At 64.0% G+C, this 114,124-nt stretch carries 107 protein-coding genes (1 of these 107 cut by a window edge); 48 read left to right on the forward strand and 59 right to left on the reverse strand.

What is annotated here, in order from left to right:
- Positions 1–264: 264 nt before the first annotated feature.
- Positions 265–855, forward strand: coding sequence for an amino acid kinase family protein (locus F757_RS0113355; RefSeq protein WP_014972040.1), 591 nt, complete (start codon positions 265–267; stop codon positions 853–855).
- A 175-nt stretch (positions 856–1,030) separates the two neighbouring features.
- Here the strand turns inward: F757_RS0113355 and F757_RS0113360 are convergent, their stop codons facing one another.
- The 3 genes from F757_RS0113360 to pqqA all read right to left on the reverse strand — a co-directional run bounded on the left by F757_RS0113360 (position 1,031) and on the right by pqqA (position 2,609).
- Entirely contained in the window at positions 1,031–1,774 is a 744-nt protein-coding gene (locus tag F757_RS0113360) for a (5-formylfuran-3-yl)methyl phosphate synthase (RefSeq protein WP_027211822.1), read from the reverse strand.
- A 76-nt stretch (positions 1,775–1,850) separates the two neighbouring features.
- Positions 1,851–2,435: a DUF447 domain-containing protein gene (locus F757_RS0113365; RefSeq protein ID WP_027211823.1), complete on the reverse strand. Its 585-nt coding sequence runs from the start codon at positions 2,433–2,435 to the stop codon at positions 1,851–1,853.
- A 99-nt stretch (positions 2,436–2,534) separates the two neighbouring features.
- Positions 2,535–2,609, reverse strand: coding sequence for a pyrroloquinoline quinone precursor peptide PqqA (gene pqqA, locus F757_RS36835; protein WP_013342881.1), 75 nt, complete (start codon positions 2,607–2,609; stop codon positions 2,535–2,537).
- A 486-nt stretch (positions 2,610–3,095) separates the two neighbouring features.
- Between pqqA and F757_RS0113370 the strand changes: the two genes are divergently transcribed.
- From F757_RS0113370 to rpe, 8 genes are all read left to right on the forward strand, one after another.
- Positions 3,096–4,595: a ribulose-bisphosphate carboxylase large subunit gene (locus tag F757_RS0113370; RefSeq protein WP_027211824.1), complete on the forward strand. Its 1,500-nt coding sequence runs from the start codon at positions 3,096–3,098 to the stop codon at positions 4,593–4,595.
- A 157-nt stretch (positions 4,596–4,752) separates the two neighbouring features.
- Positions 4,753–5,181, forward strand: coding sequence for a ribulose bisphosphate carboxylase small subunit (locus F757_RS0113375; protein ID WP_027211825.1), 429 nt, complete (start codon positions 4,753–4,755; stop codon positions 5,179–5,181).
- Positions 5,182–5,184: 3 nt separating this feature from the next.
- A complete protein-coding gene (cbbX, locus tag F757_RS0113380; RefSeq protein ID WP_027211826.1) occupies positions 5,185–6,216 on the forward strand; it encodes a CbbX protein in 1,032 nt (343 codons plus the stop codon).
- Positions 6,217–6,241: 25 nt separating this feature from the next.
- Positions 6,242–7,357: a class 1 fructose-bisphosphatase gene (locus tag F757_RS0113385; RefSeq protein WP_027211827.1), complete on the forward strand. Its 1,116-nt coding sequence runs from the start codon at positions 6,242–6,244 to the stop codon at positions 7,355–7,357.
- Between the two features lie 73 nt (positions 7,358–7,430).
- Positions 7,431–8,303 (forward strand): phosphoribulokinase, encoded by an 873-nt coding sequence (locus F757_RS0113390; RefSeq protein ID WP_027211828.1) that lies wholly within the window; start codon positions 7,431–7,433, stop codon positions 8,301–8,303.
- A 52-nt stretch (positions 8,304–8,355) separates the two neighbouring features.
- Positions 8,356–10,419 carry a transketolase gene (gene tkt, locus F757_RS0113395; protein ID WP_027211829.1) on the forward strand — a complete coding sequence of 688 codons (2,064 nt, stop codon included), beginning with the start codon at positions 8,356–8,358 and terminating at the stop codon, positions 10,417–10,419.
- Positions 10,420–10,458: 39 nt separating this feature from the next.
- A complete protein-coding gene (fba, locus tag F757_RS0113400; RefSeq protein WP_027211830.1) occupies positions 10,459–11,496 on the forward strand; it encodes a class II fructose-bisphosphate aldolase in 1,038 nt (345 codons plus the stop codon).
- Positions 11,497–11,514: 18 nt separating this feature from the next.
- A complete protein-coding gene (rpe, locus tag F757_RS0113405; protein WP_027211831.1) occupies positions 11,515–12,219 on the forward strand; it encodes a ribulose-phosphate 3-epimerase in 705 nt (234 codons plus the stop codon).
- 37 nt (positions 12,220–12,256) lie between these two features.
- On the opposite strand, the gene F757_RS0113410 is transcribed toward rpe, so the two are convergent.
- The 3 genes from F757_RS0113410 to F757_RS0113420 are packed head-to-tail and all read right to left on the reverse strand — an operon-like array spanning position 12,257 to position 16,345.
- On the reverse strand, positions 12,257–13,639 hold the full coding sequence (locus F757_RS0113410) for a DUF6513 domain-containing protein (RefSeq protein ID WP_027211832.1): 1,383 nt from the start codon (positions 13,637–13,639) through the stop codon (positions 12,257–12,259).
- A 1-nt stretch (position 13,640) separates the two neighbouring features.
- Positions 13,641–14,219, reverse strand: a complete 579-nt coding sequence (locus F757_RS0113415; RefSeq protein WP_027211833.1) for a flavoprotein — start codon at positions 14,217–14,219, stop codon at positions 13,641–13,643.
- Positions 14,216–16,345, reverse strand: a complete 2,130-nt coding sequence (locus F757_RS0113420; RefSeq protein WP_027211834.1) for a sigma-54-dependent Fis family transcriptional regulator — start codon at positions 16,343–16,345, stop codon at positions 14,216–14,218. Before F757_RS0113420 ends, F757_RS0113415 begins: the two co-directional genes overlap by 4 nt.
- 432 nt (positions 16,346–16,777) lie before the next feature.
- Between F757_RS0113420 and F757_RS0113425 the strand changes: the two genes are divergently transcribed.
- Positions 16,778–17,344, forward strand: a complete 567-nt coding sequence (locus F757_RS0113425; RefSeq protein ID WP_027211835.1) for a dihydroneopterin aldolase — start codon at positions 16,778–16,780, stop codon at positions 17,342–17,344.
- A 262-nt stretch (positions 17,345–17,606) separates the two neighbouring features.
- Here F757_RS0113425 and F757_RS0113430 read toward each other — a convergent pair whose 3' ends face one another.
- From F757_RS0113430 to F757_RS0113475, 9 genes are all read right to left on the reverse strand, one after another.
- On the reverse strand, positions 17,607–18,014 hold the full coding sequence (locus tag F757_RS0113430; RefSeq protein ID WP_027211836.1) for a hypothetical protein: 408 nt from the start codon (positions 18,012–18,014) through the stop codon (positions 17,607–17,609).
- A 101-nt stretch (positions 18,015–18,115) separates the two neighbouring features.
- The gene (gene fae / locus F757_RS0113435) at positions 18,116–18,625 is read right to left on the reverse strand and encodes a formaldehyde-activating enzyme (RefSeq protein ID WP_013342895.1); all 510 of its coding nucleotides are present in this window, start codon (positions 18,623–18,625) and stop codon (positions 18,116–18,118) included.
- A 143-nt stretch (positions 18,626–18,768) separates the two neighbouring features.
- Complete coding sequence (locus F757_RS33485; RefSeq protein WP_035466784.1) at positions 18,769–19,638, reverse strand: triphosphoribosyl-dephospho-CoA synthase; 870 nt, start codon at positions 19,636–19,638, stop codon at positions 18,769–18,771.
- 313 nt (positions 19,639–19,951) lie between these two features.
- Entirely contained in the window at positions 19,952–21,007 is a 1,056-nt protein-coding gene (locus F757_RS0113445; protein WP_027211838.1) for an ATP-grasp domain-containing protein, read from the reverse strand.
- Positions 21,004–22,035 carry a methenyltetrahydromethanopterin cyclohydrolase gene (mch, locus tag F757_RS0113450; RefSeq protein ID WP_027211839.1) on the reverse strand — a complete coding sequence of 344 codons (1,032 nt, stop codon included), beginning with the start codon at positions 22,033–22,035 and terminating at the stop codon, positions 21,004–21,006. Before mch ends, F757_RS0113445 begins: the two co-directional genes overlap by 4 nt.
- The gene (locus F757_RS0113455; protein ID WP_027211840.1) at positions 22,010–23,260 is read right to left on the reverse strand and encodes an ATP-grasp domain-containing protein; all 1,251 of its coding nucleotides are present in this window, start codon (positions 23,258–23,260) and stop codon (positions 22,010–22,012) included. Before F757_RS0113455 ends, mch begins: the two co-directional genes overlap by 26 nt.
- An 81-nt stretch (positions 23,261–23,341) precedes the next feature.
- Positions 23,342–24,295 (reverse strand): NAD(P)-dependent methylenetetrahydromethanopterin dehydrogenase, encoded by a 954-nt coding sequence (locus tag F757_RS0113460; protein ID WP_027211841.1) that lies wholly within the window; start codon positions 24,293–24,295, stop codon positions 23,342–23,344.
- A gap of 111 nt (positions 24,296–24,406) precedes the next feature.
- Positions 24,407–25,447, reverse strand: coding sequence for a beta-ribofuranosylaminobenzene 5'-phosphate synthase family protein (locus F757_RS0113465; RefSeq protein WP_027211842.1), 1,041 nt, complete (start codon positions 25,445–25,447; stop codon positions 24,407–24,409).
- A 161-nt stretch (positions 25,448–25,608) separates the two neighbouring features.
- Positions 25,609–26,016 (reverse strand): 4a-hydroxytetrahydrobiopterin dehydratase, encoded by a 408-nt coding sequence (locus F757_RS0113475; RefSeq protein ID WP_027211843.1) that lies wholly within the window; start codon positions 26,014–26,016, stop codon positions 25,609–25,611.
- Between the two features lie 520 nt (positions 26,017–26,536).
- On the opposite strand from F757_RS0113475, the gene F757_RS0113485 reads away from it, so the two are divergent.
- From F757_RS0113485 to F757_RS33490, 11 genes are all read left to right on the forward strand, one after another.
- Positions 26,537–28,354: a methanol/ethanol family PQQ-dependent dehydrogenase gene (locus tag F757_RS0113485; RefSeq protein ID WP_027211844.1), complete on the forward strand. Its 1,818-nt coding sequence runs from the start codon at positions 26,537–26,539 to the stop codon at positions 28,352–28,354.
- Positions 28,355–28,460: 106 nt separating this feature from the next.
- Positions 28,461–28,880, forward strand: a complete 420-nt coding sequence (locus F757_RS0113490; RefSeq protein WP_027211845.1) for a c-type cytochrome — start codon at positions 28,461–28,463, stop codon at positions 28,878–28,880.
- A 30-nt stretch (positions 28,881–28,910) separates the two neighbouring features.
- Positions 28,911–29,822, forward strand: coding sequence for a substrate-binding domain-containing protein (locus F757_RS0113495; RefSeq protein ID WP_027211846.1), 912 nt, complete (start codon positions 28,911–28,913; stop codon positions 29,820–29,822).
- Between the two features lie 71 nt (positions 29,823–29,893).
- Positions 29,894–30,700 (forward strand): hypothetical protein, encoded by an 807-nt coding sequence (locus tag F757_RS0113500; RefSeq protein ID WP_442856642.1) that lies wholly within the window; start codon positions 29,894–29,896, stop codon positions 30,698–30,700.
- An 11-nt stretch (positions 30,701–30,711) separates the two neighbouring features.
- Positions 30,712–31,701, forward strand: a complete 990-nt coding sequence (locus F757_RS0113505; RefSeq protein ID WP_027211848.1) for a LysR family transcriptional regulator — start codon at positions 30,712–30,714, stop codon at positions 31,699–31,701.
- Positions 31,702–31,753: 52 nt separating this feature from the next.
- Positions 31,754–32,773 (forward strand): AAA family ATPase, encoded by a 1,020-nt coding sequence (locus F757_RS0113510; protein WP_027211849.1) that lies wholly within the window; start codon positions 31,754–31,756, stop codon positions 32,771–32,773.
- A gap of 3 nt (positions 32,774–32,776) precedes the next feature.
- Positions 32,777–33,664 (forward strand): DUF58 domain-containing protein, encoded by an 888-nt coding sequence (locus tag F757_RS0113515; protein WP_027211850.1) that lies wholly within the window; start codon positions 32,777–32,779, stop codon positions 33,662–33,664.
- On the forward strand, positions 33,661–34,629 hold the full coding sequence (locus tag F757_RS0113520) for a hypothetical protein (protein ID WP_051376759.1): 969 nt from the start codon (positions 33,661–33,663) through the stop codon (positions 34,627–34,629). Before F757_RS0113515 ends, F757_RS0113520 begins: the two co-directional genes overlap by 4 nt.
- A gap of 5 nt (positions 34,630–34,634) precedes the next feature.
- Positions 34,635–35,624 (forward strand): vWA domain-containing protein, encoded by a 990-nt coding sequence (locus F757_RS0113525; protein ID WP_027211852.1) that lies wholly within the window; start codon positions 34,635–34,637, stop codon positions 35,622–35,624.
- Entirely contained in the window at positions 35,621–36,190 is a 570-nt protein-coding gene (locus F757_RS0113530) for a tetratricopeptide repeat protein (RefSeq protein WP_027211853.1), read from the forward strand. The genes F757_RS0113525 and F757_RS0113530 overlap by 4 nt, the downstream gene beginning before the upstream one ends.
- 44 nt (positions 36,191–36,234) lie before the next feature.
- Positions 36,235–37,227 carry an MxaL protein gene (locus tag F757_RS33490; protein ID WP_051376763.1) on the forward strand — a complete coding sequence of 331 codons (993 nt, stop codon included), beginning with the start codon at positions 36,235–36,237 and terminating at the stop codon, positions 37,225–37,227.
- Between the two features lie 48 nt (positions 37,228–37,275).
- Here F757_RS33490 and F757_RS0113540 read toward each other — a convergent pair whose 3' ends face one another.
- Positions 37,276–37,920, reverse strand: coding sequence for a helix-turn-helix transcriptional regulator (locus F757_RS0113540; protein ID WP_027211854.1), 645 nt, complete (start codon positions 37,918–37,920; stop codon positions 37,276–37,278).
- Positions 37,921–38,100: 180 nt separating this feature from the next.
- A complete protein-coding gene (locus tag F757_RS0113545; protein WP_027211855.1) occupies positions 38,101–39,063 on the reverse strand; it encodes an ornithine cyclodeaminase family protein in 963 nt (320 codons plus the stop codon).
- Positions 39,064–39,302: 239 nt separating this feature from the next.
- On the opposite strand from F757_RS0113545, the gene F757_RS0113550 reads away from it, so the two are divergent.
- Positions 39,303–40,100 carry an ABC transporter substrate-binding protein gene (locus tag F757_RS0113550; protein ID WP_027211856.1) on the forward strand — a complete coding sequence of 266 codons (798 nt, stop codon included), beginning with the start codon at positions 39,303–39,305 and terminating at the stop codon, positions 40,098–40,100.
- Between the two features lie 110 nt (positions 40,101–40,210).
- Positions 40,211–41,452, forward strand: a complete 1,242-nt coding sequence (locus F757_RS0113555; protein ID WP_027211857.1) for an NAD(P)/FAD-dependent oxidoreductase — start codon at positions 40,211–40,213, stop codon at positions 41,450–41,452.
- Between the two features lie 22 nt (positions 41,453–41,474).
- Here the strand turns inward: F757_RS0113555 and F757_RS0113560 are convergent, their stop codons facing one another.
- Positions 41,475–42,395, reverse strand: coding sequence for an ATP adenylyltransferase family protein (locus tag F757_RS0113560; protein WP_027211858.1), 921 nt, complete (start codon positions 42,393–42,395; stop codon positions 41,475–41,477).
- A 144-nt stretch (positions 42,396–42,539) separates the two neighbouring features.
- Positions 42,540–43,361 carry a LysR substrate-binding domain-containing protein gene (locus F757_RS0113565; RefSeq protein WP_198021394.1) on the reverse strand — a complete coding sequence of 274 codons (822 nt, stop codon included), beginning with the start codon at positions 43,359–43,361 and terminating at the stop codon, positions 42,540–42,542.
- Positions 43,362–43,496: 135 nt separating this feature from the next.
- Between F757_RS0113565 and F757_RS0113570 the strand changes: the two genes are divergently transcribed.
- Positions 43,497–44,348: an alpha/beta fold hydrolase gene (locus tag F757_RS0113570; protein ID WP_027211860.1), complete on the forward strand. Its 852-nt coding sequence runs from the start codon at positions 43,497–43,499 to the stop codon at positions 44,346–44,348.
- Positions 44,349–44,435: 87 nt separating this feature from the next.
- Here F757_RS0113570 and F757_RS0113575 read toward each other — a convergent pair whose 3' ends face one another.
- The 5 genes from F757_RS0113575 to F757_RS0113595 form a co-directional block, all read right to left on the reverse strand.
- Positions 44,436–45,659, reverse strand: a complete 1,224-nt coding sequence (locus F757_RS0113575) for an acyltransferase family protein (protein ID WP_027211861.1) — start codon at positions 45,657–45,659, stop codon at positions 44,436–44,438.
- 85 nt (positions 45,660–45,744) lie between these two features.
- Entirely contained in the window at positions 45,745–46,746 is a 1,002-nt protein-coding gene (locus tag F757_RS0113580) for a glycosyltransferase family A protein (protein WP_027211862.1), read from the reverse strand.
- A 261-nt stretch (positions 46,747–47,007) separates the two neighbouring features.
- On the reverse strand, positions 47,008–48,024 hold the full coding sequence (locus tag F757_RS0113585; RefSeq protein ID WP_027211863.1) for an ATP-grasp fold amidoligase family protein: 1,017 nt from the start codon (positions 48,022–48,024) through the stop codon (positions 47,008–47,010).
- A gap of 322 nt (positions 48,025–48,346) precedes the next feature.
- Positions 48,347–50,596, reverse strand: a complete 2,250-nt coding sequence (locus tag F757_RS0113590) for an ATP-binding protein (RefSeq protein WP_027211864.1) — start codon at positions 50,594–50,596, stop codon at positions 48,347–48,349.
- Between the two features lie 193 nt (positions 50,597–50,789).
- Positions 50,790–52,022, reverse strand: coding sequence for an acyltransferase family protein (locus tag F757_RS0113595; protein ID WP_027211865.1), 1,233 nt, complete (start codon positions 52,020–52,022; stop codon positions 50,790–50,792).
- 369 nt (positions 52,023–52,391) lie between these two features.
- Between F757_RS0113595 and F757_RS36840 the strand changes: the two genes are divergently transcribed.
- Positions 52,392–53,123: a fucose-binding lectin II gene (locus tag F757_RS36840; protein ID WP_027211866.1), complete on the forward strand. Its 732-nt coding sequence runs from the start codon at positions 52,392–52,394 to the stop codon at positions 53,121–53,123.
- Positions 53,124–53,376: 253 nt separating this feature from the next.
- Positions 53,377–54,066 carry a hydrolase gene (locus F757_RS0113605; protein ID WP_027211867.1) on the forward strand — a complete coding sequence of 230 codons (690 nt, stop codon included), beginning with the start codon at positions 53,377–53,379 and terminating at the stop codon, positions 54,064–54,066.
- Between the two features lie 135 nt (positions 54,067–54,201).
- Here the strand turns inward: F757_RS0113605 and F757_RS0113610 are convergent, their stop codons facing one another.
- From F757_RS0113610 to F757_RS0113620, 3 genes are all read right to left on the reverse strand, one after another.
- Positions 54,202–56,091 (reverse strand): feruloyl-CoA synthase, encoded by a 1,890-nt coding sequence (locus F757_RS0113610; RefSeq protein WP_027211868.1) that lies wholly within the window; start codon positions 56,089–56,091, stop codon positions 54,202–54,204.
- Positions 56,092–56,168: 77 nt separating this feature from the next.
- Entirely contained in the window at positions 56,169–57,620 is a 1,452-nt protein-coding gene (locus F757_RS0113615) for an aldehyde dehydrogenase (RefSeq protein ID WP_027211869.1), read from the reverse strand.
- 75 nt (positions 57,621–57,695) lie between these two features.
- Entirely contained in the window at positions 57,696–58,532 is an 837-nt protein-coding gene (locus F757_RS0113620; protein ID WP_027211870.1) for a p-hydroxycinnamoyl CoA hydratase/lyase, read from the reverse strand.
- 468 nt (positions 58,533–59,000) lie between these two features.
- Between F757_RS0113620 and mhpT the strand changes: the two genes are divergently transcribed.
- Genes mhpT through F757_RS0113635 form a run of 3 tightly spaced genes read left to right on the forward strand, consistent with a single transcriptional unit; the run spans position 59,001 to position 63,149 of the window.
- Complete coding sequence (gene mhpT, locus F757_RS0113625; RefSeq protein WP_442856643.1) at positions 59,001–60,239, forward strand: 3-(3-hydroxy-phenyl)propionate transporter MhpT; 1,239 nt, start codon at positions 59,001–59,003, stop codon at positions 60,237–60,239.
- A 47-nt stretch (positions 60,240–60,286) separates the two neighbouring features.
- A complete protein-coding gene (locus F757_RS0113630; RefSeq protein WP_027211872.1) occupies positions 60,287–61,429 on the forward strand; it encodes a porin in 1,143 nt (380 codons plus the stop codon).
- A gap of 10 nt (positions 61,430–61,439) precedes the next feature.
- The gene (locus F757_RS0113635; protein ID WP_027211873.1) at positions 61,440–63,149 is read left to right on the forward strand and encodes a tannase/feruloyl esterase family alpha/beta hydrolase; all 1,710 of its coding nucleotides are present in this window, start codon (positions 61,440–61,442) and stop codon (positions 63,147–63,149) included.
- Positions 63,150–63,259: 110 nt separating this feature from the next.
- Here the strand turns inward: F757_RS0113635 and F757_RS33495 are convergent, their stop codons facing one another.
- Positions 63,260–64,462 carry a hypothetical protein gene (locus F757_RS33495; protein WP_027211874.1) on the reverse strand — a complete coding sequence of 401 codons (1,203 nt, stop codon included), beginning with the start codon at positions 64,460–64,462 and terminating at the stop codon, positions 63,260–63,262.
- A 331-nt stretch (positions 64,463–64,793) separates the two neighbouring features.
- Here F757_RS33495 and F757_RS0113645 point away from each other — a divergent pair, with 331 nt between their 5' ends.
- Positions 64,794–65,972, forward strand: coding sequence for a GGDEF domain-containing protein (locus tag F757_RS0113645; RefSeq protein WP_027211875.1), 1,179 nt, complete (start codon positions 64,794–64,796; stop codon positions 65,970–65,972).
- Between the two features lie 165 nt (positions 65,973–66,137).
- Here F757_RS0113645 and F757_RS0113655 read toward each other — a convergent pair whose 3' ends face one another.
- From F757_RS0113655 to F757_RS0113710, 12 genes are all read right to left on the reverse strand, one after another.
- Entirely contained in the window at positions 66,138–66,893 is a 756-nt protein-coding gene (locus F757_RS0113655) for an SDR family oxidoreductase (RefSeq protein WP_027211876.1), read from the reverse strand.
- 160 nt (positions 66,894–67,053) lie between these two features.
- Positions 67,054–68,064 (reverse strand): LysR family transcriptional regulator, encoded by a 1,011-nt coding sequence (locus F757_RS0113660; RefSeq protein WP_027211877.1) that lies wholly within the window; start codon positions 68,062–68,064, stop codon positions 67,054–67,056.
- A 92-nt stretch (positions 68,065–68,156) separates the two neighbouring features.
- Positions 68,157–69,038: an RNA polymerase sigma-70 factor gene (locus tag F757_RS0113665; RefSeq protein WP_027211878.1), complete on the reverse strand. Its 882-nt coding sequence runs from the start codon at positions 69,036–69,038 to the stop codon at positions 68,157–68,159.
- A gap of 201 nt (positions 69,039–69,239) precedes the next feature.
- Positions 69,240–69,593, reverse strand: a complete 354-nt coding sequence (locus tag F757_RS0113670) for a RidA family protein (protein WP_027211879.1) — start codon at positions 69,591–69,593, stop codon at positions 69,240–69,242.
- A gap of 105 nt (positions 69,594–69,698) precedes the next feature.
- The gene (locus F757_RS0113675; protein ID WP_027211880.1) at positions 69,699–70,871 is read right to left on the reverse strand and encodes an NAD(P)/FAD-dependent oxidoreductase; all 1,173 of its coding nucleotides are present in this window, start codon (positions 70,869–70,871) and stop codon (positions 69,699–69,701) included.
- The gene (locus F757_RS0113680) at positions 70,864–72,270 is read right to left on the reverse strand and encodes an FAD/NAD(P)-dependent oxidoreductase (protein WP_027211881.1); all 1,407 of its coding nucleotides are present in this window, start codon (positions 72,268–72,270) and stop codon (positions 70,864–70,866) included. The genes F757_RS0113675 and F757_RS0113680 overlap by 8 nt, the downstream gene beginning before the upstream one ends.
- Positions 72,260–72,664, reverse strand: a complete 405-nt coding sequence (locus F757_RS0113685; RefSeq protein ID WP_027211882.1) for a (2Fe-2S)-binding protein — start codon at positions 72,662–72,664, stop codon at positions 72,260–72,262. Before F757_RS0113685 ends, F757_RS0113680 begins: the two co-directional genes overlap by 11 nt.
- A gap of 7 nt (positions 72,665–72,671) precedes the next feature.
- Positions 72,672–73,820 (reverse strand): NAD(P)/FAD-dependent oxidoreductase, encoded by a 1,149-nt coding sequence (locus tag F757_RS0113690; protein WP_027211883.1) that lies wholly within the window; start codon positions 73,818–73,820, stop codon positions 72,672–72,674.
- Positions 73,817–74,614 carry an ABC transporter permease gene (locus F757_RS0113695; protein WP_027211884.1) on the reverse strand — a complete coding sequence of 266 codons (798 nt, stop codon included), beginning with the start codon at positions 74,612–74,614 and terminating at the stop codon, positions 73,817–73,819. The genes F757_RS0113690 and F757_RS0113695 overlap by 4 nt, the downstream gene beginning before the upstream one ends.
- A 14-nt stretch (positions 74,615–74,628) precedes the next feature.
- On the reverse strand, positions 74,629–75,501 hold the full coding sequence (locus F757_RS0113700) for an ABC transporter permease (protein WP_027211885.1): 873 nt from the start codon (positions 75,499–75,501) through the stop codon (positions 74,629–74,631).
- Entirely contained in the window at positions 75,488–76,567 is a 1,080-nt protein-coding gene (locus F757_RS0113705; protein ID WP_027211886.1) for an ABC transporter ATP-binding protein, read from the reverse strand. Before F757_RS0113705 ends, F757_RS0113700 begins: the two co-directional genes overlap by 14 nt.
- Before the next feature lie 57 nt (positions 76,568–76,624).
- On the reverse strand, positions 76,625–77,701 hold the full coding sequence (locus F757_RS0113710; protein WP_027211887.1) for an ABC transporter substrate-binding protein: 1,077 nt from the start codon (positions 77,699–77,701) through the stop codon (positions 76,625–76,627).
- A gap of 156 nt (positions 77,702–77,857) precedes the next feature.
- Here F757_RS0113710 and F757_RS0113715 point away from each other — a divergent pair, with 156 nt between their 5' ends.
- Positions 77,858–78,817: a LysR substrate-binding domain-containing protein gene (locus F757_RS0113715; protein ID WP_027211888.1), complete on the forward strand. Its 960-nt coding sequence runs from the start codon at positions 77,858–77,860 to the stop codon at positions 78,815–78,817.
- A 27-nt stretch (positions 78,818–78,844) separates the two neighbouring features.
- Here the strand turns inward: F757_RS0113715 and F757_RS0113720 are convergent, their stop codons facing one another.
- Entirely contained in the window at positions 78,845–79,450 is a 606-nt protein-coding gene (locus F757_RS0113720) for a UbiX family flavin prenyltransferase (protein WP_027211889.1), read from the reverse strand.
- A gap of 264 nt (positions 79,451–79,714) precedes the next feature.
- On the opposite strand from F757_RS0113720, the gene F757_RS0113725 reads away from it, so the two are divergent.
- Together F757_RS0113725 and F757_RS0113730 are read left to right on the forward strand one after the other, a co-directional pair.
- Positions 79,715–81,355 (forward strand): UbiD family decarboxylase, encoded by a 1,641-nt coding sequence (locus tag F757_RS0113725; protein WP_027211890.1) that lies wholly within the window; start codon positions 79,715–79,717, stop codon positions 81,353–81,355.
- Positions 81,356–81,507: 152 nt separating this feature from the next.
- Positions 81,508–82,599, forward strand: coding sequence for a porin (locus F757_RS0113730; RefSeq protein ID WP_027211891.1), 1,092 nt, complete (start codon positions 81,508–81,510; stop codon positions 82,597–82,599).
- Positions 82,600–82,685: 86 nt separating this feature from the next.
- Here the strand turns inward: F757_RS0113730 and F757_RS0113735 are convergent, their stop codons facing one another.
- The 3 genes from F757_RS0113735 to F757_RS0113745 form a co-directional block, all read right to left on the reverse strand.
- Positions 82,686–83,522 (reverse strand): ABC transporter ATP-binding protein, encoded by an 837-nt coding sequence (locus F757_RS0113735; protein ID WP_027211892.1) that lies wholly within the window; start codon positions 83,520–83,522, stop codon positions 82,686–82,688.
- A gap of 109 nt (positions 83,523–83,631) precedes the next feature.
- The gene (locus F757_RS0113740; protein ID WP_027211893.1) at positions 83,632–84,624 is read right to left on the reverse strand and encodes an ABC transporter substrate-binding protein; all 993 of its coding nucleotides are present in this window, start codon (positions 84,622–84,624) and stop codon (positions 83,632–83,634) included.
- Positions 84,625–84,734: 110 nt separating this feature from the next.
- Positions 84,735–85,526 carry an ABC transporter permease gene (locus tag F757_RS0113745; protein WP_027211894.1) on the reverse strand — a complete coding sequence of 264 codons (792 nt, stop codon included), beginning with the start codon at positions 85,524–85,526 and terminating at the stop codon, positions 84,735–84,737.
- A gap of 436 nt (positions 85,527–85,962) precedes the next feature.
- Here F757_RS0113745 and F757_RS0113760 point away from each other — a divergent pair, with 436 nt between their 5' ends.
- The 6 genes from F757_RS0113760 (at position 85,963) to F757_RS0113785 (ending at position 92,661) form a co-directional block, all read left to right on the forward strand.
- Positions 85,963–86,799, forward strand: a complete 837-nt coding sequence (locus F757_RS0113760; RefSeq protein ID WP_027211895.1) for an alpha/beta fold hydrolase — start codon at positions 85,963–85,965, stop codon at positions 86,797–86,799.
- A gap of 105 nt (positions 86,800–86,904) precedes the next feature.
- Positions 86,905–87,798, forward strand: a complete 894-nt coding sequence (locus F757_RS0113765; RefSeq protein ID WP_027211896.1) for an FAD binding domain-containing protein — start codon at positions 86,905–86,907, stop codon at positions 87,796–87,798.
- Positions 87,798–90,149: a xanthine dehydrogenase family protein molybdopterin-binding subunit gene (locus tag F757_RS0113770; protein WP_027211897.1), complete on the forward strand. Its 2,352-nt coding sequence runs from the start codon at positions 87,798–87,800 to the stop codon at positions 90,147–90,149. The genes F757_RS0113765 and F757_RS0113770 overlap by 1 nt, the downstream gene beginning before the upstream one ends.
- Before the next feature lie 2 nt (positions 90,150–90,151).
- Entirely contained in the window at positions 90,152–90,649 is a 498-nt protein-coding gene (locus F757_RS0113775) for a (2Fe-2S)-binding protein (RefSeq protein WP_027211898.1), read from the forward strand.
- A gap of 240 nt (positions 90,650–90,889) precedes the next feature.
- Positions 90,890–92,281 carry an MFS transporter gene (locus F757_RS0113780; RefSeq protein WP_027211899.1) on the forward strand — a complete coding sequence of 464 codons (1,392 nt, stop codon included), beginning with the start codon at positions 90,890–90,892 and terminating at the stop codon, positions 92,279–92,281.
- Positions 92,282–92,283: 2 nt separating this feature from the next.
- Complete coding sequence (locus F757_RS0113785; RefSeq protein WP_027211900.1) at positions 92,284–92,661, forward strand: RidA family protein; 378 nt, start codon at positions 92,284–92,286, stop codon at positions 92,659–92,661.
- Between the two features lie 263 nt (positions 92,662–92,924).
- On the opposite strand, the gene F757_RS0113795 is transcribed toward F757_RS0113785, so the two are convergent.
- On the reverse strand, positions 92,925–94,574 hold the full coding sequence (locus tag F757_RS0113795) for a class I adenylate-forming enzyme family protein (RefSeq protein ID WP_027211901.1): 1,650 nt from the start codon (positions 94,572–94,574) through the stop codon (positions 92,925–92,927).
- 4 nt (positions 94,575–94,578) lie between these two features.
- Positions 94,579–95,544, reverse strand: coding sequence for a LysR substrate-binding domain-containing protein (locus F757_RS0113800; protein WP_027211902.1), 966 nt, complete (start codon positions 95,542–95,544; stop codon positions 94,579–94,581).
- Positions 95,545–95,921: 377 nt separating this feature from the next.
- Here F757_RS0113800 and F757_RS0113810 point away from each other — a divergent pair, with 377 nt between their 5' ends.
- The 4 genes from F757_RS0113810 to F757_RS0113825 all read left to right on the forward strand — a co-directional run bounded on the left by F757_RS0113810 (position 95,922) and on the right by F757_RS0113825 (position 100,283).
- The gene (locus F757_RS0113810; protein WP_027211903.1) at positions 95,922–96,359 is read left to right on the forward strand and encodes a PaaI family thioesterase; all 438 of its coding nucleotides are present in this window, start codon (positions 95,922–95,924) and stop codon (positions 96,357–96,359) included.
- Between the two features lie 256 nt (positions 96,360–96,615).
- A complete protein-coding gene (locus F757_RS0113815; protein ID WP_027211904.1) occupies positions 96,616–98,073 on the forward strand; it encodes a UbiD family decarboxylase in 1,458 nt (485 codons plus the stop codon).
- 109 nt (positions 98,074–98,182) lie between these two features.
- Positions 98,183–98,788, forward strand: coding sequence for a CoxG family protein (locus tag F757_RS0113820; protein ID WP_027211905.1), 606 nt, complete (start codon positions 98,183–98,185; stop codon positions 98,786–98,788).
- A gap of 79 nt (positions 98,789–98,867) precedes the next feature.
- Positions 98,868–100,283 carry an MFS transporter gene (locus F757_RS0113825; RefSeq protein ID WP_027211906.1) on the forward strand — a complete coding sequence of 472 codons (1,416 nt, stop codon included), beginning with the start codon at positions 98,868–98,870 and terminating at the stop codon, positions 100,281–100,283.
- A 128-nt stretch (positions 100,284–100,411) separates the two neighbouring features.
- On the opposite strand, the gene F757_RS0113830 is transcribed toward F757_RS0113825, so the two are convergent.
- A complete protein-coding gene (locus F757_RS0113830; protein WP_027211907.1) occupies positions 100,412–101,353 on the reverse strand; it encodes a LysR family transcriptional regulator in 942 nt (313 codons plus the stop codon).
- Positions 101,354–101,519: 166 nt separating this feature from the next.
- On the opposite strand from F757_RS0113830, the gene F757_RS0113835 reads away from it, so the two are divergent.
- On the forward strand, positions 101,520–102,212 hold the full coding sequence (locus tag F757_RS0113835; protein ID WP_027211908.1) for an SDR family NAD(P)-dependent oxidoreductase: 693 nt from the start codon (positions 101,520–101,522) through the stop codon (positions 102,210–102,212).
- Between the two features lie 33 nt (positions 102,213–102,245).
- On the opposite strand, the gene F757_RS0113840 is transcribed toward F757_RS0113835, so the two are convergent.
- The 5 genes from F757_RS0113840 to F757_RS33500 form a co-directional block, all read right to left on the reverse strand.
- Positions 102,246–102,644 (reverse strand): VOC family protein, encoded by a 399-nt coding sequence (locus F757_RS0113840; RefSeq protein ID WP_027211909.1) that lies wholly within the window; start codon positions 102,642–102,644, stop codon positions 102,246–102,248.
- A gap of 235 nt (positions 102,645–102,879) precedes the next feature.
- Positions 102,880–103,521 (reverse strand): TetR/AcrR family transcriptional regulator, encoded by a 642-nt coding sequence (locus tag F757_RS0113845; RefSeq protein WP_027211910.1) that lies wholly within the window; start codon positions 103,519–103,521, stop codon positions 102,880–102,882.
- A 76-nt stretch (positions 103,522–103,597) separates the two neighbouring features.
- Complete coding sequence (locus F757_RS0113850) at positions 103,598–104,077, reverse strand: hypothetical protein (RefSeq protein ID WP_027211911.1); 480 nt, start codon at positions 104,075–104,077, stop codon at positions 103,598–103,600.
- A complete protein-coding gene (locus F757_RS35785; RefSeq protein WP_156923609.1) occupies positions 104,074–104,379 on the reverse strand; it encodes a hypothetical protein in 306 nt (101 codons plus the stop codon). The genes F757_RS0113850 and F757_RS35785 overlap by 4 nt, the downstream gene beginning before the upstream one ends.
- Entirely contained in the window at positions 104,348–105,370 is a 1,023-nt protein-coding gene (locus F757_RS33500; RefSeq protein WP_084530846.1) for a fatty acid desaturase, read from the reverse strand. The genes F757_RS35785 and F757_RS33500 overlap by 32 nt, the downstream gene beginning before the upstream one ends.
- A 298-nt stretch (positions 105,371–105,668) precedes the next feature.
- Here F757_RS33500 and F757_RS0113860 point away from each other — a divergent pair, with 298 nt between their 5' ends.
- Positions 105,669–106,106 carry a hypothetical protein gene (locus F757_RS0113860; RefSeq protein WP_027211912.1) on the forward strand — a complete coding sequence of 146 codons (438 nt, stop codon included), beginning with the start codon at positions 105,669–105,671 and terminating at the stop codon, positions 106,104–106,106.
- Positions 106,107–106,152: 46 nt separating this feature from the next.
- On the opposite strand, the gene F757_RS0113865 is transcribed toward F757_RS0113860, so the two are convergent.
- From F757_RS0113865 to F757_RS0113885, 5 genes are all read right to left on the reverse strand, one after another.
- Complete coding sequence (locus F757_RS0113865; RefSeq protein ID WP_027211913.1) at positions 106,153–107,004, reverse strand: CDP-diacylglycerol diphosphatase; 852 nt, start codon at positions 107,002–107,004, stop codon at positions 106,153–106,155.
- 12 nt (positions 107,005–107,016) lie between these two features.
- Complete coding sequence (iaaH, locus tag F757_RS0113870; protein WP_027211914.1) at positions 107,017–108,471, reverse strand: indoleacetamide hydrolase; 1,455 nt, start codon at positions 108,469–108,471, stop codon at positions 107,017–107,019.
- 11 nt (positions 108,472–108,482) lie between these two features.
- The gene (locus F757_RS0113875; RefSeq protein WP_027211915.1) at positions 108,483–109,403 is read right to left on the reverse strand and encodes a hypothetical protein; all 921 of its coding nucleotides are present in this window, start codon (positions 109,401–109,403) and stop codon (positions 108,483–108,485) included.
- Between the two features lie 109 nt (positions 109,404–109,512).
- Positions 109,513–109,728 carry a hypothetical protein gene (locus F757_RS0113880; RefSeq protein ID WP_027211916.1) on the reverse strand — a complete coding sequence of 72 codons (216 nt, stop codon included), beginning with the start codon at positions 109,726–109,728 and terminating at the stop codon, positions 109,513–109,515.
- A gap of 389 nt (positions 109,729–110,117) precedes the next feature.
- Complete coding sequence (locus tag F757_RS0113885) at positions 110,118–110,783, reverse strand: NADPH-dependent FMN reductase (RefSeq protein WP_027211917.1); 666 nt, start codon at positions 110,781–110,783, stop codon at positions 110,118–110,120.
- A 469-nt stretch (positions 110,784–111,252) separates the two neighbouring features.
- Between F757_RS0113885 and F757_RS0113890 the strand changes: the two genes are divergently transcribed.
- Positions 111,253–111,933, forward strand: coding sequence for a J domain-containing protein (locus F757_RS0113890; RefSeq protein ID WP_027211918.1), 681 nt, complete (start codon positions 111,253–111,255; stop codon positions 111,931–111,933).
- 148 nt (positions 111,934–112,081) lie between these two features.
- Positions 112,082–112,588, forward strand: a complete 507-nt coding sequence (locus F757_RS33505; protein ID WP_084530848.1) for an arsenate reductase/protein-tyrosine-phosphatase family protein — start codon at positions 112,082–112,084, stop codon at positions 112,586–112,588.
- 51 nt (positions 112,589–112,639) lie between these two features.
- Here the strand turns inward: F757_RS33505 and F757_RS0113900 are convergent, their stop codons facing one another.
- Complete coding sequence (locus F757_RS0113900) at positions 112,640–112,966, reverse strand: H-NS histone family protein (RefSeq protein ID WP_027211919.1); 327 nt, start codon at positions 112,964–112,966, stop codon at positions 112,640–112,642.
- 610 nt (positions 112,967–113,576) lie between these two features.
- Here F757_RS0113900 and F757_RS0113905 point away from each other — a divergent pair.
- Entirely contained in the window at positions 113,577–113,897 is a 321-nt protein-coding gene (locus F757_RS0113905; RefSeq protein ID WP_027211920.1) for a hypothetical protein, read from the forward strand.
- A gap of 54 nt (positions 113,898–113,951) precedes the next feature.
- On the opposite strand, the gene F757_RS0113910 is transcribed toward F757_RS0113905, so the two are convergent.
- Positions 113,952–114,124, reverse strand: the 3' portion of a protein-coding gene (locus F757_RS0113910; protein WP_027211921.1) for a hypothetical protein. 100 nt of this gene lie beyond the right edge of the window; the window shows 173 of its 273 coding nt (coding positions 101–273); the start codon falls outside the window, past its right edge — the gene reads right to left on this strand; the stop codon is at positions 113,952–113,954.

A 114,124-nucleotide genomic window follows, 5' to 3' on the forward strand; every position in this document is an offset into this window, starting at 1 on the left:
GAACAGGCGGAACAGGCGGAACAGGCGGAACAGGCGGAACAGGCGGAACAGGCGGAACAGGCGGAACAGGCGGAACAGGCGGAACAGGCGGAACAAGTGGAACAAGCGGAACAAGCGGAACAAGCGGAAATCCGGCCTAGCCCAGCCCGTGCAGGCACGGCAAGCCCGGCACGCCGCCCCCAGCCATAGGGAGACCAGCACCCGAGCAAGCCAGCAGCACAGCGGACAAGCAAACGAGGTTAATCGCAAACGAGGACAACGATCATGTGGGTGGTCAAGATCGGGGGCAGCCTGAGTCACGAGCCGGCGCTGCGCCAGTGGCTCATGGAGCTATGCGAGGTGGGAGGCGGGCGCATCGTCATTGTTCCCGGCGGTGGCGATTTCGCGGACAAGGTGCGCCAATACCAGAGCGAATGGTGTTTCGACGATCTCGCCGCGCACAACATGTGCCTGCTCGCGATGACCCAGTACGCGCTCCTCATGCAAGGCGTGCTGCCCGAGCTCGTGCTCGCCTCGAGCGAGGCGAAGATCCGCCGCGCGCTGCGCGACGGCCATGTCGCCGTGTGGGTGCCGACCGCATTGATGCGCGACACACCCGACGCAATGAGCAACTGGGACACGACCTCGGACAGCCTCGCCGCCTGGCTCTCGACCATGCTCAACGCCGAGCGGCTGATCGTCGTGAAGTCCTGTCCGATAGCGGGAAACGAGCGCCTCGACACGCTCGCGGCCGCGGGCGTAGTGGACCGCCGCTTCGTCGATTACGTGAACGAGGCCAACTACGTGGTCGAGCTGTTCAACAAGGACAACGTCGAATTGATGCGCGACCGGTTGTTGAACACGCCGGTGATCTGAAGGGAGGCGTGCGCCGGCTTGGGCGGCGGCGTGTGCATCGTCGCAGCGGCATGACGGCGCGGGCGCGGGCGTTGCTGCTGCTCTACGCGCCGGGCGCACGGTGCACCGGGCACGCCGTTCAGACCGTGCACCGTGCCCGCCGTTCAGACCGCGCACCGTGGACCGTGCACGCCATTCAGACCGGCACTGCTCCCGCTGCTGCGTAATCCGCAGTGATGCCCGCCGCGCGGGGTCCACCCGAGCTACGGTGCAGCGCATCGGCCCATTGAGCGACGCGTTGCGGATCGAGCCGCGAGCGTCGGCCATCCACGCACAACGCCGTGCGAAATCCCGCCACGTCCGGCGCGAGCGCATGAATCTGCGCCAACTGCGCCCAGCCCAGCGACCCGGCGAGCCCGCCCATCAAGCCTCGCTCGCGCATGAGCCGCAGCCATCGCGCGAGCGAGTCGCTGTCCACGTGATCGAACAGCGTGCTGCCGTCCTTGGCCGACGTGTCGAACATCACGCCCGCAAAACCGAGCGACGCCGCGTGCGCGACCAGTGCGCCGTCCATGCCGCCGTCGCATAGCAGGACCGGCACCACCGCCGCCGGCAGATTCGCCAGATGTTCGAGGCAGCGGCGTGCTGCTGGGCCGGGCGTCACGCCTACTTTCACGTAATCGGCCCCCGTTTCGCTGACTTCGATCACGCGTGCGGTGATGTCATCGAGCGCTTCCGGCGGCAGGTCGCCAATCGTCGCGCTGATCGGCTTGACCGGATAGCGGGCGCGAAGCTCGCGGACGATCCGCGCGATCTCGCCAGTCGACACGCCGCCGAGCGCGCCCATGTTCGGCTCCTTGAGGTCGATCAGGTCCGCGCCGGCGCGGGCGGCGTCCAATGCTTCGTCGTGCGAGCGGACGCTCGCAAGCAATGCCGTCATCGGTGTTCTCCGGAAAAAGCGGAAAAGCGCAAGAGGGAGCGGCTACCTTGGCGAGCCATGTAGCAAATCGGGCCGACTACGCGGCCTGGCCGCCGGGTGCCGCAAGCCGCTCGCGGTGCCGGGCGACAGCCGACGTGAGCCAGCCCCACGCGGTGCGCTCGGCGTCGCCGGCGGTTTTGTCGATGGCGATCTGCAGATAGGCCATCTCGCGATCGACTTTGTCGGCCGGCAGCATGAAAAGGCGGCTCACCAGAATCGCGCCTTCCACGACCGCTGCCTGCGCACGGTTAAAGCCCGTGAACGGCGCATGCGTTTCGCGGTGCACGCATTTCATCCGCAGCACAGGGCGCTCATTGTCGTCGCGCAACTCGTGCAGTTCGAACTCGGCATGCGCGAGCGATTCGGCGAGCCTCACGCTCGCGACGCGGCTCGCGGCGAGCGTCGGCCATTCGGTGGCGCAATGCGTGACGCAGCCTGCGAACACGCGGACGTCGGTGGTGAAATTGAGCACCGCCGCACGCGTGGCGACGATGTTCTCCAGTGTGACGGACGGACGAAAAGGCGACAGGATGACAAAGTCGTTCTCATAACGGGCTCCCATCGGCGCGACATGAGGACGGCCATCGCGCGCTGCGGTAGTGACGATCGTTTCGTGGATCATGGATGGGAACGCGTGTCGCGGCAGCGCTTCGGGCCGCCCGTGTTACTGACGATTAAGAGTCGATTCGCAGAGGGGCCGCATTACGCGGCCCATGCGGGCTTAACGCGTAGCGATATACATCGTGATTTCGAAACCAAAACGCATATCGGTGTAGCTCGGAGTCGTCCATTGCATAGATGCTTCCTCCATTGATTGAAACAGCGTCATGCCGTCGGTCCGGCAGGGTGCCGGACTTCATGGGCATGATCGGCTACGCAAGCTCCGTGCCGGACCGGCAGCGGCAACTTGTGCAGCCAATGCCCCGCCGCACTCCGGTTTTTGCCGGACGGCGCGGGCGTGCATGTCGTGCGCCGCACGCGGGCCCGACGGCTTTTCGTGCGGTGCACTGTTCCGATAATGCAGCAAAGTGTGCCACTGGGGATGAAAGACCCTGATGCGGGTGTCACTAACGGGCGTCTTTCGCGCGGCAAAGGCATAAACCAGGCGACACGCCCTTTGAGCGCATCTGCTAAAAACCCGCTCCACGATATGCGATCGATAACCTATCGATTAAGTCTGCCAAATAAAATCGTGAATTCCCGTTCATGACGGTCTTGCCTACAGTGCACACAAGCGCTTCGTTCTTCCGGCAGCGCGCCTGTCCACCATCGAGGAAACGTCATGAACGATTTCAGTCAACCGGCGATCGAGTCTCTCCACAAGCCGCGCAACGCGGGCGATCCGCGCGAGCGCTATGCCGCGGGTGTGATGAAGTACCGCGAGATGGGCTACTGGCAGCCGGATTACACGCCGAAAGACACGGACGTGATTGCGCTCTTTCGCATCACGCCGCAGCCGGGCGTCGAACCGGAGGAAGCGGCCGCGGCGGTGGCCGGCGAATCGTCGACGGCAACCTGGACCGTGGTGTGGACCGACCGTCTGACTGCATGCGACATGTACCGCGCAAAAGCTTATCGCGTCGATCCGGTGCCTGCGTCCAGCGCGAGCGAGCCGCAATACTTCGCCTACATCGCATATGAACTCGATCTGTTCGAGGAAGGCTCGGTCGCCAACCTGACCGCGTCGATCATCGGCAATGTGTTCGGCTTCAAACCGCTGAAAGCGTTGCGCCTCGAAGACATGCGCATACCGGTTGCTTACCTGAAGACCTTCCAGGGGCCGCCCACGGGAATCGTCGTCGAACGGGAGCGGCTCGACAAGTATGGCCGGCCTCTGCTTGGCGCAACCGTGAAGCCGAAGCTCGGGCTGTCGGGGAAAAACTATGGCCGGGTCGTCTATGAAGGTTTGCGCGGCGGCCTCGATTTCCTCAAGGACGACGAGAACATCAATTCACAGGCGTTCATGCACTGGCGCGACCGTTTTCTCTTTTCGATGGAAGCGGTGAACCGCGCGCAGGCCGAAACCGGCGAGGTGAAGGGCCACTACCTGAACGTGACCGCGGGCACCATGGAGGACATGTACGAGCGTGCCGAATTCGCCAAAGAACTGGGTTCATGCATCGTCATGATCGACCTGGTGATCGGTTGGACCGCGATCCAGTCGATGGGACGCTGGGCGCGCAAGAACGACATGATTCTCCACCTGCATCGCGCGGGGCATAGCACCTACACGCGTCAGCGCAACCACGGCATTTCGTTTCGCGTGATCGCAAAGTGGCTGCGCATGGCGGGCGTCGATCACGCGCATGCGGGCACGGCAGTCGGCAAACTGGAAGGCGATCCGCTGACAGTGCAAGGCTTTTACAACGTATGCCGCGAGGCGCGCAACGAAGTGGACCTGTCGCGCGGCATTTTCTTCGACCAGCCGTGGGCCGGCTTGCGCAAGGTAATGCCGGTCGCCTCCGGCGGCATTCACGCGGGGCAGATGCATCAGCTGCTCGACCTGTTCGGCGACGACGCGATTCTGCAGTTCGGCGGTGGCACGATCGGCCATCCGGGCGGCATCCAGGCGGGCGCCGTGGCCAATCGGGTCGCGCTCGAAGCAATGGTGAAAGCGCGCAACGAAGGGCGCGACATCCGCGAGGAAGGGCCGGACATACTCGAAGCCGCGGCGCGCTGGTGCGGACCGCTCAAGCAGGCGCTCGACACCTGGCGCGACGTGACCTTCAACTATGCGTCGACAGATTCGCCTGATTTCGCCGCCACGCCGACGGCGGCGTGAGTGGCTCGGGTGGCCCGCGTGGCTGAAGTAGAGAAAGTGCCTTAAACAAAGGCGTATCACACCATTCCCGCAGCAGTCCCGCAGCAGTGCCGCCACACTGCGCGGAAGACCATGTGCGCCGTTCGAACGTTGCAGACCATCAATCGCGAGGTACGTCATGCGTATTACACAGGGCACCTTTTCCTTCCTGCCGGAATTGACCGACGAGGAAATCAGTTTGCAGATCGACTATGCGTTGAGCCAGGGCTGGGCCTGTTCCGTCGAATTCACGGACGACCCGCATCCGCGCAACACGTATTGGGAAATGTGGGGGCTGCCGATGTTCGATCTGCACGACGCAGCCGGTGTGCTTCAGGAAGTCAAGGCATGCCGCGCGGCGCGTCCCGATCACTACATCAAGGTCAACGCATTCGATTCCGTGCGCGGCTTCGAGACGATGCGTCTGTCGTTCATCGTGAACCGGCCGCAGGAGGAACCGGGCTTCCGTCTCACGCGCCAGGACGGGCCAGCACGCGTGCAACGTTACGGGCTCGCGGGCTACGCGAGCGACCGGCCTTCCGGCGCACGCTACGTTACGGAGCGCTGAGCCATGAACATCGCGCTGCCGCCGAATATCGACCTCGCTGGGTTGTATCGCGACTCGGGCATCGGCGAGGTGCTCGCGGAACTCGACCGCGACCTCGTGGGCCTCGCGCCGGTCAAGACGCGAATTCGCGAGATCGCCGCGCATCTGCTTGTCGAGCGCGCGCGCGAATCGCTCGGCCTTGCAAGCGGCGCGCCGACGCTGCACATGTGTTTCTCCGGCAATCCGGGCACGGGCAAGACCACGGTCGCATTGCGCATGGCCGAGGTGCTGCACAGGCTCGGCTACATTCGCCGCAATCATCTGGTCTCCGTGACGCGCGACGACCTGGTCGGCCAGTACATCGGCCACACCGCGCCGAAAACGCGTGACGTGCTCAAGCGCGCGATGGGCGGCGTGCTCTTCATCGACGAAGCGTACTACCTGTACCGCCCGGAAAACGAGCGCGACTATGGTCAGGAAGCCATTGAAATTCTGCTGCAGACCATGGAAAACCAGCGCGACGATCTTGTGGTGATTCTCGCCGGTTACGCGTCGCGGATGGAAGTGTTCTTCGAAAGCAATCCGGGCTTTCGCTCGCGCATTGCGCACCACATTACGTTTCCCGATTACGGCGACGCGGAACTGCTCGACATCGCCGAGCGCATGCTCGCCACGATGCATTACCGCTTCGACAGCGACTCGCGGCGCGCTTTTGCGGATTACCTCGCATTGCGCACGCGTCAGCCGAACTTTGCCAATGCACGTTCGGTGCGCAATGCGCTCGACCGCTCGCGGCTGCGCCAGGCCAATCGTCTGTTCGCGCGAGCAATGGAGGGCGCCGCGCCCATCGACGCCGCCGCGTTGACACTGATCGCGGCCGAGGACATTCGCGCGAGCCGCGTGTTCGCTGCGCCGGTTGCGTCGAGCGACGAGTCAGCTCAATGCGCTGAATGCGCTGAGTACGGCGACTCGTCCGCGATTGCGTCGAATACTCACACGACCGGAACGCCCGCGACGCCCGACGGAGAGCGCCCCGCCACGGCACCGCCAGGCTGACCCAAAACAACCTCAGGAGATCGCCATGCAAGACGGACGTACGACCCTTTCGAAGTTTCTGATCGACACGCTCGACCGCCAGCCTTGCACGGCGGGTGGGGTGCAGAATGCGGGCCTTTCCGCGCTGCTCATCGATGTGGCTGCGGCCATCAAATCGATTTCGGCGATGCTCACCAAGGGCGCGCTCGGCGGTCACTACGGCTCGGCGCACAGCATCAACACGCATGGCGAGGAGCAGAAGAAGCTCGACGTGGCCACCAACGAAGTGTTCGTGCAGCACTGCGAGTGGGACGGACTGCTCGCGGCAATGGTCTCCGAGGAAATGGAGCACGTCTATACGATTCCCCAAGGCTATCCGCGCGGCGATTATCTGCTTGCATTCGATCCGCTCGACGGTTCATCGAACATCGACATCAATGGCGTGGTCGGCTCGATCTTCTCCGTACTGCGCAATGTGGAGGGAGCCGGCGCCGATGCAGAGGTGCCGGTGAGCGAGTCCGCTTTCCTGAGGCCTGGCCGTGAGCAGGTGGCGGCGGGCTACGCGATCTACGGTCCTTCGACCATGCTGGTGCTCTCGGTGGGTAGCGGCACGCATGGCTTCACGCTCGAACGCGACATCGGCAATTTCGTGCTCACGCATTCGAATATCCGCATTCCCGCGGATACGGCGGAGTTTGCGATCAACGCATCGAACGAACGCTTCTGGGAGCCGCCGGTGCGCCGCTACGTGCAGGAGTGCAAGGACGGCCGCACCGGCTGCCGTGCCGAGGACTTCAACATGCGCTGGATCGCGTCGATGGTCGCGGAGGTGCATCGCATCCTGATGCGCGGCGGCGTGTTCATGTATCCGCGCGACTCGAAAACGCCGGGTATGGAAGGGCGCCTGCGGCTTCTGTATGAAGCGAACCCGATGAGCTTTCTGGTCGAACAGGCAGGCGGCCTTTCGATTACGGGCCGCGAGCGCATTCTCGACGTGCTGCCGCATGCACTGCATGGCCGTGTGCCCGTGATTCTTGGCTCGCGCAACGAAGTGGAGCGCATTGGCCGCTATCACGGCGAATACGACCGCGGCGAGGACCAGCCGTTCACGTCACCGCTCTTTGGCCGCCGCTCGCTTTTCCTGCCGGGCTTTACTGCCTGATTGCGCGAACCCCGGCTCGCGTCGGCGGCTCAGAACGTGGCCGAACACAACACTACTATCCGGAGACAAGCGCATGTCAGTCAAACACCCGATTATCGCGGTGACCGGTTCGAGCGGCGCCGGCACCACCACCGTGATGAAAAGCTTCACGCATATCTTCAGGCGTGAAAAGATCAACGCGCAGATCGTGGAAGGCGACGCGTTTCATCGCTACGACCGTAACGGCATGCGCGAGGCCATGAAGCAGCACGAGCGCGACGGCGTGCCGAACTTCAGCCACTTCGGCCCGCAGGCGAACCTGCTGGAAGAACTGGAGGCGCTGTTCGCAAGCTATGGAGAAAACGGCAGCGGCAAGTTCCGCCATTACGTGCACGACGAAACCGAAACCCGCCTGTACAAGCAAGACGCCGGCACCTTCACGCCGTGGGAAGACGTGCAGCCCGGCACCGACCTGATGTTCTACGAGGGCCTGCACGGCGCGGCCGTGACCGAACGCATCGACATTGCGCGCCATGCGGACCTGCTGATAGGCGTGGTGCCGATCATCAACCTCGAATGGATTCAGAAGCTGCATCGCGATCAGACCATGCGCGGTTACTCGCACGAGGCGGTGGTCGACACGATTCTGCGGCGTATGCCTGACTACGTGAACTACATCTGTCCGCAATTTTCCCGCACGCATGTGAATTTCCAGCGCGTGCCGACCGTGGACACGTCGAACCCGTTCATCGCGCGGGAGATTCCGCAGCCGGACGAAAGCTTTGTCGTCATCCGCTTTGCGCGGCCCAAAGGCATCGACTTCCAGTATCTGCTGACCATGCTGCACGACTCCTTCATGTCGCGCCCGAACGTCATCGTCGTGCCAGGCGGCAAGATGGGCCTTGCCATGCAACTGATCTTCACGCCGATGATTCTGCAACTGATCGACCGGCGCTCGCGAGCGTGAGCCTCGCGGTTTCATCCGAGACAACTGCTTTCTGTTTCCCGAGGAGAATTCGATGAGCGCCGTTGCACAATCGCTTGAACTACCTGAGACCCGCCTGATGGCCGACGCGCTGCGCATGCTCGCGATCGACGCTGTCGAAGCGGCGAAGTCGGGCCACCCCGGCATGCCGCTCGGCATGGCCGAGATTGCCGTCGCGCTGTGGGACCGGCATCTCAAGCACAATCCGCGCAATCCGGCATGGCCGGACCGCGACCGCTTTGTCCTGTCGAACGGACACGGCTCGATGCTGCTGTACGCGTTGCTGCATCTCACCGGCTACGATCTGCCGATCGATGAGCTAAAACGCTTTCGTCAATTGCACAGCAAAACGCCGGGGCATCCAGAAGTCGGCGTCACGCCGGGCGTCGAGACGACCACCGGCCCATTGGGGCAGGGGCTTGCAAACGCGGTCGGCATGGCGCTGGCCGAGGCACTGCTCGCGCGCGAGTTCAATCGTCCGGGCCATACGATTGTGGATCACCGCACGTATGTGTTCGCGGGCGACGGTTGCCTGATGGAAGGCATTTCCCACGAGGCGGCCTCGCTCGCGGGCACGCTGAAGCTCGACAAGCTCACGGTGCTGTACGACGACAACGGCATTTCCATCGACGGCCATGTCGCACAGTGGTTCAACGACGACACGCCCGCGCGTTTTGCCGCATACGGCTGGCACGTGGTGCGCGACGTGGACGGCCACGATGCCGACGCGGTCGACCGTGCGCTGCTGGAGGCGCGCAGCGCCGGCCGGCCCACGCTGATCTGCTGCCGCACGGTGATCGGCAAAGGCTCGCCGGGCAAAGCCGGCACCCACGACGTGCACGGTGCGCCGCTGGGTGCGGACGAGATTACGAATACGCGGCGCGCGCTGGGGTGGCCGCACGCGCCGTTCGTCGTTCCCGAAGACGTGCGCAAGCAGTGGGATGCGAGCGCGCGCGGCCAGGCGGCCGAGGCGGAGTGGACGCGCCGCTTCGAAGCCTATCGCCGGCATTATCCGCACGAAGCCGCTGAATTCGAGCGCAGGACGCAAGGCACGCTGCCGGCCCATTGGCGCGACACAGTTCATGCGATGCTGCGCGACGCCGACAGCGCGGCACAATCCATCGCCACGCGCAAGGCCTCGCAGCAGACTATCGCAGTGCTCGCCCGCGCGCTGCCGGAACTGCTCGGCGGCTCTGCGGACCTGACGGGCTCGAACCTCACCGACTGGCAGGCCGCAATCGACGTGCATGCGGACGACACCGGCCTGCAAGGCGGCAACTATCTGCACTACGGCGTGCGCGAGTTCGGTATGAGCGCGATGATCAACGGCATCGCGCTGCATCGCGGACATATCGCCTTCGGTGGCACGTTCCTCACGTTTTCCGACTACTCGCGCAACGCGCTGCGCATGGCCGCGCTGATGAAAACACGCTCCATCTTCGTGTTCACGCACGATTCGATCGGGCTCGGCGAAGACGGGCCCACGCACCAGTCGGTCGAGCACGCGGCGAGTTTGAGGCTGATTCCTGGGCTCGACGTCTGGCGCCCGTGCGATTCGGTGGAAACCGCGCGCGCGTGGGCGAGTGCAATCGAGCGCGCTGGGCCGTCATGCCTGTTGCTGAGCCGCCAAACCCTGCCGTTCGTCCCACGCGACAGCGTGCAGCTCGAAGCGATAGAGCGGGGTGGCTACGTGCTGCGCGACTGGCCGCCAGAAGCCGCGCAAGGCACGAATCCCGACCGTCGCGCTCGGGTCGTTCTGATTGCTACGGGATCCGAAGTTTCACTCGCACTCGAAGCGCTCCCGCTACTCGCCGAAGCGGGCGTTGCTGCACGCGTCGTCTCCATGCCGTCGACGAGCGTATTCGACCGGCAACCGGACGCATGGCGCGCGGCGGTTCTGCCGCCGGGCGTGCCGCGCGTGGCGGTGGAGGCGGGCGTTAGAGCGTTCTGGCGACAGTACGTGGGGCTTGAAGGCGGCGTCGTAGGCATCGACACCTTCGGCGAGTCCGCGCCCGCGGCCGCGCTGTTCGAACATTTCGCGCTGACCGCCCAGGCCGTGGCGGACGAAGCGCGCCGTGTAGTGCGGCGCTTCGCATGAGCGGCACATGGAATCCGATTCGTCTTCGAGGAGTTTGCAATGGCTTTTATCGCACTACGTCAACTTCTGGATCACGCGGCCGAACACGGCTACGGCGTGCCGGCGTTCAACGTCAACAACATGGAGCAGATTCACGCGATCATGCAGGCCGCCGAGGAAACCGCGAGCCCGGTGATCCTCCAGGCGTCGGCGGGCGCACGCAAGTATGCCGGCGAGCCTTATCTGCGCCATCTCGTGCTGGCTGCGCTCGAGGCGCATCCGGACATTCCGCTCGTACTGCATCAGGACCACGGCGCGAGCCCGGCGGTGTGTCAGCAGGCGATCCGCTCGGGCTTCACGTCGGTCATGATGGACGGCTCCTTGCTGCCCGATCAGAAAACGCCCGCCACGTATGACTACAACGTCGACGTGAGCCGCCGGGTGGTCGAGGCGGCGCACGCGGTGGGGGTTTCGGTGGAAGGCGAGTTGGGTTGTCTGGGTTCGCTCGAAACGGGCACGGCCGGGGAAGAGGACGGCGTCGGCGCGCAAGGCCAACTGGCACGCGACGATCTGCTGACCGACCCGAAAGAAGCGCAGATTTTCGTCGAGGCCACTGGCGTGGATGCGCTCGCCATCGCGATCGGCACGTCGCATGGCGCGTATAAATTCAGCCGCCAGCCTACCGGCGATATTCTCGCGATCGACCGGATCGTCGAAATACATGAGCGGATTCCGAACACGCATCTTGTGATGCATGGCTCGTCTTCGGTGCCGCAGGAGTGGCTTGCGGTGATCCGCGAATACGGCGGCGACATACCCACGACTTATGGCGTGCCCGTGGAGGAAATCCGGCGCGGCATTGCTCACGGGGTGCGTAAGGTCAACATCGACACGGACATCCGGCTCGCTATGAGCGGCGCAATGCGCAAGTCGATGGCGAACGCCCGCGCTGAATTCGACCCGCGGGCCGCGTTGAAGGCGGCCACGGCTGCCGCGCGCAGTGTATGTGTCGAGCGCTTCGAGGCTTTCGGCTGCGCGGGACAGGCGCCGCGCATCAAGCCGTTGCCGCTCGAGGCGATGGCGCACCGCTACCACTGAGCGCAAGGAGACAGAGCCATGCGTGATTTTCTGATTGCTCCTTCACTGCTGTCGGCGGATTTCGCACGCCTCGCGGACGAGATTCGCGATGTCACAGCGGCCGGCGCGGACTGGATTCATCTGGACGTGATGGATAACCACTACGTGCCGAATCTGACTGTGGGGCCGCTCGTCTGCGCTGCGATCCGTCCGCATACGCAAGTGCCGATCGACGTCCATCTGATGACCATGCCGGTCGATCCGCTTGTTATCGGCTTTGCCGAGGCGGGCGCGAACACAATCAGCTTTCATCCGGAGGCATCGCTGCACGTGCATCGCACTATCGAACTGATCAGAAGCCACGGCGCGCGGGTCGGACTCGCGCTAAATCCCGCCACGCCGCTTGCGGTGCTCGATCATGTGATCGAGCGGCTCGACGTGGTGCTGCTCATGTCGGTGAATCCCGGCTTCGGCGGCCAGGCGTTCATACCGGAGATACTCGCCAAACTGCGCGCGCTGCGCGAACGCGTCGATGCCACGATGCAGCGCACCGGCCGCACGCTGCTAATCGAAGTGGACGGCGGCGTGAAGGCGTCGAACATCGCGGAGATCGCGGCGGCGGGCGCGGACGTGTTCGTGGCGGGTTCCGCTGTGTTCGGCGCACATGACTATGCGCAGGCTATCAGCGAAATGCGCGGCGAACTGGCGCAGGTCAGCGAAGTCGCTTTGGCCGAAGCGCGCTAAAGAGGGTGCAGGTCCCGACAGTTTCAAGAGAAACGCTTCAGCGCTTTTTCATCGTCTCGCCGGGGGCGCACCATGCGGACAGATCCTGCTCCGGCCGCTCGACGGCGCAGCCCCAGTCGAGTGGCTGGTCCTGATCGAAGCGCTTGCCGAGGCGCCATGCAATTTCTGCGCGCGCAAGCTGGACGCCCATATAGAACGCGTGGCCGCCGTCGGCTTCGAGATGAAGCTGCGGATAGAACTGGAACGGATCGCCTGCTTTCAGGTGACCGTCGCGGTTATACACGTGGATTCCATCAGCACTGATCTGAACGCGAAAGTTAGGATCACGAATATCGCGGGCGAACTCGTCGATTTCGGCGGCGCTATAGGGGAACGGACGTCTGACGTGAACGGTCGCGAGATCGCTGTTGATGCCCTTGGGCAGCACTTGCGCCTCGCGCGCGGCGTGCATGACGCGGCGCGCGACGTCGGCTTCGCGCACCGCACGCCGCGCATGCGGGCTCACGGAGGTGGTGAGCACGGCACTCACGCGAAGCTCCGCGGCCATGCCGAGCAGTACCGCGTTGATGCCGCTCGTGTCCGCCTCGGTGAGCTCGGTCACGTTGCCGATGCCCATCATGATGTCCACGTCCGGGTAGCGTTCGCGCAGCCGCACATAACGCGCGATCGAGGTCGCCAGACCGAACGGTATGGGATCGAGAATCGGGTCCGCGAGAAATGCGCGGCCTTGCGCGGCAAACCGTTCGATGGCGGCGTCGAGCGACGCGGGCTCGCGCGGATCGCGTGCAACCAGAATAGGTGTGGACGGCACTTCGTCGGCGATCCACAGCGTGTCGAGGTTCAGGCTCATCAGATAGTCCGCGCCCGCGCGGCCGCCGCGCAATAGCTCTTCGCTGCGCATCGAATCGACGCTGACCCGATAGCCCTCGCCCTTCAGGCGGCGCACGGCGTCCTCGAGATGCGGAAACGGCGTTTCGGGCAGGCAGCCGATGTCGATCACATCCGCGCCCTGCGCCGCATACTCGCGGGCACGCGCGGCAATGCCGTCGAGATCGAGACGAGGCGCATCGACGATCTCCGCGAAAATCTCCGTTTCGTAGCGCGACAGATCGACGGGCTTCGCCTCGCGGCCGAAGAATTGCGGCAGATCTTTCACTTCTTCCGGGCCGCGTTCGAATGGCACGCCGTAGTGTTCGGTGAGCGCGGCCAGGTCGCCCCGGCAGCGTCCCGGCACGATCACGCGCTGCGCCGCGAGTGGCGCGGACACGCGGCGGCGAATCATGTCGGCCGTCATGAGCGCGGCGACCTGCAGGCCGATCTCGCGAATCTCCCAACTGAACGGCGCGGGCGCCATGCTTTCGAGCACGCGCGCGAGGCTTTTTTCTGCGAGCCGCCCTGTCAGGAAGACGATGTGGTCCATGTCATGCAAGTTGGAGCGTCGCGAGCCGTTGATCGAGCGCCGCCTTCAGTTCATCCAGCGAGCGCACCACAGTCGTGTATTCGAAGCGCGACAGGCGCTCCACATTGTCGAGTTCGATGGCTCGCGGCCGCAGTTCCACCCATTCATTGGGGCTTTGCGTGACCACGGTCGGCTCCGTATCGCATGCAAAGACGATGCCCGGAATGCATTGCTTGCCCGCCTGGGCATACATGTTGGTGGGCAGCGAATCCGAGATGCCGAACGCGCATTTGGCCACCGTATTGCTGGTGGCCGGCGCGATGATGACAGTGTGATACATGCCGTGATACAGCATGCCGACCGGTACGCCGCTCGCGCTCTTGTCGCGGAACACGTTGAAGCGCTCGCGCAGTTTCGGCAGCTTCCAGCCATAGAGCGGCAGCACTTCCTCGGCGGCGGCGGAGAGAAAGAGGTCTGTGCGCGGCAATGCCAGCGCGAGCTCGATCGACTCCTCCAGCAGGTGGCCGGAGCCGGTCACGCACCATGCAAAGCGCGCGTCGGGCTTGAAGTCCGCAAGCTTGCGAGCGGGCGCCTCGGTCATGCGTGATGCGTGTGAGGCGAGGCGTCTGTGGGGAACGCTTCGGCGGTCGTTGCGTGCGGTGCGGGGTCGTCGGCTGCGTCGTCGGCTTCCGCGCCGTCATTGCTCGAGCCGTCGTGCGACAGACGGATATGCAGCCGCCGCATCTTCCGGTACAGCGTGTTGCGGCTGATGCCCAGCGCCTTCGCCACATTGCTGACGTTCCAGCGATTTTCCTCGAGCAGCGTTAGAACCGTCTCGCGCTCGTTCAACTGGATTGCATTCAGCGCGGACAGGTCGGCGTCGTCGTCGGCATGCGGGGCAGGCTGCGCCGCTGGTTGCGACAAGGCCGGCGACACAGCCGGCGACGGCAGGTCCGGCGCGCGCTGCGTGACCTCGGCCGGCAGATCGTCGCAGCGGATGGGCTGCCCGTCGCATAGCGCGATTGCCATCTGCAACACGTGCCGCAACTGACGGATATTGCCCGGCCACGCATAGCTCAGCAATGCCTGCTCGGCTTCCTTCGTCAGTTCGGGCGGATCGCCCTCGGTTTCGGCTTCGAGCAGATGATGAATCAGCGGAAGCTTGTCGACCCGCTCCGCGAGCGGCGGCAGATTCAGCTCGACGCCCTTGAGCCGGTAATACAGATCCTCGCGGAACTGGCCACTGTGCACGAGTTCCAGCAGATTGCGGTGACTCGCACTGATCAACTGGAAGTTGACCTTGACGGTTGTCTCCGCGCCGAGCGGCGTGACCTCGTGTTCCTCTATCACGCGTAGGAGGCGCGCCTGTAACGCCAGCGGCATGTCGCCGATTTCATCGAGAAACAGCGTGCCGCCGTTGGCCTGCACGATCTTGCCGCGCCTTCCCTCGCGCTGTGCGCCGGTGAATGCGCCGGCCCGATAGCCGAACAGTTCGCTCTCTATCAGGTTCTCCGGCAGCGACGCACAATTGACCGGCACGAACGGCCCTGACGAAAGCGGGCTGATGCTGTGCAGCGCCTGCGCGAACACTTCTTTGCCAGTGCCCGTTTGTCCTCTGAGAATGATCGGGATCTTACGTTGCACCACGCGCGCGCCCAGCTGGATTTGCGAGGCCATGCGCGGGTCGCCGAACTCCAGATGCGCGATTTCGTCGAGCCGGGCCGCGGGCGCGCGCTTTTCCGGCGCGCTCGTGCGCGGCACCGGCGCCGCAACGGCAACGCGTGCGCCGCGACCGGCGGCGTTTTGTGCGGTCTGCGCAATCAGGAAGAAACGGTTGGTCGCGTTGGCGCTGTACACGGTGACCGGATGGAACGAGCCGCGAATGCTGCGCGCGATCATGTCCTCGAGCGACGCGTTGAACGCCTCTTCGATACGCCGTCCGCGCAATTCGCCAAGCGAGCGGAAGCCGAGCTGGAACAGCGCACTGCGGTTCGCGGCGAGCACCGTGCTGTCGTCCGCGACCGCCAGCTTGCCGCCGTGCAGCGTGCCGACGAATTCAGGGCGGCTGTGGAAATGAATCATGTTCGCGTGCCGGTAGCGCGCGTCGATCAGCCGGTTTTCGATCATCTGCCGCGACATGCCCACAAGCACCAGCGAGTGCTGCTGCAGCAGCTTCGAGCGGCTTGTCACGTCGAGCACGCCGGCTATTTCGCCGCTGTCGTCGAAGATCGGCGCGGCCGAGCAGGTGAGGGACGTATAGCGCGGATAGAAATGTTCGTGCTGGCACACGGCAATGCAGTCGCGCTCGGCGAGACACGTGCCCATTCCGTTGGTGCCGGCTTCGCGCTCGCTCCACAGGGCGCCGACGCGAAAGCCGTCGGAGGCCACCGCCTCGGCAAACGGCACCGAAGAAACCTGGTGGACGATGACGCCGCCCGCGTCGACCAGCACCACCGCCAGTTCCGGATCGGCCAACTGTTGATAAAGCGTGGTCATTTCCAGCTTCGAACACGCGATGAGGTCGCCCATTGCCTCGCGGCGCGCGCTTAGTTCGTAGTCCGTCAGGATCGGCGGCGTGACGAAACGGGAAGGATCGAGCTGGAATTCATTGACGCAGCGCGCCCACGACTGAGCGACGGGCTCGCTCGTCGGCCGCGTCGCCAATTGATGGTTGACGACGTTGAAGATTTCACGGACGTGCATGGAGCTGTCAGCGAGCAACGACATGGGGTTCGTCTCCGTTGCGGCACATTCATGCGCGCCTTGCGTTGCCTTCGCGAGTGCTGCCTTCGCGGGGCTGTGCAGTGCGCGTCTACGCGTGCCGCTTTATCGATAATGTCATCCCCTCGCGCCGCGGCTTCTGGGTCCGTATGCGCAGTGAGTAATCAGCCTGCTATGTGCCTGCTATCTGTACCGCGTCTGTGCCTTTGTCAGGCGTTGGCTTAAAACTCTACGCCCGATGTCGTTTGTGTTCAATACGAAGTCGCATCAATAGTACAGGCTGTGCCCGTTTTTTGCTTTGATGGAGGGCCCGCCGTAGCGGGCCGCTAGCCGGGGTTTCGCGGCGCACACTGCTCTGCGCGCGGCTCATCCTGTACTACCTGCGTTTACCCGGGGTTGCGTCTTTTAACTTGTTGCCGCTATGCGGCGGAGTACACCATGGACCGTATCGACACCGTTCGCCTCGCCAGCTTTTCCGTTGCCGCCGATGCCGGCGCGGCCCGCTCGAGCGCGCCGTGGGGTGTAGCTTCCGAGGCGCCGTCGGCAGGCGTGTCCGAGGATAAGCCTGCGGGTCGCATGGACATTGTGTTCATCGAAAACTTTATCGGTCAGACGATTATAGGGATCGACAGCAGCGAGCTGCATGTGCCGCAACCGGTGCGGATGAACCTCGCCATCGGCGTGCCCGCGATTCGCGCGTGCGCGACCGATCGCATCGAGGACACCATCAACTATGCGGCGGTGCGCGCCGCGCTGCACGCGCTGCTCGAGTCGCACGGCGTGCGTCTGCTCGAAGCGCTTGCCGAAGCGGTGGCGCGTCTGCTGATCAATGATTTCGGCGCCCACTGGGTACGCGTGGCGCTGGCCAAGCCGGCCAAGTTCGACGACGTGGCGGCCGTGGGCGTGCAGATAGAGCGGCAGCGCAGCGACATGCCGAAGGCGGCGAATGCGCAAGGCGGTCTCGCGGATTATGCGTCGCTTGGCGAAGGGCTGATTCCGAACTGACAGGAAAGCGATCCGCGGCGGCCGGTTCGGCGCCGCGTGCGCAAACAGGGCGCCGCACACGTGACAAACGGCTGGTGCGCAACCAGGCGCCGCGCCGGTGACAAGCGGCTGCGTGTGCAACCAGGCGCCGCCCACGTGACAAACGGCTGCGTGTGCAACCAGGCGCCGCCCACGTGACAAACGGCTGTGTGCGCAACCAGGCGCTGCGCACGCGACGGCCGACGGCCGCCGCCCGCTGCGTCAGCGGCTATTGCCTTAGCCGCTATTTCGACGCCGCCGTCTTGTCGCCGCCGAGCCCGCAACTGCGGTAAGCATCGGTTTGCAACGTGCGGAATTTCTTTGTCTGCGCCTTCGCGTGATCGACTCGAAACTCGGCGCCCCCTTCGCCGCCGAGCGATGCGTAGCGGGAAAACGTGGACTGGTCGACGAATTCGTCATAGGGCAGCGCGGTGGCCATTTTGTCGATCACGCACGAGCATTTGTAGACGTTCGCGAAGTCGTGTCCGTTCTCGTCCATGCATGTGAGCACGTATTCGACCCGCCCCGTGGTCGGATAGTTATAACCGCCCGCCGGGGCCGCTGCGGCCGGCGCGTCGCCGTCCGCCCAGGCGAGCGGCGCGGCGAGCGCCATGCAGGCGCAGGCCGCCAGCGCGCGAAATCGTAGGGTCATCTCATGCCTCTTCAGAGCAATCGCACCAGGGCGCAAGCTGACGGCCCGCGCGGCAGCGCTGCGCGCGGGCCGCTCGCACGGCAAGGGCCGTGGCTCCTCCATCAGTTCGGTGCGAACGGGTGGGCGACGCTGCTCTTCTTCGACACGACCTCGGCAGCCGTCGGCTCGCCTCTCACCGCGCGTTGAATCGCCTCGCGCGTGGCCTTGTAGTTGTACTCCTGAATCTTCTTGTCGTCTTCCGCCTGCCAGTGAATGAAGACGCCGACGCACAGGAACAGGTCGTCGGCTTCGTCTGCGGGGATCGTGCCGTCCTCGACGCTGTCCGCGACCGCCAGCGCAACCGCATGTTGCGCGGGTCCGAACATCTGCACGGCCTGCTTCGCGCCCTTGATCGTTACCTTGTTGAAGAGGATCGTATTGGGTTTCGCTAGAAGATTCGGCGCGACCACCGCGAGCAGCGATGTGAAGCCATCCTTATTATTGGTTAGCGCATTGCAGAATGCGGTTTCCGCAGCGGAACCTCGCGGTCCCATCAGCAAGTCGATGTGTGCGACCTCGTTGCCGTCGCCGACGAGCGACTCTCCTATCAGGACGCGGTTGATCTTGGCCATGCTGTTCCTCCGATGAGTGATGGGGACTTGCCGACTGACTGACATGCCGCCTGTCACGCTCCTGGTCCGCGAGCGGCGGGCGGCGGTTGATGCACGATGGCATTCACTAACAGAATTCGTGCCAATGCGCGGCGCGTTCGTATTCAGGGCGCGTGGCGCGAGCCGCTCGCGTGGCGGGGCTCTGCAACGCACAGCGCGACGAACAGCGTGGCCACCGTCAGGTCCGCGCTCGTGCCGGGGTTGATGGCGGCGGTCTTCAGTTCGGCATCCCATGCCTTTAGCGGCACGCCGGCAGCCGCGCTGCCCGCTTCGTCGAGCGTGCGCAGCCACTGCGCGCGCCTCGCGCGTGCCGCAAGCGTGACACTCTGCGCCACGGCCGCGCCGTGCTTACGCACAATGTGCGAGTCGGGCCAGGCGCCAAGAAAGCGCAGAAACACGTTGAGCGTCGCCGCGTGCAACGAAGCGGCCGGAACTTCGCGCAAGGCGCCGAGCCCGGTTTCGAAGATGTCGCGAAAGCCCTCGGCATATTGACGTGCGATGCTGTCGCGCGTAGCGGCAAGCGCCATGGCGTCGCGCAGGCCGACCGTCGGCGCGTGATGCACGGATTGCTCGGGGGCGTCGCCCAGACCGCCTGGATTGGCGAGGGCGATTGCACGGTACGCGAGGCGCGCGTCGTCTATGTCGAGCCGCGCGAGCACGCGTTCGGTGGCGGCGTGCCAGGTTTGCGCGGTGAGCGGGCGCGCGGCTTGGTCGAGCGCGGCTGCGAGCGGCGCAATCAGCAGCAGAATGCCGAGGTTCGTATTGCAGCCGACGGCCGCGCGCGTGCGCGCGACTGCGTCCACAACGCGCTGGCCCACTGGCGCTCCGCGCGCGAGCAGCGCGTCGGCGGCGGCTTCGGCGCTCGCGATGAACTGCGCCGCACTCATGCCGTGGCCCTCGCTGTCCATGCTGACGTTGCCGGGCTTCGGTGTTTCGACGTCGAGTCGGCAGGCGTCGAGGAAGGCGGCGCGGATGCGCTCGTCGGCAAGGGCGGGCGGAGCGCCGTCGTCGCCGGAAGTGGACCAAGCGCCGTGCTTGCGGGGAGAGGACGAAGCGCCGTCCTTGCCGGAAGCGGATGAAGCGCTGTTCTTGCCGGAAGAGGACGAAGCGCTGTCTTTGCCGGAAGAGGATGAAGCGCCGTCCCTGCCGGAAGAGCACGAAGCGCCGTCCTTGCCGGAAGAGGATGAAGCTCCGTCCCTGCCGGAAGAGGACGAAGCGCCGCCCTCTCCGGCACGGCGATTCGCCCGACGCATCCCTGCGCCCGACTCGCGGGGTCCGCGCGCCGGCTCAGCCATGGCGTCCATGCAGCGCTACCACCGACGCGTCGCCGCTTGCAGCAGGCGCATGTGCGCCGCGCTGCGCCGGCAGCTTGCGAAACAGCAGATCGTCGACGAGCGCGGCCGCCACGTCCACCGGCGTCACCGATTGCAGCCCGCGCCACGCTGCCACGCCGTTCACCTCGAGCACGAGCGGTCTGGTGGCGTCGTGCGGATCGGGAATCAGGTCGACGCCCGCATAGTCGAGTCCGAGCGCCTCGGTCGCCCGTATGGCGGTTTGCGCGAGCGGCGCGGTCAGTTCCGCCGCTTCACAGCTCGCCCCTTGCGCGAAGTTGTGAATCCAGCCCTTGCCGCCGACCCGCCGCATCGCCGCCACCGCACGCCCGCCGATCACCAGTACGCGCCAGTCGAAGCCGGCGTCGCCGCCGTCGATATAACGCTGCAGGTACGCCACCTGGCTATACGGTTTGAGCGAAGGCAGCGGCGCGAGCTGGGCAGGCGCCGCGCGGCGCGCGCCGAGCCGCTTGAGGCCGTGGCCCTGCGAGCCGAACAGCGGTTTGAGCACGACCTGGCGGCCGGCCGCGGCCTCGCGCATCAGCACGCGTTGCGCGAATGCGGCCGATTCGCCCGCCCATGTCGCGGGCGTCGGCACGCCGTGGCGGTGCAGCAAGAAGCTCGTCATCGACTTGTCGACGCTGCGCTCGATCGCGCGCGCGTCGTTATAGACCGGCACGCCCGACTCGCGCAGCGCATGCAGAACGCCCAGGCGCAGCGTGACCTGCTCGAACGTGCCGCCGGCAATGCCGCGCACGAACACCGCGTCGGGCAACGTATGGCCAAAACCCGGCAGCATCAGCCCATGCGGCTGCCATGTCGTGTCGATCCGGCAGTCCGCGAGATCGACGCAACGCGCGTCGGCGCCGCGCGCGCGAAACGCTTTTTTCAGGCGCCCCGTGTGCCAGCCGGTCTCGTCGGTCATGATCGCAATGCGCAGCGGGGCCTGCGCGCCTGCCGCGTTGGCGTCGCTGTCTTCCTGCGCACGAGCGAGCGGCAACGGCGGGCTCATGGCTTGCCGCTCCACTGCGCGTGCAGCAGATCCGCGTTCACGGCGCCGCCGTGATATGTCGCGCCGCTTTCGAGGCTGCTTACCCACACTTCGGCGGGGGCGAACAGCGCCGGGTCGATCTGATAGAAGTCGTAGTTGAACGACGTGAAGATGTCCGCGAACGGGCGGCCATGGTCGCGCGAGTTCGAGGCGGGCAGTTCCGCGGCGAGCCGTCTTGCCACCGCGTCGTGCCTGACCGTGAGATGCACGCGGCCGCCGTACAGGATGGCGTCGTTGGTGCGTCCCATCGCCTGAATGCCGTCCGGCGCGGGCGGCGGCAACGGCGCGGAGCCGCCGGCCTCGACCACTTGGTCGAGCGCGACGCCCAGCACGTGCGTCTTGTGCAGCGCAACTTCCACGACCCGGGCCACCACCTGCACCGTTCCCGCCACAGAGTGTGTCGGCGTGGTGACAAGTGTCAGCTGCTGCGGCGCGAGCGCGCAGTCGTTGAGCACCTTGTCGACGATTACCTGGGGTGGCAGGCGGTCCACTTCGAGCACCAGTGTGCCCCGCTCATGACGGTCACGATAGCCGAGCTCCGCGAAAAGCGGCTCCTTGACAGCGAGCGCCCGCGCCGGCCCGGAGCCGAGCGAGAAGAACTTCTTGCCGCCGGTCTGCTCCTTGGTGGCCGCGAGACTCCACCCTGCGTACTGGCTGCCAAGGCATGCGAGCACGGGCCACGAGGTTCGCACTTCAATCGTGCTCGGCCAGAGCGGCCTTGCGTCGAGGCTCTCGCGCACGGTCACATGGCCGAGGCCGCCCATGCAGATGCGCGCGATCAGCACGCCCGCGGCGACGCTGCCCGGCGCATCCACGCCCGCGTCCACCAGCACCGTACCGTTCTCCGTGCGGCTGACGGCGGCGCCAAAGCGCGGCGCATCGTCGACGAGACGCGTCACGAGACGTTCGCTGAGTGCGTTGACGCTCAGCGCGGCGGCATCCGCGAGCGGCGGGCGGGCCGGGTCAGGAGTGGCAGTGGATGAAGTCACGGTCGGGCTCACGAAAGGGCGTGGGTAGCGAGGCTGGACAAGACGCTTGCGACGGCTCGCGGCAGTTTTCGATGCGTTGCAGAACCAGCGTGTGCTGCGCGTCGAGCGCTTGCCGGACCGCATCCACGGAAGGCGCGTGCGCGAGCAGCGTGCAGACCGGCTGGCCGGCTTCGATTCGCGTGCCGGGCATCGGCACGTCGCGGCAGCGCGCATCGCGCGCGCAGGCGTCGCTGAAGGCTTCCGATACCGCAAACGGCTGTGGCGCGAACAGCACCTGCTGGCCGGCACGGCAGACGGCGGGCGCGGGCTCGGGCGGCAGGCGGCCGTGGCGGCACGCGTCGATGTGCGCGGCAACGAGGCCGCGGGGCCATGCGTCAGGTGAGGCAGTCTCATACAGCGTCATCGTCGACGATGGACGCGTGTTTATTTCGAGCACTTCGAACGATTCGCCGTCGAGGAGAAAGTCGCAGCTATTGATGCCGGCGAGTCCGACTCGCGCGCAAAGCGCAGCGATCGCCGCGCGCACACGTATTTCCACCTTCGGCGGCAAGTCGACAGGGCCGATCGAGCCGGCATGCACGAAGGGCAGCGTGCCCATCTGGCAGGTGAGTTGTTGCGCGAAGCCAATCACCCGAGCGCTGCCGCGCGCGGCCAGAAACAGCGCCGACATTGGGCGGCCGCGGCTGTGCTGCTGGAAATACGCTTGCACCGGCCGCCCGCCGCCAGCAAGCGTGGCAAGCGGCTCGACATGAGTGCCGCCGCAGCCGTCGGCGCGCTTCATCAGCCAGCCCGAGGCCGCGGCGGGCAACGTAAAGGCAACCGGTGGATGCGGAATGTCCAGCTCGTCGAGCAGCGCGAAAAAGCGCCGCGGGTCGCGCACCTGAGCGCTTGCCTGCGCAGCATTGCCGATGAAGCGAGGCAGGCCCGGAGCTTCGCACAAGCGCGCGATAAACGGCTCGAGCCCGCTGCCGTCGATCCAGCCGATCAGGCCCGGCAGGCGCGCGCAGCGCCCAAGTGCCCCGGCGAGCTTCGCGGGGTCGATCGACAATGGGCCGCCGCCAATGTCGAACCAGAGTTCGGCTGCCTCGCGAGTATCGCGGTCGCCGAACACGTCGAGCGCGACGACGCGCAAACCGGCGCGGGCGGCAGACTGGGCGAGCATCCGCGCGGACAGCCCCGCCACGGCGACGAACGGCGCCCGCGCTGCAGAGGAACGCGACATCATGGTAGCTCCGGCAGTGCGGCGAGGCTGCTTCGACGGCCCGTCATGCGCGACATGCAGTGCACCTCTTGCATGGCGCGCCGCTCAACCGAGGCCGGCCGCGACGGCGCGGGCCTCGTCGAACGCCTGCGGAAAACTCAGGTACACGGGCTTGCCGCCGGTGCGCATCCGCGTGAAAAGCCGGTGTTCGACCTGATACTTGACATTACCGATGGCGAGCGCGCCGATGCCGATGGCACCGGCCGCCGTCGGCACGCCGTCGATCGGCTTGCCGTCGTTCATCACGTTGACGCCGGCAATGCCTTCGGGCGGCACGGCGTTGACATCGGCGGCGATCAGCAACTGGCGCGCGTGCGCGAGGTCCTCGCGGCTCACCACCTGCACGCCCGCGACGGCGGTCGCCAGCACGATCTCGGCTTCGCCGAGCACCGCGCGCAGTTCGGCGGAGTTCGTGGTGCCCACCCCTTTGGTCACGATCTGGAAGCGCTGATTGAGCTCGTCGCTCACGCGCGCGGCGCGCGCCGCGTTGGTGTGGCTCGCAATCGATACGTCCGCGCCGAGCGAAGCCGCCATGGCAGCCGCCACGCGCCCAACCGCGCCCGTGCCGCCGAGAATCAGCAGGCGCTTGCCGCCCAGTTCCATGCCGTACGCCTTCGCGAGATGCCGCTCGGCGAGCGCGACGAGCGCGGCCGCGGTCGTGTAGGCGCCGCTCGGGTCGGCGAACACTGAGACTTCGAACGGCGGCACCATCGCCTTGCGAGCCGTGTCGAGCATGTCGGCGGCGAGCATGACGTCGCGTCCGCCAATGAAAATGCCGGTGCGCGCCACGCCTTTCGGTCCGCGCGAAAAGATCGCGTCCTGGGTGAGGTTGCCCACCATGCCGGCGTCGACGTTGCAATACGGCACGATGATCTGGTAGCCGGCGTCGGCGGCCATGTTGACGTCGAATGGGCTCATCTGCGGCGTGGCCGTGAACATGTGCAGGATGTAGGGCCTTTCCGCGGGTTTTTCCGCTAGTTTTTCAGTGGTGTCGGACATGGCAGAGGGCTCGTTTCGGTGGCGATGTCATGGACTGCGCAAGTGACGGGAGACAAGTGACGCGAGACAGGGCACGGCCTGATATGCGCTGCGCCGCGGAATAAGGACACTTCATGCTGCGCCGATGCGTCGATGCTGCCGCGCCTCGTCCGAGCGCACGGTCGCGCCGCGATTGCGTCCGCTCACGACGGCGCATTCGATGTGCGGCAGGCCGCGCGTCGCTTCGCGTGCCGTGGCGAGCGCGCCTTCGGCGTCGCGTGCGCTGCCGAGAATCGCAAAGCCGGTCGGCCCCCACGAACTCTGGCCGATGCCCGCTGTTCGTTGCGCGGCCACGGCACGCAGCGCCCGTTCGACGCCGGGGCTCGTGAACACGCCGCCTTGCACGGGCGCGAAATATTCGCCGATGGTCTGCTGCATCTCCGTCAAGCCCTGCGCGAACGGCACGATGTTGCGCTCGGCGGCACCAGGCAGGATTTTCATCAGCACGAGGTGGCACAGATGCGCGGCGAGCCGCTGCGGAAACGGCGCGAGCGCCGCAAGGCCGCGCCGCTCCTGTGCACCGTGCAGGCCTTCGCGGGCCGTGTCGCTCACCAGCAGCACGCGCCAGTTCTCAGGAAACGGCTGGCGCGCGAGCAGCGGCGGCACGCCTTGACGCAGATCGCCTGCAGGCCCGCCGTCCACCAGCAGGCCGCCCGAATCGAAGCCGAGCACGCCGATTCCCGAGCGTGCGCCGCGGCCGAGCAGGCACGCGAGTTCGGCCGTGGTCGCGACATGACCGAGCAGCCGCACGAACGCCATGCCCACTGCGAGCGACAGTTGCGTGCCCGAGCCGAGCCCGCTGTGCGCGCGCGGCGTATGCGTGACTTCGATTGCGACGGGAGCAGGGTCGTAGGCAGCATGCAGGCGCTCGAGACAGAGCGCGATGCGCTCGCGTTCCGCCTCCGTTATTGCGCCGCTTATCGAGTCGCTTATGGAGTCGCGCTCCGCGAGCCGCGCTTCGATGCGAGTACCGCTGCCGTCGATCACGAGTCCGACGCTGCCGAACGCGCGCCCGAGCGACGCGTTCGGATCGAGAAAGCCCAGATGCAGCCGCGCGGGGGCGTCGACCGTTACGGTGGCGTCAGGCGGAAGGCGGCGAACGTGAAGCTGCATCGCGAGTGTCCTTGTTCGTGCGTGACTCGATGGGGCTCAACGGGCGTGAGCCGCAAGCGCCGCATCGCAACGGACATTGGCGACGACATGTCGGATCTCGCGGCGGGCGGCGCACGACGTCAAGCGAAAGCCGTACCAGCACCGCCGCGCGATGCACCGGGTTAACCTTGCTCTGCTGCCTGCGAAGGCTTCGCCGCGTCGTATTTGATGTAGCGAAAGCGCTGGTCGTCGCCCGGCGTGCCTTCCAGCGGACCGCCCTCGGTGGCCGGTTGCCACTGGATGAACGACTCAATCTTGCTCGCGAGCGCAAAGTCCTTGTCGGTGATGCCCTTTGCCGAATGCGTCTTGAGCTTGACGATCACGAATGCATAGGACACCGTCAGATCGGGGTGATGCCACGCGGCCTCCGCGAGGTGGCCCACTGCGTTCACCACCATCAAGGTTCCTTTCCAGCCTTCGGTGCGGTACTTGCGCCGCAGCCAGCCGTCTTCGAAATACCAGTGCTGTAGCGGGCCGACGAGGCGCTGCTGGATCTCGTCGTCGGAATAGACCTTTTCTGTGCTTGCCATGGACGCTCCTTAGCGGACGTTGGGTCGATCGGGGAACCTCATGTTGCGCTGCAATTCACGCGACATGCGGCATGCGACTGGCGCGCGAGCCTCGGTCGCGCGGCGCGGCGGCCGGTTCGCGGCGTGCCTCGGGACGGACACGCTTCGTACCGGACCATGACACAGTATGTTCCACATGCCGCGAGAGCGTGGTGTCACGGCGTGACACCGTTGTCTCGTCGTGCGCGTCATCACCGTGCGACGCGCGTGCCGCGCTTCGATGCCGGCGGTGCCCGGCGCGCGGCGCGCGGCGTGGTGCGCGGCGACCGCGTGCCGTTATGCGCAGCGCGTCGTGGCGGCGCTCGCGGGCAGCGACGCTGTCGCACCGGCATGGAATATGCGTTGGCCGTCATGCGCCGCAAAACCCGACAACGATTGGGAATGGCGCTGATCGTTACCCTGCTCCGTGGAGGCGCGCCCGGTGCGACGAGGTAGCGTGGGTCATTCGTGAGTTGAACAGCAAGACCATTCTGGAGGAGACATGAACTTACGCACCACGGTTCTTGGGCTCGCGATCCTCGCGTCGGCAACCTTGAGCTCTATCGTTGCACAGGCCGATTCGCAGCTCGACGGTGTCATGAAAAGTCCGTCGAACTGGGCGACGCAGGCGGGCGACTATGCGAATCACCGCTACAGTCCACTCAAGCAGATCAACGAAAGCAACGTCGGCAAACTTCAGGTCGCATGGACCATGTCGACCGGCGTGCTGCGCGGCCATGAAGGCTCGCCGCTCGTGATCGGCGACACCATGTATATCCACTCGCCGTTCCCTAACAAGGTGATAGCGATCAACCTCAAGGATCAGACTTTCATCTGGCAGTACCAGCCGAAACAGGACGATTCGGTTGTCTCCGTGATGTGCTGCGACACGGTCAATCGCGGGCTTGCCTATGGCGACGGCAAGATCTTCCTGCAGCAGGCCGACACCAAGCTCGTCGCGTTGGACGCAAAATCGGGCGACGTGGTCTGGACCGCGCAGAACGGCAATCCGAAGGCCGGCGAAACCAACACGAATGCGCCGCACGTATTCGGCGACAAGGTGCTCACGGGCATCTCGGGCGGCGAGTTCGGCGTGCGCGGACGGCTGATCGCCTACGACATCAAGACCGGCAAGCCGGCCTGGACGGCATACAGCACCGGTCCGGACAAGGACATGCTGATGGACCCAGACAAGACGACGACCTACGCCGACGGCAAGATGGTGCCGGTGGGCGCGGACTCGTCGCTGAAGTCGTGGAAGGGCGATCAGTGGAAGCTGGGCGGCGGCACCACGTGGGGCTGGTATGCGTGGGACCCGAAGCTCAACCTTGTCTACTACGGCACGGGCAATCCGGGCACGTGGAACCCGACGCAACGTCCGGGCGACAACAAGTGGTCGATGTCCATTTTTGCGCGCGATCTGAATACCGGCATGGCGAAGTGGGTCTATCAGATGACGCCGCATGACGAGTGGGACTACGACGGCGTCAATGAAATGATCCTGTCCGACCTGACGATCGACGGCAAGAAAGTACCCGCCATCGTTCACTTCGACCGCAACGGCTTCGGCTACACGTTGAACCGCGAGAGCGGCCAATTGCTGGTGGCGCAGAAGTACGATCCGGCCGTGAACTGGGCCGACAGCGTCGACCTGAAGAGCGGCAAGCCGATTCGCAACGCGGCATATTCGACCCAGGCAGCGGGCTCGGATCACAACGTGAAGGGCATCTGCCCAGCGGCGCTCGGCTCGAAGGATCAGCAGCCGGCGGCGTTCGACCCGAACTCGAGCCTCTTCCTCGTGCCGACCAACCACGTCTGCATGGATTACGAGCCGTTCGATGTCGACTACGTGTCGGGTCAGCCGTATGTGGGCGCCACGCTGTCGATGTATCCCGGTCCGAACGAGAACAAGGCGATGGGCAATTTCATCGCGTGGGATGCGGCCAAAGGCAAGATCGTCTGGTCCAAGCCGGAGAAGTTCTCGGTGTGGTCGGGCGCGCTCGCCACGGCAGGGGGCATCGCGTTCTACGGCACGCTCGAAGGCTACCTGAAGGCAGTCCGCATCAAGGACGGCAAGGAACTGTGGCGCTTCAAGACGCCGTCGGGGATCATCGGCAACGTGTTCACGTACCAGTATCAGGGTAAGCAGTACGTGGGCGTGTACTCGGGCATCGGCGGCTGGGCCGGCATCGGCATGGCGGCAGGACTCGAGAAGTCGACGGAAGGTCTGGGCGCGGTGGGCGGTTATCGCGAGCTCGCGAAGTACACGGCGCTCGGCGGCACGCTGTTCGTGTTCGCCATTCCGGGCGGCAACAGCTAACAGCCAGTAGCCAGCAGTAGTTTGTTGAAGTCATCGGGGCCGCGTCCTCGCCATGCGTCGACGAAACGCAGCGAGGCGCGGTTCTACCTTGAGGAGACATTTGCATATGAAAGGCCGAACAATCTTGTTGCGGGCGGCACTGCCCGTCCTTTTCGTCGTGCTGCCTGTCACGTACGCCCAGACCAATCCCGCGATTGCCCAGGTGGCGTACAAGGTGGTCGACGGCAGCAAGGTGGACAGCAACACGTTGCAAGGATGGAAGACCTGGCGCGCGCTGGCCTGTGAGCGCTGCCACGGCGCGCAGCAGCAGGGCATGGTGGGGCCGTCGCTCGTCGAGGCGTTGAAGACGCTCGACAAGAACGAGTTCCATCGCACGGTATTCGGTGGGCGCGTCGACAAGGGCATGCCCGACTTCAGTTCCAGCCAGATGATGCAGAAGAACTGGGAGAACCTTTACGCCTATCTGAAAGGGCGTTCGGACGGGCAGATCAAGCCCGGCGATCTGCAGGCCATCGACGCGAAATAACGGCGGCGGCTCTACTTCAGGAGGTGCTCGATGCGTCATCGCAAATCAATGCACGCGCATGCCGCGCTCGTCGCGGCCGCGCTGTGTTACGCGGCGCTCGCAAGCGGCGCGGTGCGCGCCCAGGGCGAGGCGCTGCCCAACAACGACGGCGCCGACGGCGTGCTGCGCGTTTGCGCCGACCCGAACAACATGCCGCTGTCGAACAACAAGGGCGAGGGTTACGAGAACCGCATCGCGAGCCAGATGGCAAGCGACTTCGGCTACAAGCTCGAATACACCTACTTTCCGCAGCGCATGGGCTTCGTGCGCCACACGTTGCGCGAGAAGGTGCCGGAGACCGGCGCTTATAAGTGCGATCTGATTATCGGCGTGCCGAAAGGCTACGACCTGACCTCGACCACGCAGCCGTACCTGCGCTCCACTTATGCCATGGTGTTCAAGAAGCGGCCCGAGTTCGCCGGCATCAACACGCCGGACGATCTGCTCAAGCTGCCGCCCGACCAGTTGCACAAGCTGCGCTTCGGGATTTTCACGCAGACACCTGCCGTGGACTGGCTGCTCGGTCATAACCTGATCGATCAGGCGGTGTCGTATCGGGTGCAAAGCGGCGATCCGCAGGAGTATCCTGGCCAGATGATCGAGCGCGATCTGCAGGCGGGCAATGTCGACGTGGTGTTCCTGTGGGGGCCGATTGCCGGCTACTTTGCGAAGCGCTCCGGCGATTCGGTGAAGCTTGTGCCGTTCCCCGCCACCCCTGGCATCCGTTTCGACTATACGATTTCGATGGGCGTGCGCTACGGCGAGAAAGCGTGGAAGGACAAGGTCGATCAATGGATCGGCGCGAATCACGACAAGATCGACAGCATTCTCACGAGCTATGAAGTGCCGCTGCTGAAGCCCGTCGACGCGCCGGCGGGCAAACCCGCGGACGCCTCGCCATGACGGCGTTGCGCGGCGCTTTGTGCCGCGGAGGACGGCGCACGCTCGCGGCGTGCGCAGCGAGCCTTGCATGCATGACAGGCGCTGCGGGCATAGGCGGTGCGATGGGTGCGATGGGCGCTGCCGCCGTAGCGGCCACCGTGGGCGTGACAGGTGCTATCGGATTTGCAGCCAACGTGCAGGCGGCGGCGCCCGCGCCCGGCACCGGCGAGATTTCGCCCGCCGAGCGGCTGATCTTCACCACCGACCATCTGCACGGCGTCGCCCAGCAAACCGAGCTCGACTATGCACTGCTGAGTTCCGACCCGCCCGCGCACGGCAGCGATACCGTCAAGGTGCTGGTGACGAGTCCAGACAACGCGAAGGGCGACGCCCAGGTGTCGGACCACACCGGCGCAGTGCCGTTGCCGAACGGCGGTTTGCAGTGCAATCCCGTCATCATCTATTTTCTCGAGCGCGACATTGCCGAGATGGAGCAGCTGACGGGCGGCAAGCGCCGCTATTTCCAGCAGCGCGTGCGGCTCGCGCTCGCGGCCGGGCCGAAGATCGAAACGGTGACGAGCCAGATAGACGGCAAGCCGGTAAAGGCGCAGCAGATCGTCGTGCAGCCGTTTCTCGACGACCCCAATGCCGCGCGTTTTGCGCAGTACACAGGCAAGCGTTATACGTTCGTGATTTCGAGTACGGTACCGGGCCAGGTGGCGCTGATTCGCACGGACGTGCCGGGCGCGAACAACGATTTCGCGCATCCGCTGCAAAGCCGCACGCTCAGCTTTCAAGCCGTGTTGCGCAAGCTGCCGCCCGCGGGGAATGCGCCCGGCGCGCCGCATTCGCCCAACGAGTCCGTCAAGCCATCGAACGCGCCGCGCGCGAGCCGGTAGCGGGCGCGGCCGTGAATTTCGTCCGCTCGCTCACGCTGCGTCAGTTGCAGATTTTCGTCGTGGCGAGCCGCTATACGAGCTTCGCGCGCGCCGCCGAGGAGTTGCATCTGACGCAGCCGGCTGTGTCGATGCAGATTCATCAACTCGAAGAGGCCGTCGGCCTGCGTCTTTTCGAGCGCATCTCGCGCAAGCTGGCATTGACCGAGGCCGGCGAGCGGTTCAGCCATCACGCGAGTCGCATTCTCGGCGAAATCAAGGACGCCGAAGACGCGATGACGTCGCTCAAGCAGGCCGACAGCGGCTCGCTCGCGGTGGGCATCGTTAGTTCAGCGACGTATTTCGCGCCCAAGCTGCTCGCCATGTATTCACATATCTACCCAAAGGTAGACGTGCACTTCTCGGTCGGCAACCGGGACGCACTGCTGCGCCTCCTGCAGGACAACGCAATCGACCTGGCAATCATGGGACGCCCGCCGCCCGAGCTCGACACGACGAGCGAGCCGCTTGCATGGCATCCGCAAGTGGTGATCGCGCCGGTGGATCATCCGCTTGCCGGGGCGCGGCGTTTCGACTTGCAGGAATTGCGCGGCGACACGTTTTTGCTGCGCGAACCAGGCTCCGGCACGCGCATGGCCGCCGAGGATATGTTCAGGCAGCATCTTTTCACGCCTGCGAAAGTCGTCACGCTAGGCAGCAACGAAACGATCAAGCAGGCGGTGATAGCGGGTATGGGCGTGAGCCTCATTTCGCTGCATACGTTGCTGCTGGAATTGCGTACGAAGGAACTCGCCCTGCTCGATGTGAACGGCACGCCCATCGAGCGCACGTGGCAGATCGTGCATTTGCGCGCCAAGCAGCTTTCGCCGACCTGCATGATCTTCCGGCAATTTCTGCTCGAAGAGGCCGCTGCTTATCTGGAGCGCGAGTATGCGCCGTTCGTGCCGTTGCCCGGCAAGTCTGCGAAGGTCCTGCTGAAGGCGGTCGACGATGCATCCGCGTAAAGCGTTTTTTTGCCGACGGCGCAGTGTGTGCCCGCCATAGGAGATTGCACCGATGGGTTCCAGCGAACAGCTTCAGGACTGGCGTCTGCACGCGCTGCAAATCGAGGAACAGGTTGCGAGCGCGGTAATCGGACAGCAGCAGGTGATCCGGCTCATTACCGTGGCACTGTTTGCACGCGGCCATGTGCTGCTCGAGGGCGGTGTGGGCGTCGGCAAGACGACCGTGTTGCGCGCTTTTGCGCGTGTCGTGGGCGGCGAGTTCGAGCGGGTGGAAGGCACCATCGACCTGATGCCCGGCGACCTCGTCTATCACACGTATGTCGATGCAGAAGGCCGGCCGCGCATCGATCCGGGGCCGCTTTTGCGCCACGGCGAGCGGCTCACCACGTTCTTCTTCAACGAGATCAACCGTGCGCGTCCGCAGGTTCAGTCGCTGCTGCTGCGCGCGATGGCCGAGCGCTCGGTATGGGCGTTCGACCGCGAATACCGCTTTCCACATATGACGGTGTTTGCCGATCGCAACAAGGTGGAGAAGGAAGAGACCTTCGAGCTCGCGTCGGCGGCGCGCGATCGCTTTCTGTTCGAACTGGGCATGCCGACACCCGACGACACCGATGTGCGCCGCGCGCTCGTGTTCGATGCCGACTATCACGACGTGGACCGGTTGCTCTCGCGTCTGTCTCCTGGCATCGTGCCGTGGGAGCAGTTGAACCAGATCGGCGCTGCGATCCAGCACAGCGTACAGGCGAGCGAAACGATAGAACGCTATGTGCTCGACATCTGGCAAGCCACCGAAACGCCGCAGCGTTTCGGCATCGCACTCGAGGGCGTGGAGATGGAGCGGCTCATTCTCGCTGGCGCGAGTCCGCGCGGCATGAGCGCGCTCTTGCGTGCGGCGCGCGTGGTCGCCTGGCTCGCGGGCCGCACCCATCTGATTCCGGAAGACATTCACGCGGTACTGTTGCCCGCGCTCGGTCACCGCGTGTTCTTCACGCCGATCTACGAATTGCGCCGCCAGGAACTAGCTGAGGCGCTGATCGCGCAAATCGTCGGCAAACTGGCCGTGCCTTGAGCCATGAACGCCGTCGCGGAGTTTCATTACCGTTTGCCGATGCGTTCGGGGGGCGTCAGGCCAGGCTCGCATCGCGGCGCGAGTTTCGGTTCGGGCCAGGAGTTCGCGATGCACGGCCGTCTGTTCGACTATCCCGATCCGCGTCGCCTCGATCTGCGGGCGAGTGTGCGCGCGGCGCGTTCGGAATGGCTCGTGCGGGTGCATTTGCAGCGCGCCGCGGTGCCGGTGCAGGCGCTTGTCGACGTGTCCGCGTCGATGCGCTTCGGAACGCGTCAAACCAAACTGGAGGTGGCCGCGGATTTTGTCGAAGCACTGGGACACAGCGCGTTTCGCGTCGGCGACCCGCTCGGCATGCTCGCATTCGACCAGGGCGCACGCGACGATCTTTTCATGCCGCCGCGCTCCGGCCGGGGCATCGGCAATCTTCTGGCGACGATGCTGCGCGAGACTGCGCGCTCCAGCGTGGGTGCAGTGTCGAGTGGCGGAGTCGGCGTCGGCTCCGGCGAAGCGCTGCGGCGCGTCGCGTCCAATATGGCGGGCCGGCAGGCGCTGGTGTTTCTGGTCTCCGATTTTCATTGGCCGCTGACTGCACTGCCCGCTGTGCTCGATCTGCTGGTGCATGCGTACGTGGTGCCCATTGTCGTGTGGGACGCCGCCGAGATTGCACCGCCTGCGGGCGGGCCGCTGCTCGCGGTCAGCGACGCAGAGTCCGGCAAAGTGCGCTCGCTGTGGTTAAGCCCCAGTGTGCGCGAGCGTTGGCGCGAGGGCGTTGCAAAACGCCGCGCCGAACTCCTGGCGACCTTCGGCAAGCGCGCAATACAGCCGTTCTTTATAGAAAGCGCTTTCGATCCGGAGGCCATGTCGCGTTACTTTCTGGAGGCGGTAGCATGAGTGCGCAAGAGCGAGGCTTGCGGTGCGGTTCGTTGCGCGGTTCGTTGCGTGACTTGCGGGCCGCGATGATGGTCGCTGTCGTGCTGCTGCCCGCGCTGTTGCCGTCGACCAACCTCGCGGCAACCGGCGACACAGCCAGCGGCGCAACTTTTCAACCGACGGTTCAGCAACCGCGCGCCTTCGGCTATCTGCTCGGCGATGTCCTCACACAACGCATATTGCTGCGAGACGAGAGCCATGATGTCGGTTCCGTGGCGCCGCCTTCTCTCGGGCGCACCGATGTGTGGCTCGAGCGCCGACGTGTTCGCACGGAAACCGACAGCGACGGCCGCCGCTGGATGGCGATCGATTATCAGGTCGTCAACGTGCCGGCTGCGCTCGCGCAAATCGCGTTGCCGGCGTTGGCGCTTGCCTCGTCATCGGGTGCTGCGCTGCGAATCGCCGAGTGGCCGCTTAGCATCGGTCCCGCCACTCCCGCCAATCCGTTCAATGCCGGCGACCTGCAAGCGCTGCGGCCGGACCGGCTCGCTGCGCCCGTGCCGACTGCGCCGTTGCGTCGGCAGGCGAGCATTGCCGGCGGGTTGTCGTTGCTCACGCTATTGTGCTGGGCCGGCTGGTGGTGGTGGCGCAATGCGCGCGAGTCGGCTCGCCTGCCATTTGCGCGTGCATGGCGCCAGATGCGGCGCCTGCAGCCTTCCACCGGGCCTGGCGCGCAGGCTTCCGCGGATGGCTGGCTCTGCCTGCATCGCGCGCTGAACGAAACGGCGGGACACGTGGTGCACGCCGGTTCGCTGCCGGGCCTCTTCGTTCAGGCGCCGTATCTGCAACCGTTGCGCGCGCAACTGGAGCAGTTCTATCGGCAATCGGCGGAGCGCTTTTTTGTGCCCGCTTCGGGCGCCGACGCCTATCCGCTGCGCAGCCTGTGCGAGGCGCTGTATCGCGCCGAACAGCGTCATCAGCGGTAAGCGCAATGAACACTATGGCGCTCGATTTCGCTCGCCCCTGGCTGCTCGCACTGTTGCCGCTCGCCTTGCTGCCGCTGCTGCCGCGCCGCGCGGACACGCTGGCGTTTTCGTGGATCGCATGGCTGCCGGACGATCGCGCCGGACGCTGGGTCGGCGCGCTCGCCAAGGGCAGTGCGGTGCTGGCGATGCTTGCGATCGTGAGCGGCCTGGCAGGCCCCGGGCGTTCTCCGCGCGAGGTGCTGCGCACGGGCAGCGGCGCCCAGATCATCCTTCTGATGGACCGCAGTGCGAGCATGGACGAGCCGATCGAGAGCAAGGGCGTGGAGGTGAGCGCGGGGGAATCGAAGAACAAGGTGGCGCGCGCTTCATTAACGGAGTTCGTCGCGCAGCGGCCGAACGACCGGCTCGCGTTCATGATGTTCGGCACGAGCCCGTTACTGGCTATGCCGTTTACCTATGACCATCGCGCGATCGACGCGGCCATTGCCGGTACGGCCGTGGGTCGCGGCATGCCCGACACGCAGCTCGATCTGGGGCTGCTGACGGCGATCGGCGAGTTCAACGGGCCGCACTCGTCGAGCCGACGCGCAATCGTGCTGGTGTCCGACGGCGGCGCGAAACTCAGCGCGCGCGTGCGGCAACTGATAGAAGAGGGCCTGCTGCGCAATCAGATCGCACTGTACTTCATCTATCTTCGCAGCAGCGTTTACAGCCCGGATCTGAATGCCGCTCTACCCGCGAACGACTCGTCGGCGGAAGCGGAATTGCACCGCTATTTTCTTTCGCTTAAGACACCTTATCGTCTGTTCCAGACAGGCAACGCAAAAGCAATGAGGGACGCGATGGCCGAGATCAACCGTCAGCAGAATGTGCAGACTACCTTCGTCGAGCATTTGCCGCGCGAGGATCTGAGCGCATATTGCTTCGCCGCCGCGCTTGCGGGTTGCGTGGCGCTCATCGGCTTGCGGCTCTTTCAGGTTCGAGTGTGGTCATGAAGCGCGCGTCGGTGCATATGATCTTCGGAACGGTCGCGCTATGCTGTGCGGCCGTAGCCGCATACGACTGGGTGCGCCTGCGGCAAGCGGAGCAGGTGAATCTGACGGTTGCCGCCCTTGCGGCCACCGGCAAAGCCGCGGCGAAAGAGCCACCGCACGTGACTGGCCGCATGGACGATGCGCCGCAGGTTAGACTCGCACGCGCCATCGCGTTGTCCAGACAGGGTGCTTACGATACGGCGGGCCCGTTGTTCGAGTCGCTGATTCGCGAGCAACCTGAAGGCGACACCGCGCGTGCGGCGCTGTTCGATATGGGCAATCTGTACCTGCGCCAGGGCATCGGGCACGGCACGGCGGGCGCAGTCGAATCGCTCGCGATGGTCGAGGAGGCGAAGGCACGCTACCGCAGCCTGCTGCGTATCGCACCGGACGATTGGGATGCGCGCTATAACCTCGAACGTGCGTTGTGGCTGGTGCCCGAGACGCGTTCGGCTTCCAATGCGCCCGACATCAAGGAGCAGCACGACGTGAAGGTTCGCGATCCGGAAAGCAAGGATTTGCCGTGAGCCTCCGTACACGTATGCGGGGCTTTTTCGCGGGGCGTCACTGGATGACGGTCGCGGCGCTCGTGCTGCTGATTCTCGCGCTCGTCTTGCCGCCCGTGCCTCTGCCGCGCAATATCACCAGCTACGTCGTCACGTTCGATATTACGCAGAGCATGAACGTGGAGGATGTAGTGCGCAACGGCGCGCCCGTGAGCCGGCTCTCGTTTGCTCGCGCGGCAATGCGTGAGGCGCTCGCGCGGTTGCCGTGCGGGTCGAAGATCGGCTGGAGCGCGTTTACCGGACAGCGCAGTTTCCTGCTGCTGCCGCCCGTCGAAGTCTGCGCGAACTACGACGCGCTGCTCGCGTCGCTCGACCGGATCGACGGGCATATGCGCTGGACCAACTACAGTCGTATCGCCGAGGGCGGTGTTTATTCGGCGGTTCGCGTGGCGCAGGCGCTAGGCGGCAGCACCGCCGTGGTGTTCGTGACCGACGGACAGGAGGCGCCGCCGCTTCTGCCTTCCGATGCACTCAAGCAGGACATCAACCTCGCTCGCGTGAAAGGCTGGCTGATCGGCGTGGGCGGCGACCAGCCCGCGCCGATTCCGCGCAGCGACGCGCACGGCAACCGCACCGGTTACTGGCAGCCGGACGAGGTCGTGCAGGTTCCGCAAATGCATGCGTCCGCAACGCATGCGGCTAGTCATGAGGAACTGTCCGCATTGCAGGGACATTATCTGGGGACTGTAGCGGCGCAGATCGGCTTGAACTATCGCCGCATGATCGACGCCGAGTCCCTGCGCGACGCGCTGTTGGATGAGCGGCTCAGCCGGCGCGAAACCGTGCCGACCGACCTGCGCTGGTGCCCGGCGGTGCTGGCGTTGCTGCTGCTCGTGTGGCGCTTCATGCCGCAGACGGTTTCTTCAGTGTGGATGCGCTTGCGCGCGAAGTCTGCGGCGCGCCTGGACGATGCGGGGCGAGTCGCGCGTGCCGGACAATCACCGCGTGCGGGGATAGCGCGGCGCGCTGTCGCGCCCCACGGCGAGCTCGCCGAATGAGGGTTGGCGGCCGCTCGGCATGACAATGAGCTGCTGCAAAAAAGCTATTCATGCAGCTGCGCCGCGCAGGTCGCGGATATGCTGGTAGACCGTGGCGCGGCCCATTCCGAGCACGTTCGCAACGTAATTCGCGGCACTCTTGCCCTTGAACGCGCCCTCGGCCCATAGCGCTTCCACCAGTTCCCGGCGATGGTCGCGCGTCAGCGAGTTCAGCGCGAGTTGGCGCTCCTGAAGCCACCCGTGAAGAAACGTGTTGATGCGTTCCTGCCAGTCGTCCTTAAACAGCTCCTCAGGCTGCTTCACCACACCGGCGCCTGAAATCACGCGGTCGATCACGTGCTTGATGTCCTCGAACACGGCGATGTTGTAGTTGACGCACATCACACCGACTGGGTCGCCTGCGTCGTCAAATAGAACGGTGCTCACACAGCGCATACGCCTGCCGTCCCAGTTGACCTTTTCATACGGACCGACCGTGCCGGACCCGACAGTGTGATCGATTTCCTCGAGCGCTGACTCGTCGCCGATCTCGCGCTTGGACAGATTGTTCGCGATGTACGCGACGGTCTGGCTCTTCAGGTCGTGAATGACGATCTCGACGTAGGGGAAAAAAAGCAGCGCGATACCGTCGGCGACACGACTATACCGGTCCAGAAGCAGGCGGCGCGCGGCCGTTGTCTTGGTCTTTCGCATAAGGACAGATGGGTTCCAGTTTCGCAAGGTTTGCCGCGCGGCCGGTCGCGGTGCGCCGGTTGCGTCGTGTTGGGTCGTGTTTCCTCGGGACCAGCGCACGCACTGTATCTGCAGCACCTCATACGGCATTTTGCCATGAGCAACGCGTGCATCGGCTATCGCCGCATTGCCGCCGGGCCGCTATTGCGTGGTCAGATGCCTGAACAGTTCGAACGCGATTGCGACGTCTTCCAGCCCCAGCCCGATAGAGCGGAAAAACGCATGCTTTTCATAAGCTGGCCGCGCCGCTGTGCGCGACAGCAGTTCGGGCAGATCGCCCGCCACGTTGCGCGGATGCCAGCCGTGCTGCTCTGCTGCGAGCTTCATCTCGCCCGAGCTGGCAGGTGTGGTTTGCCGGTAGTCGCAGTACACGTCCATATCGGGAATCCACGCGGGCGGGATCTCGCGGGCGTTGGTCGCGTTGGTGCTGATCGATGTGATGAGCGCGGGCTTGTTGAGCATGCCGTCTGCGAGCACAGGCGTGCCGGATGACGTGCATAGCGCGATTACGTCGGCATCCTGCACACAGTCTTCGATGCGCGCGCATGTGCGCACGCGCTCGTCGAGCGCTGTCAGTTGCCTGTGTTTTGCTTCATCAGCCTGCAAATTTCGCGAGAAGACGCGAATGGTAGTCCACTGCTTGAGCGCTGCAAGGTGGCGAATGTGAGCCTGCGCCACGGCGCCGCTGCCGATCACTGCCAATGTGCGCGAATTGGGTGGCGCCAATTGTTCAACGGCGAGCGCCGTCGTACCAGCAGTGCGCTCGATGGTGAGCAGTCCCGCATCACACCACATGAGCGGCTGGCCGGTTTGCATGGACATCAATGCGGTCCACGCCGTGATGATGGGCCTGGACCCGGTCACGATATAGGGCGAGAGCTTGGCGCCGAACACCTGCGCATGCGCCATGGCGCCGAGATAGGTAATGAAGTCGCCTGCGCCGCCTGGCAAGAGCGTGAGCGTTTGCGGCGGCTGCACCGCGGTGTCTTTCGCAAGCGAGCGAAACATCTGCGTCAACGCTGCGCGAACGTTCAGATGGGGAAGCGCGTTGCGAACCGTTTCCTCATTAACGATCAGAGGAATTGTCTTATCTGCGTTACTCATGTACCTGCTCTCCGCAATGTTCGCCTGATCCGGCGTCACGGTCATTCTAAAGTCAAAAAGTCCAGATTGGACTTTTATTTTTGAAATTCGTTTTCTTTTGTTGAAGTCCAGAATAGACTGTTGTTCCAGAGGGTAGCCGGATGCGCATTGCACAAAACCGTTCCGGTGTTCTCTCCAGGCAGACAGGCGACGCTCGTTCGTGCCGCTGATTCGCGATCCCAAACAGACAGGGAACCATCATGCTTCGTAAGCTCCAACTTTCGTTTTTCATCGCCGCTGCTGTGGTCGGTTGCGTCGGTCCGGCCGGCACCGTCAGCGCGCAAACTCAAAACACGTTGCGCTTCGGCATCGAAGCCGCCTACCCGCCTTTCGAGAGCAAAACTGCTACGGGCCAGCTGCAGGGCTTCGACGTGGACGTCGGCAATGCCGTGTGCGCGAAGATGAGCGTGAAATGCGAGTGGGTCGAAAACGCCTTCGACGGTCTGATTCCCGCGTTGCAGGCGCGCAAATTCGACGTGATCAATTCGGCGATGAACATCACCGCGAGGCGAAAGCAGACAATCGACTTCACGCGTCCCATCTACGTCGTGCCGATCGTGATGGTCGCGAAGCGCGGGTCGGGCCTCATGCCAGACGCGAAGAGCCTGCAGGGCAAGCGCGTGGGCGTCCTGCAGGGTTCGTCGCAGGAAGATTTTCTGAAGGCCCATTGGGCGAATGCCGGTGTTTCGGTGGTGTCTTACGCCGATCAGGATCAGGTGTACACCGACCTTGTGGCGGGACGGCTCGACGCCGCGGTCCAGGAAGCGCAAACAGTTGAAGACGGTTTCCTCAAGAAGCCGGCCGGCCGCGATTATGCGATTGCCGGCCAGCCGCTCAGCGATCCGGCCACGCTTGGCGAAGGAACCGGCTTCGGCTTGCGCAAGGGCGACAAGGCACTCGCGAAGAAAGTCGACGCCGCGCTCGAGGCTCTCAAGAAGGACGGCACGCTGAGCGCGCTGTCGCAGAAGTACTTCAATCGCGACATCATCGCGAAGTAATGCGGAGCGACGCATTGCGCGGCTGGCGCCGCAGATCCTGCGCCGGCTGCACACGCCCTGTGCCGTTCATTGGGTGAGTACGGTTTTTGCGGGACAAACAGAGCGAGCTTATGGATTTCGATGTGATCGTGCTGGGCGCTGGGATAGTGGGCGTGTCCGCTGCGCTGCATTTGCAGGAGCGGGGGCAGCGCGTCGCGCTCGTCGACCGGCGCGCGCCTGGGGAGGAAACCAGTTTCGGCAATGCAGGGTTGATCGAGTCCTCATCGGTCGTGCCTTACGCGTTTCCACGCAGTATCGGCACGCTGCTTCGCTATGCGCGCAACCAGTCGACAGATCTCTACTGGGACTATCGCGCGTTGCCGTCTTTCGCGGGGTGGCTCGCGCGCTTCTGGTGGGAGTCGTCGCCCGAGCGGCTCATGAGCGCGGCGCGCGACATGCTGCCGTTGATCCGTCAAAGCGTGGCCGAGCACGATCTGCTGATCGCCCGCGCGGGTCTTTCAGAGCTTGCCGTCAGTAAGGGCTGGACGGAAGCGTTTCGCACACCTGCGGAGTTCGCACGCAATGCGGCCGCTGCCGAAGCTGCCGCGCGCGCTCACGGATTGCGCGTGGTCCCGCTCGATGCGGGCGCGTTGGCTACGCACGAGCCCGGTCTGGCCGAGGGATTTTGCGGCGCGCTGCATTGGCAGGACCCGACAAGCATCGTGAATCCGGGCGCTTTGACGAAGGGGTACGCGCGTCTTTTCAAACAGGACGGCGGCACGCTGCTGACCGGCGACGCAACAACCCTGCAGGCACAGGCCGGCGCATGGACCGTGCACACATCTTGCGGCCGTATTAGTGCCAGGGACGTTGTGCTCGCGCTCGGACCGTGGTCCGACAACGTGTTCGAGCCGCTCGGCTATCGCATTCCGCTGCGCGCAAAACGCGGCTATCACATGCATTACCAGCCGACGAAGCCGATGCTCTCCATGCCCTACGTAGACTCCGAACAAGGCTACGTAGTGGCGCCCATGCAAGGGCGCTTGCGGCTTACCACAGGCGTGGAGATCGCGCGGCGTGATGCGAGGCCTACCGGCATCCAGCTCGAGCGCGCCGAGCGCCTCGCCAGGCCAGTGTTTGGTCTCGGCGAGCGGCTGGACGCGACACCCTGGCTCGGCTTGCGCCCCTGCACACCGGACATGCGGCCTGTCATCGGACCGGCGCCGCGACACAAAGGGCTGTGGTTCTCGTTCGGCCACAACCATCATGGATTGACGCTCGGCCCCGTGACAGGGCGGCTGCTTGCCGACATGATGACGGGCGCACAGCCTTTCGTCGATCCACACCCGTTTCGCGTCGAGCGGTTCAGGTAAGGCCAGGCTGGCGTGCGTACGGCTAGTGCGCCATGATTCCCGCGACTCTCTGCAGCAGATTCATTGGACCGAGCCTCCGGATGGTTTGCATCTGCATGTCGTTGCGAACGAAGAGCGAGCCCGCAAACCCCAGCGCGTTGACTGCAATTCCCTCGGCACCTTCGGCGCAGCGAGGCACGAGCATCATCCATCGCGTGGTGACGAGCAGATTGTAGGGGGCCGATTGCCGTGCTTCGCCGTTCACGTCGACGGCGTGCAGACCGGTTGCATCGAGCAGATGCAGGTACGTGTCCAATCCACTGCACGCCAGTTCCAGCGGCCGGTCGGCGAGCTTCGCATCGAGCCGTGCAAACGCATGCGCAAATCCAAGGCCGGGCACCGTGCAGACTGTTCCATCCACGGGCGCTGTAGCAAGCAGCGACTCGACCGGTACATCAGGCGCGCTTTCGTCGAGCGGCAGCGGCACGATCTGCAGGTGCTTGTGAGGCTGACTCGCGCCCGCGGCCGTGCCCGCGTTGTAAAAACCGAGGCCCTCAAACTGCGTTATGCAATCGAATAGCGCGCGAAAGTCTGCCACGTTCAGCAGGTTCTCCTGCGATTCGAAGCGGCGCGTCACCACCAGCAGATGGTGGTCGATCACGTTGAACTTGTTGAGCAGAACGAGATGCGTGTCGGAAATATCGGCGACGAACAGATTGCGGTCGCAGGGCAGGAAAGGGTTGGTCGTAAAACTGCTGGCCGCCTCTGTCTTGCGTTGCCGTGCGTCCCGTTCCTTGCGTTCCAGACTCGACACTTGCCGGATTAGAAAGCGGACACCGCCGTCTTCAATCGTTGTGCGGCTGGTTTGTATGGGATGCAGCGCGCCGCAAGCGAGCGCATGCTGGGTCTGGCGCAAGATGGCGGGCCACAGGTTGCCGGGCGGTGTGCGAGAGGGCGTGTTCATCGGAATCGGCAGCTTCAGTTCGGCGCGACGTGCAGCTTTCTTTATACACTTGCCTCGTGCCTCGTGCCTCGTGCCGCGCGTCTGCGCAACGCGCGTCGCCGTCATGGTCGCCGTCGCAGCCGCACGAGAAGCGGCTGCGGCAGCCTAGCGCCGCAATTCGGCGATGATCTTCTCGGCCAGAAAATCGCACGGCGGGCGTTTGGAGGCTGTGCTTCTCGCGAGCACCACTTCGAGCGCCGCGATTTCCGGCAAGCCTTGCGCCTGGCCAAGAAGCGCGAAATGCGCGGGCACGGCGCATTGGGCGAGCGGGACCACGGCAAGCCCCGCTTCGGCCATCGACACCAGCCCCATCAAACTCGGGCTTTCATACGACGTGCGATAGCTGATTCCGGCCTGTTCGAGGCTGCGGATCGCATTCTCGCGCGCGACGCTGCCCGGCAGGAACACGGCAATCGGCAAGGGCCTTTCGCGCCAGATGTCGTGCGCGCCCGGCGATGCGGCCCACACCATTGGCTCCAGGCGCAGGAATTCTCCGGACAGACCCTTCACGCGCGTCGCGCAGACCAGATCTACGGAACCGTCTTTCACCATGGGCGCAAGCGCCACGCTCGGCAAGCCGACCACCCGGATCTCCACCTTGGGATAGCTCGCTGAAAATTTCTTGAGAATGGGCGGCAGCAGCGACGACGCGTAGTCGTCCGGCACGCCGATGCTCACGCGCCCGGTGACGTCGGGGCGCACCACGGCCGCCCAGGCTTCGTCGCGCAAGGCCAGCATGCGGCGCGCGTAGGCGAGCAGCACTTCGCCGTCCTGGGTGGGCAGCACGCTCCTCGGCTTGCGCACGAAGAGCGGCTTGCCGAGCGCGGCTTCGAGCGTTTTGATCTGCATGCTGACGGCGGACTGCGACCGGTGCACGAGCTCCGCCGCACGGCTGATGTTGCCGGCGTCGGCCACGGCGACAATCATCGTCATCACGTCGAGATCGAGGGCTTTAAAGGGGGCGTTCAAGACTGGTATCAGAAAAATAGATGGATTCCATCAATATTACGCGATTTTCTTAAATATTGACCTACGGCATAGTGCTGCCAAAGGAGCCAGTGTATGAACGCCCGAACCGATTTTTCCCTGCTTGGCGCGCCCGAACTCTCGTTTGCGACCATTGCCTCCGGTATTTGCGTGCCTTACGTCGAGTGTGGGGAGGGCGAGCCGCTCGTGTTCGTGCACGGCTCACTGTGCGACTACCGCTACTGGAGCGCGCAGACGGCGGCACTTTCAGCGCATTTTCGCTGCATTTCGGTGAGCCTGAGCCATTACTGGCCGGCCGGCGAGGCTTGCATTCAGGGCGAGTTCGGCTGGCAGTCACATGTCGCGGAACTGGCCGAGTTCATCGAGGCGCTCGCTATCGCGCCGGTCCATCTGGTCGGGCATTCGCGTGGCGGATGCGTGGCATTTCACGTCGCGCGCGAGTACCCGCGCCTCGTGAAGACGCTCACGCTCGCGGACCCTGGCGGTCCGTTGCAGACCGACGGCATGGCCGAGGCTTCGCTGCCCGCTGCGACCAACGCGCTGCGCGCGCGCGTGGCTGAACTTATCGAGGGCGGCGAGATCGACGCGGGCCTCGAATTGTTCGTCGACTCCGTTAGCGCGCCTGGCTCCTGGCGCAAGAGTCCAGTTGCCTTTCGCACGATGGCCGCCGATAACGCGGCCACCCTGCCCAAGCAGTTCCGCGATCCGTTGCCCGCGTATTCGCGCGAGGCGGCGCGCAGTGTGAAATGCAGAACGCTGCTGATCGAGGGGCAACGCAGCCCACGGATGTTCCGCAATAATGTCGAGAAGCTCGCGGAGTGGATCGACTACGCGGAGCGGCAGACCATTGCGGGCGCGTCGCACGGCATGAACGTGTCCAACGCGGGCGCGTTTAACCGGCTGGTACATGCGTTTGCGAGCTTCTGAGCGGCGGCTCTGCAACGCCGAGTGCCTACCGCATCTTGGGGCCAGCGGGGCAAGTGAGGCCGGCGGCGCCAGCGGCGGCCCGATTTATCAGAGGCTTCTTGCGCCGGCCGCCGGTGCGCGTGGCGTCCTGGTGAGGAGTCGGCCGCGAATCCAGTCTCTCAACGGAGCAACCAGCCGCTCCTGGAAATAAACGGCCGCAACCACCGTTCCGATCAGATAGAGCGGATACGTCGCCATACTGGGTACGACTTCTTTCGACGCCGCGACGCACTCGGAAAAGTGCGCGGCGCACCACAGCGGCGACTTTCCAATGGAAAGCAGCTTCAGCACTTTGATCAGAACGAGAAAGACCGGGACATGAATCGCGAAGATGGAAAGCGCGGAGTTGCCGACGCGTGTGGCCAGCGCCGCGAATCGCGAGGGAACCGCAAGTCCCGCAAAGACAATGACGAGCAGCACCTCTGCTGGCATCAATGCGCCGTTGTGAACGATGTAGCGTGTGCTGAGCGACCCATGTGACTCGAGCCATGCCGCCACCGCGAACGAGCCTGCAAACACGAGCAAGGCGGCGCCGATCTTCGCCAGGCTCTCGTATATCGCATTGAGCTGGCCTTCGCGAAAGAGCCCGTACACGGCGATGCCGACAAGAAATTCAGGCAGGCGCAGCACCGGGTTGCGCATGACGATGCCGACTGCAACAGGGCCGTACCAGTGCATCAGCGTCGCGACGACAGGCGCGATGAGATAAAGCACCCACAGCACGAATACAAGCCGAAACTTGTTGCGTGCCTGGAGAATGCGCGGCGCGAAGAAGGGAAACGCCAGATAGAAAAAGAACAGCGTTGCGAGCGACCACGACGGCGGATTCACGGAGCCATACAGCGGATACCACACCTGAAGCAGGAACAGGTTCAGCACGAAATTGAAGGCCGTTTCGGTCGAACCTAGCGTGACGAAGTGCTCGCCATCGTCGAGCGTCATCAGTGCGAACTGGTGGAATCCTCGCGTGCCTGCCACGGAGACGAGCAACACCAGTACCAGAGCGATCAGATGCACCGGGTAAAGGTTTGACAGGCGCTTCACGAAGAACTCGCGTGTGCCGCCGCGCAGTTCCGTCGTGCGTCCAAAGTAGACGTGGGCCAGGATGAAGCCCGACAGAATGAAGAACGAACTGGTGGCAAACCCGCCGAGATTGGCCAGTTCGACGAGCGGCAGCGTCACGTACTGCGGGTACTGATGTATCGAGTGAAAGATCATCAGATAAACGGCCAGCGCGAAGCGAAGCACGTCCAGACCAACGAACTTGTTCATCATGATGTCCACGCAAGATGGGGTTACGCAGAAGGGATTGCGTTTCGCTGCAATTGAATGACGCGCGTCGAGTTATTTCGGATCACTAAAGGCGACGCCGGGCAAGAGGGTTGGCAATGTAACGAACGGCGAAATCGGAAAGTGCGGAGAAAGGCAAAAGGCAGAGACTGGACAAAGCGAGCGTGCCGATCTTCTTTTTGTAGCTCCAGAAGGGGTTGCCGACTATCGAGCGAAAATAGCTGTGCGACTGGCGGCTTACCCACTGCCAGCGCTTCGTGAACGGCGCCTGGTAGACGGCAGAACAGAAGTGCGACTTCTCGAGCGAAAAATCATAGAACGACAGCGGCAGTTCGATACCGAGGCGTGCGCGCGCCATCTGCCGCAGAATTGCCCAACGTTTGGTCAATGCCTTTGGCGCCTTGTCGCTGCTTTCCGAGTTCGCGAAATCGATTCCCGCGTGTTCGGTGCGATGCACGCGGTATGCGCCGAGCGATTCGCAAATGGTGGCAACGGCTCCGAGTAGCGCAACGCCGTAGATCGCATAGAAGTCCGCCCCGTAGCGATTGACGTTGGCTTCCGGCACGGGAAAAATCTTTCGCAGTGCGCTGGTCCGATATGCGTTGCCCGAGGCCGGCGGCGACGGATATAACCATCCCTGGCGCAGCAGGCTGCCGCAGTCTTTTGGCGCCGCCGAATGCGGCACGTAACTGCCTGAAGCTTTGCCCGCACGGTCGATAACGTCGAGCCGGAATTGAACCTTGACGAAGTTGCCGGTCTCGAACGCGTGCATGACCTTAGAAACTGCATGCGCATACAGCAGATCGTCGGAATCCAGCAGCATGACGAATTCCGTGTCGATCATGTTTACCGCGTCGTTATAAGCGGAGACCTGACCCCCGTTCTGCTTGTAGAGCGATTTGATGCGGTGGCCGTAGCTTTCAATAATCTCTCGCGAGCCGTCTGTCGACCCGTCGTCAATCACCAGTACCTGTGTTGCGGGATAGTCCTGGGCAAGCGCCGAGTCGATTGCCTGGGCGAGAAAGCGGCCATAGTTGTAATTGCAGATGACGATCGTCACGTTTTGCATATCTCTTCACCTGTCGTAAACCGAAACCGCAAGGCAGCGGCGATAATCGCCCGCCTCGGCCTATCCGGTTGCATGGATATCCGCCGAACTGGCACAAATCAATTTACCTTTCCGTTCGTTGCGCCGCCAACAAACGTAATGCGATATGTGCGGTCGATAACACAGCGTTCTGCGGTTCAGGGTGTGCTTCGGTAAAGCCGGGATTAGGCGCCAGTGCGGCGCGCCGGCTCGCGACAAACTTGCCGGAGAAATCGGCAAGCGCTACACCGCGCTTGCCGCAGGAGTCGGTAAAGGCGGCTGCGGGGACAGGAAGGCGTCGGGCACGAGTTTTCCCCACTCGTAGTCAACCCGGTCCGGTGTGAAGGGCAGCACGCCCGCGCCGGGAGTGAAGGTCAGCTCGCCGAAAAAGATCTGGCTATCCGGCGCGTACAGGTCCACGCGAACATAGTCGAAGTCTTCGGATAGCTTTCTTGCCGCAGCAAGAATGGCGTCCAGATTCTCGGGGCGCGGCGCGGGTGTTGGGCTCGGCTTGTAGGCGCCAATGGCCATGTCCAGATGATTCCAGGCGGTGTCGTAAATATCGCCGCGCGTATTCGCGCCGAAGCGGTCCGAAATCACGAGAATGTAAATGAGCGGCCGTCCGCTTCGTCCGCCGAAGCAGTGCAGTTTGTAGTCGGCGGGTATCTGGCCGCTATCGTCCAGCAACAGTTGCTCAAAGAAGATGCGTGGCTTGATTTGCCGATAGTGTTTTTCCCGCGCAATCTTGTAGAAGTCGAGCGTCAGCCAGTAATCAGCGAGTTCTCGTAGTTGTTCGAATGAGCGCGCCGATTTGTCTCTCACCACCTCTACATAGCTGCTGCCGTGGTTCGCTTTCATGACGAAAGAATTCGGCAACGCATCGAATACATCTCTCGTGAAGACGTCCGGCGCCGCCAGCAGCGGTATTACATGTTTTTCTCCCAGCTTTCTCGCGACATAGTCACGCACCGTGAGTTTGTCGGTCAGCTCCGCGAACCAGGGGTCGGGCCGCAGGCTTTTTTGCAGGATCTTTTCGTTGAAAGTGGTGGGGCGAAACAGGTTCGGATAGCGGCCTATTTCCTTGTGATGCAGCAGGGCCAGGAACAAGGGCGCAGGCAGCAGCGACTTGGCCGCTTCCTTTACCTTACGCAGAGCCGACTGCCGGCGCGCGGGCGCGATACGCTCTGCCGTTTGCACTTCCTGCTGCGGCACGGACGTGCTGGCTTCACCCGTAAACTGAACTGAGTTGGTCGTCGTCATTTTTCGAGTCCTGTCGGTTATTCGCGCTACATCCAGAGCCCGAAGAGGCTTGCCGATGTATCACAACGCGAGGTTAACGCAGCGTACCTGGCGTAATTGAGGACGTCGCTAAACGAAGGTGTTTTGGCCCAATCCCATGAAACTGGCCGTTTTTGCGGGAGGGTTATCGACGGGCTATGCGTCCCGGATCGGAATGATTCGAAAGCGGCGATGCGCTTGCAGAACGTTTGGGAGTCGAAAGGAAGTGGCCGAAGCGGACAGCGTGAAGCGGCTAATCAGCGAATGATTTTTACTTCGCGAGATGTGCGCGCGTTATTTGCGTTTATCGAACTTCGCCGGAGGCGTCAAAGGAAAGGCGGTCGATTACTTCGAGCAGATCTGCGGGCCGCAGTGGTTTGACGAAATGATGATCGAAGCCGGCCGCACGGCTGCGTTCGCGGTCCGCATTCTGGCCGTAACCGGTCAACGCAACGAGCACGCATTGCCAGTCGACCGCGCGTGAGCGCAATTGCCGGGCGAGTTCATAGCCGTCCATGACAGGCAGGCCGATATCGAGCACGGAGATAGCGGGGCGGAATCTCGCCGCTTCCTCGAGCGCCGCAGTGGGGTCGTAGGCGGTCTTGACCGAGTGGCCATAGCTTCTGAGCAGTTCTGCCAGTGCGTCCGCGGCGTCGACGTTATCGTCGACGAGCAGAATGCGCCGTTCACGCGTGCCTGAGTCTTTCCCTGGGCGCGGCACGACAAACGATGCGGGCGGCGCAATGCGTATTTCCTCTTTGCCGCTACTTGCGAGGACCTGCGCCGGTGCGCGCGGCAATACGATCGTGAACTCGCTGCCACGGCCAGGCCCGTCGCTCGCTGCCTCGACGTGGCCGCCGTGCAGTTTCACGAAGTTCTTGACAAGGGCGAGACCAATGCCAAGGCCGCCTTCCGCACGATCGATTGTCTGCTTGCCTTGATAAAAGGTATCGAAAACGCGCGGCAATACGTCGGGCGCAATGCCGATGCCGTTATCCCGCACGCTGATGCGGATGCTGTTCGCGTCGTTGCCCGCCGCGCTGACGGTGATTTCTCCGCCCGCTTCGGTGTATTTGCCGGCGTTGATGAGCAGATTGGAGATCACCTGCGCGAGCCGCGTCGGGTCGGCGATACATTTCAGTGTTCGATCGACGTCGAGTTTCAATCGATGAGCGCGTTGTTGCATGAGTACGCTCGTCATTTCGAGAGCCTTCTCGACTACTTCACGCACGTCGACCAGTTGCCTGTTCAACTCGACATTGCCGCGAATAATGCGCGAAACGTCGAGCAGATCGTCCACGAGGCGCAACAGATGATCCACATGGCGCTGAATGACCGCGCGCTCGCGCGAACTCGAGTCCGAGCCGTGTCGACCCATCAGTTCGAGCGCGCTGACAATCGGCGCCAGCGGATTGCGCAGTTCATGTCCGAGCATCGCAAGAAACTCGTCTTTTGCGCCATTGGCCTGGCGCAATTCTGAAAGCAGGGCTTCCCGGTCGGCGCGGGATCGTTCTAGCGTCTCGCGGGCACGTACGTATCCCGTCACTTCCACCGCACTAAGAATGACACCCTCGACTCTGCCCGACGACGCGCGCAACGGCTCGAAATGCAGCGTATAGGCGCGCGTCGAAAGCGGATCGCGCGTACCGTGGGTCCGATATTCTTCGTGCACGATGGGCACGCCATACGCAGATACCTGCGTCAGAGCGGCGGCAATGGGCCCGCCACGTTCGTGGGGGAATGCGTCGAGATACGCGCGGCCGATCAGGTCGTCGCGATTCACCATGTCCATATACCGCGGGTTCGCGAGCTGGAATATGTGCGTGTCGCCAAGAAGAAGTGCCGAAGCCACCGGGGAATTCATCAGCACCGCGTCGCGTTGATGTTCGGCGGTTCTTCGGCGCTTCATTTCATCTTCCAGCGATCTTGCGCGCTGCTCAGCCAATGCGAGCCGCAGATGCAGTTCCTTGTGGCCGGCGTCGCGCAACGGGCTGCCCGGCAGCACGTGATGATGCGCGTGGCAGATATGGCGAAAGAGCTGCGTGTGCTCCGCGCCAGGAAACAGACTGCCAGGATAGCCGCAAAACAGCGAGAACCGGTAATGCTCGCCAAGACGGTTCCAGAATTCCTCCAGTTGCAGCGCGGCTTCTCCGAGTCCCTGCTCGCAGAGAATGGCCACCATCTCGCCGAATGCGTGCAGCGGCTGTCCGCGCTGCGCCGCATTCGCGACAAGCGCGCCAACCGTCGAGACAAATAAGGTTTCGTCCGGCCTGCCGTCCACCATGAAGCGCTCGAGCGTTGCGTGCGCGTCGAGCAGGATCAGCCGGTCGTATGTATCGCACTGCGTGGAACTGGTCTGTCTCGCATGCAGCCACGAGCTGAGCGACGCGACGTGGTCGGCAGTGGCGATCGCAATTGCGGTGCCGCCCGCGTTCAATGCGCGCAGCAGAAAGGCGCCCACCTCTTCTGTCAAACCCGCGTCGGATTCGTAGAACTGGACGAAATGGCCTGAGTCGTGCGCATCCTCGTGAGACGGCTGTGTGCTAGTGAGCATCTTTAACTGCCATGGCAAGAGAAGCCTTCTTTCGAAGAACTTACTCGCCGGTTGTAATGCCGGAACATGTTGCAGATAGCAACGGCGCAGCGCGAACCGCACAGTTGAGGCTTGTAGCGCAACGGGGGCGGGCCGCACACGCAGCCGCCGCCAATCAACCGGCATGAGTAGCAAGCCGCGTGCCTAGGTCTTTTCACCGGCTTCGCGCGTGGTTGTCAAAGCGCCGATCCACGTGGGCGAGGAGACTGCGCGAGACGCGGGTTGCGCGGTCCTGAATCACTCGTTCGAAGAAGCGGGAGAATCCATACGACATTCCCAGTACCGCGAACAACGTCGCAATGAAGAGTACGAGCGACGTCTCGCGATCGCTTTGCCCGAACCTGGCCTGAAAGAAGTGCAACGTGGCATAAACGCAGATGAAGTGCCACAGATAGATTCCGTAGCTTTCACGGCCGAGCGCGCCGGTGCAGCGGCGCACGAGCGTGCCTGCAAACTGGCTGCTGCGCTTTGCAAGAGATTCTCCAGCGCCTTCGCCTCTGGCTTCTCCGGTGCCTGCACCACTGCGCGAACACACGAACAGCAGGAACGCAACTGCGCTGCACGCGGCGAAAAACGGCGCGAGTTCGTGCGCCCTGGCAAGCCAGACACCGAGGGTGGCCGTCGCGAGCGAGAAGCCCGCAGCAAGCGCGAACATCGCGCACGAGGCACGCCGGGTGACGCTTGAGGCTCCGGTGAGATACGAACGGAACGCGTACCACGCCCACATGCCAACAATGAAGCACGGCCCCTGCACCGGCGGCCAGAAATAACTGAACGAGTTGTTGCTCACATGGCAAACGAGGCCGCCGCGACATGCATTGGTGGACAACGCAACAATCGACAACGCAAGCAGCAGCACCGTCGCGATCAACAGGCGCATGCGGTTCATCGCCACAAAAAACAATAGCGGTGCAATCAGATAGAACAGCATCTCCACGCCGATGGACCATCCTCCCGGCACGACATTATTGATCGCAGTGGGCGAGAGCGCATGCAGAAACAGCACGTTGAGCAGAATGTCTGTCGCGCCGTGTGCGCCAAGCACCCACGCGCGCTCGTAGCCGGACTGCGCCGCGCCGTAACTGATCACGCCATAGACGGCGATTGCCGCGTAGTACATCGGCGCTATGCGAAAGAAGCGCTTGATATAGAAGCGCAACGTCACGTGCGGCGCGCCGGTGCAACGCCCGAACTCCGCTTCGAGTGTCATGAAGATGGTGATCGCGCTGATCACGAAGAACAACTGCACGCCGTACTGCCCCATACGCGCGACTATCGCAACGCCATGCGGCAGATGAGGAAACTGAAATGACAGGTGCACTGCAACGACACCGACGATCGCGAGCGCTCGACCGAGATCGAGCGCGGCAACACGTCCTTCTTTCATTGGACACATCCTCCTCGATATTCGAGGCCGCCCGACTGGCGGCCCGACGACCGTGGACCTGATGCGTTTTGCGGAAGTTCCCTGCGTTTTATGCCGGAAGCAGGCGATTTGCGCCGAGTGCGGCAATCGTCTGATGATAACGGCGCGCGCGGCGTTTGAGTAGCTGTCTGGAGAAGGAGTTAGCTAATGCGTCGGCGAACCGTAATCTGCGTCGCGGGACGGTGAGGAAGCAAATGGGCGGCACGTGCGGTGCGAAGCGTGCGCCAGATGCGAAGTGCATCGTTCCACCACAACCCTACGCGGCTGGATCGAGTGGCCACTTTGCAGGGCCGCTTTTCAGCGCAGCGCACTCCATAGACGAGGAACGACATGCAACAGCCATTCACTCATAACGACCTGTATGCTCTCCTGCAGCAGGCCGCGACCGATGCATCCGCAGTGCAGGCCAACGGTGCGCAGGCGGTGGTGGACCGAATGCGCCAATTCATGACCACACAACTGACTGAAAAACTCTCCGCGTACGACGTGTTCGTTCACATTTCCGTCTCGCCGTACAGCTTCGACGTGGGCAGCTGGATGAACAAGGTGAAAACGGACGCGAGCGGGCAAATCGATGCGTGCACGGTGACGTGGGCGGGCGCCCCCGGCGTGCTGCCGGCGGGCGCGTCGAATCTGGGCATCGGCTGCGTCGTCACCTACTTTGCGAAGGCCACGGCCCAGCCGCAACCGGAGCCTCAACCGGCGGGCGGTGGCGAGCGCGACGGTGTCTTCAATCTGCCGGCCAATATCGCGTTTGGTGTGACCGCGCTCGTGAATTCCTCAGCCGAGCAGACCATTACTGTCTACGTCGACGACAGCAAGACGCCTGCAGCGACTTTCCAGGGCAACGGCACGCAAGATAAGAACCTGCAGACGCAAGTCCTGAATTCGGGCAAGGGCAAGGTGAAGGTCGTGGTGTCGGCGAACGGCAAACCTTCGAAACTGGGCTCGCGCCAGGTCGACATCTTCAAGAAGACGTATTTTGGCCTTGTCGGCTCGGAAGACGGCACGGACAACGACTACAACGATAGCCTTGTCGTGCTGAACTGGCCGCTCGGCTGATCGTTCGCCAGGCGGGTAATCGCCCGGCCGTGCGCGTGCGCGGCCGGGCTTTTTCAGTGGCTGCACAGTTGCCAGCCTTACGCTTTGTTATTTTTAAGAACGATTAAGGACTTGCACAAGGACTCGACGCAAGGGCGCCGATAGACTGCGTTGCAGTTTTCCTCGCATCGGAAGCGAGCGCGGCATGCGTTCCGACGCTCAGCAACGCCGGTGTTCAGCAACCCTTTACCGAACCCTTAGGACGTACAAAGCCATGGCTAATCCGAAACTGCAAGTCCTGACGCCTGCCAACTCGCAGATCATCTTCATCGACCACCAGCCGCAAATGGCGTTCGGCGTTCAGTCGATCGACCGTCAGGTGCTGAAGAACAACGTGGTGGGCCTCGCGAAGGCTGCACGCGTGTTCAACATTCCGACCACCATCACGACGGTCGAATCGGAAAGCTTCTCGGGCTATACGTATCCCGAGCTGCTGGACGTGTTTCCGGGTCACAAGGTGCTTGAGCGCACGTCGATGAATTCGTGGGACGATCAGAAAGTGCGTGACTCGCTTGCCGCGAACGGCCGCAAGAAAGTCGTGGTGGCGGGCCTGTGGACCGAAGTCTGCAACAACTCGTTCTCGCTGTGCGCGATGGACGAAGGCGACTACGAAATCTACATGGTTGCCGACGCATCGGGTGGCACCTCGAAGGAAGCGCACGAATATTCGATGCAGCGCATGATTCAGGCTGGCGTCGTGCCGGTGACCTGGCAACAGGTGCTGCTGGAATGGCAACGCGACTGGGCGCACAAGGAGACGTACGACGCCGTCATGGGCATCGTCAAGGAGCATTCAGGCGCATACGGTATGGGCGTCGACTACGCGTACACGATGGTTCACAAGGCAGCGCAGCGCGCTGTCGGTACGCACGAGGTGCTCGCGCCGGTGCCCGCACGCAAGTAAGTGTGTAGGCGATCGGCGGCGCTTCGCCTCGCCAATCGCTAATGCCTGACGGCAATAGGCCCTTGGCCTTTGGTCAAGGGCCAACCGTCAATCGCGGAGCGTGGCGCGCAGCTTTGCGCGCCACGCCGTCCGGCTTCACGTCCAGAGATGCGCAGCGTAAATCGCGTGCGGGTCGCGCCGCACCGCATCGTGCAGCGCCTCCACTAGTTCCGCGCGATGCGTGAGCACGGCACGCTGATTGATCGAGCCTTTATCGGTGATCTCGCCGAGATCCAGCGAAGGCGCGACCTCGAGCAAACGCAAGCGCGCAATCAGCGTCGCGCCTCCCGTCGATTCGCGATTGAGCTGCTCGAGCAGACCGGCAAAAAACGCGCGTACGGCGGGTGCATTCACGACTTCGGACGCGCTCGCGGATGCGGGCAGTTGCGCGAGCCGCCGGCAGTCGTCCAGCCGCGGGAACACCAGCACGCCGACATCGTCGCGATTGAGCCCGGTGACCACCACGTCCTGGACGTACGGCGCACCGGCGGAAATGATTCGGGCGCGCATCGGCCCCACGCTCACGAAGGTGCCTGAGCTCAGCTTGAAGTCTTCGGCAATGCGGCCGTCGAACATCAAACCCAGTTCGGGCTGCTGCGGGTCCACGAATTTCAGCGCGTCGCCGCTACAGTAATAGCCTTCTTCGTCGAACGATTGTGCGGACGTTGCATCGTCCATGCGCCAGTAGCCGCGCATGACGTGCGGGCCGCGATAGCGCGCCTCGAGCTTGCCTTCCACCGGCACGAGCTTCACCTCGCAACCCGGCGCCGGCACGCCCACGTAGCCCGCGCATAGCGCCGGCAACGTCGTGAACAGACACGATGGGGCAGTCTCCGTCATGCCGAGGCCCGCCATGATGCGAATGCGCTCGCCGCAGTGCCGTTCCGTGACCTGCTGCAGACGGTCCCACGCTGCCTGCGAGAGCCCTGCGCCCGCGAAGAAAAACACCTTCACGCGTGAGAAAAACGTCTCGCGCAACTGCGCGTCGGTTTCGAGTGCGCTCGTCAGTTCTTCCCAGCCTTTCGGCACGTTGAAGTAGATGGTCGGTGCGATCTCGCGCAGATTGCGCAGCGTTTCCTCGAATTTGCCGCCTACGGGCTTGCCGTCGTCGATGTAAAGCGTGCCGCCGTTGTAGAGCGCAATTCCCGCGTTATGACTGCCGCCAAACGTGTGATTCCACGGCAACCAGTCGACCAGAACAGGCGGCTCGTCGGCGAACTGCGGAAAAGTTTCGAGCAGCATCTGCTGATTGCTGCACAACATGCGATGTGTCGTAGGCACGGCCTTCGGCAAGGTCGTGGAGCCGGAGGTGAAGAGAAACTTGGCGATACTGTCCGCGGCGATAGCCTCGTGTGCAGCGTCCACAGTTGCAGGCGCGGTGTCGAGCAGCGCCGCGAGATCCGTCACGGGGCGCCCGCATGCGCCGGTGGCGGCCACGACTTCGACGCCGGCGGCAACGCTCGCGTCTATGGCGGTCGCGAACGCGGCTGCATCCGTCGCGAACACGAGCCCCGGCGTGAGTAGTTCGAGCGCGTGGCGCAGCTTGCCGTAGTCGCTGGACACGAGCGAATACGCTGGCGAAATGGGCGCATACGGCACGCCGGCCCACATGGCACCGAGCGCGATCATCATGTGTTCGAGATCGTTGCCGGAGAGGATCGCGACCGGCCGCTCAGCCGACAGCTTGCGATCGAGCAGCGCCTGGCCGATGGCCCGCGCATGCTGCAGCATCTGGGCGTAGCTGATGCCGCGCCATGCGCCGTCGGCGCCGCGGCGCGCGACGAGCCAACGCTCAGGGTGCGCACGCGCGCCGCTCGCGAGCCGGTCGGTCAGGCGCTCGGGGTACGCGCCTGGTTCCGCCGCGGACTCCATGTACCACACGTCGCCATGACGACGCACGCGTGCAGGCGCCGCTCCGATCCGCACTTCGCGATAACGCACGAATGCCTCCTTGTCGACACGGGTTTGCGTCGGCTGCGAATTCACTGATTGTCTCCTTGCTGCCACTCTCCGTCTGCCGCGAAGAATGCTGATTCGAATAATGCCGATGCACGGCGTGTATTTCAGACCGGATAGTGGCGCGGGCCTGTCTGAATCGTAATCCAGCGCAGGTCGGTGAACTCGGCAATCGACGCCTTGCTGCCGAAACGACCGTAGCCGCTGCCCTTCACGCCGCCAAACGGCATCTGTGCTTCGTCGTGCACGGTCGGCCCGTTGATGTGGCAGATGCCTGACTCGACGCGTTTCGCCACGCTCATCGCGCGTGCAATATCTCGGCTGAACACGGCCGCCGACAAACCGAACTCGCTGTCGTTGGCCACCTGCACCGCTTCGTCGTCGCTATCCACGCGCAGCACGGTCACGACCGGTGCAAAAGACTCTTCGGCATAGAGCTTCATGGCCGGACTGACCTGATCGACGATAGTGGGCTGCATGATCGCGCCATCGGGCACGCCGCCGCCGAGTATCGTCGCGCCATGTTGCCGCGCGTCGTCCACCAGCGCGGCGGCACGCCGCGCGGCATCCACGCTGACCATCGCGCCGAGCACGGCACGCCCGGAGGTGGGTGCGTCGGCAACCAGTTGGCGGGCCTTGTCGGCCAGCTTGGCGACGAGCGCATCGGCCACGCTGCGATGCGCGATCACGCGCTCGGTCGACATGCAGATTTGCCCTTGATTGAAGAACGCGCCGAACGCAATCGCGTCCGTAGCCGCATCGAGGTCGGCGTCGTCGAGCACGAGCACTGGCGCCTTGCCGCCGAGTTCGAGTAACGCGGGCTTCAGGTGCTTCGCCGCGTGCATTGCAATGATGCGGCCCACGTGGGTCGAGCCCGTAAAGTTCACGCGCCGCACGGCGGGATGCGCGATCAGGCGTTCCACAATGGCGGGGGCATCTTCGGGCGCGTTGGTCACGACGTTGACGACGCCGTCGCCGAGTCCCGCTTCGTGCAGCACGCTGCCGATCATTCTGTGCACGCCCGGACAGGCTTCCGACGCCTTCAGCACGACCGTGTTGCCGCACGCGAGCGGCATGGCGAGCGCGCGCGTGCCTAGGATCACCGGCGCATTCCACGGCGCGATGCCTAGCACCACGCCGCACGGCTGCCGTACTGCGAGCGCGAGATTGTCGGGCGTGTCCGTGGGAATCACGCTGCCGTCTATCTGGGTGGTCATGGCCGCTGCTTCGCGCAGCATATTGGCCGCGAGATGCACGTTAAAGCCGTACCAGTTGGCCATGGCACCCGTTTCCGCCATGCCGCATTCGATGAACGCGCCAGCTCGCGCGTCCATGATGTCGGCAGCTTTCAGCAGGCGCGCGCGGCGCTCGCTCGGGCGCAACGCGGACCACGCGGGAAAAGCCGCAGCGGCGGCCTGAACTGCTGCGTCCGCGTCGGCGAGCGTGGCGGCCGGCGCGCGCGAAGCCACCGCGCCGGTGACGGGGTTGATGCGCTCGAAGGTCGCGCCGTTCGATGCCGGGCAGTCCTTGCCTGCGATCAACATACTTACTTCGTTCACGATGGCTGTCTCCTTTGCTCGTTCGTTATGCTGCGCGCTGCAATTGCAAAGCACGCAGGCATCTTCATTCGTGCGTCATTCGCTGCGCTTGTACGCCTGCAGCCCCGGCTTGATCGATTTCTGATCGAGAAACTGCCGCAGTCCTTCTTCGCGGCCTTTTTCCGGATCGCGCAGTTGCGCCTGATCGAGCTTCGCGTAGAGATAATCTTCGTTCTGCTCCCAGGTCAGCTCGCGCGAGCGTTTGAAGCCATGCTTTGCGGCGCGCAGAACGACAGGGTTCTTTTCGAGCAGCTTCGCGGCCAATGCGATGGTTTCCGCGCGCAGTTGCTCGCGCGGCACGCTCCTGTTGACGAGGCCCATTGCCGCGGCCTGCGCACCGTCGAAAGTATCGCCGGTCATGATGTAGTAGAGCGCCTGCCGATGCCCGACGGTGTCCGCCATCGCCTTGCTTACCAGATTGCCCGGCGGAATGCCCCAGTTGATCTCGGACAGGCCGAACACCGCTTCGTCAGCCGCAATCGCGAGGTCGCAGGCAACGAGCGGCGAGAACCCGCCGCCGAAACACCAGCCATTGACCATCGCGATGGTCGGCTTCGAGTACATGCGCAGCAGTTTCCATTGCCACTGGCAGGCGTCGCGGCGAATCTTTTCCTGCAGGATTTCCGGGCCGGCGTCGACTTCGCGGAAGTACTCCTTCAGGTCCATGCCAGCCGTCCAGGCGTCGCCCGCGCCGGTCAGCACGAGTACTTTTGCATCGGCGTCCAGTTCCAGCGTTTCCAGTACCTGCACCATTTCGCTGTTCAGCGTGGGGCTCATGGCATTGCGCTTCTCGGGACGATTGAACGTCACCCATGCGATGCCTTCCTGAACCTTCACGTCGACGGTTTTCCAGCGACCCTCGTAACTTGCCATGTTTGTAGCTCCAGCGCCTTTCGCGCGTATCAATGTCAGTGGTGATGTGCGAGCACCTGATTGCGTTTGCTCAACGTCTGCTTCGCGTCTGCCGGCGCTTGCCGGCGCTTGCGTCGCGCCCGAAGCGTCGCTGCGTATCAGGTAGCCTGATACAAAGTCTAGTATCAAGCGGCCTGACACACAATCGCTATGTGATCGGGGAAAACCCTCGCGCCGCAGCATCGCGTCGCATCACCTGGGGTATCCACCGAATACGCTCTGCTTGTTTTGTCAGGTGGCCTGATATTTAATATGCCCGATCGCAGCGAGCTTTGCGCGTTCGCATGAACGCGCATTTATTCGTCTGCAATCTCAGGAAGCCTGATACATGAAATCGCGGCAGCGGCAGCCGTCGACACAACAAGCAATCCACTTTGCATGCGACCCGAGTCACGCACGCGCGTCGCGTCGGGCCGAAAGGAGACAGACATGAAATCCAGAACAGCCTCGCCCGGAGACGGCATGACGCAATCCGCCGCGCGCACCGGCGCTGTCATGACGTTGAGCCTTTGTTTCGCGGTTGCCCTTCTCGAGGGGCTCGATCTTCAGTCGGTGGGCGTTGCGGCGCCCCGCATGGCGCGTGAATTCGGGCTGAGCGTCGCGCAAATGGGACTCGCGTTCAGTGCCGGCACCTTTGGACTGTTGCCGGGCGCGATGCTGGGCGGACGGCTCGCGGATCGTATCGGCCGCAAACGCATTCTGGTTCTGTGCGCGTGCCTGTTCGGCCTGCTTTCCATTGGGACCGCACTGGTCAGCAGCTTCGGGATGCTGGTGTTCGTGCGCGTATTGACCGGCATCGGCCTGGGCGGCGCATTGCCAAACCTGATTGCCTTGTCCTCCGAAGCCGTGCCCCAGAAGTCGCGCAACACGGCCGTCAGCGTGATGTACTGCGGCATTCCGTTTGGTGGCGTGATCGCTTCGATGGTCGGCATAGCCAGTGCCGGCGATACCGAATGGCGTCATATCTTCTACGTAGGCGGCGCCGGGCCGCTGCTTCTGGTGCCGCTGCTGCTGGCATTTCTGCCTGAATCCACAGCGTTCAGACGCGCATCGCACGGCATGAACGCGAAGCCCGCGCCGGTCGGCGAGGTGCTGTTCGGCGCGAACCGCGGGCTTTCGACGCTGCAAATATGGGTCAGCTACTTCTGCACGCTGATCGTCCTTTACTTTCTGCTCAACTGGTTGCCCTCGCTGATGGCAGCGCGTGGACTCGCGCGCGCCGAAGTGGGCTACGTGCAGATCTTTTTCAACATCGGCGGCGGGCTCGGCGCGCTGTTCATCGGCATGTTGATGGATCGCCTGCGCGGCGGCGTGGTTGTGTCGGGCATGTACCTCGGGATTATCGCGTCGCTCGCGGCGTTGTCGGTTGCGCCTGGTTTCGCGGCGCTCACGGTGTCTGCGTTCTGCGCCGGAATGTTCGTGATCGGCGGCCAGTCGGTGCTGTATGCGCTTTCCGCCGCGTTCTATCCGACGGCGATGCGCGGCACCGGCGTCGGTGCGGCGGTGGCGGTGGGCCGCGTCGGTTCGGTGGTGGGGCCGCTCGCCGCGGGCCAATTGCTCGCGATGGGGCGCAGTTCGTCGACGGTAATCGGCGCAAGCATTCCCGTCACGCTGATCGCCGCCGCGGCGGCGCTGCTGCTGATTCGCCGCCCACGTGCGGCAGATTGATGAGCCATCCTGAGTAAAAACACATACAACGTTTGGAGACGATCGCGATGCAAACAGTCAAAACCCGGCTTCTGGTATCTGGCACCCTGTGTGCGCTCAGCACGAGTGCGCTTGCGCAGTCGAGCGTCACGCTTTACGGCATTATCGACACGGGGCTCGAGTACGTGTCGCATGCGAATGCAACAGGCGGCCACGTGTTCCGGATGCCCGCCGTGACGGGCGAATTGCCCTCGCGCTGGGGCCTGCGCGGCGTGGAAGATCTCGGCGGCGGCTATAGCGCCGTTTTCACACTGGAAAGCGGCTTCAATGTTCGTGACGGCAGTTCGGGGCAGGGTGGACGCCTGTTCGGGCGCCAGGCATTCGTCGGCGTGAAGGGGCCGTACGGCACGCTGGCATTCGGCCGCCAGTACACGATGACCTATCTGTCGCTGCAAGGCGCGGACATCATCGGCCCGGACATTTACGGCATGGGTTCGCTCGACGCCTATGTGCCCAACGCGCGCGCCGACAACTCGATCACCTACATGGGTACGTACAAGGGCTTCACGCTCGGCGCGGGCTATTCGTTCGGCCGCGATTCGGCGGGCACCGGCAATTCGCCCGGGCAGGGCACCTGCGCGGGGTCGGTGGCCGGGCATCCCACGGAATGCCGCGACTGGTCGGTCATGCTCAAGTACGACGCGCCGAACTTCGGCATCGCGGCGTCGTATGAGGAACAACGCGGCGGCGCGAGCGGGCAGGCAAACTTCTTCGACGGCGTCGCGCCCACGCCGCTTGGCAACGGCGCGGACAAGGACGCGCGCACGCATGTCAGCGCGTATGCGCAATACGCGGGAGTGAAGCTTGGCGCGGGCTGGCTGGGCCGCCGCGTGGTGACGGATTCCCCGGCGGTGCCCAACGTGCGCTCGGATCTGTTCTTCGTCGGCGCATCGTACTTCGTCACGCCCGCGTTTCTGGTCGACGGAGAAGTGTTCCGCATCATCAACAGTGCACACGACTCGCGCGCGACGATGGGCACCTTGCGCACCACGTATCTGCTGAGCAAACGCTCGTCCGTGTATGCGCAGGCAGCCTACCTCGCGAACAGCGCGAAAGCACGGTATTCGGTGAGCGGCGGCGGTGGCGGCACGACGCCAGCCGGGGGCATGGGGCAGACGGGCGTGATGGTCGGCATCAAGCACGCGTTCTAGGAGAAATCGAATGAGAAAGTCTGTGATTGCGATGTGCGTGTCGGCCACGTTGAGCGCATGCGGGGGCTCTTCGGACAATTTGCAGGGCTTGCCGCGTCTGGGCGCCGCAACCCCTGCAACGCTGGTCGGCAACTGCGCGACGTTGGCGGGCAAACTGTCGTTCGCGAACACCACGTTCGACTCGGTGCAGGACGTGCCCGCGGGAACGCTGACCGTGGCGGGCAAACCGATTGCGGAACATTGTCTCGTGCGAGGGCAGATGAACCGGCGCGTGAGTGCCGTCGACGGAAAAACCTACGCGATAGGCTTCGAAATGCGTTTGCCCGTCGCGTGGAACGGGCGTTTCTTCTATCAGGCCAATGGCGGGCTGGACGGCAACGTGGTGACGGCGACCGGCGAGATCGGCGGCGGCGGCCCGCTCAACAACGCGCTGAACATGGGCTTCGCGGTGATCAGCTCCGACGCGGGGCACGCGTCGTCGCAAAACCCGCTCTTCGGTCTCGATCCGCAGGCGCGCATCGACTACGGCTACAACGCGGTTGCCACCTTGACGCCAATGGCCAAGCAGGCGATTCGCACCGCGTATGGCAAGGCGCCGGATCGCAGCTATTTCGAGGGCTGCTCGAACGGCGGGCGTCATGCGATGGTGGCGGCGGCGAGGTCGCCCGCGGAATACGACGGCATCATTGCGGGCGACCCTGGCTTCCATTTGCCGAAGGCTGCCATTGGCGAGATGTGGGGCGCCCAGCAATTGGCAAAGGTTGCGAGCGCAACCACTGCGAATGGACTGCCCGACATCAAGACCGGCTTTACCGCAACAGAGCGGCAACTGGTGGCCTCGCGCATTCTCGCGAAGTGCGACGCGCTGGACGGCGTAGCCGACGGCATGGTGCAGGACATCAAGGCCTGCCAGGCGAATTTCAGCCTTGCCGCCGATGTGCCCACCTGCGCGGGCAACGTGCGCGACGGCACGTGTCTGACCACGGCGCAGAAAGACGCCATCGGCAACCTGTTCTCCGGGGCGCGCAACAGCGCGGGCACGGCGCTATACGCGAGCTTCCCGTACGATGCGGGCGTGAGCGGTGCGGGCTGGGCGCAATGGAAGCAAAGCAACTCGATCACGCTTGACCCGGCGGCGGCTGCGTTCACCTTCACTACGCCGCCGCAGGACGCCTCGCTGCTGAGCCAGCTGTCTTCGTACGCGCTGAACTTCAGCATGGATACCGACGCGCCGAAGATTTCCGCGACCAGTGGCGCGTACGCGCAATCGTCGTGGTCCTTCATGACGCCGCCGGACGAAACGAACCTGAGCGCACTCAAGCAACGCGGCGCGAAGCTCATGGTGTACCACGGCACAAGCGACCCGGTGTTTTCGTCGAACGACACGACCGACTGGTACCAGCGCCTCATCGCAGCCAATGGCGGCGACGCGAGCAATTTCGCGCGGCTCTATACGGTTGCTGGCATGAACCACTGTTCGGGCGGTCCCGCTGCCGACCAGTTCGACATGCTCACGCCGATGGTCGCATGGGTGGAGCAGGGCAAGGCGCCCGAGAGTATCGTCGCCACCGCACGCGACGCGAGCAACGCGATACCGAACAGCGAAGTGCCCGCTGACTGGGGTGCGGGCCGCACCCGGCCGCTGTGTCCTTATCCGAAAGTCGCGCGCTACAAGGGTGGCGATGTGAACTCCGCGGCGAGCTTTTCGTGCAGTAGCTGATTGTCGAGCGCCGCGCCTGGTGTCGACTTTGCAAGGAGTCGGCACGAGGCGCAGTGGCGCGTCGATTTTCAGTCAGCGTGAGCGTTTGCGGCAGCACCGCGATTGGCGCATCACTGCGGCTCGTACCACGAATAAGTCGCGAGCGTGCTCACCGCCGGCGTGCCGATCTGCAACGTGACGTCGCGCAGCGAAGTCAGCTCGATATTGCGCAGGTCGCCCATGTAGCGGCGTGAGTCGCCGTTGTCGTTGATATACGCCACTACGTTTCCGGTGATACCCGCTACGTTTGTGCTGGAGAGCGGCTGTCCCCAGATGTCGAAGAACTGGCCGAGCGTGAAGGTCTTGAAGGTCGGCGTTTCGATATGGATGATGCCGGTCTGGTCGTGTGTGTGCATCTCGTAGTTGCACTGCGAAAGAATGCCCACGTTGGCCGGCAGCGCGAGCCACTGGCCGTCCTTGATGATCGCCAGATGCGCATGCACGTGATACAGCTCCGCCATGCCGGAGGCGCAGATCAGGCCGTCGACCGCCCCGCCCGTGCCGCCTGTCGCCGTGTTGCCGTTCGGCCAGTACGATGTGCCCACCACGCCGCCATAGTTCAGTGCAACGGGATTCGGGTCGAAGGGCGGCGGATCGGTCCACGTGTAAGTGGGGATCTGCGTCAACGGCGTGCCGACCATTATGGTGATTTCGCCGTGCGGCGGCAGCACCAGGGTCGCCGGATCGCCCGTGTACTTCGACAGCGTGCCGCCGTCGTTCACATAAATGGTGACTTCCGAGCCGCTCAGACCGGCCACGTTCGAGGTGCCGAGCGGCTGGCCCCAGATCGCGAAGAACTGGCCGAGCGTGTACGACGCGCCGGTGGTCGTGTCCATATGGATCTTGCCGCTCGCATCGACAGTGTGAAGCGGATACACGCAACCGGTCTGCGCGGCCATAGTCGGGCCGACGCTGCCGACGTTCGCGGGTAGCGCCAGTTGGCGGCCATTCTGGTAGATCGACAAATGCGTGTACGTGTACCCCTTGCTGGGCAGCGCGCAGTTCAGCCCGCTGACGGGCTGGCCCGTTCCGCCCGACGACGTGGGGCCTGTGGGCCAGTTCGATTCGCCAAGCGTGGTGCCGTCGATTACCGGCGTCGCGGCGGCCAGCGTCGGCGCGGTCGTACTCGTGCCGGACGCGGCGGGTGCCGGTGCGGCAGCGCCCGCGCCGTTGGCTCCGGTGTTCGACGCGCCGCCCCCACCTCCGCCGCCGCAGCCTGCAAGAATCAGTAAGGCGCCAATCAGGGTGACCCGCAAATCCAGCCGTTCCAACATCGCGTGCTCCATGCCGTGGTTAATCATGAATACGTGGAAGCAGACGCCGCGCTGACTGCGCGACATGCCCTCGCTGCGCAGACCGGCTGCAACGGAATGGCGAAGCCGGCGCAGGTGCGCTGCTTCGCACGAAACTGGCAGGTTCAGGGTAGCAGATGCGTTTCTGAAATAAACCGATTGAATAACAACGTTTTGCGACTTTTTATGTCGCATTCTGGCGTGTCGTTGCAAACCGCAGCTTGCTTCAGCCCGCCTGCGTCGGGGGAGCGCAGCGGCACTGTAAAATGCCGCTGCCGCCGCGATTTGCCGGCGTCGAACCCTCCCGTCAGCGATGCATGTCGATCTCCTTACCCTCTATCTCCTGATAATCGGAACGCTTCTGGCCAGTTCCGGCATGACGCTTTGGGAGCACCGAAGTCATCCCGGCCGCAGCGCGGAGTTAAGAGTGCTGGCGGCCGGCTACGCGACGCTCGCCATCGGCTGCGCGGCGGCCGTGTTCCGCCGCGACGTGCCCGGCCCGTGGGGTTCCGCGCTCAGCAATCTGGTCATTCTCAGCGGCTATCTGCTGGTGCTGCATGGCGTCGCGTTGCTGAGCGGCCGGCAGTATCGCGCCGCGTCGCTCGGCCTGCTCGTGGTCATGGCACTGACGTGGATGGTGGGCGGCACGCGCTTCGAGAGCCCGGTCTGGGCATACGTGAGCGCGATTCCGATTGCGCTCGCGAGCGGCATGACGTCCCGCGAACTGCTGCGAGGCGACGGCTTCAAAGCGCTGCCGTCGCGGTATATCGCGGTGGCGGTGACAGGCATTCACGCGCTCACGTATGCGGCTCGCGCGCTCGCTCTGCCGTGGCTTGCGGCGCGGCATGGCAACGGTCTGCTGCTGGCTGCCAGCGCAATCACCATGTATGAGGGCGTGCTCTATTCGGTCGTGCTGCCGATGACCCTGCTCAAGCTGATTCGCGACGAAACCCACGGCCGGCTATTGCAGGAATCGCAAACTGATTACCTGACCGGTCTCGGCAATCGCAGATGGTTCTTCGAACAAGGTGAGCGTGTGATCGGCGAGGGCGGCGAGAACCGGCCTCTCGCGCTGCTGGCGCTCGACCTCGATCAGTTCAAGAAGCTCAACGACCGCTACGGCCACGAGACCGGCGACGAAGTGCTCAAATCGTTCGCGCAGATTGCCCGCAGCGTGGTGGGCGACGACGCGGTGCTCGCGCGCATCGGCGGAGAAGAGTTCGCCGCGCTGCTGCCGCGCCACGACGAGGCGCGCGCGAAAGCGGTGGGCGAGGCGATTGTCGAGCGCTTCGCGCAAACCGTCTTGCACCGCGTGGAAGGCACGGAGATTCTGGCCACAGTCAGCATCGGCCTTGCGCATTGCGCAGATGCGGGGCAGTCGCTTGGCGAACTGCTGGCCGTTGCCGACGAGGCGCTTTACCGCGCCAAGTCGCTCGGTGGAAACAGGCTCGAAGGCGTGCGCAAGGCCGCGAGCCTGCGGGTGGTGAGATAACGCGCGGTGTGTTGCTTGCGGCGGCATCGCGTAAGCGGATGCCGCCGGCCTCGCGCGCCGCCGGCCGGTGGATCGCGCCGCACGGTGTTTGCCTTAGTGCGGCGCAACAGTGCGAATTTCAGAAGCCGCTGCGGTTCGGCTGACGCCGATACCAGGGCTTGGCCCTCAGACGGCCGCCGTCTGGCTGCGCAGCCATTCGTCCAGACCGATACGGCCGAGGCGCGCCTCGCCGAGCGGCACGAGCGAGTGCTCGTCGACCCGTCCACCAAAGTAGCGCGCCTCGGGATCACGCACGACGTCGCGCGGATCGCCGATCCCCTTCAGATAGCGGGCGACAATTTCGTCGAACGGCGCGCGCTGCGGCCCCGCGATTTCGACGATGCCGTTGCGCGGCGCAGCGAGCGCCACATCCGCGACGATGGCCGCGACGTCGTCCGCCGCGATCGGCTGGAACAGGCCGGGCGCCAGCCGCACCGTGTTGCCCTGCGCACTCGACGCTGCAATGCCGCCGAGAAATTCCATGAACTGCGTCGAGCGGATGATGGTGTACGGAACGCCCGAGGCCTCGATGAGTTTCTCCTGCGCGACCTTGGCGCGGAAATAGCCGTTCTCCGGCGTGCGGTCGGTGCCCACGATCGAAAGGGCGACGTGATGCCGCACGCCGGCCGCGGCCTCCGCTGCATGCAGGTTGCGCCCGGAGGTTTCGAAGAAGTCGAGCACCGCCTTGTCTTCGAAAGAGGGCGAATTGGCGAGGTCGATTACCACTTGCGCGCCGTTCAGCGCCTCTTTGAGCCCTTCGCCGGTGAGTGTGTTGATGCCGTTGCGCGGCGACGCGGCGAGCGCCTCGTGACCGGCATTGCGCAGAATGGTCAAGGTCTTCGAGCCGATCAGGCCCGTGCCGCCGATAATAACGATCTTCATGATCCAGTCCCTCTGTCGTTGGCGGCAGGCGCCGCGTGAAGTCAATGCTATGCGCACGCGCTTCGCGGCGGTAGCCACTTGCGCGGGCTCACCGTGTTGCGCGCACGGCACCAATCGGGCGCGACCGGTGCCGCGCCCGCACACCTGAGCGACGCGCCTTTCATCCGGCCACCGCCAGCTCCGGCGCCGCCGTGATCGTGTTCGTGCATTGCAGATCCATGGCGCGTGTTTCGTCTGTCATATAGTCGACGAAGACGCGGATGCGGGCCGGCAGGTGCTTGCGGCTCAGATAACAGATGTAGTGGCCGCCGTCGTCGGGCGCATGGTGGGCGAGACAGCTCACGAGACGCCGCTCGCGCAGCAGGGCGCACACCTGATAGGCCGGCAACTGCGCAATGCCCACGCCGTCGAGCACGGCCTGCAGTATCAGATCGGCGTCGTTGAAGGTGTGCTGCGCGGTGGGCTGGTGCCGCAGGAGGTGGCCGTCGACCTTGAACTCCCAGTCCTTGACGCGTCCCGAGGCCGTGCAGAAGTTGATGCAGCGATGCCCGGCGAGCTCTTCCACGCAGCGCGGCAAGCCGTGCACTCGTGCATAAGCCGGCGACGCGCACACCACCATCTGCATCGGGACCAGCTGACGCGCGACGATGCCGCTGTCTTCCATGCGGCCGTCGCGAAACGACACGTCCACGCGGTCGGTCGTGAAGTCCGCGGGGCGTTCGTTGAGCAGCAATTCAAGCGTGATGCCGGGGTACCGCGCATGAAAACCGCGCAGCAGCGGTGCAACGATCCCGCGTCCAAAACCCGGCGTCGAAGCAATCCGCAGATGACCGCGCGGCGGCCCGCTGCGCAGCTCGCGCATGCCGTCGAGCGCCTCCACGATGCGCTCCACGCCTGGCAGACAGCGCTCGTAGAACAGTTCGCCTTCGCGGGTGAGCGACGTCTTGCGTGTAGTGCGCAGAAAAAGGCGCACCTCGAGCTGCGTCTCGAGTTTCTGCACGTTGCGGCTCACCGACGAACGGCCGATGCCAAGCCGCTCGCCGGCGCGCGCAAAGCTGCCCTCGTTGGCCACGGCGAGAAACGACACGACGCCGGCATAGGTGGTCGCGAAACTGTTCGCGAACGGGTCGTGGCTGCTGCTGACGGACGGAAGTGATCGATAATCTGACATGCAGGCGCGAGTCGAGAGTCCAAAACCGGCTAGACGTATCAGTCGTGCGGTTTGTGACATCCGACTTCGGCGCCCGCGCCGGGCGCACCGCCTCAAGCGCTCGTAAAGGCCGCCGCAATGCGCGCGAGCTTGTCGGGATTGCGCTGCACCAGAAGGCGCACAATGCGCTCGCTGTCCGTTTCCAGCGAGAGCGCCGCTTCGAGCCTGCCTTGAATGAAGCGCAGCAGCGCCCACTCGCCATTGAGCACCACGAGCCTGACGCTGACTGCGCTGCCGTAACGGCGCGACCCCGCATAGAAGAGCTGCGCGATGCGTCGGCCGCCGTGCAACGGCTTGGCGAGGCTCTGCACTTTGCCGCCGCCGTCGCCGATCAGAAGCGCGTCTTCCGCGAGCAGGGCGTTGATGGCCGGAAAGTCGCCGCGCTCGACAGCATGCGCGAACATCCGCAGCAGCCGATGGTGTGTCTCGCGCGGCACGACCTGGCGAGCCCGTTCCTCGCGCAGTTGCGCTTTCGCGCGGCTCACCAGCTGGCGGCAGGCCGCCTCGGTTTTGCCGATTGCCGCTGCGACCTCGTCGTAATCAGCATCGAATACTTCGCGCAACAGGAAGGCGGCGCGCGCTTCGGGTGTCAGGCGTTCGAGCAGCATCAGGAACGCCACGGACACATCGTCGCTGCGCTCGACGGCTTCCTCCGGCGTCGCGGGCGAGCCGCTCAATTGCGGTTCGGGCAGCCAGGCGCCTGTGTAGTGTTCGCGCTGCGTTCTGGCAGCGCGCAGGCGGTCTATCGACACGCGCGTGGTCACTGCGACGAGCCATGCCTCTGCGTTGTCGATCTGTTCGCGGGACGCCGCGTGCCAGCGCAGCCAGACGTCCTGCACGATGTCTTCCGCTTCGGCCACCGAGCCGAGCATGCGATAAGCGATCTTCTGCAAACGCGGGCGCAAACCGTTGAAGGCGCGGGCGTCGTCATCCATGGAGCAGCTTCCCGTTGCGTTAAGACGGGCCTTGCGCGTGAGCGAGGCCGACACGCGCATATTGCCATGGACTGCGGACTCCTTTGCCGAGGCTCTTCGCTCGCGTTTGCCAACGGCCGCTCATCTGACCGCCCCTGGCCACCCCTCGCCGCCGTCGGCAGCGCGCAATCATGCGAATCGCCGCCGCCCTTGCGCACGCTGTCAGGCAAGCGCGACCACTGCGATCTCGACCAGCAGTTCGGGCGCGGCGAGCTGCGCTTGCACTGTCGCTCGCGTGGGCGCACAGCCTTGCGGAACCCATGCGTCCCAAACCTCGTTCATGCCGGCGAAGTCGCGTGCGATGTCCGCGAGCCAGACCTGCGCGGACACGAGCCTCGTCTTGTCGATGCCGGCTTTCTCGAGAAAGCCGTCGATTTTCTCCAGTACTTTGGCGGTCTGGAGCTTCACGTCCGGCGCGTGATCGGCCGAAGTCTGGCCGCCGACGAAGACAAGGCCGCCCGCCTTGACGACGCGGCTCATACGTTGGTTGGTTTCAATGCGAACGATATCGGTCATGAGTATTTCCTGGTTGAGGTCGAACGAAGCTGCCGCGCGCGTTGTGAAGCACGCGGTAAAGCAGCAAAGATGAGCAATAAAGATGGGCAATAAAGGTGCAGCGGTTCAATGCGTGACGAGATGCGCGGCGCGTGCGTCGCCGGAAGCCGGATCGCTCGCGAAGCGGTCGATTGCAAACGCGTCCAGCGAAACTGCCGGTGTGCCGTCGAGCATCAGTTCGGACACCAGCTTTCCGCAGCCCGGCCCGAGCTGAAAACCGCTGCCGCAATAGCCAAACGAGTAATACAGGTTCGACGCCTTGCGGCTTGCGGAAATGACCGGGAGTTCATCTGCGGTGAAGGCTTCGACGCCGGCCCATGCGCGGTTCACGCCAAGGTGACGCAGATGCGGAAAGAGGTCCGTCACGGTTCGCGCGCTGCGTACGAGCCGGGCGAAGTCGACTTCGCCGTGACGGTTGGCGAGGTCTGCGATGCCGATCAGCTTTCCGCCGATCACCACGGTGCCGTTGTCGAACTGCTTGAACGACAGCGGCCTGCCGGTGGCCCCGAGCGTCGCCCGGCAGAAGGGCGCCACGCGCTGCGTGACCATCAGCATCAGACCTTCGGGATGCACCGGCACCGGCTCGCCGACCTGCTTCGCGAGTTCGCCGGACCACGCGCCTGCGGTCACCAGCAGTTTTTGCCCGCTGAACGTGCCGCGCGGCGTGTGCGCGAGCCAGCGGGTGCCGCGCTGTTCGATGCGGCGCACGGCGGTGCCTTCCAGAAAACGCACGCCGAGCCGCTCGGCGGCGCGCCGGAATGCCGTCGTGGTCCGGTAGGGCAGCGCATAGCCGTCGCGCTCGACCCAAATGCCGCCCGTGACATGACGCGCCAGCGCCGGTTCGAGTTCGAGCACGGTTTCGCGGTCGATCACCGTCTCATGCGTGAAGCCATGCGACTGCAGCAGTGCGACGCGCTCGCAGCACGCGGCGAGTTCGTCCTCGGTTTCGGCAATCTTCAACTGACCGGACGCGACGAAACCGCCGTCTTCGCCAAGCAGATCCGTCATGCCGTGCCAGATTTCGCGCGACATCAGCGCAAGCGGAATCTCCGGCAGCGGCCGGCCCAGCGTGCGCACGCCGCCCGCGTTGACGCCCGACGAATGACGCGCGACGTAATCGGCCTCGAGCACGATCACCTTCGCGCCGCGCCGCGCCAGGTGAAACGCGCTGCTCGTGCCGTGCAGCCCGCCGCCGACCACGAGGACATCGGCTTCCTGAAGGACGGTTGCGTCATTCACCGGCGAGTTCTCCGAGCGTGAGCGGCTTGATCGGCGGACGGATGCGGTAGTAGCCGACCTCGGCAGGCGACACGCGGCGCGCGTCGGCGATTACTTCGGTCACCGTCAGACCGCACATGCGGCCCTGGCACGGTCCCATGCCGCAGCGTCCGAACGACTTGGCCTGATTGGGCCCGACACAGCCGAGTTCGACGAACTTGCGCAACTCGCCGGCAGTGACTTCCTCGCAACGGCACACAATGGTTTCGTCGCGCGGAATGCGGTTGATGTCGCGCGGACGATAGAGGCTGTCGAGAAACGGCCGGATGCGCATCACTCCGGCCAGCGCGCGGCGAGGCGCGGCGGCTTCGGCGTCGCGCGCCGCGCTGCTGAGCGCGCCAAGCTGCGCGGCCACCGCGAGTCCCGCGAGCTCGCCCTGCAACGCAGCCGCCTGCGCACCGCCAATGCCCGCGCCGTCGCCCGCGACGAAAATGCCGGGCACGTCCAGTTCGCCCCACGCATCGAGCTGCGGCGTAAAGCACAACTGCGCGTCGTCCCAGCGATGCGACGCGCGCAGCGCCTGAGTGAACTGCGTATTCGGCACGACGCCCTGGTGCAGCAGGATCACGTCCGCTTCCAGACGATGCGCGACACCTTTGGTCGTAAAGTGAAGCGCGGCGGCGCGCTCCACCTGATCATGGCCGATGCGCGCCTCGACACGCAGATCGTCGGCCGCTTCGAAAATCGGCACGCCTGCATCGCGCAGCGTGCGGATCAGTTGCAGGCCCTTGCTGAGAAAAGGCCACGCACGCAACGCCGACAACATATGCCGCTTGGCGCGCCAGCGGTCTTCATGACGCGTGGTGTCGACGAGGGCGCGGATCGGCACGCCGGCGCGCACATACTGCCAGCCGAGCAGATAGAGCAGCGGTCCGCAGCCTGCCAGCACGGGCGGCGCGGCGGGCACTTCGCCGGCGCTCTTCAGAAGTATTTGCGCGGCGCCCGCCGTCAGCACGCCGGGCAGCGTCCAGCCGGGAATCGGAAATGGCCGCTCGAGCGCGCCGCTTGCAAGAATCACGCGCTGCGCGTCGAAGCTGCCGATCTTGCCGTCGCGCAGATAATTGACGCCGCGCTCGCGCGTGACCTGCCACACCGTGGCGTGGGTCAGATGGCGCGCGCCGGACGCAGCGAAGGCGTCGGCGATAGCGGCGCCGGCCGCATAGTCGGGCCCGAGAATGTCCTTGCGGCGGGCATCGGCGCGACCAATCGCGCGATAGATCTGGCCGCCCACGGCGTCCTGTTCGTCGATCAATACGGTCGCAAGGCCCGCGCGCGCGGCGCGGGTCGCCGCGCTCATGCCAGCGGGACCGGCGCCGACCACCACCACGTCGACGGCCTCGGTTGCGAAATCAGCGGCCATGAGCGTTCTCCAGCGGTGTATCGGCGAGGCTCGCGGGCGGCAGATCGCGCGCGCCTTCCTGCGAGCGGATTCGCATGCCCGCTTTGACCTCGACCATGCACGCCTGGCGGCTCGGCACGCCGTCAATCTCGACGAGGCACTCGAAGCATGCGCCCATCATGCAGAACGGCCCGCGCGGCGCGCCGGAGACCGGCGTCGCGCGAAAGCGCGCCACGCCCGAGGCAAGCAGCGCCGCCGCGACGGAGCGTCCGGCGGGGACGGTCAACGGCTCGTCGTTGAACCAGATGCCGATGCTGGTTGCGGCTGCGTCGTCGCCCGGCAGCGGCTTGAACAGCGTGGGTGCCGGCGTTTGAGTGCGCGCCGGCTTGGGCGCTTGAGTCGATCGTGTGGTCATGTCGGAGTCAATGAGCAGGAGTCAGTTGCGCTGCGTGCTCGAAGCGTCGCGCGGAGAAGGTGGGCAGTTCGTCGGGCAACGGCGCGCCCATGATCCACGGTGACACCCGCAGCGCATGCGCGGCGGCGAGCGTCACGCCGCTATGGCAGGTGACCACGAATGCGCCGGGGTACGCCTCGGACTGGTCGTAGATAGGAAAACCGTCGGGGCTGTAGACGCGCAGCGCGGCCCACATGCGCACGAGCCGCACATGCCTGAGCATCGGGAAGGCGCGCACGCCGCGCCGGGCAATGTCGGCAAGCACGGGCGTGGTCGTGAAATCGTCGAAGCCGACTTCTTCCATCGAATCGCCGAACTGCACGCTGCCCTCATCGGTCTGGCGCACGTTGAGCGTGGGGTAGTGCAGAAACGGCGCGACGCGCTCGCTCACCAGCACCTGTCCGCGATTCGGCGCGACCGGCGCCTTCAGGCCGACGAACGGCGCAAGCGTGCGATTGCCGAGTCCGGCAGCGAGCACCACTTTCGCGGCGCGATACGTTCCGCGTTTGCCATGCACGACGAAGCTATGCCCTTGCGGCTCGATGCGCTGCGCGCGTTCAGCGGAAACCAGCCGCACGCCGCGCGCCTGCATCGCGGTGTGGAGCGCGCGCAGCAATTTCAGCGGATTCACGTGGCCGTCCATTGGCGAGTAGCTCGCGCCGATCACCGCGCTGCCGATCTGCGGAATGCGCGCGCGGACTTCGGCGGCATCGAGCATCTGGTAGGGATAATCGCCGAGCTCGGCGCGCAGCGTCGCAAGGCGCCTCGCGCGCTCGGCCAGTTCTTCGTCGGTAAAGCAGAAGTGAAAGCCGCCGGGCTGTTTCAACGCCACGTCTACGCCCGACTCCTGCAGCAGTGCCTCGGCTAACTGCGGCCAGCGCGTGGCGGAACTGCGCGACCAGCGTGCGTATGGCGACAGGCCGTAGCCCTTGCCCTGAATCCAGACGAGGCCGAAATTGCCGCGCGAGGCGCGCAGGCCGCCGTCGTCTTCGTCGAGCACGGTGACGCGCGCGCCTTCGCGGGCGAGTCCGTATGCGACGGCGGAGCCGACGAGGCCGCCGCCCACCACGATCACATCCGCGAGCGCGCCGGAACCGGCGGTGCCTGAAGACGTCATTGAGCTTCTCCGATCAGAATGCGGTCCAGTCCGACCATGCGGTCGAGCAGAACCATCAGCAGGACCGTGCCGACAATCAGCACCGCCGACACCGAGGCGACGAGCGGATCGATCGTCTGCGCGATCTGGTTGTACATGGCGACGGGCAGCGTGGTCGTGCCGGGCGTCGCGACGAAAATGGTCATGGTCAGTTCGTCGAAACTCTGGATGAACGACAGCACCCAGCCGCCTGCCACGCCGGTGCGGATCATCGGCAGCACCACGCGGCGAAAGGCGGTGAAGCGGCTAGCGCCGCACGAGAGCGCGGCGCGCTGCGCATCGCGGTCGAGTCCGACTGCCGACGAGAGCGCGAGACGCAGCGCATACGGCAGCACGATCACCACATGCGCGCAGACCAGCGACCAGAACGAACCCGACAGATGCAGCAGCGACAGAAAGCGCAGAAACGCGATGCCGAGCACGACGGCGGGGATCATCATCGGCGAGAGGAAGAAGCTGGTGAGCGCCGCGCGGCCGGGAAAGCGATAGCGCGCGATGGCGAGCGCGGCGGGCACCGCGAGCAGCACGCCGATGGTCGCCGCCGCGAAGGCGAGCCGCACCGACAGCCAGAAGGCCGCGACGATGTCGCTGTTATCGAAGATCGCGCGGAACCAGCGCAGCGACGCGCCGTCGAAGGGCATCGAGATGAAGCCCTTGTCGGTGAACGCCACCAACATCACCACCACGAGCGGCGCGAGAATGAAGCTCAGAAAGAACGCGTTGTAGATGAGGCCGGCCATGCAGTTCTGTTTCATGATCGCTCTCCTTCTCAATCGAAGATGTGCTTGAAGCGGCGCTCGGCGAGGCGGCTGCAGCCCATTACGATCGCCACGTTGGCGATCAGCAGCAGCACGGCGATGCTCGCGCCGAGCGGCCAGTTCAGCGTGCCGAGGAACTCGTCATAGGCGGCGGTGGCAACCACTTTCAGGCGCCGCCCGCCGATCAGCGCGGGCGTGGCGAATGCCGACGCCGACAGCGCGAACACGATGATCGCGCCCGACAGCACGCCTGGCATGATCTGCGGCAGCACCACGCGGCGGAACACCGCGAACGGCGAGCCGCCGAGCGAACGGCCGGCCCATTCCACTTGCGGGTCGAGCTTTTGCATCGTCGCCCACACGGACATCACCATGAAGGGCACCAGCACATGCGTGAGCGCGATGATCATGCCGGTCATCGTGAAGACGAGGCGAATGGGTTCGTCGGTAATACGCAGCGATTGCAGCAGGTTGTTGAGCACGCCGTTGTTGCCGAGCAGAATCTGCCAGCCGAGCGTGCGCACCACCACCGAGATCAGCAGCGGTCCAAGCACGATCAGCAGACACAGCGACTGCCACGGGCGCTTCATCCGCGCGAGCACGATCGTTTCGGGCACGCCCAGCACAATGGACAGCAGCGTGACGGCGAAGGCGAGACCGGCGGTGCGCAGAAAGATCGCACCGTAGTAGGGGTCGCTCACCACCTCCCAGTAGTTCGTGAGCGTATAGGCGGAGGTGACGCCGGCAGTGTCGCTGAACACGCGGAACGACAGCATCAGCGTGAGCACGAGCGGCACCAGCAACAGCCCGACGAAGAGCAGCAGCGCGGGCCCTGACAGCAGCCACGGCGTGGCGCCGGCGCGGTCGTCGTCAAGCGTGGCCATGAGCGCCCTCCGGACCGTCTTGCGTGAGCACGCGCAGGTCGTCGTCGGTCCATGCGAGGCCTACTTCGTGGCCTTCATCGGGCGGCGGCGCGCCCAGGTTCGGCTGCGCGACGCGCAGTTTGCCGAGCTCGGTCTCCACTTCCAGCAGCCATTGATTGCCGACGAACACCCGTGTCGCGATGCGCCCGCGCAGACGGGCATCGCCATTGGCAAGATGGACTTTCTCGGGGCGAATGTAGACATGCACAGCGCCGTCGACATGGCGGCCTTCGTGGGGCACGTGCAGCGTGGTGCCCGAGACGGCGACCACCGCGCAGCGCGGATTGCGGTGCAACACTTCGCCCGACAGCGTGTTCGTGCGGCCGAGGAACGTGGAGGCGAACGGCGTGGCGGGGCGCTCGTAGGCGTCGTAGGGCGTGCTCAACTGCGCAATCGTGCCGCGGTGCATGACGGCGATGCGGTCGCTCATCGTCATTGCTTCGACCTGGTCGTGCGTGACCAGGATCGTCGTGATGCCGAGGCGCTTCTGGATCGCGCGAAGCTCGATGTGCATTTCCTCGCGCAGCTTGGCGTCGAGATTCGACATCGGCTCGTCGAGCAGCAGCAGTTCCGGTTCCATCGCGATGGCGCGCGCAATCGCCACGCGTTGCCGCTGGCCGCCCGACAGCTCCTTCGGATACCGATGCCCGAGACCGTTCAGGCGCACGAGAGCGAGGGCCTCCGCGACCCGCTCCTCGCGCTCCTGACGCCTGACCTTGCGCATTTCGAGCCCGAAGCCGACGTTGCCCGCCACCGTCATGTGCGGAAACAGCGCGTAGCTCTGAAACACCACGCCTATGCCGCGTTTCTCCGGACGCTCGTTCGTGATGTCGCGGCCGTCGAGCATGATGCGGCCCGTGGTCGGCGAGACGAAGCCGGCCACCATTTGCAGCGTGGTCGTCTTGCCGCAGCCGGACGGGCCGAGCAGCGCGAGCAGTTCGCCCCGTTCGACCTCCAGATCGAGCTGTTCTATTGCGGTGAAATCGCCGTAGCGTTTCGAAATGCCATGCAGAGTCAGGAAGGCCATGCGTCTTGCTCCTTCATCGGTTCGCGCGCCGCGCGAGGGACGGGCCGGTGCCACACGTTAGCGCTCGACTGAACGATTCCAGCGCTCCGTCCATTCGGTGCGATGCTGGTTGATGGTCGCCCAGTCCATTGCGGTGAGCTTTCCGATCTGCTCGGGGCCGTACGGCACGCGTGCGGCGATTTCAGGCGTGAGCTTGACGTTCCGGTTCACGGGACCAAGACCGATGTTTTGCGCCTGCAGCACCTGCACTTCCGGGGTCAACAGGTACTGAACGAATTGCTGCGACAACTGCGGCTGCGCGTTTTCGGCGACCACGCACGCGGCGACTTGCAGCGCGACCGCGCCTTCCTTCGGATAGACGAATTTCAGCGGAAAACCCGTGTTCTGCAGGGCGACCGCGCGACCGCTGCCGTACGGCGCGAGGATCACGTCGCCGGCTTGCATCTGGCCGTCCATTTCGCCGGGCGTCGGCGCCCAGGAGAGCACGTTGGGCGCGACCTGCTTCGTCATCGCGCTGAAGCCCGGGTCGATGTTCTTCTCGCCGCCGCCGGACAGACGCGCGAGCATTACGAGCGTATGCAGGCCGTACGTGTTGGTGATCGGCGGAACGCCAAGCTTGCCCTTGATGCGGCTGTCCGTGAGCGCTTTCCACGAATCGGGCGGCGGCAGGCCGGCCTTTTTGAAGGCTTCTTCGTTGTAGCCGATGCCGGTCGCCACCATGCCCACGCCGACCGCGCTGGGCCCGAGTTTCGCGAGCGGGTAGACGTCTTTCATGACCGGCGCGTCGTCCAGTTTCGCGCAGAGGTTCAATTGCATCGCCTGATACATGGGGCCGTCGTCCATCACCGCCACGTTGATCTGCTGGTGGCCCTTCTGCGCCTGGAGTTTGGCGAGCGTATCGCTCGAATTGCCCGCGACGTAGACGATCTTCACGTTGTGCGCCTTCTCGAACGGCGGAATGATTTTCTGCCGGTAGAGCTGCTCGTTCGAGCCCCCCACGTTCGCGACATACAGCGTGGTCTCGGCCTGCGCGACGAGCGGCGCGGCGAGGCTCAATGCGATGGAAGCGGCGGCGAGCGAGATGAAGGAAGGGGCAGACGGGGCGAACAGACGGCGATGCAGCGCTCTTTTCATGACGACGATCTCCAGTTCCGGTGTGTGGGGCGGGCTTCACGGCCCGTCGGTGAAAGGCAGTGTCGCGCCGGCTCGTCATGTCGTCCAATACGAATAAAATACCTACCTATGCATGGATGATATGAATCAACCAACCACCGCCTGGGGAAAACACGCATGAATCTGAAGCATATCGAGGCATTTCGCGCGGTGATGGTGTCGGGCTCGATGACCGCCGCAGCAAAAGCGCTGTTCACTTCGCAGCCCAACGTGAGCCGCCTCATTGCGCAACTGGAGCGCGACACGGGCCTGCAGCTCTTTCAGCGCAGCGGCGTGCGGCTGATTCCCACTAGCGAGGGGCAGGCGTTTTTTCGCGAGGTCGAACGGGCTTTCGTCGGTTTGCAGGGTCTCGCCAATGCGGCCGCGCAGATTCGCAACCTCGGCAGCGGGCGCTTGCGCATCGCCGCCATGCCGTCAGCGGGCATGACGCTGGTGCCGCATGCGATCAAGCGGTTCGTCGAACTCTTTCCGGACGTGACCGTGTCGCTTCATGTGAACACGTCGGCCACGGTCAATCATTGGACCGCCTCGCAGTTCTGCGACCTTGGCGTGGCTGTCTACGTGAGCGAGGCGTCGGCTTGCGAGGTGGAGCAGCTCTCGGACGTGGCTGCTGTATGCGTGATGCCGGCCGCGCATCGGCTCGCGGCAAAGCGCAGCATCAAGCCCGACGATCTGGAAGGGGAGTCGTTCATTTCGCTGTGTCACGGCGACGGAACCCGCGCGCTGATGGACGAGGTATTCGAGCGTGCGGGCGTGCAGCGCGTGCTCGCGATAGAGGCGCAGTACACGGCGATGTGCTGCGAGATGGTGCGGCACGGCATGGGCGTGACGCTCGCGCATCCGATTGTCGCGCGCGACTATGCGGGGCCGGACATTGCGATTCGCCCATTCGTGCCGGCCACGCGCTTTCAGACCTATTTGCTGTTTCCGCCGCATCGGCCGCGAGAGCGGCTGGCTTCCGCGTTCGTCGAGGTGTTGCGCGAATTGCACGACGAATTGCTGGCCGAGGTCCAGCCGCAGTCGCAGTCGCGCAATGCGGCCGGTCGCGCTCGCGCGCGCTCGCGGGTTCGGGCGTGACGAAGCGGGCTTTCTGCCGCGCGCGGTTTAGCCGTTGGCGACGCTCACGAGCTTCTTTTCATTGTGCTCGCCGGTCCAGCGCTTGACGGTGCCCGCGTCGATATCGAACAGGTCGAGCACGCGTCCCAGCGTGTGATCGATCATTTGCTGGAGATTGTCGGGCCGCGCGTAGAACGCCGGCACCGGCGGATAGATGATCGCGCCGATTTCGGTTGCGGCCGTCATATTGCGCAGATGCCCGAGATGCAGCGGCGTTTCGCGCACCATCAGCACCACGCGCTTGCGCTCCTTCAGCATCACATCTGCCGCGCGCGATAGCAGCGAGCCCGTGTTGCCCGTCGCTACCTCGGCAAGCGTTTTCATCGAGCAGGGCGCAACGATCATACCGTCCACGCGAAACGATCCGCTCGAAATCGCCGCGCCGATATCCGCGTTCGGGTAGTGCTCGTCGGCGAGCGCCTGCACGTCTGCTGTGCGCAGATCCGTCTCGTAGGCGAGCGTCATCTGCGCCGAGCGGCTCATCACCAGATGCGACTCCACGTCGAGCTCGCGCAGCATTTCCAGCAGCCTCACGCCATAGACCACGCCGGAAGCGCCGCTGATTCCCACCACGATACGTTTGCGTCGATCCATCTTCGTCGTCTCTGTTTGATCCACCAGTATCCGCCAATGCGTCGATTCGCCGTTGCGGCAGGCTCGTATGTCTAGGTGCTCAGGTTGCATGAGATGCGCGGAATGCGCCAAACGAAATCTGTTCATGCGTGGCATGAGGTCTTTTCATTGTCCGCGGATGAAATCCGTTCATGACGTGTATGAGAAATCAGCGTTTGCGAGCGAGGGGCGTTCTGCCTCAGTCTGCGCTCACCGTCGTTTCCCTTGGTCATTCACTGGACAACCATGAAAAATTTCCCTTCGTTCCAGACACATTTGCAGGCGCTCGAGGAAAGATCTCTCGTGGTGCACGTGCACCGCGAGATCAACAAGGACACCGAACTCCATCCGCTCGTGCGCTGGCAGTTGCGCGGCGGCATTCCCGAAGCGGATCGCAAGGCGTTCGTGTTCCATAACGTGGTCGACAGCAAGGGGCGCCGCTACGAACTGCCTGTGGTGGTCGGTGCGTTGTCGATCAACCGCGAGGTGTACGCGATCGGTATGGGCGTACCTGTGGACCAGATCGGCAAGAAGTGGCAGCAGGCCAAAAGCAACCCGATTGCACCTGTCGTCGTAACGGAGGCACCTTGCCAGGAGGTCTGCTTTATCGGCGACGAACTCGATGTCGACGGCCAGGGGCTAGAACATCTGCCCATTCCGATTTCGACGCCGGGCTTTGACAACGCGCCGTACACCACGTGCTCGCAGTACATTTCCGTCGATCCGGAAAACGGCATCCAGAACATGGGCACGTATCGCGGACAGATCAAGGGCAAGCGCCGCGTGGGCTGCAATCCGTCGATCGAAATGGGTCAGGGTATCTACCAGCATTGGCTCAAGTACAAGGCGATGGGCAAGCCGATGCCGGCTGCGCTCGTAATAGGCGGGCATCCGGCCGTGTCGTTCTGTTCGGTGCAGAAGCTGCCTATCGACGTCGACGAGCTGGGCGTGGCGGGCGCGATTCTCGGTGAGCCGCTGCGCGTCGTGAAGTGCAAGACCAACGATCTGCTCGTGCCCGCCGACGCCGAAATCGTGATTGAAGGTTTCGTGCCGACAGACACGCTCGAACCGGAAGGCCCGTTCGGCGAATCGCACGGTCACGTGAATCTGCAGGAATTCAACCCTTACATGAACGTCACCGCGATTACGCGGCGCAAAAATGCGCATCTGGTGTCGATCATCAGCCAGGTGACGCCGAGCGAAAGCTCGCTCGTCAAGAAGGTCGCATTCGAGCCGCTGTTTCTCGATCATCTGAAGAACTCGCTGCGGATTGCGAGTGTCGAGAAAGTCGTGATGCACGAGCCGCTCACGAATCTTCGCAAGCTCGTCATTGTCGTATTCAGCGAGAAGGCCACGGAAACCGAAATATGGCGCGCGCTGATGGGCGCGGCCTCGTTGCAACCGGCGGTCGGCAAACTGGTGGTGGCCGTCAGTAACGACATCAACCCTGAAAACAGCGACGCCATTTTCTGGTCGATGAGCTACCGGATGAACGCGATCAAGGACGTGCAGATTCTGCATGGCCGCGACACCGGACATGGCCCGCGCACGTCGGGCGCACAACGCGGCGACGACGCGGTGGACGGCGTGATCCTGATGAACGCCACCCGCAAGGAGAAGCTGCCGCCGCTCTCGTTGCCGACGCGCCCCTACATGGAAAACGCCAAGGCGATCTGGGAAGAACTCGGCTTGCCGGCGCTGCGTCCGGAGTGGCCGTGGTACGGCGTCTCCATGGGCGACTGGGACGAGCGCAACGAAGCGATGGCGCAGCGCGCCGTGATGAGCGAGTATTTCGAAACGGGCGAGGAACAGACGCGTCAACGCGTCGGACCCGAGTGGATCAACAAGGACTCCGACTGGTTCTTCGCCGAGAAGAAAGACGCGTAGAGCGCCCTTGTAGCGGCAGTTGCAGAAGCAGTAATGGAGCGTTCCGTGCGTATGCGCGCGTGGCGCTCTTCTACACCCGCGGGGGACGACGCAGGCAGCGTCGCGTCCTGCACGTCCGCTCATATCAATAGAACGACACCGATGGAGGAGATATGCACGAAAAAGGAGGAGTGGTGCCCGCTTTGCGGGTACGGAGTTTGACGCGTGCGCTTGCGGCGCTGAGTTTGCTGGGACTGTCGGGCAGTGCGGCGTATGCACAAAGTACCGTGACGTTATACGGATCGCTCGACGGCGGGTTGCGCAATCTGGTGAACGGAACGAAGGCAGGCGGCGCCGCGCTCACCATGGCGTCCAACGGCGTTTACAACTCGAACCGCTGGGGCCTCGAAGGCAAGGAAGACCTGGGCGGCGGCTACTATGCGCGCTTTAACCTGGAAGCAGGCTTCGTGCTCTCGACGGGCGCAAACAACAATACGAACAATCAGATCTTCCAGCGTACGTCCACGGTAGGCATTGGCGGACCTTTTGGACAGATCGACGTTGGCCGGCAATTCACGTTGCAGCATTTCCTGATCAAGGACTTCGAACCGTTCGACTTCCACTATCTCGGCATCACGGAATCGACCGCAGTGTCGGGCGGCAATACCGGACGCGACGACAACGACATCAACTATCGCGGCATTTTCGGGCCGTGGGTGGTTCGCGGCGAGTACGCGCTGGGCGGCGTGCCGGGCAGCGCAGCGCATGGCTCGACGCTTGCGGGCGGCCTGAACTATCGCGGCAGTACGATAAAACTCGGCGCTGGTTACACGCACAAGTCGAATCCGCTGACGGCAACCTCCAGCCAATACTTCAGCAACGACCAGTACACGGCGGGCGGCGCGGTGACGGCAGGTCCCGTCGACGTGATGGCCGGTTATTCGCTCGATTTGCAGGACACGCCGGCCTCCGCGCGCAGCATGACGCGCAACCAGTACTTATGGGGTGGCGTGCGTTATCGGGCCACGCCGTTTCTAAGCGTGACTGCCGCGTACTACGACAACAAGAACAAGACGGGCGGTGTAGATGGTAGAAAAGACGTGGCTATTCTCGGCATCAACTATCTGCTCTCCAAGCGCACCGAGCTCTATGCGGACATCGACTACACGCATTTCACCGGCGTCTATGTGAGCAATGCGACGCTAAACGCATCCGGCCACCAGAAGCAGACAGGCATCTCGTTCGGCATGAACCACTGGTTCTAGCCTTACCTCGTATCGCCCATTGGTGCAGAAAAAAACCGGTTGGAGCCTCGCAGGTTCCAACCGGTTTCCTGTTGCGCCTGCCGTGATCAGTGATCGTCAAGCGAACCTTGTGCGTTGAAGTGCGCGCGAATGGTCTTCGTGTGATGCAGAAAGGCAGGGGTCGCCATGACTTCCAGCGAACGCGGACGTGGCAGGTCAATGTCGTAGATGGCCGCAATCGAGCCCGGCCGCTCGGACATGACGAGCACGCGGTCCGACAGAAAAACGGCTTCAGGAATGCTGTGCGTGATGAGCAGCACGGTCTTCTTCGATTCGAGCCAGATACGCTGCAATTCCATGTTCATGCTTTCGCGCGTCATAGCGTCCAGTGCGCCGAACGGTTCGTCCATCAACAGGACTGACGGCTCATGCAGCAGCGCGCGACAGATAGACACGCGCTGCTGCATGCCGCCCGAAAGCTGCCACGGGTACTTGTCTTCGAAGCCGGTCAGACCTGCCATGTCAATCAGTTGCAGCGCTCTTTCGCGTGCAGCCCGTTTAGGCATGCGGCGCATTTCGGCTTGCAACAAAATGTTGTCGAGCACGTTGCGCCATGCAAGCAGCACGGCACTCTGGAACACGATGCCGACGTTCTGTTGCGGCCCGCGAATCGGCTCGCCGGATAGGGTCATCGTGCCGGACGAAATCGTTTCGAGGCCGGCCACCATCTTCAACAAGGTGCTCTTGCCGCATCCGGAGGGCCCCACAATCGACACGAACTCCTGCTCGCGGACCTCGAAGTCGAGCGGTCTTAACGCTTGCATCGGTCCCTGCGCGCTGCGGTAGCTCTTGGTCACGCCATGCAGTTCGATGAGCGCTTTCGCCGGTGCGGGAGCGGTGAATGATCGGTGGTGCTTGTCGTCGAGCTTCAGTACGGTGGTCATAGCGGGGGGATGTGAGATGAACGGAGAAGGAGCGCCGCGGCGGTGCTCGCGTGGCGCCTGCGAGCCGTATGGTTCATGCGGTCGGTACGGCGCGTGCGGTTCAGTCGGTTCATGGAACGAATGCACCGGTGTAATACTTCGCGGGCACGTTCGCCGCCGGATCGAGCTTGCTGTACCGCACGATCGCAGCCACGGAATCGTCGATGTTCTTCGTGCTGACGTGGAAGATCGGCGCCTTTTCCGTTTCAGGTGTGCGGTAAAACGGAATCGTCGCCTTCAGCGTACGGACCATCGTGTCGCGCGAACCGGCGGCGGGCAGTGCCTTCAGGAGTGCATCCACGGCCGCGGCCGGATCTTTCTCGCTGTCGTTCACGGACTTCGCGGTCGCACGCATGAAGCGCCGCAGCAGATCGGCGTGGTCCTGGATCATGTCGTCGCGCGCGATGATGCTGAGCGTCGCGACATTGACGTTGTAATCGGCGAATAGAATGGCTCGTGCGGGCTTCTTCGTGGCCTGCTCGACGGAAATTAGCGGAATCGTCGCGAAGCCCACCAGCAGATCCGCCTGGCCGGTAATCACTGCGTTGATCGTGGTCTGCGGATTGCCGGTAATCGTCTTGAAGTCGGAGTCCTTCAGGCCGACCTTGTTCATGAACATCGTCCATAGCTGCGACGACGCGTCGCCGGGCGCGACCGCCACCGTTTTGCCCTTGATGTCCTGCGGCGTTTTGATGTTTTTCTCCGCGAGGCCCACCACCGAGGTGGGGTTCTCCTGCATCAACACGCCAATCGCCTTCACCGGCGCGCCCATTGCGGCGACCTTGACCATCGTGCTGAAGTCCGCGTAACCAATGTCGACGTTGTGCGTCGCGACCGCCTGCACGGTCGGGCCCGAGCCATGTCCTTCCATCAGCTTGAGGTCGATGCCCTCGGCGTCGTAGTAGCCCTTGACCTTGCCGAGGTAGAACGGCGCGACCGCGCCGTTGACTGTGTAGTTGAGCATCAGCGTCAGCGAGTCTTTGGCGTGCGCCGCATTGCTCGCGCAACAGAGCGCTGCAACGCTCAGTGCGGCTGCCATGCGGGTCAGCTTGCGTGTTTTCATCGTGTCTCCTTCGTGTGTCCCATATGAGATGGGCGATGTTGTCTGGCCAGTGCCGATGGTGGTGGCGCATGCGGCGCCAGCGTCATGCGAGTTGCGGGCGCGCCGCTGTATTACCCGCGCCCGATGAGGCGCGAGCGATGCGATGCGTGCCACGGAATAGCAATGCGCTCGAGCATGTCGATCACGACGAAGAGCAGCGCGCCGATCACCGACAGCACGACGAGTGCGGAAAAAATCAGCGGCTGGTCAAAGTTGCCGTTCGCACGTTGCAGCACGAAGCCGAGCCCCGAGTTGGCGCCGACGAACTCGCCCACCACCGCGCCCACCACGGCAAGCGTGATCGACACCTTCATGCTGGCGAAGATCGACGGAAGTGCGTGCGGCAGGCTGATCTTGAAGAAGGTCTTGACGGGCGAGCTGCCCATCGACCTCGCGAGATCGATCAGGTCTTTCTCGACCGACTTGAAGCCCATTACGGTGGAGACGACGACAGGAAAGAAGCCGAGCAGGAACGCAACCAGCACGCGCGGAAAGAGCCCGAAGCCGAACCAGACCACAAAGAGAGGCGCGATCGCCACTTTGGGAATGCTCTGCGAGAACACCACGAGCGGATACAGGTAACTCTCGATCAACGGCGACGCGGCGACGAGCATGGCGATCGGCACGCCGATCAATACAGAGAGAGCAAAACCTCCGAGCGTCGCATACAGGGTCGGCAGCGACTCCGCTAGCAGCATCGACCATTGCGCCGCGATCTGATGCAGGATCGATTCGGGCGTGGGCACCAGATACGGCGGGATCTTGAAGATGCGTATCACAAGATCCCACGCGAGCAGTATGACCACGATCAGCAACAACGGACGGACCCACTGCGAGTTCAGCACTTTCCTGGTGAAGTTCACGGCATTCGACCTTTGTGATTGAAAAGCAGGAGAAGGCCGCGCAAGCGCGGATACGCGAGAGTCCCGCGTTCGGCGGCAGCGCGTGTGTGAGTGCCGGGCCCGGCGCTGTTGCGAGACGCGTCGTGTTGATGCGCACAGGCGCCGGCATGTTCTCGCAGCAAGATTGACGGCGTGCCATGCGCGCGGCAAACGCTAATTGTTCATGCTGCATATGAGAGAAATTCATCTGCGGAGACTCGATCGCATGCGCGGCGTGGATTACGCGGATTGCGCATGGATTGCTTTCAATGTCATCGCACGCCCGTTCGCAAGCGATGAATTGTTTTCATGCTTTACATGAAAGATCGTCGTTTGCCCGCGTGACGGCCAGCCCGCAATATCCGGCTGCGGGCTGCATGCCCGTACCGAACTCACCCGCAAGTCAGTGGAGCACGCCGTGAATCAAACGATCAGCCCCGAGGTGGTGTCGTCGCATGTAACCGTGCGGGACGGCACGAAAATCGGCTTCAGCCTGTATGGCGCAAAGGAAAACACAGCCCGCGTCGTGCTCGTCCATTCGCTCGCAATGGACCGGCACTTCTGGGGGCCGGTCATCGAGCGGCTCGTGCCGCGCGCCGCGGTGCTAGCCATCGACGCGCGAGGTCACGGTGCGTCGGACAAGCCAGCAGGGCCGTACACCGTGCAGCTTTTTGCACAGGACGTGTACGACGTGCTGTGCGCAACCGACTTTCGCCATGTGCTGATCGCGGGCGCCTCGATGGGCGGCTGCGTGGCGCTGCAGTTCGCGGCCACCTGCGAGGACGCCATCGCCGCCGGCCTTATCGACACCACTGCGTGGTACGGCGAGACCGCGCCGCAGGACTGGAATGCGCGCGCCGAAAAGGCGGAGACCGTCGGGCTTGCGCCGCTCGTCGAATTCCAGACCACGCGCTGGTTCAGCGAGGCGTTTCGTGCGCAGCACCGCGACGTGGTGCAGCGCTGCGTCGATACCTTTCTCGCCAATGACGTCGCCGCGTTTGCCGCGACGGGCCGCATGCTCGGCTCGTTCGACGGCCGCGCGCTGATGCGCGACGTGAAGGTGCCGACCTGCGTGATCGTCGGCGAAGAGGACTATGCGGCGACGCCCGCGATGGCGCGCGCTCTGCACGCAGGCATTGCCGGCTCGACGTATACGGAGATTCCACAAGCGCGGCACCTGACGCCGCTGGAGACGCCGGACATCGTCGCACGCGAGCTGCATACGCTGCTCGATCGCGCAGGCTGCGCCCGGTAGACCGATACATGACACGCGCTGGCATCTGCAGCGCAGCTTGAAAAGCCCGCGCGGAAACATTCGCGAAAACATCCGCGGATACACGCGCAACAAGGAGTGCAATAAATGATTCCGTTTGAGCTCGCGAGGCCGCGCTCGCTGAAGGAGGCGATCGCGCTGCTGGATCCGGAAGACCCGGATATTCGCCCGATGGGCGGCGGCACGGCGGTCATGTTGATGATGAAGGCCGGCGTGTTGAGGCCGACACGCCTCGTCAGTCTGGGCGGCATCGAACCGCACTATGCGCAGGTGCGCGTCGGCGCAGCGGGCGAGTTGCGCATCGGCGGGTTGACGCGGCTCGCCACGCTCGAACATGCGCCGCAGGTGAAGGAAGGCTGGCCGCTCATCGCGCGGACATTGCGCACGCTTTCCAATGTGCGAGTGCGCAACGTCGCGACGATCGGCGGCAATCTTGGCCATGCCGATCCTCATATGGATATGCCGCCTGTGCTCACGTCGCTTGGCGCGCGCGTCACGATTACGGGCCCGCAAGGCGAACGAACGGTGCCCGTCGAGCAATTGTGCACGGGCTATTACGAAACCGTGCTGGCTCGCGACGAACTGATCTCCGAAGTGATCGTGCCGCCGCAAGCCGGCCGGCCCGCCGCTTACATGAAGGTCACCACGCGCGCGGCACACGATTGGCCCGCGCTCGGCGTGGCAGTCGTGCTCGGCATGGAAGGGCCGCGTATTGGAAGCGCCAGCGTGATTGTCGGCGCGGCTACGGACCGGCCCACGCGGCTCACGCAGGCCGAGGCGCTGCTGTGCGGCGCACTGCCGGACGACGCGATTCTGCGCGAAGCCGGCGAGGCGGGCGCGGCGCAGCTCGATATCGTCGGCGATCCGCATGGGTCTGCGAGCTACAAGAAACAACTGCTGAAGGTCTATCTGGGCCGCGCGGTGCGCACGGCGCTGGCCGCCGCGAGCGCACGCGCCGCGCAATTCGGGGGGCATGCGTAATGAAGATCGACAAGACGCTGGAAGAACAGCCAGCGCAACAGACGACACAACAGCCGGCGCAACAGACGACAAGCCCGCAGGTGGGCCGCGCATTGAACCGGCTCGAGGCGCGCTCGAAAGTGACAGGCCGTGCGCAGTACATTCACAACCTCGTGCTGCCGCGCATGCTGTACGGCAAGATATTTCGCAGCACGGTGGCGCATGGCCGGATCGTCAGCATCGACGCGAGTGCAGCGCGCGAACTGCCGGGCGTGTTCGCCGTGTACACCGGCGAGGATGTGCGCAAGGTGATCCCCGAGCCGTACTACGGCCCGGCGTTCCACGATCAGCCCATTCTCGCGCTGGACAAGGTGCGCTATATCGGCGAGCCCGTTGCGGTTGTCCTCGCGGCCGATCCGCACGTTGCCGAAGAGGCGACGCATCTGATCATGGCCGAGTATGAAGAGTTGCCTGCGGTGTTCAACGAAGTGGAGGCCGCGCAGTCGGACATTCTGGTGCACGATTTTCTGCGCCCGGCCGGCACGTTTCCCGATCTCAAGCATCTGGCAGGCCGCAAGGGCACGAATGTCGCGCTCGACTTTCAACTGCGGCGCGGCGACGTGGACGCGGCCTTCGCAAGCGCCGCCCACGTGTTCGAAGACACGTTCACCACGCAGCAGGTCATGCACACGCCGCTCGAGCCGATGGTGTCGCTCGCCGAGCCCGATCTGGGCAGCGGAACGCTTACAGTGCACACTGCTTCGCAAAGTCCGTCTTTTGTGCGCATCGAAATTGCACGTCTGCTCGGCTGGGACGAGAACCGCGTGCGCGTGAAATCCGCGCTGCTTGGCGGCGGCTTCGGCGCGAAGCTCTACATCAAGCTCGAAGCGCTGGTGGTTGCGCTGGCGCTGCTGTCGCGGCGCAACGTGAAGATTGCGCTGTCGATGGAAGAGCAGTTCTTCACGATCACCAAGCATGCCACCACGTTCCGCATGAAAACCGCGGTGAACCAGAAAGGCCGCATTACCGCGCGCAAATGCGAGGTTTGGTGGAACGGAGGCGCGTATGCGGACATCGGCCCACGGGTCACGCAGAAGTCGGGCTTTACGGCTTCGGGTCCGTACGATATCGAGAACGTGTGGATCGACTCGTATCAGGTCTATACCAATCTGCCGCCTGCGGGCGCGTTTCGAGGCTTCGGCATTCCACAGATGGTGTGGGCCTACGAAAGCCACGCGGACATGATTGCCCGCGCGCTGCATATCGATCCTCTGGAGTTTCGCCGCCGCAACATTCTGCGCGAAGGGCGCCCGCACGCAACCGGCACGCCGATGCATGACGCGGCCATCGACCTGGTGCTCGAACGCGTTGCGAAGCGAATGAACTGGAGTGCGCCGTTCGAGCGCGGCACCGGCCCTTTGCGGCGCGGGCGCGGCATTGGCGTGGGCTTCAAGGCGCTGGTTGCGCCCACTACTTCCGTGGCGATGGTAAGCCTCGCGGGCGACGGCAGTTGCACGGTCTATTCGAGCACGGTGGACATGGGGCAAGCTTCCGAAACCGCGATTGCATTGATGGCCGGCGAGGTGCTCGGCATTCCCGCCGAACGCATTCGTGTGATGCGGCCCGACACCGACGTGACGCCCTACGACATGGCGACGCTCGGCTCGCGCTCGACATTCCACATGGGCCACGCGGTGCGTCTTGCCGCTGAGGACGTGAACCGCAAGCTCGCCGAACTGGCCAATGAACTGGGCGTGCCGGCGGCGCCGGCGAGCCGGGCGGGCGAACTGCTGCGGCGCAAGTATGGGATGCAGGCGGGCAACATTGTCGGTGTAGGCAGCTTCATTCCTTCATACAGGTCGCCGGACCACGAAACCGGGCAGTCGGAAAACATCACGCCGAACTGGATGGTGGGCGGGTGCGGCGTCGAAGTCGAAGTGGATACGGAAACAGGACACTTCAGGCTGCTGCGTTTCGAACACGTGGTGGATTGCGGCACGCCGATCAATCCGAAAGTGGTCGACACGCAGATTTCCGGTGCGGCCATCATGCAGCTCGGCATTTCACTGTTCGAACGCATGGAGTTCGACGAGGTAGGTCAGCTTCGCAACGCGTCGTTCGCGGAGTACAAGATACCGGGCATCCACGACATTCCGCCGGTGATCGGGCGGGAGACGGTCGATTCCGTGCAGAACAATGGGCCGTTCGGCGCGAAGGGCGTCGGCGAGAGCGCCACGTTCGGCGTCGCGTCGGCGATTGCTGAAGCCATCGAGGACGCAGTGGGCGTGCGTCTGAAATCGCTGCCGCTCACGCCCGAGAGTGTGTACCGCGGGCTGTGCGCCGGGCGCAATCAGCCGCTATCCGAGGAATAATCATGAGCGACACTTCTATCCTGATTCATTTCACGCTGAACGGCGAGCCGGTCAGCGCCGACGTCGAGCCCCATCACACCATTCTGGAAGTGCTGCGCCAGCAGCTCGCGTTATACGGTGCGCGCGAAAGCTGCGGCCAGGGCCTGTGCGGATGTTGCACGGTGATTGTCAACGGCGAGAGCGTCTCGGGCTGCCTCTATCTCGCCGCGATGGCCGACGGCGCCGAAGTGAGCACGATTGAAAACCTGGACGCCGACGGTGAACTCGACGTGGTACAGCAGGCATTCATCGAATGCGGGGCGTTTCAGTGCGGCTTTTGCACATCAGGCTTCATACTGATGAGCCGCCAGTTGCTCGACCGCAATCCCGACCCGACGGACGCGGAGATCCGGCATTTTCTATCGGGCAACCTGTGCCGCTGCGCGGCGTACCCCGAGATTATCGAGGCGGTGAAGCTCGCGGCGCAAATGCGCAAATCGAAAGCGACTATGGCTGCGTAGTGCGGCTCGGCGCGATTGGAGCCATTGGGTAGGCGCTGCGGCAGCAGGACAGCAGCCAGCGCAGTAGCGCGCGCGATAACCGGCGCAATGACCATCGCAATGGCCAGCGCAATAACCGGCGTGATAACCGGCGCAATCATCTGCGCAATAGCCCGCCATAAGCAGCGCAGAAAAACGACGCGCCCACGATAGCAACCGACGCGACAGCGCGCAAACAACATGACATCGAGGAGACAGCCGATGCAGCAACCTCTGGACGAGAGCTCGGGCGGCGCCATAGGACCAGAGGTACGCGTGCCCGGCAGCACTGCGGCGAGCACCGTGTGGTATCGCTCGATCAACCGGCAGCAATGGAGCGCGCTCGTCGCGTCCAATCTGGGCTGGTTCTTCGACGGATACGAAACCTACGCACTCGTTCTGACCGTGGGCGGAGCGCTCGGCCAATTGCTCGCGCCTTCCCAGCACGCGCATATTCCGTTTTACGCGGGGCTCGTGATCGCGCTGACGTTGCTGGGCTGGGGCATTGGCGGCCTGATCGGCGGCATTCTCACCGACTATATCGGCCGCAAGCGGATGATGATGTTCGCGATTCTCGCGTACTCAGTCACTACAGGGCTGAGCGCACTGTCGTGGGACTGGGCGTCGTTCGCGGCGCTGCGCTTCGTGGTCGGTCTCGCGATGGGTTCAGAGTGGGCCACCGGCACTGCAATGACCGCCGAGATATGGCCGGACCGGCACCGCGGCAAAGGCGCGGGGCTCATGCAATGCGGGCTCGGCATGGGCTTTTTTGTCGCTTCGCTGCTGTGGCTTTTCATGAGCGGTGCGGGCGGGCATGCGTGGCGCTACATGTATCTGATCGGCGTACTGCCCGGTCTCGCCACTTTATGGATGCGCGCGGGCATTCCGGAGTCGGAGCAATGGCAGCGCGTGGACAGACAGCGCAGAGCTACGCTTGCGCGCAGAAAGTCGGGCGAGGCGCTCGACCATCGCGAAGCGGCACTCGCGCGCTTCACGCTCGCCGACCTGCTTAGCGACCCGAAGCTGCGCCGGCGCACGTGGATTGCAGTGCTGATGTCGCTCAGCACGACGCTTGGCTGGTGGGGCATCTCGACGTGGGTGCCGCCCTATATCGGCTCGGTCGCGGCGCATGCGGGGCTGCCGGCGGCGGCGTGGTCGAGCTTCGCGGGCATGGCCTATAACGTCGGCGCAATCAGCGGCTATATCGGTCTCGGCTTTCTCGCGGATGCCTACGGCCGCAAGCGCGTCACGTGCCTGTTCTTCGGCATGGCCTTCGTGCTTACGCCGGTGCTGTTTCTGTGGACGCACAACGTTGGCCTGCTGCTGTTGGTGGCATGCGTGGCAGGTTTTTTCAGTCTCGGGCAATACACCTGGATGCCGACCTGGTTGCCCGAGCTGTATCCGACGCGCGTGCGCGGCACTGCCATCGCGGTGTGTTTCAATGTTCCGCGCTTTCTTGCGTGGACCGGGCCGCTCGTTGCCGGCACACTGATCACCCGCTTCGGCGGTTACGGTCACGCGGCGGTCACGGTCGGCTTCATCTATCTGATCGGTCTCGCGCTTGCGCCCTGGCTGCCGGAAACCCGCGGTCAACCTTTACCTGAAGAGTTCTGAGCATGAATTTCATTTTCACCGGAAATGCCCCCGCGCCTGGCGGCCACTATTCGCAGGCCGTGCAGGCGGGCGGTTTCACTTTCGTATCAGGCATGCTGCCGGGGCCGGGCGTGGCGACCGACGGCCCCGACAACTTCGAGCGCCAGGTGCGGGCCACGCTCGGGCATTGCGAGCGCGTGCTGATCGAGGCGGGCTGCGCGTTGATCGACGTGGTGCAATGCACCGCCTACATCGTGGATGTGAAGAACTGGCCGGAGTTCAACCGGCTCTACGCGGAGCATTTCGGCGCGCATAAGCCGGCGCGCGCGGTCGTGCCCGTACCTGAGTTGCACCACGGCTTTCTGGTCGAATTGCAGATGGTGGCCTATCGCGGCGAATGATTTCGGCACGTAATCAACAATCAACAGTGCGAAGCAGGCGGCTGCGATTTTGGCTGTGATGTTGGCTGCGATTCTGCCTGGGATCTCGGCCGCGAAGCACGGCATGAGCCTGCCGCGCGCGTTGATCGTCGCACACGCGAATAGCCCAGCGCACGCCGAGTGCCAGGCCGGCGGCGAGACGGTGTGTCCCGTGCTTGCCACGGCAGGTTGAATGCATTGAAGGCGGGGCATTCGAGGCGGGACATGTCAGGCGGCCTTCCACTTCACTCCTGCTCCTGTTCTGCCGGATCCGGCCGCGAGTTGACGAGTCCCCACCATTGCCGGCGCAACGCGTCGCGCAAGATCTTGCCGCGCGCGCTGCGCGGCAGCGTTGCAATCGCATAGATCTGCTTGGGCATCTTTTCGCGCGGCAACTGCTGCCGGCAATGCGCGCGCAACGCTTCCAGGTTCGCCGCGGTGCCCGGCTGCATGACCACGAAGCAGACCGTCTCCTGTCCGTACAGCGGGTCGGGCACGCCGAGCGCCGCGACGTCCTGCACGTGCGGATGCATGCGCATCACGTCTTCAATGTGCTGCGGCACGATCTTTACGCCGCCGCGAATGATCAGATCGTCCATGCGAGCCGCCATGCGCACGAAGCCGTCGGCGTCGCGTGAAGCGATATCGCGCGTGAAAAGCGGTGCGCCGCGAATCGGCAGCAGGGAGCCGTCGGGCTGCAATACGCCGAGCGCAAGCTTCGCACCGTTCACGACAACCTGGCCTTCGACGTCCACCGGGCAAGGCAGGCCATTCGCATCGACGATGTCCACGCTGATATGCGCAGCGGGATAGCCGACCGTGCCTGGCTTGCGACGCTGTAGCCGGTTGCCGCACATCCAGCCCGCTTCGGACGACCCATACAGGTTCAGGATGCGAATGCCGTAGTGCTTTTCGAAGCGCGCCCATTGAACGGGCGAAAGCGGTGCCGTGCTGCATGTCATCGCACGCAGCGAAGCAAAGGTGTCGGCGCTCACGTCGAGCGGCGCTTCAAGCAGCATGTTCAGCACGGTGGGTACGCCGGCGCACAGAGTAATGCGCTGTTCGCGAATCCACTCGCCGAAATGGCTGCGCGAGAAACGGCGCGCGACGTGGAGCGTCGAGCCTAGTTGCAGGAACGGAATGAAGCTGAGTATCTGCGCCGAATACCAGTCGAACGAACGGTATTCGAGCATGCGGTCGTCGCGGCTCGAACCGAGCAGGTCGATGCTGTCGAGGCCGTTGAGCCAGTACGACTGGTGATCGTAGACGACGATCTTCGGAATGCCCGTCGTGCCGGATGTGCAGCACATGGACGCAATGTCGCCCGGTGCATAGATGGTTGCGCCGTCCGGTAGCGGTGTGGTGTCGGGAGAGCTGTGTCTGAGCGAGAACGTGTCGTCGCGGTGGGGGACGGTGGCGCCGTCGCGCGAGGTCCATGAAACGAAGCGCGCGAGCCGCGCCTGCACTCGCGCGACGGCGGTGTCGGCGGCTTCGGCCGTTTCGGCCACTTGGGCCGCTTCGGCCGCTTCCGCGGGGCGCACGATCAGTTTCGGCTGGATCGTGTCGAGCAGTTTGCGCGCCGTTTCTTCGCCGATGAACGGTACGTCCAGCGGACATACGACGGCACCGAGTCGCCACGCGCCGAGCCACAGCAGCAGTTTGTCGGGCGCATCGCAATCGGCAAGCACGATGCGCGTGCCTTTCGTCACGCCGCGCCGCGCGAGGTGTCTTGCGATCGCGTCGACGGAGTGCGCCAGCTCTTCAAAGCTCATGCTCACGCGCCGCTCGACATCGACAATGGCGGGCTTGCCGGGCGTGCGGCGCCGGTGGTCTGCGAGCAGGGCCGCGACAGTGCGGAAGGGCGGGTCGTTCGTTGGGCGATGATTGCGTGACATGAACTCAGCAGGGCTCGGGCACGGACGGCGAGCTTGCCTCGAATGGCGCCGGCACGCTCGCGCGATCGGCGTTTTCGCCGAGCCGCGCGAGCGCCCACTCGCGAAACGCTTCGACCTTTTTCGTGCGTGCCTTGTCGTTGGGCGACGAGACGAAATACGCGGAGTTGGACGGCACGCGCACTCCGAAGGGTGCAACGAGCTTGCCGCTTGCGAGGTCGCTGTTCACGAGCGGCGTGCGCCCGATTGCAATGCCTACACCGTCGACCGCCGCGGCAAGCGACGTAAGCTGCAGATGGAACACGGACTCGCCCGCGAATTCCACCGGCTCGTGCACTGCCGCCTCGAGCCATGCTGGCCAGTCGTCCTGATACATCGAATAGAAATACGTACGTATCTGCCGCATGCGCGCAAGCGCTTCGCTTACCGAGCCGAACTTGCCGGCTTCTTCAAGCACCGCGGGTGAGCACACCGGGAAGAATTCTTCGCCATGCAGCCGGTCCGAGCGCGCGGACGCCCAACGCCCGGAGCCATAACGGATCGCGACGTCGTAACTGTTGCGGTCGAACTCGTTGAACGTCGAACTGGTTGCCACGTGCACCGTGATGTCCGGGTAAGCGCGCTGGAATTCAGGCAGCGCGGGAATCAGACATTTGACTGCATAAGTGGGCAGGCAGGTGACGGTGAGGACCGTGCTCGGCTTCTTCTTGCGCGCGTGAGCCGTGGCAATGGACAGCAGATTGATCGCCTCGTGCACGGAATCCAGATACTCACGTGCTGCCGGCGTCAGCGTGAGCACGTTACGGCGCCGCACGAAGAGCTTCACCTCCAGCCGGTCCTCCAGCGTCTTGATCTGGTGGCTGATGGCCGTTTGCGTCAGCTCGAGTTCCTGGGCCGCGCGGGTGAAGCTCAGGTGCCGCGAAGCGGCTTCAAATGCAAGCAGGCTCTGAAGCGAGGGGATATAGGGTCTCATCTGATGTCAGCGCAAGCAGGAACGAGAGGTAGTGGATCGTAGCGGTTTCATCGGGCGCGTGCGGCGCATAGCAGGCGCGCGGTACTGCCTGCCTGCGGCCCGGACGAAAGCCCGGCGAATGCCTGGATGATCGGCCGGTTGCGCACCCCGAGGAAATGAAACTTTTTCATGCCGGCATGAGAAAAGTTAGTTTGCGCGCGTGGAAAGCGCTCATGCACTCTTGGTCCGGTCGAGCGAAGCGTCGTCTATCGGCGCACATTAATCAATCGTTACAAACCCGGAACCTGAACAGGCCGGGCCGCGCCAGGCCGGGCCGCGCGAACAGCATTGGATGCTTGGGAGCAGGGCCGCTCGCGCGCGCAAGGGAGAGAACAACAGTGAATATCGACGTGCTGGAGAATCCGTTTCTCGCGAGCCTCGGCGTCTCGCGCACGGCGTGGCGCGACGGCTATGCGGAATTCCGTCTGCATTTGCAGCCCGGACTGCTGAACCGGCAGCGGGTGCTGCAAGGCGGCGTGGTGGCGACCTTGCTTGACGCGGCCTGCGGTTACGCCGGGCTGTATAGCGCCGATCCCGACAAGGCGATACACGCGGTGACGTTGTCGTTGACGCTCAATTTTCTCGACAAGGGAGTAGGCGACACGCTGATCGGCAAGGGCTTCCTGGAGCGCAGGGGACGCTCTGTGTATTTCGCGCGCGGCGAGGCGTGGATCGATTCGAGAACGCTCATCGCCACCGCCCAGGGCACGTTCAAATATGCGGGCGGCTATGGGCGGCGCGAACCGTCGGGAGCCACGCCTGGCGCGCTCGATTGACGGGCGGTGAGCCGCGTTGGCGAGCCCATGAATCCTTCTCATCCCTGTCATGAAGGATGGTCGTTTGCGTGAGGCGCACGCTTGCCTCAATGTGACGATCAATCCAGTCAGGAGGCGCTGCGCGAACGCGGCGCGCACCACGGGACCCGGACGGAACGCATAACAGGGCACACGACGGGACACACGACGGCGCGCACGACGGGACACACGAAAGCGCGTGCAGCCGCGCATTACCCGCTTATCGGAGACACACGACGTGACAGACAATTCGACATCCCATTCGCTCGATCTGCGAGCGTGGCTCGACGAGGCTCGCGCGCTCGGCGAATTGACGGAGGTAGCGGGCGCGGACTGGAACCTGGAACTCGGCGCGATCAGCGAGTTGAACGTGAAGAAGGAGCGGCCCGCGGCGCTGCTCTTTGACGACATCACGGATTACCCGCAAGGACATCGGGTGCTCACATGCAGCACGGCGAGTCCTGCGCGACTTTCGTCGATCCTGCGCGTCGGGCATCAGGCAACGCACCAGGTGCTCGTGCAGACACTGCGAGGCAAGCCGAAGCAGTGGCAGCAGCACGCGCAGGAATACGATCCGGTGACGGTCGCGGGCGGCCCGGTGTTCGACAACATCCAGTCGGGCGAACACGTCGATCTCTTCTCGTTTCCCGCGCCGCTGTGGCATGAAAAAGATGGCGGCCGGTATATCGGCACTGGCTGCATGGTGGTGACGAGAGACCTCGATTCGAGCTGGATCAATGTCGGCACGTATCGCGTGATGATCCACGATCGCAACCACGTCGGCCTCGACATGATTCCGGGTAAGCACGGCGCGATTCAGTATGACAAGCACATGAAGGCGGGCAAGCCGTTTCCGGTGGCGATCGTGATCGGCTGCGATCCGCTCGGCTACCTGATTTCAGGTATCGAAGTGCCCTTTGGCATGTGCGAGTACAACTACATCGGCGCGATCCTGAAGCAGCCGGTTTCGGTGGTGAGCGGGCAACTGACGGGGCTGCCGTTTCCGAGCGCAGCGGAGATCGTAATCGAAGGTTATGCGCATCCCGGCGACGTCAAGGTGGAAGGCCCGTTCGGCGAATTCCACGGCTATTACCCGGGCAAGGCCGAAACGGCGCCCGTGGTAACGATCGAGCGCATCTACTATCGCAACAACCCCATCATCATGGGCAGCCCGCCGGCCAAACCGCCTAACGACTACTCCTATTCGAAGGCCGTGATGCGTTCCGCGCTGCTCGTCGATGCTTTGCAGGCAGCGGGCGTGCCCGATGTGGCCGGCGTGTGGGCCCATGAGATCGGCGGCGCGCGCATGTTCAATGTGGTGTCGATCCGTCAACGCTATGCGGGGCACGCTCGGCAGGCCGCACACATTCTCAGCCAGTGCGGTGTGGGCGCGTACATGTCGCGCTATTCGATCGTGGTCGACGAGGACATCGATCCGGCGAATCTGCAGGAGGTAATGTGGGCCGTCGCCACGCGTACGGATCCGGACATCGATATCGACATCGTCAAACGCGGCATGGGGTCGAAAAACGATCCCATGTCGATTGCCAACCCATACAAGGCGCCGTTCAACTCGAAGGCGATTATCGACGGCTGCCGGCCGTTCGACTTTCTCGCGGAGTTCCCGCAGGTCGCCGAGGCCAGCAAGGAACTGCAGGACAAAACGCGTGCGAAGTGGCAACACATTCTCGGCTGACGCGCGACCAAACCGTTGAACGCGACAGCCCGATAAACATCATGCAAGCCGCCGTCGACGGAAGCGCCGTCGAGCCTAATGGACGACGGTGGCCGACAAGGAGATCTACATGGAACTGACAGGCGAACGCATTGTGCCGCTGCCGCGTGAACGCGTGTGGGCTGCGTTGAACGACCCGGAGATATTGAAGGCGTCGGTGCCGGGCTGCGAGTCGTTCGAACGCGTGGACGAACACCAGTTTCAGATGGTGATGGCCGCGACCGTCGGCCCGATCAAGGCGCGCTTCAAGGGAAAGATGGTACTGACCGATCTGCAGCCGCCCAAGTCGTATTCGATGACATTCGAAGGATCGGGCGGCGCAGCGGGCTTCGGCAAAGGTGGCGCGCATGTCGATCTGGTTGCCGACAGCGGCGGCACGCGGCTCGTGTACCGGTCTCATGCGCAGGTGGGCGGGCGCCTCGCGCAGGTAGGCGCAAGACTGATCGACGGCGTCGCGCGAAAAATGGCCGAGGACTTCTTTGGCCGCTTTACGGCAGCCGTCATCGGACCGCAGCAGGAGGCAGCGAGCGGTGCAGTTGCCGGCGAGCCGGAAGTCCACGCACACGCGAATAGTGCCGATGCCGCCGCCCAGCCCGCATGGGCCGGCAGGAACTGGACATGGGCGCTCGGCGTAGTGGTGGTCCTTTCGCTCATCGCGGTGTACGCATTGCATTGATAACAACGACGGGGCGCGCGACGAGGCACGGGCGCGGTTGCTCGCGGCCCGCGCGGCGCACTCGTAACTGGAGACGACGATGCAGGAAGGCAATGCGCTTCAAGGCGCGGTGAGACGTGAAGAAGCGCAAACGAGAGCCGCCGCGTCCGCAGCGGATAGCGAAAGCGCGGCGCTGATTCGCCGGATAGAGAGCGTGCCGTTTTCGCGTTGGCATACGAAGGCGCGCATCATCGTGGGCAGCGCGACGTTTTTCGATGCATTCGACGCGCTGTCGATAGCCTTCGTGCTTCCGGTGCTGATCGGCCTATGGCACATCGAGCCGCTGGAAATCGGCGTGCTGATCGGCGCGAGCTATGTGGGCCAGTTCATTGGCGCGCTGACATTCGGCTGGTACGCGGAGCGGCGCGGGCGGATTCGCAGCGCTACCATCGCAATCGCCATCATGTCGGTGATGAGCATGGGCTGCGCGCTGAGCGGCAGTTTCGCGATGCTGCTGGTGTGCCGGTTCATTCAGGGAATCGGCGTGGGCGGCGAGATGCCTGTCGCGGCGACGTATATCAGCGAGCTTTCCAACGCCCACGGCCGCGGCAAGTATTTTCTGCTGTACGAGTTGATCTTCCCCGTTGGCTTGATGGCGACGGGGCAGATCGGAGCGTGGCTTGTGCCTCTCGTCGGCTGGAAAATCATGTTCTGGATCGGCGCAGTGCCTGGTCTCGCGATTGCGCTGCTGATTGCGCGTCTACCCGAATCGCCGCGCTGGCTGATCGCCAAGGGACGCTTTAGCGAAGCAGAGGCCGTGGTCCGGCAAATGGAAGCCAGCACGAACCGCCGCATTGAACCCGGCCCGCAGCGGCAGGCGAACAAGCAGGCGATCAACCCGCGTGCGGGCTGGCGCGAACTGCTTTCGCCGTTTTATCGCGGACGCACGCTCGTCGTATGGGTGCTGTGGGCCACGGCCTTTTTCATCGCCAATAGTCTGAATAACTGGCTGCCCACCTTGTACCGTTCGGTTTATCACCTGCCGCTGCAAACGGCGCTGCGAGCTGCGTCGATGACCAACGTCGCTCAGGTTGCCCTGTTGCTCGTCTGCGCGTATGTAATCGATCGCGTGGGCCGCCGCAACTGGACGGTGTCTGCATTCTGTCTCGCCGCGGTGCTGTTCGCATGCCTGGGCCTCTTTGCCGCGCACGATGTATGGAGCGCAATGGTGCTCGGCACGCTGAGTTATGGACTGATCGGTTCAATTGCGGCGGTGCTGTACCTGTACACGCCCGAGGTGTATCCCACTAGAATGCGCGCGACGAGCACGGGGCTTGCCACATCGTGGTTGCGGCTCGCGTCCGCGGTGGGTCCTTCGCTTGCCGGACTGCTGTTGCACAAGAAGGGCATCGGCTCGGTCTTCGTGATGTTCGCGGTGGTTGCGGTGGTCGGCGCGATTTGCGCGATGAAGATGACCGAAACGCGCGAGCGCAGTCTCGAGGAAATCGCGCCCTGATCGTGGCAGCCGCCGCCGCCGCTCGCTGGCGGCGCGGCGATCCCGCCGCAATCAAGGGACGAGGGCGGTGATGACCAGGTTGAACGCCCGGACGCAGCAATGAGCGGCTGAAGAAGCGCCAGTGCGTCTCATGGTGCGTCGGGCATCGGCGCTTGTCGGCGACATACCGACAATACGAGTTGCCTCAGCCAACGATGAACCGGGTCCACCTCCAGACGCGGATGCCACATCTGCGATACGGTGATCGTCTGCGTCACGACGGGCAGTTCGAACGCATAGATATCCGCGCCGGCGCCGGCGCCGAGGTGCGCCCGGTGAGCGCCGACGAACGAGGCCGGCACGAGTGCGATCAGATCCGAAGTGCGAGCCACGGCCAGCGCGGCGGGAAAGCCGGGAACCACTGCCACGATGGTGCGGGCGAGACCGAGTCGCGCCAACGCGTCGTCGACGGGGCCCGTCGCACTCGCACGTCGTGACGCGACCACATGGCCAAAAGCAACGTACCGCCCGGCCGTTATCTGGCCGTCCTGCTCGAGCGGATGCCCTTTTCTCACAACACCCACGAAACGGTCGCGGAAAAGCGCCTGCAAGCGTACCTCGGGACCCATTTCGCCGAGCACGCCGATTTCCAGATCAGCGGAACCGTCGCGCAGATGCGTCGCGCTTTTCTCGGGTTTGGCCGCAAAGCGCAAGCGCACATGCGGCGCAATTTGCGTTGCGGCAGCGATGAGTGGCGAACCGAAGGCTTCGACGAAGCCGTCGTTCGCGCGAATGGTGAAGGTCTGCCGCAGCGCTGCAAGCTCAGGCTCGCTCTTCGACGGACGAAGCACCGCGCGGGCCTCATGAAGCGCGTCTCGCGTGCGCTCCCGAATCGACTCCGCATACGGCGTCAACACCATGTCACGACCCGCGCGAACCAGCAATGGATCGCCGGTGGTGGCGCGAAGCCGCGCAAGCGTTCGACTCATGGCGGAAGCGCTCAGCCCCAGGCGGCGCGCGGCGCCTGCCACGCTTTCCTCGTCGAGCAGCGTTTCGAGCGCAATCAGCAGATTCAGGTCGGTTTCGGGCATGCCCAATCCTAACACCCGCGCATGGCACGAGGCGTTTCGTGCAGGTTATCAATGCATGGACTGCGCCTTCCGGCAACGCTCCCCCGCGGCTATATTTTCCATCGAGCCGCTTACGACGCACGACGATCGAATGGATGCGGAAGTGTGTCATTCAAAGGGATAAATCATGGAAGCCACCCACCCTCAAAAAACCGTCCTTCTGATAGGCGCATCGCGTGGTCTCGGCCTCGCGATGACCGAAGAATATCTGCAACGCGGCTGGCGCGTGATTGCCACCGCGCGGGCCCATTCGATGCAAAGGCTGCGCGAACTTCGAGGCGAACTCGAAGTAGAGACGCTCGACATCACGGTGCCCGAGCAGGTCGCGCATTTGCGCGCGCGCCTCGCGGGCCGGCGACTGGACATGCTCTTCGTGAATGCAGGTGTAAAAAACGACGACCGCGAAACGATAGCGGATGTTTCGACCGAAGAATTCGTGCGCGTCATGGTGACCAATTCGCTGAGTCCCATGCGTGTTGTCGAGGCGTTGCACGATCTGGTGGAACCCCGTGGCACGATCGGCGTAATGTCATCCGGTCAGGGCAGCGTCACCAATAATGTGAACGGCAACTATGAGGTTTATCGCGGCAGCAAGGCCGCGCTCAACATGTTCATGCGTAGCTTTGCCGCCCGTCACGCTAATGACCCGAGAACTTTGCTGCTGATGGCGCCGGGTTGGGTGCGCACGGATATGGGCGGCCCCGAAGCGCGCCTGAGCATCGAGGAGAGCATTCCCAATCTGCTCGATACCATGCAGGCTTACGAGGGCCGCTCCGGGTTGCACTACCTGGATTACCTTGGACGAGTCGTGCCCTGGTGAAGCGCGGGCGGCTGCGTCAGGCCGCCGCCCCGGTCAGAACAGCTTGCGCCATTGTTCCTGCTGCATGTCCTCGCGGGTGTTCACTTCGATCAGCAAGCCGCCGGGCGCCCGGCAGAAAAATCGCGAGCCGCGCGTGTTATTGAAGACGCCCGTTTCCATCTGAACGCCGCCCTTCGCGAATTCGTCGTGGAGCGTGTGAAGCTGGTCGAGGCTCGCAACCTCGAGGCCGAAGTGAAAGTTCTTAGGCCAGACGGGCGTGTCTTCGGTAGTGTGCTCCAGCACAATGTCGAAACCATTGCGCTTGAGCAGGCGATGCTCACCGGCAGCAACCACCTCGCAGCCGAGATACTTTTCGAAAAAGGCGGCCGTTTCGGCCACGTCAGTGGTGGGAAAGCTCAGGTGGTTGAGCTTGGCTTCCTGGAACAGATTCATTGTCGAACTCGCAGAGAACGTTAAGAGATGGTGGGGCGCGCGGCGCGCGTGTGCCTCGCTTGCGGCTGGCCACGCATGCTGCGCTCCACGGAATCTATTTTGCGAGTAATGACTCAGTTTTGAAACTCGCATTTGAAGCGTGCCGGGAAGATCCACGCGAGGCCCCGGCGCAGCAAGGGCTCAGCTGGGCGCGGCTGAGCGGAATATGAGCGACTACTCGCATTTCGTGTGCTGCCTACTTGCGGGTTCGTGGCTTTGCCGGGGTGGCATCCGCAATGCCGAGATAGCCATATAACGCGCGGCCAACGCGTCGTTCCAGAGCGGCGCGATCGGTTTCGCCGCGCTCTCCCGCGCCGTCGACAATCGCGCGAATGATCGCCATGACGTCGTCGGTGGTGATCTGCACGTCGGGTTGCGGTGGAATATCGTCGCGCGCCAGAATCTGCTCGATGACCCCGCGAAATGCCGCCTTGGACCTGGCCAGTTCTCTGGCAATAGCGGGGCGGTTTTCCTCGAAATCGAGCACGCGCGCGAGCGCTGGACGGCGCAGTTGCTGCCGCACGGAGACGGTGATCAGATGCTTCAATGCGCTTTGGCCCGTGCGCTCGTTCAAGGCGCCTTCGGCTTCTGCCAGGAACACTGCCTGCTCGCGTTTGCTCAGCGCGACGATGAGCGCGTCTTTATTGGGGAAGTACTGATACAGCGTCCCCACGCTGACACCGGCACGCTGCGCGACCAGATTGGTGTTGAGCCCGTCCGCGCCTTTCGTTTCGAGAACGAGCGCTGCGGCTTCGAGGATCGTCGCGACGGTTTGTTGCGCGCGGCTTTGCTGCGGCAGCTTGCGCGGCTTTAAGGACGCACGCCTGGTCGTCTTCATGATGCGGCCTGAAAAAGCCGAATGTTAGCTCAGGTTTGCGACCGCGGACGAATTTTCAACCGCGCATTGCACGGCCTCAATGCATGTAGGTCACGCGGCGGGCGCGCACCTGCAGGACGAGGCCCGCGTCGAGCAGCGCGATAGAGAACCAGCGGATGATCTTCAGCACGGTGCTTACCGTCGGCTGGGGCAGCCAGTTGTTCAGCATCTGCGTCGCGGCGTCGCTGCGGGTTCGTTGCAGGAGCGCAATGATCTGCAGCAGCGAGGCTTCGTCATTAGCGAGTTCGGACGCGCAGCGGCAACGGGTGTCGAGCGGCCGGCAAGACGCGCGCATTAGCGAGCGCATCAGGATATCGAAGTAGCCGATGCCGTTCGCGGTCATGCCGGCTTCATGCAACACACCGCTCCAGTCGCTGTTGCGGCGCACGCTGTCGCATTGCGGACGCAGCCACGTGCGCACGGCCGTCAGTACAGTTTGTTCGGCCATATCGGGATGTTGCGTGAACGATTCATCGTAAAGCGTATGGTTTCTCGCGGGCGGGTTGTGGAAATTCATTGAACCTCCGGTTGGCAGGACGGCGATATCCGGCGGCGTGCGCCGGGCGGGGTGCCCCGAGCCGTTGTCTGTGCGCCGGCATGGGCGTGCAGGAAGTCGGTGACATCGGACAGGATGGTCATGATGAAAATAGGACAGCAGGTGACATGCACCATGATCGGATAATTTTGTCCTAAATGCAAATGATTCGCATTTGGAGGTGCGTGGGATAGATCGCGGCGATAGGTCGCCGCACGCCGGAAAGCCCCCTGCGCGGGCGAATGGACGCCTTCAGCCGTGCTGAGTGTGTCGATGCGTCGCATGGGCGGGCTGCGCTTGCGTCGGGATTTGATGCTGAGCCGCTTCCAAACTTTGCGGCCGATGGTGCACCGGATTCTCGGCCGCAGCAAACGTGTATTGCCTCGCCCAGTCTCCATAGCCCGCGACCAGAAACCCCCCGGAGCGCTGGATGTACTGCTCGCGAGACGCCTGATAGATCGCGGGCAGCGCGAACCACGGCACGTGCGGCAAGTCGTGATGAACCAGATGAAAGTTGTTGTTCAAATAGAGCAACCGCCAGAACAGGCCTGCTTCGTTGATAACCGTGCGGTGCGCGCAGTCCTGTGCCGGGCGATGCTCGCGGAATGACCGAAGCGAGCCGAGCGACAGCGACCCATACCCGACGCCGAGCACGAACACCCATGCCGGAATCGCGCAAACCTGCTGTAGCCACGCAGTGAGCAGGACGAGCGCGGCGAAGTGCGCGAGCCAGGCAGGCACATCGCGCCAGTCGCGGCGGCTGATTTTGCGCAACGCATCGACCGCCGTCGCCGCGATGGCAAACGCCGGGCCGAGTAGCAGGCGCCCAGCGAGCGTGTTACGGCAATTGAGCAGCGCACGCATCGCCCCTCCGGCCCGCGCCCATGTTTCACCGTCGACGAAGTAGCTTTCCGGATCGCGCCCCGGCTCCGTCAGGTTTTCATCGTCGTGATGCTGAAGGTGCGATTCGCGATAGACCCGGTAGGGGAACCACACCGCGAGAGGCGCGAAACCGAGCAGTGCATTCAGGCGTGGCGAGCGCGTGGGATGGCCGTGCAATAGCTCGTGTTGCAACGACATGTACCACGCGCTGACCAATGCAAGAAGGGCGGTGGTCAGCGGCAAGCCGAGTTCGCGGGCATGTGTGGCGACACCGAACCATCCGCCGTAGATCGCGACGACCAGCATCCATGTCGGCCATTGCGTGCGCCATGTGCGGCTCGTCGCGAGCCTCGCGATCGCGTTGCGCTGGGTGTCGTCGAGATAGATCGCCATCGGTTGAGCCGGTGAAATGCATGTTCCGACTGATCGTACGTACCAATGGGCGGCCTCAGAACCAATTTGTTCGGGATTGTATTTGCGCTACGACGCACAAGAGGGGGAAGCGGCAAAGTCTGGAGACAAGCGACAAGCGACAAGCGACAAGCGACAAGCGACAAGCGACAAGCGACAAAGGCTGGAGACAAGCGACAAGCGGCAAAGGCTGGCGAAAATCGGCGACAATGCCCGCAACGATTGTCAGCGCCTGTTCCGCGCCGCGCGCGAGGCGCCCCTCGAACATTTTGATGCCGATATGAAACGTCTCTATCTTGCCGCACTGGCGGTGGCGGGCACCCTTTTCGCGGCTCCCATTCAGGCGCAAAGCAGCGATGCCGGTCCGCTCGATACACCCACGGGCCAGGTGCAATTCGTGCGCGACGGCCAGGGCTTTAGCGGGCTGCTCGCAAACGAGGTATTCGATCGTTTCAGCGCCCACGCGCTGACGCATTTCGACGACATGGACAGCGCGAACGGCACCGTCGCGCGCATGCTCGTGCAAAGCGATTCAGGTCCGGTGCTGTACGACTTTCGGCGCCGCCCGCCGCTTGTGCAGCGCATAGGTGCCCGCATGAGTGTCAAGCGCGTGTTCTGGCAAGGCGATGAGGTCGTGATGCAAGGCTCGCAAGGCTGGTTCCGCTTCCAGCGCGGGGTATTGACGAAGCTGCAGTCGTCGAAAACCATCTACCATTGATTGCCCGCGCCCGGCAGGCGAGGGTCGCCGCTGATCTGAAGTGTCGCTATGACGAAGTGTCGGCGATACGGCACGCGTGATCGAGCAGTCCCTCGGCCGAACCACTGCCGTTGTCCGCGTCAAGACCGCTGTTCACGACCAGCCAGCCGTCCTTCTCCGCCGACGGCCCGGCACCCGTCACCAGAACGGTTTGCATGGCCATTGCGTCGGGGTTCGGATTGTCGCGCGAGACGATGCGGAACGGATCGCTCGTGCCGCTTAGCGAATTCACGCGCATGATCCGGTAACGGCTGCCGTTGAGCGTGTCCCAACGCCATATGCCGGGCGCGTCGTTGGCGTGTCGGGCGAGTGCGTCGCTGACGTCGCCGCGCATGCAGTCTATATGAATGTGCAACTGGTTCTGCGTGCGGCGAAACTGGGAATTGATCTCCAGACCTAGCTGATTGTCAGCGAGCGTTCGTTTGACCGCGCGGTTCACATAGCTGCGTGCGGCCCATGCGTCGGCCCAATAGCCCGGCGCATGCGGTGCGAGCACGAGCGGGCTTTCGATGCCGCTCACACGGTCCGTCGGTATCAGCAGATACTGCGAGCGTCCGACGATGTCCTTCAGGATTGCATAGCGTTTGTCGAGATCGACCGCGGTGCACTGACCCGGCGTGCCGGTCGCCTGTTGCGACGGAACGCAGCGAATATCGACGATCTTCCATAGCGCGTTCGAATCGACGGCCGCAAGACGTGCACAGCCGGCCACCGCGAGCGCCACGCCGAACGCCGCGGCGGCTCGCTTCAGGTAAGGCCCGCTGCGATGTAGCGGACGGGGATCGGCGGATTCGGAAAGAGTGCGCCTGCTGGCAAGTGGCTTTGTGGTCGGGCGGGAAAAGGCTTGGTTTAGCGGCATCTTTTATACGGTTCAGAGCACGGGCGGCGGCACTTCGCCGAGCAACTGTTCGACGGCCACGCCGATTGCGAGCAGACGCCGGTCGCTGCCAAGCGGCCCGTCCAGTTCGAGGCCGACCGGCAAACCTTGCGCACTGATTCCAGCCGGCAGGGACAAACCCGGAATGCCGGAGGTGCTGGCCGGATCGGTATTGCGCAGAAACGCTTCCATCGTGTCGATGGGCGGCGCGCCGTCTACCGACACCGTCAACGAACCGTTGATCTCGTCGATGGGTACAGCGGCGAGCCGGGTGGTGGGAAAGAGCAGTGCATCGAGACGCCCGTCGGCAAAGGTCGCGGCCATATAAGCCTGCAACAGGGGCCGCCAGTGATTGAGCGCCGCCTCATAGCGCGAGTCGAGCGCGCCCGCGAGCACTTCGTCGTAGATAGCGCGCACGTCGGGACTTGCGATACGCGCTGCCAGTTCCGCGACGCTCTGCACCGGCGCATGGTTTGCGGCAAGCCACGCCTCCATATCCACGCGCGCTTCGTGGATCGCTATCGGCCCGCCGACCATGCCGTTGAGATCTTCCAGTTCGCTCATGGCCACCGGCACGAAAACAACGCCGGCTGCTTCCAGCTTCTTCAGCGCGCCTCGCGCCACGGCTTCGACATCTTGCGCAAGACCCGCCCACAACGGCGCCGGCAAGCCGATGCGCAGACCGTTCAGCGCGACAGCGGGCAACGGACCCTCGCCGGTGATCACGCCGTCGAGCAGTGCGATGTCGGCTGCGTTGCGCGCCATCGGGCCGACGGTATCGCGCGTGTGGCTGATCGGCACCACTGCGTCCGGGTCGTGATAGCGCCGCTCGGCGCCCCCATTGCCCACCGACGGACGAAAGCCCGCGGTGCCCGTCAACGCGGCGGGAATGCGGGTGGAGCCGCCGGTGTCCGTGCCGAGGCCGGCGGGCGCGATGCGCGCGGCAATTGCCACCGCCGTGCCGCCGGAGGAGCCGCCCGGAATCAGCGCGGGGTCGTACGGATTGCGCACGGGGCCTGCATGCGCCGCGAGATTGGTACTCGTAATGCCGAACGCGAGCTCATGCATGTTGGCCTTGCCGAGAATGATCGCGCCCGCGTCGAGTAGCCGTTGTACCGAGGGCGCGTTGACGTCCGGCACGAAGCCTTGCAGTGCCGGCGTGCCGGCGGAAGTGGCCAGCCCCACGGTATTGATGTTGTCCTTCACCACGACAGGCAGACCGGCAAGCGGCAGTTGGGCCCTTGCTTCTGCGGACAACGCGTCGACGCGCCGCGCGGCGGCGAGCGCGCCGTCCAGGTCGATCACGGTCAGCGCGTTGAGTGTTTCGAGCGCGGCCGCGCGCGCGAGCAGGGTCGCGACATAATCTGTTGCGTGGAGCCGGCCCGACTGGATCGCGGCGACGGCTTCGGTTGCGCTCAACGCGAGCTGTTCATCGACGGTCCATGTCATGGCCGTGCTCCTTATCGTTCAGTGTCGGGGCTGCGCGAACGCCGCATGAAGCGCAGCGCGAAACGCGCGAGCGTGGGCACGAGCCGCGGGCGCAGCAGCCGCGCGTCGTAGCCACTCATGCGGCGCTCGTTTTCCGCGAGGCATAGTTCGACGAGTTCGGTCGTTTCCAACCCCTTGCCGATCACGCTGCTGTTCGCCGGCAGAAAGTTCGAGTCGTGCGCGACGCCGTTTGCATCGATGCCCTTGGCGATCGCCACGCGCTCCCAGATCAGCACGACCCAGATGGCGGCCACGCGCAATGCGTGCCACGGCCTGCGCCATAGCGGCATGTTACGCCGGTGCCAGGCGGCCCAGTTGATGAAGAACAGAATGTGACGGGCTTCTTCCTGAATCACGGGCTCGAAGGTCTCCACCAGTGCTTCGGGAAAATAGCCCGACTGCTGCGCGGCGCGAAAGAGGCCGAACGCAAAGAAACTGTCGATGCACTCGCTGTAGCCCGTACGCATCCACGCCCATTCGGGGTCGCGCGGCGCGGGATAGTGCGGCTCAGGTGCGATTTCGATGCCGTAGGCCGCAATCAGTCGCGCAAGCACGCGCTTGTGGCGGGCCTCTTCGTCACCGTCCATGGTAATGGCTTCACGCAGCAGCGGGTCGCTCAATTGCGCGGCGTAGGTGTGAACGTTGATCGACGCGCGCCCTTCCGTTTGCACTGCGATGTCCCAGATCGGCAGCGAGCAGAGCCGCTCGAGTGCGTCGGGTGACAGCGCGGGCCAGTCGATCACGGCCGGTTTGTACGGGTCGTGAGTCTCGAGCAGCATGCGGCAGAACATGTGCTTATGCGCCTCAGAGCCGATCTTCACGCGGGCCGTGCCGGCAAAGGTCCAATGGCGCAAAGTGTGGTCTTCGGCTAGGTCTGTCAATGTGTCGGACATGGCAAGCGTGCAGAGAGCGAATTTGATGTGTCGCCTATTCTGTCACATTGCCCCGAAACGCGGCGCGGGCGGTGCACGGCCGCCCGCGCCGGTCAGCTTGAGTGCTGTGTCACTGGTGATGGTCGACCCACATGCGTCCCCAGCGGAATGCGTAGGCGAGCGCATGTTCTTCGTCGAAGAAATAGTCGAGCGCGTCGAAGCTATAGGCCTTGCCGCGGCTTGCGCTCGCTTTTTCGATGGTCAGGTTCGCGGCGAATAGTCCGTTGGGCAAACGTTGCGCGGCCGGCGCGACTTCATAGCCCTTGTAGCGAATATTTGAATTCATGATCGTGGCGGTGAATAGGCCCGCATGTTTTGCAAAGGCCGCTGCATGTGACACCCGGCGTTCGCGTTGGCGTCGGCATCAGGCGGCGGATGAGTCGGCGGGCAGGCTCAAGCGTAGGCCGCACTGCAGGGCCCGTGAACCAATCATTCTTCGCAAGCAAATCAGCGGGAAGCCGGAACGCTCTTCGGAACACCGGATAAGGGCTGGTTTGGCGGGTTCGCAGACACTATCGCGCGCAACAGGCAGCGGGTCTGTTATGTGCCGCACGGTACGCCGCCTGCGAGCGCCCCGCTTCGCGCATGTGAGGCGACGCGGGGCGCTGCCGGGCGAGGGCGCTGCTGGAGAAGTCGCTGCTGGAAAATTCGCGAAAGAGGGCGGAGCGCGAGGCTTTACACTGCGTGCAAGATGCGCGCGGGCTGCACTTGCTGGTTCGTGCCATGCGCGGTGTTCGCAGCGGGCGTGCGCTGCGAGGTGAACGCCAGCGCGAATTGCGCGGCTTGCTGGCCCACGGTGGCGAGCTGGTCGACGACCTTTGCGTCGGAACAGGTATCGGCACTGTCGAAGCGCGTTTCCAGCGTGTTGATGCCGGCGCCGAACGGCGTAGGCCAGCCGCGCAACGCGTGAACGATCGCGCGCAGCGAAGTCAGCACCGAGCCGGCCGCCTGCCAGCCATACGCCGTGACGATGCAGCCGACCGCGCGGCCGTCCAGATACGGACGTTCGTCGGCGCGCAATTCCTCGAGCGTATCGAGCGCGTTCTTCACGAGGCCGGAGACGCCGCCGTGATAGCCGGGCGTCGCGATGATCAACGCGTCGGCGTGACGCACTGCTTCGATCAGTTCGAGCTGTTCGTCGGTGCGCTCGCTGTGTTCGGGCGCGTAGTGCGGCAGGCTATGAAGGAAAGTGCCGCCGAAGAGCCGGGTTCTCGCGCCCGCAGCCTCGGCGCCGCGCAACGCGAAGCCCAGCGCGCGCTCCGTCGACGAGGCCGCGCGCGTCGTGCCGCCAATGCCGACCACGAGCGGACGGCGCGGGTGAGGGTGATGGAAACTGGTCAACGAAATGCTCCTTCGGTGGCGGCTCGCGGCGCTAGCGCGCGGGTTGCGCGGGAGCGGGCCGGGCGAACCGGACTTTGAAGCATCATCTTAATGAGCGCGGCACGCCGCACGAAGCGACTTTTTGTTCTAACCATATAACCGCGCGGACGGTGCGACCAGGCACATATGGATTGTCAGCCCGGTTCGCGCATTTGCGCCGATAAGCATATGGCGATCTATTGTTTTGGCGCGAGCGCGGGCGCCGCTATGATCGAAGCGTCTCCTCCATGACACTCCTTGACATGGGACTCGGCCTCGCCGGCATGCTGGCGGGGCTTTTTTTTTGCCGATGTCGCGACGACTTCGCGGGGACTGCCGCACTGTTCTTGCCTCGATCGCGAAGCGCACCGCCACGCGCCGCTTCACGTTTCGGCCGTTTATCGCGTGCTAGGATGGTTCGCGACACGATCCCGGCAAGCTCAACCGACAAATGGCAACTCTCTATGAAACGCTTGGTGTGCCGATGCACGCCACGGAAGAAGAAATCAAGCGCGCCTACCGTAAGGCCGCAATGAAGTGGCATCCGGACCGCAATGCGGGCTCGGAAGAAGTTGCGCGCGCCACCTTCCAGGAAATCAGGGACGCCTACGCGATTCTCTCGGACGCCGCGCAGCGTGAGGTGTACGACGCTGTCTACGCGGAACAGATGCGGCAGTGGGACGCGCAGCGCGCGCGCCATGAAGAGGCGCAGGCCGAGCGCGAGGCGGCGGCACGTGCGGCGGACGAAGCCGCCTATGCCGAAATGGTTTCGCTTGCCATGCGCTTTGCCGACGAGGGGCACAATCGCGATGTGCTGTTCGGCGTGCTGCTCGGGCGCCACTGCGAAGCGAGACGCGCCGCGCAGATCGCCGACAGCGTAGCCGCTTTACAGGCTTCGCGGCGGGAAGCCACGGCCTCCAGCGCTTCGCCGCAGGCTGCAGAGGCAGAGCCACAGGCGAGCGACGCTGCGCCGTCGCGCGACGCGGCAACGACGAACGCCCGTGCCGCAGCCACGGCGGCTCATTCCGCTCGCGCCGAGCCAGCCAAACCCGACCAGGCCGCGAATGAAGCCCCTGCCGCCGGCGGCTTTTCCAGCCTCTGGTTCCAGTTTCTCAACGGCCTGCGGTTCTGATGAGCCCCGTGCGTCTCTTCTGATCGGGACGTTCCAGGGGGAAATTCCTGTAGCGCGCGGAATAAAGACATCGTAGTGTCACGGGGGCGCAAGACTCTGCGAGCACAATCGCACATACAAGAGACCAAAAACACGGTACGGGGTAAGCGTGACAAAGAAATATAAAGTGCTGTTTCTGTGCCGCGAGAATTCAGCACGCAGCATCATGGCCGAAGCCCTGCTGCGAGAGTTGGCAGGACATCGGTTCGAAGCATTCAGCGCCGGGCCCGAGCCGGCGGTGCGAATTCATCCGTTGACGGTCGCGCAATTGCGGCCCGGCGTTTCCGACCTGGGTAGGCTTTGCCCCAAAAGCTGGCTGGAGTTTACCGGCGAATGGGCGCCGCGCATGGACCTCGTGGTCGCGCTGGACGACGGCGTTGTCGCTCCCCATGCCCCTGCCTTTCCAGGCAACCCTGCGTTTTGCGAGTGGAATCTCGCCAATCCGCTCGCGGACTTTCTTTCCGAGCCGGACCGGATTCGTCTGTTCGAGAAGGTGTTCTGGCAAATCGTGCGTCAGTTAAGCGCCCTTATCGAGGCGCCGCAAAATGACGCGATGCCGGCGCGAGCGACGCCGCAGTGCAAGCCGTCGTGCACTGGCCAGTTTGCCAACCTGTAATGTGCCGCAATAGCGCGGCGCTTGCCGCGGAGGGTTGTGCTGGCGGTGGTCTTAGTGGTCGCTATGACGCGCGAGCGGGCTGCCGGCGAACGGGTCGTTCTTCCAGTCGACGCGCTTTTGGGGCTGTGAAGCCGGCGCGGGCGGGGCCGATAATTCGAAGTGGTCGATTGATTGACCGGCACTGATTGCCTGCTTGAGCCATTGAGGCATTTCGCCCTGGCCGTCCCAGCTGTCTCCCGTCGCGCTACGGTAGCGAGCGTTCTTTTGCGCGGCTGGTTCGGCTGCCAATACGGCGGCAAGGTCTTCTGGTTTGATGCCAAACTCTTCCATGCGATGGCGGAGATACGCAATCATGCTATCTCGCTTCCTTTCGTCCATAAGATATTCGTCCTTCTAAAGCGTCCAGCGTTCTGTCAAATGCAGATTGCGAGGAAAACCCGCGAGAGCTTGGAGTCCATTTAAATGGCGCCGGTCCGCGGTGAGGTTATTAATCAAAATTGGAAAAGCGCTGGTGGCGATGCACTGATTTTGGGCGGCCGACCTCGCATCCACGCTCCGTCTTTCGACGGCGTTTGTGCCGGGCCATTCTTGTGGTTGTGTCGTCATCATAACGCACTGCGAGCGCAATGCACGCACCGTTTGTACTGATTTTGACGGATTTGAATGTGATGCGGAGATTTCGTCGCTCGTCCGGGGCCTGGTTCAACGGTCCGGTTCGCCGGTTGAATTCCGCGCCGCCCGAACTATAAAAGAATGAGCGGAGAGGACAATCCGTGTTTTCCAGGCTGAGCGCCGATCTGCATTCTCAGTACGCGTGTGCGGCGCCCGGCTCGGCGCGGGCGGCTCGTTGAGCGTTTCATTCGACGAGTCGATGCAGCAGGCCCGCGTCTCGATGTGTTTACCGTCGCCCCAATAGGGCACTGGCTTTTACACGGACCGATTCTCGAAGAGGGAGGACACTGCTGCGCCGGATTCAAGGAGTCTGGAGATGAAACTACGTATATTGATGGCAGTGGTGAGCGCCATTCTTTTTCTAGCACCACGCGCCGCAAGCGCGGACGACCTCGCCCCGCAGCCGGGCGTCGGCACGGCGGCCGGCACATCGTCGGGTCACAGGCTGATGCAGCATGCGAACGAGTCGGCCCAGGCCACCACGGACGTGCCGTTGAGCGAACCCGCAGGAGCGGCTTCGCCGTCGGCACAAAACGTCGCTTACGGAGGCGTGGCAGCGGGACGCTCAGAAGCGGGCGGCCGGCAAAATATGCCATGCCCGAGCGGGCCGCAATGCAGGATTTACTTCGGCCAATAAAGCGCGCACGCGACTGCCCAGGCAGAGCCGGAGTCGCATCGCCTGATCGCTACTTCATGCGAGCGCAGTGTGAGCCGCTGGATCTTCGGTACTTTCGACAATGCGGCTCACCACTGCCGCCACACCCGGCCCCTGCACGGCCGCGCGCTCGCCGAAGCGCCGAAACTCGTTTAGCAGCGAGCGCCACGACGCATGCCAGCGCGTTTCCTTGATCAGATTGCCTGACG

It is taken from the genome of Burkholderia sp. WSM2232, assembly GCF_000472545.1.
Lineage (GTDB): Bacteria > Pseudomonadota > Gammaproteobacteria > Burkholderiales > Burkholderiaceae > Paraburkholderia.

Bases quoted from the DNA above. Each gene is read 5' to 3' on its own strand.
- F757_RS0113905 (WP_027211920.1), top strand. From the start codon at position 113,577: ATGAAACTACGTATATTGATGGCAGTGGTGAGCGCCATTCTTTTTCTA.
- F757_RS0113850 (WP_027211911.1), bottom strand. From the start codon at position 104,077: ATGAATTTCCACAACCCGCCCGCGAGAAACCATACGCTTTACGATGAA.
- F757_RS0113365 (WP_027211823.1), bottom strand. From the start codon at position 2,435: ATGATCCACGAAACGATCGTCACTACCGCAGCGCGCGATGGCCGTCCT.
- F757_RS0113840 (WP_027211909.1), bottom strand. From the start codon at position 102,644: ATGAATCTGTTCCAGGAAGCCAAGCTCAACCACCTGAGCTTTCCCACC.
- F757_RS0113735 (WP_027211892.1), bottom strand. From the start codon at position 83,522: ATGACCACCGTACTGAAGCTCGACGACAAGCACCACCGATCATTCACC.
- F757_RS0113795 (WP_027211901.1), bottom strand. From the start codon at position 94,574: ATGTCACGCAATCATCGCCCAACGAACGACCCGCCCTTCCGCACTGTC.
- F757_RS0113510 (WP_027211849.1), top strand. From the start codon at position 31,754: ATGGGTTCCAGCGAACAGCTTCAGGACTGGCGTCTGCACGCGCTGCAA.
- F757_RS0113355 (WP_014972040.1), top strand. From the start codon at position 265: ATGTGGGTGGTCAAGATCGGGGGCAGCCTGAGTCACGAGCCGGCGCTG.
- F757_RS0113820 (WP_027211905.1), top strand. From the start codon at position 98,183: ATGGAACTGACAGGCGAACGCATTGTGCCGCTGCCGCGTGAACGCGTG.
- F757_RS0113900 (WP_027211919.1), bottom strand. From the start codon at position 112,966: ATGGACGAAAGGAAGCGAGATAGCATGATTGCGTATCTCCGCCATCGC.
- F757_RS0113875 (WP_027211915.1), bottom strand. From the start codon at position 109,403: ATGTCCGACACATTGACAGACCTAGCCGAAGACCACACTTTGCGCCAT.
- F757_RS33490 (WP_051376763.1), top strand. From the start codon at position 36,235: ATGACGGTCGCGGCGCTCGTGCTGCTGATTCTCGCGCTCGTCTTGCCG.
- F757_RS0113630 (WP_027211872.1), top strand. From the start codon at position 60,287: ATGCAAACAGTCAAAACCCGGCTTCTGGTATCTGGCACCCTGTGTGCG.
- F757_RS0113475 (WP_027211843.1), bottom strand. From the start codon at position 26,016: ATGGCAAGCACAGAAAAGGTCTATTCCGACGACGAGATCCAGCAGCGC.
- tkt (WP_027211829.1), top strand. From the start codon at position 8,356: ATGAGCGCCGTTGCACAATCGCTTGAACTACCTGAGACCCGCCTGATG.
- fba (WP_027211830.1), top strand. From the start codon at position 10,459: ATGGCTTTTATCGCACTACGTCAACTTCTGGATCACGCGGCCGAACAC.
- F757_RS0113705 (WP_027211886.1), bottom strand. From the start codon at position 76,567: ATGGCCTTCCTGACTCTGCATGGCATTTCGAAACGCTACGGCGATTTC.
- F757_RS0113375 (WP_027211825.1), top strand. From the start codon at position 4,753: ATGCGTATTACACAGGGCACCTTTTCCTTCCTGCCGGAATTGACCGAC.
- F757_RS0113830 (WP_027211907.1), bottom strand. From the start codon at position 101,353: ATGCCCGAAACCGACCTGAATCTGCTGATTGCGCTCGAAACGCTGCTC.
- F757_RS0113495 (WP_027211846.1), top strand. From the start codon at position 28,911: ATGCGTCATCGCAAATCAATGCACGCGCATGCCGCGCTCGTCGCGGCC.
- F757_RS0113565 (WP_198021394.1), bottom strand. From the start codon at position 43,361: ATGATTGTCGCCGTGGCCGACGCCGGCAACATCAGCCGTGCGGCGGAG.
- F757_RS0113585 (WP_027211863.1), bottom strand. From the start codon at position 48,024: ATGACGACGACCAACTCAGTTCAGTTTACGGGTGAAGCCAGCACGTCC.
- F757_RS0113775 (WP_027211898.1), top strand. From the start codon at position 90,152: ATGAGCGACACTTCTATCCTGATTCATTTCACGCTGAACGGCGAGCCG.
- F757_RS0113770 (WP_027211897.1), top strand. From the start codon at position 87,798: ATGAAGATCGACAAGACGCTGGAAGAACAGCCAGCGCAACAGACGACA.
- fae (WP_013342895.1), bottom strand. From the start codon at position 18,625: ATGGCCAAGATCAACCGCGTCCTGATAGGAGAGTCGCTCGTCGGCGAC.
- F757_RS0113455 (WP_027211840.1), bottom strand. From the start codon at position 23,260: ATGATGTCGCGTTCCTCTGCAGCGCGGGCGCCGTTCGTCGCCGTGGCG.
- F757_RS0113635 (WP_027211873.1), top strand. From the start codon at position 61,440: ATGAGAAAGTCTGTGATTGCGATGTGCGTGTCGGCCACGTTGAGCGCA.
- F757_RS0113665 (WP_027211878.1), bottom strand. From the start codon at position 69,038: ATGGATGACGACGCCCGCGCCTTCAACGGTTTGCGCCCGCGTTTGCAG.
- F757_RS0113595 (WP_027211865.1), bottom strand. From the start codon at position 52,022: ATGAAAGAAGGACGTGTTGCCGCGCTCGATCTCGGTCGAGCGCTCGCG.
- F757_RS0113710 (WP_027211887.1), bottom strand. From the start codon at position 77,701: ATGAAAAGAGCGCTGCATCGCCGTCTGTTCGCCCCGTCTGCCCCTTCC.
- F757_RS0113700 (WP_027211885.1), bottom strand. From the start codon at position 75,501: ATGGCCACGCTTGACGACGACCGCGCCGGCGCCACGCCGTGGCTGCTG.
- F757_RS0113715 (WP_027211888.1), top strand. From the start codon at position 77,858: ATGAATCTGAAGCATATCGAGGCATTTCGCGCGGTGATGGTGTCGGGC.
- F757_RS0113890 (WP_027211918.1), top strand. From the start codon at position 111,253: ATGGCAACTCTCTATGAAACGCTTGGTGTGCCGATGCACGCCACGGAA.
- F757_RS0113425 (WP_027211835.1), top strand. From the start codon at position 16,778: ATGGACCGTATCGACACCGTTCGCCTCGCCAGCTTTTCCGTTGCCGCC.
- F757_RS0113430 (WP_027211836.1), bottom strand. From the start codon at position 18,014: ATGACCCTACGATTTCGCGCGCTGGCGGCCTGCGCCTGCATGGCGCTC.
- F757_RS0113845 (WP_027211910.1), bottom strand. From the start codon at position 103,521: ATGAAGACGACCAGGCGTGCGTCCTTAAAGCCGCGCAAGCTGCCGCAG.
- F757_RS0113765 (WP_027211896.1), top strand. From the start codon at position 86,905: ATGATTCCGTTTGAGCTCGCGAGGCCGCGCTCGCTGAAGGAGGCGATC.
- F757_RS0113605 (WP_027211867.1), top strand. From the start codon at position 53,377: ATGGCTAATCCGAAACTGCAAGTCCTGACGCCTGCCAACTCGCAGATC.
- F757_RS0113645 (WP_027211875.1), top strand. From the start codon at position 64,794: ATGCATGTCGATCTCCTTACCCTCTATCTCCTGATAATCGGAACGCTT.
- F757_RS0113590 (WP_027211864.1), bottom strand. From the start codon at position 50,596: ATGCTCACTAGCACACAGCCGTCTCACGAGGATGCGCACGACTCAGGC.
- F757_RS0113685 (WP_027211882.1), bottom strand. From the start codon at position 72,664: ATGACCACACGATCGACTCAAGCGCCCAAGCCGGCGCGCACTCAAACG.
- F757_RS0113690 (WP_027211883.1), bottom strand. From the start codon at position 73,820: ATGACGTCTTCAGGCACCGCCGGTTCCGGCGCGCTCGCGGATGTGATC.
- F757_RS0113620 (WP_027211870.1), bottom strand. From the start codon at position 58,532: ATGGCAAGTTACGAGGGTCGCTGGAAAACCGTCGACGTGAAGGTTCAG.
- F757_RS0113360 (WP_027211822.1), bottom strand. From the start codon at position 1,774: ATGACGGCATTGCTTGCGAGCGTCCGCTCGCACGACGAAGCATTGGAC.
- F757_RS0113865 (WP_027211913.1), bottom strand. From the start codon at position 107,004: ATGCCGCTAAACCAAGCCTTTTCCCGCCCGACCACAAAGCCACTTGCC.
- F757_RS35785 (WP_156923609.1), bottom strand. From the start codon at position 104,379: ATGCGACGCATCGACACACTCAGCACGGCTGAAGGCGTCCATTCGCCC.
- F757_RS33500 (WP_084530846.1), bottom strand. From the start codon at position 105,370: ATGGCGATCTATCTCGACGACACCCAGCGCAACGCGATCGCGAGGCTC.
- F757_RS0113800 (WP_027211902.1), bottom strand. From the start codon at position 95,544: ATGAGACCCTATATCCCCTCGCTTCAGAGCCTGCTTGCATTTGAAGCC.
- F757_RS0113825 (WP_027211906.1), top strand. From the start codon at position 98,868: ATGCAGGAAGGCAATGCGCTTCAAGGCGCGGTGAGACGTGAAGAAGCG.
- F757_RS0113670 (WP_027211879.1), bottom strand. From the start codon at position 69,593: ATGACCGATATCGTTCGCATTGAAACCAACCAACGTATGAGCCGCGTC.
- F757_RS0113695 (WP_027211884.1), bottom strand. From the start codon at position 74,614: ATGAAACAGAACTGCATGGCCGGCCTCATCTACAACGCGTTCTTTCTG.
- F757_RS0113445 (WP_027211838.1), bottom strand. From the start codon at position 21,007: ATGAGCCCGCCGTTGCCGCTCGCTCGTGCGCAGGAAGACAGCGACGCC.
- F757_RS0113515 (WP_027211850.1), top strand. From the start codon at position 32,777: ATGAACGCCGTCGCGGAGTTTCATTACCGTTTGCCGATGCGTTCGGGG.
- cbbX (WP_027211826.1), top strand. From the start codon at position 5,185: ATGAACATCGCGCTGCCGCCGAATATCGACCTCGCTGGGTTGTATCGC.
- F757_RS0113545 (WP_027211855.1), bottom strand. From the start codon at position 39,063: ATGAGTAACGCAGATAAGACAATTCCTCTGATCGTTAATGAGGAAACG.
- F757_RS0113420 (WP_027211834.1), bottom strand. From the start codon at position 16,345: ATGTCGTTGCTCGCTGACAGCTCCATGCACGTCCGTGAAATCTTCAAC.
- F757_RS0113560 (WP_027211858.1), bottom strand. From the start codon at position 42,395: ATGAACACGCCCTCTCGCACACCGCCCGGCAACCTGTGGCCCGCCATC.
- F757_RS0113655 (WP_027211876.1), bottom strand. From the start codon at position 66,893: ATGAAGATCGTTATTATCGGCGGCACGGGCCTGATCGGCTCGAAGACC.
- mhpT (WP_442856643.1), top strand. From the start codon at position 59,001: ATGAAATCCAGAACAGCCTCGCCCGGAGACGGCATGACGCAATCCGCC.
- F757_RS0113465 (WP_027211842.1), bottom strand. From the start codon at position 25,447: ATGCAGCTTCACGTTCGCCGCCTTCCGCCTGACGCCACCGTAACGGTC.
- F757_RS0113385 (WP_027211827.1), top strand. From the start codon at position 6,242: ATGCAAGACGGACGTACGACCCTTTCGAAGTTTCTGATCGACACGCTC.
- F757_RS0113580 (WP_027211862.1), bottom strand. From the start codon at position 46,746: ATGCAAAACGTGACGATCGTCATCTGCAATTACAACTATGGCCGCTTT.
- iaaH (WP_027211914.1), bottom strand. From the start codon at position 108,471: ATGACATGGACCGTCGATGAACAGCTCGCGTTGAGCGCAACCGAAGCC.
- F757_RS0113550 (WP_027211856.1), top strand. From the start codon at position 39,303: ATGCTTCGTAAGCTCCAACTTTCGTTTTTCATCGCCGCTGCTGTGGTC.
- F757_RS0113390 (WP_027211828.1), top strand. From the start codon at position 7,431: ATGTCAGTCAAACACCCGATTATCGCGGTGACCGGTTCGAGCGGCGCC.
- F757_RS0113725 (WP_027211890.1), top strand. From the start codon at position 79,715: ATGAAAAATTTCCCTTCGTTCCAGACACATTTGCAGGCGCTCGAGGAA.
- F757_RS0113575 (WP_027211861.1), bottom strand. From the start codon at position 45,659: ATGAACAAGTTCGTTGGTCTGGACGTGCTTCGCTTCGCGCTGGCCGTT.
- F757_RS0113500 (WP_442856642.1), top strand. From the start codon at position 29,894: ATGACAGGCGCTGCGGGCATAGGCGGTGCGATGGGTGCGATGGGCGCT.
- F757_RS0113570 (WP_027211860.1), top strand. From the start codon at position 43,497: ATGAACGCCCGAACCGATTTTTCCCTGCTTGGCGCGCCCGAACTCTCG.
- F757_RS33495 (WP_027211874.1), bottom strand. From the start codon at position 64,462: ATGTTGGAACGGCTGGATTTGCGGGTCACCCTGATTGGCGCCTTACTG.
- F757_RS0113780 (WP_027211899.1), top strand. From the start codon at position 90,890: ATGCAGCAACCTCTGGACGAGAGCTCGGGCGGCGCCATAGGACCAGAG.
- F757_RS0113540 (WP_027211854.1), bottom strand. From the start codon at position 37,920: ATGCGAAAGACCAAGACAACGGCCGCGCGCCGCCTGCTTCTGGACCGG.
- F757_RS0113525 (WP_027211852.1), top strand. From the start codon at position 34,635: ATGAACACTATGGCGCTCGATTTCGCTCGCCCCTGGCTGCTCGCACTG.
- F757_RS0113530 (WP_027211853.1), top strand. From the start codon at position 35,621: ATGAAGCGCGCGTCGGTGCATATGATCTTCGGAACGGTCGCGCTATGC.
- F757_RS0113785 (WP_027211900.1), top strand. From the start codon at position 92,284: ATGAATTTCATTTTCACCGGAAATGCCCCCGCGCCTGGCGGCCACTAT.
- F757_RS0113880 (WP_027211916.1), bottom strand. From the start codon at position 109,728: ATGAATTCAAATATTCGCTACAAGGGCTATGAAGTCGCGCCGGCCGCG.
- F757_RS0113555 (WP_027211857.1), top strand. From the start codon at position 40,211: ATGGATTTCGATGTGATCGTGCTGGGCGCTGGGATAGTGGGCGTGTCC.
- F757_RS0113660 (WP_027211877.1), bottom strand. From the start codon at position 68,064: ATGTCAGATTATCGATCACTTCCGTCCGTCAGCAGCAGCCACGACCCG.
- F757_RS0113680 (WP_027211881.1), bottom strand. From the start codon at position 72,270: ATGGCCGCTGATTTCGCAACCGAGGCCGTCGACGTGGTGGTGGTCGGC.
- F757_RS0113490 (WP_027211845.1), top strand. From the start codon at position 28,461: ATGAAAGGCCGAACAATCTTGTTGCGGGCGGCACTGCCCGTCCTTTTC.
- F757_RS0113860 (WP_027211912.1), top strand. From the start codon at position 105,669: ATGAAACGTCTCTATCTTGCCGCACTGGCGGTGGCGGGCACCCTTTTC.
- rpe (WP_027211831.1), top strand. From the start codon at position 11,515: ATGCGTGATTTTCTGATTGCTCCTTCACTGCTGTCGGCGGATTTCGCA.
- F757_RS0113720 (WP_027211889.1), bottom strand. From the start codon at position 79,450: ATGGATCGACGCAAACGTATCGTGGTGGGAATCAGCGGCGCTTCCGGC.
- F757_RS0113520 (WP_051376759.1), top strand. From the start codon at position 33,661: ATGAGTGCGCAAGAGCGAGGCTTGCGGTGCGGTTCGTTGCGCGGTTCG.
- F757_RS0113370 (WP_027211824.1), top strand. From the start codon at position 3,096: ATGAACGATTTCAGTCAACCGGCGATCGAGTCTCTCCACAAGCCGCGC.
- F757_RS36840 (WP_027211866.1), top strand. From the start codon at position 52,392: ATGCAACAGCCATTCACTCATAACGACCTGTATGCTCTCCTGCAGCAG.
- F757_RS0113460 (WP_027211841.1), bottom strand. From the start codon at position 24,295: ATGTCCGACACCACTGAAAAACTAGCGGAAAAACCCGCGGAAAGGCCC.
- F757_RS0113835 (WP_027211908.1), top strand. From the start codon at position 101,520: ATGGAAGCCACCCACCCTCAAAAAACCGTCCTTCTGATAGGCGCATCG.
- F757_RS0113730 (WP_027211891.1), top strand. From the start codon at position 81,508: ATGCACGAAAAAGGAGGAGTGGTGCCCGCTTTGCGGGTACGGAGTTTG.
- F757_RS0113485 (WP_027211844.1), top strand. From the start codon at position 26,537: ATGAACTTACGCACCACGGTTCTTGGGCTCGCGATCCTCGCGTCGGCA.
- F757_RS0113415 (WP_027211833.1), bottom strand. From the start codon at position 14,219: ATGACCGAGGCGCCCGCTCGCAAGCTTGCGGACTTCAAGCCCGACGCG.
- F757_RS0113410 (WP_027211832.1), bottom strand. From the start codon at position 13,639: ATGGACCACATCGTCTTCCTGACAGGGCGGCTCGCAGAAAAAAGCCTC.
- F757_RS0113740 (WP_027211893.1), bottom strand. From the start codon at position 84,624: ATGAAAACACGCAAGCTGACCCGCATGGCAGCCGCACTGAGCGTTGCA.